The organism is Bacteroides sp. AF25-5LB (assembly GCF_003602965.1).
Classification (GTDB): domain Bacteria; phylum Bacteroidota; class Bacteroidia; order Bacteroidales; family Bacteroidaceae; genus Bacteroides; species Bacteroides uniformis.
This window is the reverse complement of the sequence record NZ_QTMC01000005.1, coordinates 57,672-173,014: the sequence shown is the minus strand read 5'-3', so window position 1 is coordinate 173,014 and position 115,343 is coordinate 57,672. Positions and strand designations below refer to the sequence as shown.

The 115,343-nt window shown below is 47.1% G+C and carries 92 protein-coding genes and 1 pseudogene (2 of these 93 cut by a window edge); 40 read left to right on the top strand and 53 right to left on the bottom strand.

Translation table 11 applies throughout. From position 1 onward, the window contains the following. From DWY57_RS07885 to tsaD, 14 genes are all read right to left on the bottom strand, one after another. On the bottom strand, positions 1-492 hold the 5' portion of the coding sequence (locus DWY57_RS07885) for a VWA domain-containing protein (RefSeq protein ID WP_119961544.1). Its footprint begins 537 nt before the window's first position; only the first 492 of its 1,029 coding nucleotides appear in the window; its start codon is at positions 490-492; its stop codon lies beyond the left edge, outside the window. A gap of 80 nt (positions 493-572) precedes the next feature. Next, entirely contained in the window at positions 573-1,556 is a 984-nt protein-coding gene (locus DWY57_RS07880) for a VWA domain-containing protein (protein ID WP_005827750.1), read from the bottom strand. Positions 1,557-1,651: 95 nt separating this feature from the next. After that, a complete protein-coding gene (locus DWY57_RS07875) occupies positions 1,652-2,731 on the bottom strand; it encodes a hypothetical protein (RefSeq protein WP_057097896.1) in 1,080 nt (359 codons plus the stop codon). A gap of 7 nt (positions 2,732-2,738) precedes the next feature. Continuing rightward, on the bottom strand, positions 2,739-3,608 hold the full coding sequence (locus DWY57_RS07870; RefSeq protein WP_005827747.1) for a DUF58 domain-containing protein: 870 nt from the start codon (positions 3,606-3,608) through the stop codon (positions 2,739-2,741). A gap of 167 nt (positions 3,609-3,775) precedes the next feature. After that, the gene (locus DWY57_RS07865) at positions 3,776-4,771 is read right to left on the bottom strand and encodes a MoxR family ATPase (RefSeq protein ID WP_057256497.1); all 996 of its coding nucleotides are present in this window, start codon (positions 4,769-4,771) and stop codon (positions 3,776-3,778) included. A gap of 194 nt (positions 4,772-4,965) precedes the next feature. Continuing rightward, positions 4,966-6,147, bottom strand: a complete 1,182-nt coding sequence (locus tag DWY57_RS07860) for an HU family DNA-binding protein (RefSeq protein WP_117600867.1) — start codon at positions 6,145-6,147, stop codon at positions 4,966-4,968. Positions 6,148-6,174: 27 nt separating this feature from the next. Next, on the bottom strand, positions 6,175-6,447 hold the full coding sequence (locus DWY57_RS07855; RefSeq protein ID WP_117600868.1) for an HU family DNA-binding protein: 273 nt from the start codon (positions 6,445-6,447) through the stop codon (positions 6,175-6,177). Between the two features lie 78 nt (positions 6,448-6,525). Then, the gene (rimO, locus tag DWY57_RS07850) at positions 6,526-7,824 is read right to left on the bottom strand and encodes a 30S ribosomal protein S12 methylthiotransferase RimO (protein ID WP_117964557.1); all 1,299 of its coding nucleotides are present in this window, start codon (positions 7,822-7,824) and stop codon (positions 6,526-6,528) included. After that, positions 7,821-8,780, bottom strand: coding sequence for a signal recognition particle-docking protein FtsY (ftsY, locus tag DWY57_RS07845; protein WP_005827738.1), 960 nt, complete (start codon positions 8,778-8,780; stop codon positions 7,821-7,823). The genes rimO and ftsY overlap by 4 nt, the downstream gene beginning before the upstream one ends. Positions 8,781-8,947: 167 nt before the next feature. Beyond that, positions 8,948-9,106 carry a DUF4295 domain-containing protein gene (locus tag DWY57_RS07840; protein ID WP_005827735.1) on the bottom strand — a complete coding sequence of 53 codons (159 nt, stop codon included), beginning with the start codon at positions 9,104-9,106 and terminating at the stop codon, positions 8,948-8,950. Positions 9,107-9,120: 14 nt separating this feature from the next. Continuing rightward, complete coding sequence (gene rpmG, locus DWY57_RS07835) at positions 9,121-9,309, bottom strand: 50S ribosomal protein L33 (protein WP_002560155.1); 189 nt, start codon at positions 9,307-9,309, stop codon at positions 9,121-9,123. 20 nt (positions 9,310-9,329) lie between these two features. Beyond that, entirely contained in the window at positions 9,330-9,590 is a 261-nt protein-coding gene (gene rpmB, locus DWY57_RS07830) for a 50S ribosomal protein L28 (RefSeq protein ID WP_004291052.1), read from the bottom strand. 121 nt (positions 9,591-9,711) lie between these two features. Next, positions 9,712-10,179, bottom strand: a complete 468-nt coding sequence (locus DWY57_RS07825; RefSeq protein WP_117600870.1) for a CinA family protein — start codon at positions 10,177-10,179, stop codon at positions 9,712-9,714. Positions 10,180-10,194: 15 nt separating this feature from the next. Continuing rightward, on the bottom strand, positions 10,195-11,217 hold the full coding sequence (gene tsaD, locus DWY57_RS07820) for a tRNA (adenosine(37)-N6)-threonylcarbamoyltransferase complex transferase subunit TsaD (RefSeq protein ID WP_119961543.1): 1,023 nt from the start codon (positions 11,215-11,217) through the stop codon (positions 10,195-10,197). A 204-nt stretch (positions 11,218-11,421) separates the two neighbouring features. On the opposite strand from tsaD, the gene DWY57_RS07815 reads away from it, so the two are divergent. Then, positions 11,422-15,894, top strand: coding sequence for a translocation/assembly module TamB domain-containing protein (locus tag DWY57_RS07815; protein ID WP_119961592.1), 4,473 nt, complete (start codon positions 11,422-11,424; stop codon positions 15,892-15,894). Between the two features lie 157 nt (positions 15,895-16,051). Here the strand turns inward: DWY57_RS07815 and dnaB are convergent, their stop codons facing one another. Further along, complete coding sequence (gene dnaB / locus DWY57_RS07810; RefSeq protein WP_008664493.1) at positions 16,052-17,623, bottom strand: replicative DNA helicase; 1,572 nt, start codon at positions 17,621-17,623, stop codon at positions 16,052-16,054. Between the two features lie 303 nt (positions 17,624-17,926). Between dnaB and ispE the strand changes: the two genes are divergently transcribed. Then, positions 17,927-18,760 (top strand): 4-(cytidine 5'-diphospho)-2-C-methyl-D-erythritol kinase, encoded by an 834-nt coding sequence (gene ispE, locus DWY57_RS07805; RefSeq protein WP_117688994.1) that lies wholly within the window; start codon positions 17,927-17,929, stop codon positions 18,758-18,760. Between the two features lie 83 nt (positions 18,761-18,843). Continuing rightward, the gene (locus tag DWY57_RS07800) at positions 18,844-19,338 is read left to right on the top strand and encodes a PepSY-like domain-containing protein (protein WP_119961542.1); all 495 of its coding nucleotides are present in this window, start codon (positions 18,844-18,846) and stop codon (positions 19,336-19,338) included. 69 nt (positions 19,339-19,407) lie between these two features. On the opposite strand, the gene purT is transcribed toward DWY57_RS07800, so the two are convergent. Both purT and DWY57_RS07790 read right to left on the bottom strand, forming a co-directional pair. After that, positions 19,408-20,574, bottom strand: coding sequence for a formate-dependent phosphoribosylglycinamide formyltransferase (gene purT, locus DWY57_RS07795; protein ID WP_057089426.1), 1,167 nt, complete (start codon positions 20,572-20,574; stop codon positions 19,408-19,410). 139 nt (positions 20,575-20,713) lie between these two features. Next, positions 20,714-22,231 carry a DUF4301 family protein gene (locus DWY57_RS07790; protein ID WP_117600875.1) on the bottom strand — a complete coding sequence of 506 codons (1,518 nt, stop codon included), beginning with the start codon at positions 22,229-22,231 and terminating at the stop codon, positions 20,714-20,716. 105 nt (positions 22,232-22,336) lie between these two features. Between DWY57_RS07790 and DWY57_RS07785 the strand changes: the two genes are divergently transcribed. Together DWY57_RS07785 and DWY57_RS07780 are read left to right on the top strand one after the other, a co-directional pair. After that, on the top strand, positions 22,337-24,556 hold the full coding sequence (locus DWY57_RS07785; RefSeq protein WP_119961541.1) for a RelA/SpoT family protein: 2,220 nt from the start codon (positions 22,337-22,339) through the stop codon (positions 24,554-24,556). A 16-nt stretch (positions 24,557-24,572) separates the two neighbouring features. After that, a complete protein-coding gene (locus DWY57_RS07780; RefSeq protein ID WP_117600877.1) occupies positions 24,573-24,944 on the top strand; it encodes a diacylglycerol kinase family protein in 372 nt (123 codons plus the stop codon). Here the strand turns inward: DWY57_RS07780 and DWY57_RS07775 are convergent. From DWY57_RS07775 to DWY57_RS07765, 3 genes are all read right to left on the bottom strand, one after another. Continuing rightward, positions 24,920-25,897 carry an MFS transporter gene (locus tag DWY57_RS07775; protein WP_117600878.1) on the bottom strand — a complete coding sequence of 326 codons (978 nt, stop codon included), beginning with the start codon at positions 25,895-25,897 and terminating at the stop codon, positions 24,920-24,922. The two genes, DWY57_RS07780 and DWY57_RS07775, sit on opposite strands and share 25 nt — an antisense overlap. Beyond that, positions 25,878-26,699 (bottom strand): 3-methyl-2-oxobutanoate hydroxymethyltransferase, encoded by an 822-nt coding sequence (gene panB / locus DWY57_RS07770; protein WP_025832138.1) that lies wholly within the window; start codon positions 26,697-26,699, stop codon positions 25,878-25,880. Before panB ends, DWY57_RS07775 begins: the two co-directional genes overlap by 20 nt. A 69-nt stretch (positions 26,700-26,768) precedes the next feature. After that, positions 26,769-27,416, bottom strand: coding sequence for an HAD family hydrolase (locus DWY57_RS07765; RefSeq protein WP_117600879.1), 648 nt, complete (start codon positions 27,414-27,416; stop codon positions 26,769-26,771). Positions 27,417-27,534: 118 nt separating this feature from the next. On the opposite strand from DWY57_RS07765, the gene DWY57_RS07760 reads away from it, so the two are divergent. Then, positions 27,535-28,890: an MATE family efflux transporter gene (locus DWY57_RS07760; RefSeq protein WP_117600880.1), complete on the top strand. Its 1,356-nt coding sequence runs from the start codon at positions 27,535-27,537 to the stop codon at positions 28,888-28,890. Positions 28,891-28,976: 86 nt separating this feature from the next. On the opposite strand, the gene DWY57_RS07755 is transcribed toward DWY57_RS07760, so the two are convergent. From DWY57_RS07755 to DWY57_RS07740, 4 genes are read right to left on the bottom strand one after another with little or no spacing between them, the layout of a single operon-like run. After that, a complete protein-coding gene (locus DWY57_RS07755; protein WP_119961591.1) occupies positions 28,977-31,280 on the bottom strand; it encodes an FtsX-like permease family protein in 2,304 nt (767 codons plus the stop codon). Between the two features lie 22 nt (positions 31,281-31,302). Next, the gene (locus DWY57_RS07750; RefSeq protein ID WP_119961540.1) at positions 31,303-33,606 is read right to left on the bottom strand and encodes an ABC transporter permease; all 2,304 of its coding nucleotides are present in this window, start codon (positions 33,604-33,606) and stop codon (positions 31,303-31,305) included. 21 nt (positions 33,607-33,627) lie between these two features. Continuing rightward, the gene (locus DWY57_RS07745; protein ID WP_057258604.1) at positions 33,628-34,311 is read right to left on the bottom strand and encodes an ABC transporter ATP-binding protein; all 684 of its coding nucleotides are present in this window, start codon (positions 34,309-34,311) and stop codon (positions 33,628-33,630) included. Between the two features lie 25 nt (positions 34,312-34,336). Next, positions 34,337-36,652 (bottom strand): FtsX-like permease family protein, encoded by a 2,316-nt coding sequence (locus DWY57_RS07740; RefSeq protein ID WP_119961539.1) that lies wholly within the window; start codon positions 36,650-36,652, stop codon positions 34,337-34,339. A 284-nt stretch (positions 36,653-36,936) separates the two neighbouring features. On the opposite strand from DWY57_RS07740, the gene DWY57_RS07735 reads away from it, so the two are divergent. From DWY57_RS07735 to DWY57_RS07695, 9 genes are all read left to right on the top strand, one after another. Further along, positions 36,937-37,743: a metallophosphoesterase gene (locus DWY57_RS07735; RefSeq protein ID WP_044468801.1), complete on the top strand. Its 807-nt coding sequence runs from the start codon at positions 36,937-36,939 to the stop codon at positions 37,741-37,743. Then, positions 37,718-38,455: a hypothetical protein gene (locus tag DWY57_RS07730; RefSeq protein ID WP_005827685.1), complete on the top strand. Its 738-nt coding sequence runs from the start codon at positions 37,718-37,720 to the stop codon at positions 38,453-38,455. Before DWY57_RS07735 ends, DWY57_RS07730 begins: the two co-directional genes overlap by 26 nt. Positions 38,456-38,698: 243 nt before the next feature. Further along, complete coding sequence (locus DWY57_RS07725; RefSeq protein WP_016273810.1) at positions 38,699-40,069, top strand: sigma-54 dependent transcriptional regulator; 1,371 nt, start codon at positions 38,699-38,701, stop codon at positions 40,067-40,069. Then, a complete protein-coding gene (locus DWY57_RS07720) occupies positions 40,059-41,366 on the top strand; it encodes an ATP-binding protein (RefSeq protein ID WP_008664461.1) in 1,308 nt (435 codons plus the stop codon). The genes DWY57_RS07725 and DWY57_RS07720 overlap by 11 nt, the downstream gene beginning before the upstream one ends. 94 nt (positions 41,367-41,460) lie before the next feature. Continuing rightward, positions 41,461-42,912: a potassium/proton antiporter gene (locus tag DWY57_RS07715; RefSeq protein ID WP_119961538.1), complete on the top strand. Its 1,452-nt coding sequence runs from the start codon at positions 41,461-41,463 to the stop codon at positions 42,910-42,912. A 115-nt stretch (positions 42,913-43,027) separates the two neighbouring features. Continuing rightward, positions 43,028-44,695, top strand: coding sequence for a long-chain fatty acid--CoA ligase (locus tag DWY57_RS07710; protein WP_119961537.1), 1,668 nt, complete (start codon positions 43,028-43,030; stop codon positions 44,693-44,695). Between the two features lie 421 nt (positions 44,696-45,116). Continuing rightward, positions 45,117-46,418, top strand: coding sequence for a GNAT family N-acetyltransferase (locus DWY57_RS07705; protein WP_119961536.1), 1,302 nt, complete (start codon positions 45,117-45,119; stop codon positions 46,416-46,418). A gap of 34 nt (positions 46,419-46,452) precedes the next feature. Next, on the top strand, positions 46,453-46,920 hold the full coding sequence (locus tag DWY57_RS07700; RefSeq protein WP_117600891.1) for a hypothetical protein: 468 nt from the start codon (positions 46,453-46,455) through the stop codon (positions 46,918-46,920). A 246-nt stretch (positions 46,921-47,166) separates the two neighbouring features. Continuing rightward, the gene (locus DWY57_RS07695) at positions 47,167-47,610 is read left to right on the top strand and encodes an Hsp20/alpha crystallin family protein (protein WP_171030452.1); all 444 of its coding nucleotides are present in this window, start codon (positions 47,167-47,169) and stop codon (positions 47,608-47,610) included. 80 nt (positions 47,611-47,690) lie between these two features. On the opposite strand, the gene DWY57_RS07690 is transcribed toward DWY57_RS07695, so the two are convergent. From DWY57_RS07690 to DWY57_RS07665, 6 genes are all read right to left on the bottom strand, one after another. Further along, positions 47,691-48,827, bottom strand: a complete 1,137-nt coding sequence (locus tag DWY57_RS07690) for an acyltransferase (protein ID WP_117600892.1) — start codon at positions 48,825-48,827, stop codon at positions 47,691-47,693. A gap of 301 nt (positions 48,828-49,128) precedes the next feature. Further along, positions 49,129-50,244, bottom strand: coding sequence for an ABC transporter permease (locus tag DWY57_RS07685; protein ID WP_119961535.1), 1,116 nt, complete (start codon positions 50,242-50,244; stop codon positions 49,129-49,131). A gap of 112 nt (positions 50,245-50,356) precedes the next feature. Then, positions 50,357-51,460, bottom strand: coding sequence for an ABC transporter permease (locus tag DWY57_RS07680; protein ID WP_119961534.1), 1,104 nt, complete (start codon positions 51,458-51,460; stop codon positions 50,357-50,359). Between the two features lie 47 nt (positions 51,461-51,507). After that, positions 51,508-52,965: an ATP-binding cassette domain-containing protein gene (locus DWY57_RS07675; RefSeq protein ID WP_119961533.1), complete on the bottom strand. Its 1,458-nt coding sequence runs from the start codon at positions 52,963-52,965 to the stop codon at positions 51,508-51,510. Next, positions 52,943-53,833, bottom strand: a complete 891-nt coding sequence (locus DWY57_RS07670) for an HlyD family efflux transporter periplasmic adaptor subunit (RefSeq protein WP_117600895.1) — start codon at positions 53,831-53,833, stop codon at positions 52,943-52,945. The genes DWY57_RS07675 and DWY57_RS07670 overlap by 23 nt, the downstream gene beginning before the upstream one ends. A 34-nt stretch (positions 53,834-53,867) precedes the next feature. Continuing rightward, positions 53,868-55,130, bottom strand: coding sequence for a TolC family protein (locus DWY57_RS07665; protein ID WP_117964531.1), 1,263 nt, complete (start codon positions 55,128-55,130; stop codon positions 53,868-53,870). Positions 55,131-55,321: 191 nt separating this feature from the next. Between DWY57_RS07665 and DWY57_RS07660 the strand changes: the two genes are divergently transcribed. Further along, entirely contained in the window at positions 55,322-56,215 is an 894-nt protein-coding gene (locus DWY57_RS07660; RefSeq protein WP_119961590.1) for a helix-turn-helix transcriptional regulator, read from the top strand. A 2-nt stretch (positions 56,216-56,217) separates the two neighbouring features. Here DWY57_RS07660 and DWY57_RS07655 read toward each other — a convergent pair whose 3' ends face one another. Beyond that, a complete protein-coding gene (locus tag DWY57_RS07655) occupies positions 56,218-56,763 on the bottom strand; it encodes a methylated-DNA--[protein]-cysteine S-methyltransferase (protein ID WP_117600898.1) in 546 nt (181 codons plus the stop codon). 167 nt (positions 56,764-56,930) lie between these two features. On the opposite strand from DWY57_RS07655, the gene DWY57_RS07650 reads away from it, so the two are divergent. After that, a complete protein-coding gene (locus DWY57_RS07650; RefSeq protein WP_117600899.1) occupies positions 56,931-58,001 on the top strand; it encodes an efflux RND transporter periplasmic adaptor subunit in 1,071 nt (356 codons plus the stop codon). 20 nt (positions 58,002-58,021) lie between these two features. After that, positions 58,022-61,150, top strand: a complete 3,129-nt coding sequence (locus DWY57_RS07645) for an efflux RND transporter permease subunit (protein WP_119961532.1) — start codon at positions 58,022-58,024, stop codon at positions 61,148-61,150. An 80-nt stretch (positions 61,151-61,230) separates the two neighbouring features. Here the strand turns inward: DWY57_RS07645 and carB are convergent, their stop codons facing one another. From carB to glmS, 4 genes are all read right to left on the bottom strand, one after another. Beyond that, positions 61,231-64,467, bottom strand: a complete 3,237-nt coding sequence (gene carB, locus DWY57_RS07640; protein ID WP_117600901.1) for a carbamoyl-phosphate synthase (glutamine-hydrolyzing) large subunit — start codon at positions 64,465-64,467, stop codon at positions 61,231-61,233. Between the two features lie 217 nt (positions 64,468-64,684). Beyond that, on the bottom strand, positions 64,685-65,761 hold the full coding sequence (gene carA / locus DWY57_RS07635) for a glutamine-hydrolyzing carbamoyl-phosphate synthase small subunit (RefSeq protein ID WP_119961531.1): 1,077 nt from the start codon (positions 65,759-65,761) through the stop codon (positions 64,685-64,687). Positions 65,762-65,769: 8 nt separating this feature from the next. Continuing rightward, the gene (locus DWY57_RS07630) at positions 65,770-67,653 is read right to left on the bottom strand and encodes an amidophosphoribosyltransferase (protein WP_119961530.1); all 1,884 of its coding nucleotides are present in this window, start codon (positions 67,651-67,653) and stop codon (positions 65,770-65,772) included. A 146-nt stretch (positions 67,654-67,799) separates the two neighbouring features. Next, positions 67,800-69,644, bottom strand: a complete 1,845-nt coding sequence (glmS, locus tag DWY57_RS07625; RefSeq protein WP_119961529.1) for a glutamine--fructose-6-phosphate transaminase (isomerizing) — start codon at positions 69,642-69,644, stop codon at positions 67,800-67,802. Between the two features lie 368 nt (positions 69,645-70,012). On the opposite strand from glmS, the gene gltB reads away from it, so the two are divergent. The 3 genes from gltB (at position 70,013) to asnB (ending at position 77,775) form a co-directional block, all read left to right on the top strand. Then, positions 70,013-74,563 (top strand): glutamate synthase large subunit, encoded by a 4,551-nt coding sequence (gltB, locus tag DWY57_RS07620; RefSeq protein WP_119961528.1) that lies wholly within the window; start codon positions 70,013-70,015, stop codon positions 74,561-74,563. An 84-nt stretch (positions 74,564-74,647) separates the two neighbouring features. Beyond that, on the top strand, positions 74,648-76,006 hold the full coding sequence (locus DWY57_RS07615) for a glutamate synthase subunit beta (RefSeq protein WP_119961589.1): 1,359 nt from the start codon (positions 74,648-74,650) through the stop codon (positions 76,004-76,006). Between the two features lie 41 nt (positions 76,007-76,047). Continuing rightward, a complete protein-coding gene (gene asnB, locus DWY57_RS07610; RefSeq protein ID WP_119961527.1) occupies positions 76,048-77,775 on the top strand; it encodes an asparagine synthase B in 1,728 nt (575 codons plus the stop codon). A 68-nt stretch (positions 77,776-77,843) separates the two neighbouring features. Here the strand turns inward: asnB and DWY57_RS20865 are convergent, their stop codons facing one another. The 17 genes from DWY57_RS20865 to DWY57_RS07530 all read right to left on the bottom strand — a co-directional run bounded on the left by DWY57_RS20865 (position 77,844) and on the right by DWY57_RS07530 (position 94,943). Beyond that, positions 77,844-77,936, bottom strand: a complete 93-nt coding sequence (locus DWY57_RS20865) for a smalltalk protein (RefSeq protein ID WP_005837261.1) — start codon at positions 77,934-77,936, stop codon at positions 77,844-77,846. A gap of 40 nt (positions 77,937-77,976) precedes the next feature. After that, positions 77,977-78,480, bottom strand: a complete 504-nt coding sequence (locus DWY57_RS07605) for an HU family DNA-binding protein (protein ID WP_005827604.1) — start codon at positions 78,478-78,480, stop codon at positions 77,977-77,979. A 164-nt stretch (positions 78,481-78,644) separates the two neighbouring features. Next, positions 78,645-79,886, bottom strand: coding sequence for an aminotransferase class I/II-fold pyridoxal phosphate-dependent enzyme (locus DWY57_RS07600; protein WP_119961526.1), 1,242 nt, complete (start codon positions 79,884-79,886; stop codon positions 78,645-78,647). 69 nt (positions 79,887-79,955) lie between these two features. Next, the gene (locus tag DWY57_RS07595; RefSeq protein ID WP_119961525.1) at positions 79,956-80,546 is read right to left on the bottom strand and encodes a sugar transferase; all 591 of its coding nucleotides are present in this window, start codon (positions 80,544-80,546) and stop codon (positions 79,956-79,958) included. Beyond that, positions 80,536-81,756 carry a Coenzyme F420 hydrogenase/dehydrogenase, beta subunit C-terminal domain gene (locus DWY57_RS07590; protein ID WP_057256478.1) on the bottom strand — a complete coding sequence of 407 codons (1,221 nt, stop codon included), beginning with the start codon at positions 81,754-81,756 and terminating at the stop codon, positions 80,536-80,538. The genes DWY57_RS07595 and DWY57_RS07590 overlap by 11 nt, the downstream gene beginning before the upstream one ends. Further along, positions 81,753-82,838 (bottom strand): polysaccharide pyruvyl transferase family protein, encoded by a 1,086-nt coding sequence (locus tag DWY57_RS07585; protein ID WP_057254132.1) that lies wholly within the window; start codon positions 82,836-82,838, stop codon positions 81,753-81,755. The genes DWY57_RS07590 and DWY57_RS07585 overlap by 4 nt, the downstream gene beginning before the upstream one ends. Positions 82,839-82,846: 8 nt before the next feature. Next, positions 82,847-83,668, bottom strand: coding sequence for a glycosyltransferase (locus DWY57_RS07580; RefSeq protein WP_119961524.1), 822 nt, complete (start codon positions 83,666-83,668; stop codon positions 82,847-82,849). Between the two features lie 11 nt (positions 83,669-83,679). Next, positions 83,680-84,639, bottom strand: a complete 960-nt coding sequence (locus DWY57_RS07575) for a glycosyltransferase family 2 protein (protein WP_057254135.1) — start codon at positions 84,637-84,639, stop codon at positions 83,680-83,682. 8 nt (positions 84,640-84,647) lie between these two features. After that, on the bottom strand, positions 84,648-85,769 hold the full coding sequence (locus DWY57_RS07570) for an EpsG family protein (protein ID WP_119961523.1): 1,122 nt from the start codon (positions 85,767-85,769) through the stop codon (positions 84,648-84,650). A 5-nt stretch (positions 85,770-85,774) separates the two neighbouring features. Beyond that, positions 85,775-86,971 (bottom strand): glycosyltransferase, encoded by a 1,197-nt coding sequence (locus DWY57_RS07565; RefSeq protein WP_120164390.1) that lies wholly within the window; start codon positions 86,969-86,971, stop codon positions 85,775-85,777. After that, the gene (gene wecB, locus DWY57_RS07560) at positions 86,968-88,119 is read right to left on the bottom strand and encodes a UDP-N-acetylglucosamine 2-epimerase (non-hydrolyzing) (RefSeq protein ID WP_119961521.1); all 1,152 of its coding nucleotides are present in this window, start codon (positions 88,117-88,119) and stop codon (positions 86,968-86,970) included. The genes DWY57_RS07565 and wecB overlap by 4 nt, the downstream gene beginning before the upstream one ends. A gap of 8 nt (positions 88,120-88,127) precedes the next feature. Then, positions 88,128-89,279, bottom strand: coding sequence for a polysaccharide pyruvyl transferase family protein (locus DWY57_RS07555; RefSeq protein WP_119961588.1), 1,152 nt, complete (start codon positions 89,277-89,279; stop codon positions 88,128-88,130). Beyond that, on the bottom strand, positions 89,276-90,508 hold the full coding sequence (locus tag DWY57_RS07550) for a Coenzyme F420 hydrogenase/dehydrogenase, beta subunit C-terminal domain (protein ID WP_119961520.1): 1,233 nt from the start codon (positions 90,506-90,508) through the stop codon (positions 89,276-89,278). Before DWY57_RS07550 ends, DWY57_RS07555 begins: the two co-directional genes overlap by 4 nt. A gap of 14 nt (positions 90,509-90,522) precedes the next feature. Further along, on the bottom strand, positions 90,523-92,064 hold the full coding sequence (locus DWY57_RS07545; protein ID WP_057254145.1) for a hypothetical protein: 1,542 nt from the start codon (positions 92,062-92,064) through the stop codon (positions 90,523-90,525). 162 nt (positions 92,065-92,226) lie between these two features. Further along, complete coding sequence (locus DWY57_RS07540) at positions 92,227-93,783, bottom strand: ATP-binding protein (protein ID WP_119961519.1); 1,557 nt, start codon at positions 93,781-93,783, stop codon at positions 92,227-92,229. A gap of 73 nt (positions 93,784-93,856) precedes the next feature. Further along, entirely contained in the window at positions 93,857-94,342 is a 486-nt protein-coding gene (locus tag DWY57_RS07535; protein WP_008664390.1) for a UpxZ family transcription anti-terminator antagonist, read from the bottom strand. Positions 94,343-94,412: 70 nt separating this feature from the next. Beyond that, positions 94,413-94,943 carry a UpxY family transcription antiterminator gene (locus DWY57_RS07530; RefSeq protein WP_119961518.1) on the bottom strand — a complete coding sequence of 177 codons (531 nt, stop codon included), beginning with the start codon at positions 94,941-94,943 and terminating at the stop codon, positions 94,413-94,415. A 621-nt stretch (positions 94,944-95,564) separates the two neighbouring features. On the opposite strand from DWY57_RS07530, the gene DWY57_RS07525 reads away from it, so the two are divergent. The 10 genes and pseudogenes from DWY57_RS07525 (at position 95,565) to DWY57_RS07480 (ending at position 105,348) form a co-directional block, all read left to right on the top strand. Then, on the top strand, positions 95,565-95,924 hold the full coding sequence (locus tag DWY57_RS07525; RefSeq protein WP_044468833.1) for a hypothetical protein: 360 nt from the start codon (positions 95,565-95,567) through the stop codon (positions 95,922-95,924). A gap of 180 nt (positions 95,925-96,104) precedes the next feature. Then, positions 96,105-96,470: an SH3 beta-barrel fold-containing protein gene (locus DWY57_RS07520; protein ID WP_044468832.1), complete on the top strand. Its 366-nt coding sequence runs from the start codon at positions 96,105-96,107 to the stop codon at positions 96,468-96,470. A 24-nt stretch (positions 96,471-96,494) separates the two neighbouring features. Beyond that, a complete protein-coding gene (locus DWY57_RS07515; protein WP_005827562.1) occupies positions 96,495-97,196 on the top strand; it encodes a Lin1244/Lin1753 domain-containing protein in 702 nt (233 codons plus the stop codon). Positions 97,197-97,255: 59 nt separating this feature from the next. Next, positions 97,256-98,020 carry a glycerophosphodiester phosphodiesterase family protein gene (locus DWY57_RS07510; protein WP_119961517.1) on the top strand — a complete coding sequence of 255 codons (765 nt, stop codon included), beginning with the start codon at positions 97,256-97,258 and terminating at the stop codon, positions 98,018-98,020. Positions 98,021-98,359: 339 nt separating this feature from the next. Beyond that, positions 98,360-99,211 (top strand): diaminopimelate epimerase, encoded by an 852-nt coding sequence (gene dapF, locus DWY57_RS07505; protein ID WP_119961516.1) that lies wholly within the window; start codon positions 98,360-98,362, stop codon positions 99,209-99,211. A 45-nt stretch (positions 99,212-99,256) separates the two neighbouring features. Then, positions 99,257-100,489 (top strand): LL-diaminopimelate aminotransferase, encoded by a 1,233-nt coding sequence (locus tag DWY57_RS07500; protein ID WP_119961515.1) that lies wholly within the window; start codon positions 99,257-99,259, stop codon positions 100,487-100,489. A gap of 85 nt (positions 100,490-100,574) precedes the next feature. Then, on the top strand, positions 100,575-101,300 hold the full coding sequence (locus tag DWY57_RS07495; protein ID WP_119961514.1) for a hypothetical protein: 726 nt from the start codon (positions 100,575-100,577) through the stop codon (positions 101,298-101,300). A gap of 66 nt (positions 101,301-101,366) precedes the next feature. Beyond that, positions 101,367-101,633: pseudogene (locus DWY57_RS07490) on the top strand (ammonium transporter); the annotation flags it as partial. A 53-nt stretch (positions 101,634-101,686) separates the two neighbouring features. Continuing rightward, entirely contained in the window at positions 101,687-103,876 is a 2,190-nt protein-coding gene (locus tag DWY57_RS07485) for a glutamine synthetase III (protein ID WP_117952000.1), read from the top strand. A gap of 173 nt (positions 103,877-104,049) precedes the next feature. Beyond that, the gene (locus tag DWY57_RS07480; protein WP_117952003.1) at positions 104,050-105,348 is read left to right on the top strand and encodes a S28 family serine protease; all 1,299 of its coding nucleotides are present in this window, start codon (positions 104,050-104,052) and stop codon (positions 105,346-105,348) included. A gap of 109 nt (positions 105,349-105,457) precedes the next feature. On the opposite strand, the gene DWY57_RS07475 is transcribed toward DWY57_RS07480, so the two are convergent. Next, a complete protein-coding gene (locus tag DWY57_RS07475; RefSeq protein ID WP_117952006.1) occupies positions 105,458-106,042 on the bottom strand; it encodes a DUF308 domain-containing protein in 585 nt (194 codons plus the stop codon). Positions 106,043-106,669: 627 nt separating this feature from the next. On the opposite strand from DWY57_RS07475, the gene trpB reads away from it, so the two are divergent. From trpB to DWY57_RS07425, 9 genes are all read left to right on the top strand, one after another. Further along, positions 106,670-107,848 carry a tryptophan synthase subunit beta gene (trpB, locus tag DWY57_RS07465; RefSeq protein ID WP_207805156.1) on the top strand — a complete coding sequence of 393 codons (1,179 nt, stop codon included), beginning with the start codon at positions 106,670-106,672 and terminating at the stop codon, positions 107,846-107,848. A gap of 59 nt (positions 107,849-107,907) precedes the next feature. Next, a complete protein-coding gene (locus DWY57_RS07460) occupies positions 107,908-109,308 on the top strand; it encodes an anthranilate synthase component I family protein (protein WP_119961512.1) in 1,401 nt (466 codons plus the stop codon). Positions 109,309-109,454: 146 nt separating this feature from the next. Next, positions 109,455-110,081: an aminodeoxychorismate/anthranilate synthase component II gene (locus DWY57_RS07455; protein WP_119961511.1), complete on the top strand. Its 627-nt coding sequence runs from the start codon at positions 109,455-109,457 to the stop codon at positions 110,079-110,081. A gap of 49 nt (positions 110,082-110,130) precedes the next feature. Further along, positions 110,131-111,126 carry an anthranilate phosphoribosyltransferase gene (trpD, locus tag DWY57_RS07450; protein WP_005837316.1) on the top strand — a complete coding sequence of 332 codons (996 nt, stop codon included), beginning with the start codon at positions 110,131-110,133 and terminating at the stop codon, positions 111,124-111,126. Between the two features lie 4 nt (positions 111,127-111,130). Further along, positions 111,131-111,958 carry an indole-3-glycerol phosphate synthase TrpC gene (gene trpC, locus DWY57_RS07445; protein WP_119961510.1) on the top strand — a complete coding sequence of 276 codons (828 nt, stop codon included), beginning with the start codon at positions 111,131-111,133 and terminating at the stop codon, positions 111,956-111,958. A gap of 96 nt (positions 111,959-112,054) precedes the next feature. Next, the gene (locus DWY57_RS07440) at positions 112,055-112,678 is read left to right on the top strand and encodes a phosphoribosylanthranilate isomerase (RefSeq protein ID WP_119961509.1); all 624 of its coding nucleotides are present in this window, start codon (positions 112,055-112,057) and stop codon (positions 112,676-112,678) included. Positions 112,679-112,834: 156 nt separating this feature from the next. Next, entirely contained in the window at positions 112,835-113,617 is a 783-nt protein-coding gene (gene trpA, locus DWY57_RS07435) for a tryptophan synthase subunit alpha (protein WP_119961508.1), read from the top strand. A 64-nt stretch (positions 113,618-113,681) separates the two neighbouring features. Further along, the gene (gene ansA, locus DWY57_RS07430) at positions 113,682-114,725 is read left to right on the top strand and encodes an asparaginase (protein ID WP_087333088.1); all 1,044 of its coding nucleotides are present in this window, start codon (positions 113,682-113,684) and stop codon (positions 114,723-114,725) included. Between the two features lie 177 nt (positions 114,726-114,902). Further along, on the top strand, positions 114,903-115,343 hold the start of the coding sequence (locus DWY57_RS07425) for an LruC domain-containing protein (RefSeq protein WP_119961507.1). Its footprint extends 1,842 nt past the window's final position; only the first 441 of its 2,283 coding nucleotides appear in the window; it begins with the start codon at positions 114,903-114,905; its stop codon lies beyond the right edge, outside the window.

The following is a 115,343-nucleotide window of genomic DNA, read 5'->3' as shown; positions in this document are numbered from 1 at the left end:
CAGCGAAGGGTCGATGGACTCCAAAAACATCTTGGCAGAAATATAATCACTCGTAATAGGTAACTGGGTAAATGCGTCACCTGCAAAAACAATCATACCGACCTTGTCATTCTGCATCTTATCTACCAACTGCGCCACCAGCCGTTTTGCCTTCTGCAAGCGGCTTGGCTGTACGTCTTGTGCCAGCATGGAATTGGATATATCCAACGCAATCATCACTTCCACTCCCTGGCGTTTTACCGTCTCCAGTTTGGAACCAAACTGCGGGCGTGCCAGCAGTACCGTGAACAACCCGATAGCCGCAAAAACCAACCAAAACTTCACATCCGGACGGTATTTGGAAACATCCGGCATTAGCTGTGCCATCAGTATAGGGTCACCAAATTTACGAATGGCTTTCCTCCTCCGATAATTGGAGTACAAGTAGAAGGCCGCCAATAAAGGCAGCAGCAGCAACAAGTACAAATATGCAGGTTCTTCAAATCGAAACATCTTTTTATTTACAATTTAGCAATTTACAATTTACAATTTGGCTACGCAATGACTGATACACTAAAAGACATTCTCCGTTTTTACGGTATCTTCTTCAATATAGAGTTGCGTAACAGTACCTCCAGTAATACGCACAAGAAAGCAGCCAACGCAAACCAGCGGTACTCTTCCTGGCGCTTGCTGTATTCTTTTACATTCAATTTTGTTTTCTCCAGCTTGTCTATCTCCTCGTACACTTCCTTCAACTTCGAGTTGCTGGTGGCACGGAAATAGTTACCTTCCGTTGTTCCGGCAATCTGTGTCAAAGTCTTTTCATCAATTTCGACGGGCATATTGACATATTGCACTGTTCCGCCTACCGGATAAGGATAAGGAGCCATACCATTGGTTCCTACCCCAATAGTATAAACGCGAATGCCAAAACTCTTGGCTATTTCAGCAGCCGTCAAAGGAGAAATATCACCTTTATTATTGACACCGTCCGTCAGCAGAATAATGACTTTCGACTTTGCCTTGCTATCCTTCAAACGGGTAACGGCATTGGCAATACCCATACCGATTGCCGTTCCGTCTTCAATCAGCCCGCACTTCATATCTTTAAGCAAGTTCAACAATACGGCATGGTCTACTGTCAACGGACATTGCGTAAAGCTTTCTCCAGCAAACAAAGTTATACCTATATTGTCATTCGGACGTCCGTTAATAAACTCTGCCGCCACATCCTTCGCCGCTTCCAACCGGTTAGGTTTCAGGTCTTCGGCCAGCATACTGGTAGAAACGTCCATAGCAAGCATGATATCAATACCCTCAATCTCACTGTTCTGCCAGCTATCGGTGGTTTGCGGACGTGCCAAAACAAGAATAATCAGTATCAAGGCAATTATCCGCAATACAAACGGTACATGCAACAAATAGTTCTTATAGCTTTTAGGGGTATGGGCATACACACGGGCATCCGAAATCTGAAGCGTAGCTTCACTATTCTTCCGCTTCATAATATACCATACTATATAAGGTATAAGCAACAGCAGCAAAAATAAATATTCAATATTGGCAAAAACCATATTTATGTACGATTTAACGATTTACAATTCAGCTTCGCTCCAAACATCCCTCACTTTTCACTCATGTATATCCGATTGAAGTCACTTTTCCTGTATTAAGCAAAATAATTATACAACTCCAATCCGATATATATCAATGAACTGACAAGGGCTACAGCCAACACTACAATACCCGTTCCCAGCAAAATCTTGGTACGCAAAGAACGTTTCTCGATAATGGTAATCTCCGTAGGCTGCGGCTTGGCATTCTCCTCTTCTTTCTCCTTGGTTTCATTAATAAAGTCAATGGCATTAATCAGGTTAGCGTCATTTTCGTTCATCAATGGATTATGCTTGGCAAATTTCACCAAATCAGCAGTCTGGAACAATTCACGCAAATCCGATATTGCTTCCTTATCTTTCATTTCCAGCAACTTATCTATGATTTCCGTAGAAGTCATTTCCAAAGCATTGAAACCAAAACGGTCTTTTATATATGTACGAAGAGTATCGGTCAATTCCGTATAATATTCCTTCGGTTCCCCTTTCTGCCATACCTTCTCATTCTTGATACGTTCTATCTCCTGCATAGCCAACTGATGGGGAGGCAGCTTAGGTTCTACCTTCACCTTACGGATAATAGGCTTATTGTCGAAGAAGCGCATTATCAGATAGACAAGTAATATCCCTATCGGGATAATCAGCGCACCACAAGCCATAAGACCATACCAGTCTTCCCAGGCAAAAGGCGCTTGCATCACTGTTTTGGGACCGAAGAACTGTTCCGGATTCTCCGGGTCTAACGGGACATTCACCGAATATACTTTCAAGGCCAACGCTTTGGAGCGATACTTCTCATTATCCACTGTCACTTCCATAGGCGGCAGATAATAAAGAGCCGAGTCGAAAGAGGTAACTGTATACTCTTGAGTTATCAATGCACGCCGGCCATCATTCAGCAGTTGCGTATCCGGCTTGGCCACATCAATAATTTCAACCCCATTCACCAGCGTATCGGTATATACCGGGAATATGGCACGCTTATCGGCATCCAGAGATACTTGAAGCTTTATCTTTGCCTGCTCTCCAATAAGAATCTGCAAAGAGTCAATCGTAGCATCTACCGTTACCGACTGGGCTACTACCCTTCCCGACCATGCTATCAATAACGCTATCAGAAATAAATATCTTTTCATTTTCCGATTAATTTCGTTTCGCAAACAAATTCATCAATGCCTTGACATAATCCTGGTCGGTACGTACCGACACATTGTCGACATTACTCTTGGTAAACGTTTCATTCAATTCCGCCTGCTTGTTCACCCACCAATCATGATGGGCACGGCGCACGGCACGCGAGGAGGTGTCAATCCACTGCTCATGTCCCGTCTCGGCATCCCTAATCTTCATCAGTCCCACGGGTGGCAATTCTTCCACACGACGGTCGTACACCTGAACGGCAACCAGGTCATGCTTACGATTGGCAATGGTCATGGCGTTCTTGAAACTTTCCTGGTCGATGAAGTCGGACAAGACAAATGCCGTGCAACGGCGTTTCATCACATTCGTCAGATATTCCAATCCCAAACGGATGTTCGTCCTCCGGCTTTCCGCATGAAAATCTATCAGTTCGCGGATGATGTAAAGTATATGCTTACGTCCCTTCTTGGGCGGAATAAACTTCTCAATCCGGTCCGAAAAGAAGATGACACCAATCTTGTCATTATTCTGAATGGCAGAGAATGCCAGTGTAGCGGCAATTTCCGTCACCATATCCTTCTTCATCTGCTTTACCGTACCGAACTCCAAACTACCGGAAACATCTACCAACAACATCACTGTCAATTCGCGCTCCTCCTCAAACACCTTGACGTAAGGCTTGTTGAAGCGGGCGGTCACATTCCAGTCAATGTCGCGTATGTCATCGCCAAACTGATACTCGCGCACCTCGGAGAATGCCATACCTCTACCCTTGAAGGCAGAGTGATACTGCCCGGCAAAGATATTGTTGGACAGTCCGCGCGTCTTTATCTCAATCTGACGGACTTTCTTCAAAAGTTCTGTTGTTTCCATTGATTTATTTTAATAATCTCATTTAAGCACACAAGCGCAATTTAGTTTATAACAGAAACTTCCCTATGAAAAGGGGTGAAGTTTTCGGTACTCAACCCTAAGGTTTACGACGCTAACCTCAGGTATTGGATTGTAAACCTCAAGTTTACGAAAACCTCTATTATGCGTTAGGGCACTTCAACCTTGTTCAGTATCTTGCTGACGATTTCATCAGATGTCATATTGCTGGCTTCCGCCTCGTAAGTCAAGCCGATACGGTGGCGAAGTACGTCGTGTGCCACAGCGCGCACATCCTCCGGAATGACATAACCGCGACGCTTGATGAACGCGTAGCTACGGGCAGCCAGGGCCAAGTTGATGGAGGCACGGGGCGAACCGCCGAAACCAATCATGTCTTTCAGCTCTTTCAAATCGTATTTTTCCGGATAACGAGTAGCAAATACAATATCGACAATATATTTTTCGATTTTCTCATCCAGATATACCTGGCGAACCACCTTGCGGGCTTCGATAATCTCGTCAGCCTTCAAGATTGGCTTCACGTTGAACTTCTCTCCATTGATATTCTGGCGAATAATCAGTTTCTCCTCTTCCTGCTTCGGATAGTCAATTACAACTTTCAGCATGAAACGGTCCACTTGCGCTTCGGGCAGCGGATAAGTACCTTCCTGCTCAATAGGATTCTGCGTGGCAAGCACCAAAAATGGTTTGGGCAACCCGAAAGTTTCATTGCCGATAGTAACTTGACGTTCCTGCATGGCTTCCAGCAAAGCACTCTGTACTTTGGCGGGAGCACGGTTGATTTCATCAGCCAAAACAAAATTTGCGAAGACCGGACCTTTTTTTACTTGGAACGTTTCATCCTTCTGGCTGTAAACCATTGTACCTATTACGTCGGCAGGCAACAAGTCTGGCGTAAACTGAATGCGGCTGTATTGCGCATCAATCAACGAAGCAAGCGTCTTGATAGCTAAAGTCTTTGCCAAACCGGGCACACCTTCCAACAACACGTGTCCATCGGACAACAAACCAATTAACAACGACTCTACCAGATGCTTTTGTCCTACAATGACCTGGTCCATACCTGTGGTAAGATTGGTAACGAAAGCACTTTGTCTTTCAATCCGCTCATTCAGTTCGCGGATGTCAATTGTTTCAGCCATAAATCATTCTATTTTTTTAATGTTTAATTTCCTCATTTATCCGGTTTTGAACCGGTAATTATTTTTTTCGCTCCCAAAAGTACGGGAATAAATTAACCATACCAACTAATTTTTATTAAAAAACTATGCGAAACCTTTAGATTAAACTACTTTCATAGAGTTTAGTATTTAACAAAAAAAGAAGCAGTAATTTTTTACTGCTTCTTGGCCAATTTTGGTATCTTGATAGTAGTACCATAAGGCACATTATCCGGATTCTTGATTACACCGGGATTATGCTTCACGATATAAGGCCAAAGAGCTTTTGTTCCATAAAAACGAAGCGCTACCCTAGTCAGCGTTTCCCCTTCCTTGATGGTATAAGTGGTTTCTGTTCCCACAATCGTATACCCCACAGAATCCGGTTCAAACGGTACAACTGTCTTTTTTTGCTCTTTTTTAGGAGTGGGAGACTGTACTTGTACATTTTCCTTTGGAGTTTTTTTAAGCGTAGGAGTTGTTGCAGCAACAGTTTCTGCCACAGTATCTATCCGAGCAGGAGCTACAACATCTTTTGAAACAATACTGTCTGTCAAGGCAATATTGTCTTGACCGGCAGGAACCTCCACCTTTTCAGTAACAGATTCCCTCACATCCGAGTCTGCAACTTCTTCTACAAGAGGCTTTGCAGTAAGTGCGTCAAGCAAGTCCGGATAATACATGAAAGCTACGGCACCACCACACAGCAACACTACAAAAACAACGATGCCTATAAAATATTTCATAGTCGAAGAATCTGCCATATCTTTTATCACTGGCTCAGACGGTTCCGGCTCAACAGCAACTATATTTTCAGGCATTGCTTCAGGTTCCGTTTTTTCCGGTTTCTCCTCTTCAACTGCCGGTTCGGGCTCAATTAACGGCTCTTCTATTACAGTTTCCACCAAAGGTTCTTCTATCGTAGCTTCTTCCACTAAGGTAACCTTCTCCTCCACCTCTTGTTCCAGAGTTTTGATTTCAGTATCTTCATCATCTTCACTGTCATTTTCCTGCAGGGTATCCTCAAGTACCGTAGCGTCATTCAAAACTACAGTTTCAAAATGCGAAAATGGTCTATTGATAATATCTTTCAAGGCCGGTTCCGGTGTAAACGACACTTTTGTATGCCCTTGTATCTCAAACCTTTCCCCCGTATTCACATTAACGCTTTCACGACTCCCGACATCTATCAGTTTGAAAGTCCCCAAACCTCGTATCTTCACATACTTATCCTTCTCCAATGACTCCTCAATCAGCTGAAAGAATTCTTTCACAAAACTATCCGCATTCTTCTTGCTCATGCCATGCCTTTCAGCCAGCGTGTCAATCAAGTCTTGTATGTTCAGTTTCTCATTCATAATACGGGAGATTTTTTTAAAAGCCGGTTACTTAAACTTATCCTTTAATAATGTACTCGGCTTATAAGTCAACACCAATTTAGGAGGTACCAGCATACGCTGCTTTGTAGTCGGATTCACAGATATACGTTCTGCCTTCTTTTTCACTTCGAATGTACCGAACCCTTGTATAGAGATAATATTCCCCTCCTCCAACTGCCGTGCCATATCCGACAGCAATGAAGCAACCAGCTCAGAAGTATCTTTCAATGTGTATCCTAACCTCCGCGATAATTCAGAAGTAAACTCTTTGTTATTCAAAATGTAAGCCTTTAAATTGAACTACGGTGCTATATTAGCAAATCTTCTTCACATAAGCAAGAAGATAAGGAAAAATCTTTAAATTATTCGCCCAAAAAGGTCGAAATCATCGGAATTTACTATCTCTACGTGGTAAAAGTTACCTATATGCAACGCTTTGTCTCCACGCTCAATCAAAACCTCCGGATCCACTTCGGGAGAATCAAATTCTGTACGTCCAATATAATATTCGCCTTCCAGCCGGTCAATGATTACTTTCATCTGCCTGCCTACTTTCTCCGCACTCAACTCCCCTGAAATGCCTTGCTGAATAGACATTAACTCATCCAGGCGGGCTTGTTTCACTTCCTGGGGAATAGAATCCTCATATTCAGCAGCGGCATACGTTCCTTCTTCTTCCGAATACGCAAAAGCCCCCATTCTATCGAAACGCACTTTACGGACAAACTCTTTCAGCTCCTCAAAATCGGCTTCAGTTTCTCCCGGATGCCCCACCATCAGTGTAGTACGGAGATGGATACCGGGAACCTCTTCACGGAATTGCTCTATCAACTTATATGTCTCACCCTTCGTCACATGACGGCGCATCTTTTGCAGCATATTATCGCTGATATGCTGCAAGGCAATATCCATATATTTGCATACATTGTCACGCTCACGCATCACACGGAATAAATCAGTCGGAAAATGTGCCGGATAAGCATAATGCAAGCGTATCCACTCCACTCCGGGAATATCCGAAATCCGCTCAACAAGCTCGGGCAACATTTGCTTCTTATATAAATCTACTCCGTAATAGGTCAACTCCTGGGCTATAACCTGGAATTCCTTTACACCCCGTGCAACCAGATACTTCACCTCGTCAAGTATCTCCTCCATCGGGCGCGACACATGCCGCCCCGTAATGATAGGGATAGCGCAATAAGAACATTTACGGTCACATCCTTCGGATATCTTCAAATAGGCATAATGCTTTGGAGTGGTCAATGTACGCTCTATGTGCAACTCGTCATGATAGGCCTTTCCCAAATCCTGCAATAACTCTCTCCAATTGAATTTACCATAGAATTTATCCACCTGGGGAATTTCAACGGCCAATTCCTTCAGATAACGTTCCGAAAGGCAGCCCATTACATAAAGCTTCTCCAAGCTTCCTTCCTCCTTGGCCTGCGCAAATTCCAGAATCATATTAATGGATTCCTCCTTGGCGTCACCAATGAAACCGCAAGTATTGATCACGGCAATCTGCCCTTTCGGCCTTTCCGCATCATGTGTCACATGGAATCCCACTTCCTCCAACTGGCGCATCAAATGTTCCGAATCCACCAGGTTTTTAGAACATCCTAAAGTAATGATATCTATAGTCTTCCGTTTCATGCATTCTCCCCGAACAGTGAATCAACAAATTCCTTTTTACGGAACACCTGCAAATCTTCCATGCCTTCACCCAATCCAATATATTTAACCGGAATTTTAAACTGGTCTGAAATGCCGATGACTACGCCACCCTTGGCTGTTCCGTCCAACTTTGTAACAGCCATTGCCGTAACCTCCGTTGCCAGAGTGAACTGCTTGGCTTGCTCGAATGCATTCTGCCCGGTTGAGCCATCCAACACAAGCAACACCTCATTCGGAGCATCAGGGACAACCTTCTTCATCACATTCTTGATTTTCGTCAGTTCATTCATCAAACCGACTTTATTATGAAGGCGTCCTGCCGTATCTATAATTACCACATCGGCATTATTAGCAGTTGCGGAACTCAGTGTGTCAAAAGCGACAGAAGCCGGGTCAGCACCCATTTTCTGCTTCACAACAGGCACACCTACCCGTTCACCCCATATCACCAACTGCTCCACAGCAGCAGCACGGAAAGTATCGGCAGCACCCAGATAAACAGACTTTCCGGCTTTCTTGAACTGATAAGCCAGTTTGCCAATCGTAGTAGTCTTCCCTACACCATTGACGCCCACTACCATAATGACGTATGGTTTCTTCGCAATCGGTGCTTCAAAGTCATCCACATCCTCCGAATTATTCTCTGTAAGCAACGCTGCGATTTCATCACGTAAAATATGATTCAACTCAGTGGCATTCATATATTTGTCGGCTGCTGCACGCTTTTCGATACGTTCAATAATTTTCAGTGTCGTTTCCACGCCCACATCCGAAGTTATCAACACCTCTTCCAGATTATCCAATACTTCATCATCAACTTTTGACTTTCCTGCCACGGCACGCGCAATCTTGCCAAATACACTTTCTTTGGTCTTAGATAATCCTTTATCTAATGTTTCCTTTTTTTCCTTGGAGAAAAAACTAAAAAATCCCATACACTAATTATTTTTATGCAACCTGTTTTCGCATTCCCTGCAAAGATATAACAAAACTGACGAATATTAAAAACTTCGTCCTCTTTTTAAAAAGAAATCCCCTTACCGGAAATACCGACAAGGGGATCTTTATAAGTCATCAGCGCTTTACAGCCACTGTATTCATCTTATTTCTTAAAGAAGTTCTGAACATCTTCATTACGGACCATCTGTTCATCAAAGATGTAAGCACCAGTCTTAGGAGACTTCACCATTTTGATAACCTTTGTATAAGAACGTCCTTCTTTGCTTCCTTCGTGCAAGGTTGCTACCGCTTTCTTTGCCATAAGTTATAGATTTATTATTTAATTTCTTTATGTACTGTCACTCTCTTCAGAATCGGGTTGTATTTCTTCAACTCCAATCTCTCTGTGGTATTCTTTCTGTTCTTCGTCGTAATATAACGAGAAGTACCCGGCATACCGCTATCCTTGTGTTCTGTGCATTCCAGAATCACCTGTACTCTGTTACCTTTTGCTTTCTTTGCCATAATCAGTATTCTCCTCTACTTTAGCCAATAACTTTAATGCTTTTCCAATCACAATAACCTTTAGCTACCGCATCTTTCAAAGCAGCGTCCAGTCCTTTCTTATTAATAATGCGCAAACCATTAGCGCAAATGCTAAGGCTGATCCAGCAATCTTGCTCTACATAGTAGAACTTCTTGTTAAACAAGTTCAAATCAAAGGTTCTCTTCGTTCTTCTCTTTGAGTGTGAAACATTGTTGCCAATCATGGCCTTCTTTCCGGTAATTTGACAAATCTTTGACATTTCTATCTTAATTTTATAGTTTTCTTTTTTGCCTATTTCAAACAGAGCGCAAAGTAAGCACTTTTATCGTTACCAAACAAGTTTTTCTTAAAATAATTCACTGTACGATAGCATTTTTTCCTCATTTCAGCTTCTCATAAAGCAACAAAAGGGCATTTTGAATTGTTTTTTCCACATTTCCCTTTCTTCCCTCGTCTCCCTCCTGCTTCATGGTAACGATTTCATTTTTATAGGCAACAGCTATCCACACCGTACCCACCGGTTTTTCCGAAGTCCCACCTCCAGGACCTGCAATACCGGAAGTAGCCACTGCACAATCTGTTTTCAGCGTTTTCATCGCACCTTTCACCATTTCTGTAACAGTTTCACGACTTACTGCTCCATATTTTTCCAATGTTTCGGCAGATACATGCAACAAAGACATCTTTATTTCATTGGAATACGCCACTATACTACCATTAAAGTATTCCGAACTGCCAGGAACGGAAGTTATCAGAGCGGCAATTCCTCCACCCGTACAACTTTCTGCGGTGGAAAGGGACAATTTCTTTGCTTTCAGCAGCTCTCCTACCTTTTCTTCCAGCTTCATACCTTATTATATATATTATCTTAAAGTTACCCGTGAATAAGCAGGTGCTTCCATCGGACAAAAATCTTTATCCATATACTTGAAATATCCGGTAATGGCAATCATGGCAGCGTTATCCGTTGTGTAGCTGAACTTCGGAATAAATATTTTCCAACCATACTTCCCGGCATGCTCACGGAAAGCATTACGCAATCCATTATTGGCAGAAACACCTCCGGCAACAGCCACTTCCTTTATTTTATATTGCTTGGCGGCTTTGCGCAACTTATCCATCAAGATATCTACGACGGTAGCTTCCAGCGATGCCGCCAAATCCGTCTTGTGATGTCCGATGAAATCAGGGTCGTCCTTCATCCAGTCGCGCAGAGAGTAAAGGAACGAGGTCTTAAGTCCGCTAAAACTATAATCCAACCCTGGAATATGCGGTTTGCTGAACGAGAAGGCTTTAGGATTACCTTGCCGAGCCAGCTTGTCAATAATTGGACCACCCGGATATCCTAATCCCATCACCTTTGAGCATTTGTCAATGGCTTCACCGGCGGCATCATCAATAGTCTGCCCCAAAATTTCCATATCGTTATAGGCTTTCACCAAGATAATCTGTGAGTTTCCACCGGAAACCAGCAAGCAGAGGAAAGGAAATCCCGGCTGCACATTATCTTCACCTTCTGCTTTAATAAAATGAGCTAACACATGACCAGTCAAATGATTAACATCAATCATTGGAATGCCTAATGAACGGGCGAACCCTTTGGCGAAAGATACCCCCACCAACAATGATCCCATCAATCCCGGTCCACGCGTAAAGGCCACAGCACTCAATTCCTCTTTGGTTACTCCGGCGCGTTTCAATGCCTCATGCACTACCGGAACTATATTTTGTTGGTGCGCGCGGGAAGCCAGTTCAGGCACTACCCCACCGTATGCTTCATGCACAGCTTGGCTGGCCACCACATTCGAAAGCAGATAACCATCTTTGATGACAGCTGCAGAAGTGTCATCACAAGAAGATTCTATTCCCAAGATTATTGTACTCATAATGTTTATTTACGTTTAAACGCTGCAAAAGTAGTGATAAAAGTACGATTCATAACGTATTATTTCATATTTTTGTTGGCTGATTATAAAAATTAACCGCCTATCAGAAAGCTAAAAAAAACAGTACGCTGGGTACTCGGTATTGTATTGGGATTGTACATTGGTACCATATTGTTGCTGAACATTCCATCTGTTCAGCGACAAATGTCTGTATTTGTTGCCAATGAACTGGCTTCCATACTGGACAGCAAGATTTCCATCGGGCGAATAAACATAGGATTGTTGAACCGCATCATCATCGACGACCTGCTCCTGGACGACCAATCCGGCAAGGAAATGCTGAAAGTGACCCGTCTTTCTGCCAAATTCGATATTCTCCCCCTATTCAGCGGCAAAATATCCATTAGTAACATACAATTGTTCGGCTTTAACATCAATCTAAGCAAGCAGACTCCCAAGGATAAACCTAATTTTCAGTTTGTACTCGACGCATTCGCATCCAAAGATACAGTTCAAAAGAAAAACAACCTGGATCTCCGTATCAATTCCTTACTGATACGCCGCGGAAAGGTTTCGTATGATGTGCTGTCCGAGAAAGAGACTCCGGGAAAATTCAATCCACAGCATCTCCGTTTACGTAACATTATTGCAAACATCTCCCTAAAAGCATTACAAAATGATTCTATCAATGCCGCCATCAAGCGTCTGAGCATCGAAGAAGAACATTCCGGATTTGAATTGAAGAAACTAAGTCTAAAGGTTATCGGCAATGACCAACGGATGAAAATCGAAAATTTCGCTATCGACCTCCCCAACACCTCTTTGGCAATGGATACTATACACATGGATTATGACAGTCTGGGGGTGTTTGACAATCTTGCCCAAGATGTCCGTTTCTCATTCCATTTGCTGCCCTCTCAAATCGCCTTGCAGGATTTATCGGCTTTTGTTCCGGCTTTTGGTTCTTTCAAGGAAAAATTGCAAGTAGAGGTACAGACGGACGGCACCATCAATCAACTGAATTGCCCGCACCTTTCCGTCTCTGTCGGAAATCATTTTTATCTGAGGGGAGACGTATCTCTACAAGACCTTTCCCATCCGGAAAATGCTTATGTATTCGGTAATTTGTCCAATTTGTACGCAGACCCGGAAGGAATTGCCTTCTTTGTCCGGAATTTCAGCAAGAACTACAATGGAGTACCTCCCGTCCTGCAACACTTAGGAACGGTTTCCTTCCGTGGAGAAGTCTCGGGCTACTTCACAGACCTCGTAACTTACGGACAAGTACGCACTGACATCGGAACCATCCAAACTGACGTAAAACTAAGTTCTAACAAAGATAAAGGTTATTTTGCCTATTCCGGTGCAGTGAAAACCAAAGAGTTTGAGCTGGGCAAGATGCTGGGCAACAAGAAACTGGGTAAAGTAACTTTCAATCTAGATGTCAACAGCAACCATTACGAAAACCAATACCCGTCCGTACTGCTGAAAGGGCTGGTTGCCTCCATTGATTACAGCGACTACAATTACGAAAATATCACCCTAGATGGAGAATACAAGCAGGGAGGCTTCACGGGAAAAGTCGCCTTGGATGACACCAATGGTTCTGTTATTTTGAACGGCACCATCAATACCGCCAGTCGGGTACCGACTTTCAACTTTCAGGCAAGCATCGACAAATTTCGTCCTCATGCCCTACATCTTACACCCAACTATGAAGATACGGAAATATCAGTCAAAGTCAAGGCAGACTTCACCGGCGGTTCCATTGACGAGATGAACGGTGAAATCAACGTTGACAGCTTACTATTCGCAGCTCCGGAAACACAATACTTCCTGGACAATCTGAAGATATCTGCCATAAGAGAAAGCGAAGGCCAGAAACGGCTGACCATCCAATCCAACTTTCTCCAAGGTAGCATAGAAGGTGACTACTCTTATCGTACCCTGCCTGCCAGTGTACTGAATATCATGCGACGTTATATCCCCGCCTTGATTCTGCCAGACAAGAAACCCATAGAGACAGAGAACAATTTCCATTTTGACATGCACATTTACAATACGGAACTGTTCTCCACCGTCTTTCAGATTCCGGTAAAAGTATATACCCATTCCACCATTAAGGGATACTTCAATGACAAGGCACAGCGGCTCCGCGTAGAAGGCTATTTTCCCCGTCTCCGTTATGGAAACAAATTCATCGAATCCGGAATGTTCCTTTGCGAGAATCCCGGTGACCAGTTCCATACACGCCTACGCTTCAGCAACCGCAAATCAAACGGCGCTGTCAATATAGCTTTAGAAGCGCAAGCCCGGAACAATAACATACAGACCACGCTGAATTGGGGTAACAGTAGCACTGTAACCTACAGCGGGAAACTCGCCGCCGTCGCCCACTTCATCCGTGAACAGAACGAAGCGAATGAAAGCAAGAGGAAACTTCCCCCCTTAAAAACCGTCATTGATGTCCAGCCCACCAACGTGATACTGAACGATACGCTGTGGGATATACATCCTTCCCAAGTAGTACTCGACTCCGGCAAAGTGTATGTCAATGATTTCTACTTCAGCCATAAAGACCGGCACTTGCGTATCAATGGTATCGTTTCACCACAACCCGAAGATACAGTACGTCTGGATTTGAAGGAAATCAACATCGGTTATGTGTTCGACATTGCAGACCTCGGAGTCAATTTCAAAGGAGAAGCTACCGGTCCGGCTTTCGCCAGCGGAGTATTGGAAAACCCCGTCATGAGCACCGACTTGTTTATCCGCAACCTCGGATTGAACGAAGGCTTGCTGGGTGATGCCAACATACACGGAGAATGGCACCACGACGTGAAGGGCATCTATCTGGATGCCCATATCCGGGAGAAAGATATTGCCAAAAGCCATGTGTATGGCTATATCTATCCTTTGAAGCCCACTAGTTCATTGGATCTCCAAATTGAAGCGGACGGTACCAACTTGAAGTTTATACATCATTATATGAGTAGCATCACGCCCGAATTCAACGGACGTGCTACCGGCCATGTACATTTCTATGGCAAATTCAAGGCTCTCACCATGGAAGGGCGTGTATTCGGCGATGCTTCTATGAAGGTAGACGTGCTCAACACCACTTTCTCCGTCAAAGACAGCATCTACATCGAGCCCGGCGGGTTGACCTTCCGCAACAACCGCATTTTCGACACGCAAGGGCATCAAGGAAGTATGAGCGGCTATCTGCACTATCAGCATTTTAAGAACCTGGAGTACCGTTTCAATTTCAATGTCAACGACATGCTGGTGATGAATACCAAAGAATCACCGGACTATCCCTTCTACGGCACCGTCTACGGTACGGGAAATGCCACTATTGCCGGTAATGCCCAAGATGGCGTTAACATTGATGTTGCAATGACTACCAATCGCAACACTACCTTTACCTATATAAAAGATAACGTATCTACAGCAGTCAGCAACCAGTTCATCAAATTTGTGGACAAGACACCACGCCGTGCCGTACAAGACTCTATCCGCCTTTCCGACTACGAAATTGCCCAAAAGGAAATCGAGGAAGAAAGAGAGAGCGACACTGATATCCGGCTGAATCTCTTGATAGACGCCACTCCCGACGCTACCATGAAGATTATCATGGACCCTATCGCTGGCGACTATATCAGTGGACGGGGAACTGGAAATATCCGTACTGAGTTCTTCAATAAAGGAGATGTAAAGATGTTTGGCAGTTACCGGATAAGCCAGGGAGTCTATAAATTCAGTCTGCAAGAGGTTATCCGAAAGGACTTTATTATCAGGGATGGAAGTTCCATTACATTCAACGGCTCGCCACTGGATGCCACTCTGGACATAAAAGCAGGTTATACGGTCAACTCAGCATCCTTAAATGACCTAATGCCCAACGAGGCAACCTCCGGCTACATCAGCCAGACAAATGTAAAAGTGAACTGTATGATGGACCTTACCGGACAATTGACCTCACCTGATGTAAAATTCGACATCGAACTGCCCAACGAACGCGATGAAGTGCAGGCCATTGTCCGTAACTATATTCCTACCGACGAGCAAATGAACATGCAGATACTCTATCTGTTGGCTATCGGCAAGTTCTATACCCCGGAAAACTTAGGAGCCACCCAGAATTCGAATATGATGTCCAGTGTTGTTTCATCCACCCTTTCCGGACAGTTGAATAACGCTTTATCGAACATTCTCGATGTCAATAACTGGAACTTCGGCACCAATTTCAGTACCGGTGAAAGAGGCTGGACAGACATGGAGTTCGAGACTATGCTTTCAGGACAATTATTGAATAACCGACTACTTATCAATGGTAATTTGGGTTATCGTGATAATCCGATGGCAAATACCAATTTTGTGGGAGACTTTGAAGCGGAATGGCTCGTCAACCGTTCCGGAGACATCCGCCTGAAAGCGTACAACGAAACGAACGACCGCTACTACACCCGGACAAATCTGACAACACAAGGTATTGGCATTATCTTCAAAAAGGATTTCAACAAATGGAGTGAGCTCCTTTTCTGGAACAGATGGAAACTCAAGCGGCTGAGAAAGGAACAAGAAATAAAGCAAGATACCCTATCCACTGATAAAATAAACACAGAACAGCAGATGCCCGAGGCACAATCAAAACGGAAAAGGGAGCAAAAGTAAGATTGACGTTCTTACTGTCCACATTGAAGGTTTTAGAATAAGCAAATAGGCCCGAATACAGCATTTTAAATGGCTACACCCTTTGTACCTAAAGGTGTAGCCATCACTCTACGATAGTATAGGCATTCAAGGCAAAGGGTGTAGCCATAAAAATACATCAGAAAGGCAATGGCCCGTCCGACCCCACACCTCCAAACGGGTTGTCCGTCTGTGGCGGAAAATCAGCAGCCGATGGAGGTGGCGGTGTTGCCGTACTTCCGATAGGCGCATTCATACGTGAACCAAATGTAGCTCCTCCACCCTCCGTCGGAGGTGGAATAACCATATCATCCTCGGGATTCTGGAAACGGGTGTACTGTCCGATAAACCTCAGACGCACATCCCCCACGGCACCGTTACGGTGCTTTGCTATGATGATTTCCGCCATACCGCGCAAGTCACTGCCATCGGCAGAAGTATAAATCTTGTAATATTCGGGACGGTGGATGAAGCAAACCATATCGGCATCCTGCTCGATGGCACCGGATTCACGAAGGTCACTCAACTGGGGACGCTTGCCTTCCTCGCCTTCACGGTTCTCCACACCACGGTTCAACTGCGACAGAGCGATGATAGGAATGTTCAGCTCCTTGGCCAAACCTTTCAATGAGCGCGAAATGGTACTAACTTCTTCCTGACGGCTACCGAAAGACATTCCGCTTGCATTCATCAGCTGAAGGTAGTCGATGATGATAATCTTTACTCCGTGCTCACGTACCAAACGCCGTGCCTTCGTACGGAGTTCGAATACCGACAAAGAAGGCGTATCGTCCACATAAAGCGGAGCATCCAGCAAGTCACGCAGTTTGTAATCCAACTGCTGCCATTCATAGTCCGCCAACTGACCACTCTTGATTTTCTCACTCGGAATCTCGCACACGTTGGATATCAAACGGTTCACCAGCTGCACGTTACTCATTTCAAGCGAGAACAGCGCTACGGGATTGCGGAAATTCACGGCAATGTTTTTCGCCATGGAAAGTACGAACGCCGTTTTACCCATGGCAGGACGGGCTGCAATAATGATGAGGTCGGACTTCTGCCATCCGGAAGTCATCTTGTCCAGCTTGGTATACCCACTTTCCAAGCCACTCAAACCATCGGTACGGGCAGCAGCTTTCTGAATCAAATCATAGGCTTCGGCAATGACAGGATTAATTTGTGTATAATCCTTCTTCATGTTCTGCTGGGAAATCTCGAACAGTTTTCCTTCGGCCTCCTGCATCAAATCGTCCACGTCCAGCGTCTCGTCGAAAGCCTTGCTCTGGATATTACTGGTAAAAGTAATCAATTCACGTGCCAAAGCTTTCTGCGCAATGATACGTGCATGATATTCGATGTGTGCAGAAGATGCCACCTTACTGCTAAGTTGGGTAATATAGAACGGGCCGCCCACTTCCTCCAATTCTCCCCGCTTTGAAAGCTGCTCCTTCACGGTGAGGATATCGACCGGCTTCTGATTCACGGCCAAATCGGTAATAGCGGAATATATCAGCTGATGTCTATGCTCATAGAATGACTCCGGACGAAGAATTTCACTTACCAGCGAATAAGCGTCCTTCTCAATCATCAAGGCTCCCAAGACTGCTTCTTCCAGCTCCGGCGCTTGCGGCTGGATACGTCCGTAGTCTGTTACGGGCTGTGGTGCCTTTCCTTTCGGAGTACGGGATGTTCTTCTTTGTTCTGCCACTTTAAGAATTAATAATTGAAAATTAAAAATTAAATGAACTTCCCTTTTAGAAAGGGGAAGCAAAGATAATGCAAACCGAATACATAACTTTCATGCTTGCATGAAAAAGTTATGTTGAGGTGCAGCCTATCTTCGCTCGTATGGCAAAGATAAGCGAATTTATTTATAAGCGGTAAATAAATCATTGCTAAGTTTTCAATCTACTATGAACAGAAATCACTAACTTTGTCTTCGGAAGCTGCACTTCATAGCTTCCCCTTTTAATTTTAAATTATTAATTATTAATTCTTAATTTTCAACGCCATGCTGACTTTTCCAAATGCCAAAATAAACCTGGGACTGAATATCACAGAGAAGCGTCCGGACGGATACCATAATCTGGAAACCATTTTCTATCCGGTTCCCATAGAAGATGCTTTGGAAATAAATATCTTGAACGAAGGAAACCGAAAGTTCCGTCTGCATCAGGCAGGTCTGGAAATTGAGGGAGAAGCAGAGAGCAACCTGGTAGTGAAAGCCTACAAGTTGCTGGACGACCAATTCAACCTTCCTCCGGTAGACATCCATCTCTTCAAGCATATTCCCTCGGGAGCCGGACTGGGTGGCGGTTCGGCCGATGCAGCCTTCATGCTGAAGCTTCTGAATAATAAGTTTGAACTCGGACTGCCGGATGACACTCTGGAAGAGTATGCCGCCAAGCTGGGTGCCGATTGTGCCTTCTTCATCAGAAACCGTCCGACTTACGCAGAAGGTATCGGAAACATATTTTCTCCCCTTCCCCTCTCACTGAAAGGATATCGGATATGGTTGGTGAAGCCGGACATTTTCGTCTCTACACGGGATGCCTTTGCAAAAATAAAACCGCATCATCCGGAAATGTCTCTGAAAGAAATTGCCCAACTTCCCGTTGAAGAATGGAACGGACGAATGGTCAATGACTTTGAAGAAAGCGTATTCCCCCAATTTCCCACTATCGGAGAAATCAAGGAAGAGATGTATCGGCAAGGAGCTGTATATGCCTCCATGAGTGGTTCGGGGTCATCTGTTTACGGATTATTCAAGGAAGATGCCGTATTGCCGGAAGTGGATTTCGGAGAAAAAGCTTTTGTATACAAAGGCCGGTTCACTGATGTTTAAAAATGCATCAACCAATATACTGATTTCCGGAAACAAAAACACAACAAGGTTGTTCTTACAGAAAACTCAAAACAACCTTGATTATGAAAAAGTTCAAATTCGGTATTCTGGCAGGACTACTTGTCTTGCTGTCAGTGTCCGCTTTTGCGGAAGGACGTCTTCCCGTAAATATACAAACAGCTTTTCAAAAGCTCTATCCTCAAGCAACGGATGTGGAATGGGAGCAAATGGCCGGTTGCTACGTGGCAGAATTTATTGCAGATAGTCAGGAAGTTGATGTCTGGTTCAATAAACAAGCGGAGTGGGTCATGACTGAAACGGATGTAGAGTCACTGGAAAAAGTGCCGACTCCCGTGGCAGAAGCATTCATGAGCAGTACAATGGCCGGCATGAAGTTAAGGGACGTAAGAATCATCACCTTTCCCAAACATCCCACAGTGATTATAATTGAGGTGGAACAATACAATTCCGATGAAGAATTCCAACTGTTCTATGCTCCGGATGGAAAACTATTACAAAGCCTCGATGTAACAGAACTTGGAGGAGAGATCTATCCCGGACTCTTTTTCAATGATTAATACTGACGATTGGTGATTTGTCGATGGTATCCATTCATCAACAAATCACCAATCATTCATCACCAATCATTAATATACCTCTACCCTATCAGCAATACGCTTCGCTTTGTCGCGCAACGTGTCAAGATCACTGTCAAGAGGTGCATAACACAGCACTACACCCATACGGCGGTTTACGCGGGTAGTAGGCTTGCCAAAAATACGCAGATAAGTATCCTCTTCTTTTGTAACCTCTTCCATGCCACGATAATTGGGACGTTCCTGACTGGCTATCGGAGAGAGGATGACAGCACTGGCTCCTATACGCTCCTGCTTGATGCCAGGGATAGGCAGACCAAGCACCGCACGACAGTGCAATTCAAACTCATTCAGATTCTGGGTTCCGGCCAGGGTTACCATACCCGTATCGTGCGGACGTGGAGAAAGTTCGGAGAAATAGACACCGTTCTCATGGCTGAGAAAGAATTCCACTCCCCACAATCCGGCACCGGTCAAGGCACGGGTCACTTTCTCTGCCATATCCTGCGCCTCCCTTAGATGGGCAGGGTCAATATGGGCAGGCTGGAAGCTTTCACGATAGTCCCCACCCTTCTGCACATGGCCGATAGGCGGGCAGAACAAGGTCGGGCCATTCTTCTGCGTTACGGTGAGCAATGTTATCTCACTGTCGAACTTGATGAATTCCTCAATGATAAGTTCTTTTATGTCTCCACGGCTACCATTACAGCCATATTCCCAAGCATGCTCCAATTCGTCGGCACTCTTTACGAGAGACTGGCCTTTGCCGGAAGAGGACATCAGCGGTTTCACCACGCATGGGAAACCTATCTTTTCAGCTGCAATTTTCAGTTCATCCAGAGATTTGGCATAAAAATATTTAGCTGTTTTCAGTCCCAACTCTTTAGCTGCAAGGTCGCGTATAGCCTTACGGTTCATAGTAAAGTTCACAGCGCGTGCACTGGGCACCACTTGAATGCCTTCTTTCTCGAAATCGTACAGACGTTCCGTACGGATAGCCTCGATTTCCGGAACAATGATATCCGGCTGGTGTTTGCGTACCACGCGTTCCAAAGCATCTCCATCAAGCATGCTGAATACTTCACATTCATCTGCCACTTGCATGGCAGGCGCTCCGGCATACGAATCGCAGGCGATAATATACTGACCTTTGCGTTGGGCGGAAATTACAAACTCCTTGCCCAGTTCACCAGAACCCAACAATAAAATCTTTTTCATCCTATCTATTTATTTACTATTTGACAATTTTCAATTTACTATTCAACACTATACAATCAGACGATTTACTATTCACCATCCGCTACCCGATTACAGCACAGCCAATAGTAAATAGTAAATCGTCTAATAGTAAATTCCTTTATTGGTGCTGTTCTCTCAACAAATCATTCACCGTCTTTACCGGATTGAATGTAGTCAGAGGCACTTCTACAAATACAGTATTCCAATCACTCATGGCGCCGTTCCACAAACCGGGAAGTTCAAGCGCCTTCAGGTCCTTGCCGTTCTTGGACTTATAGGAGATGAACCCCGTGGCTTTATCCACATACTTCACAAGATTGAACTTATGTCCTTTATAGTCACGTACAGCGCAAACCAAATCCACCGGATTGAAATGGGTACCCTTTTCAAACATTTCCTTCTTTTCCGGATCGTCCATATCAATCTGCGAACTTTCCAGAATCTGCAGAGAGATAGTGCCGTCACTGTTGTATGCCAAGAACGGACCTCCACCTGGTTCGCCTACGTTCTTCACCATACCGCAGACGCGCATCGGACGGTTCAGTTTTTCTTTCAGGTATATCACCAGTTCGGCATCTTCCAGATTCTTCGTCTCCGGGTTCTTGCAATAGAGTTGCTTCTGCAGGAATTGCAGGATTTCAAGAATTTGTTCGTGTGTATATTTCCCGCTTTCAAGCAACTGCAAATAGGCAAATACCTTCTGCTGCAAAGCTACCAGTACACCGGCAATCAGCTTTTTATATAATACGGTGTCACCCTTCAGTTTGTCGGGTACCACATTGTCGATATTCTTTATGAAGATAATATCCGCATCAAGGTCGTTCAAGTTTTCAATTAATGCACCATGACCGCCCGGACGGAACAAAAGTTTGCCATTGTCACGGAACGGTTTGTTTTCCATATCGGCAGCAATGGTATCAGTACTCGGTTTCTGTTCCGAAAAGGTGATGTTATAATCCACCCCGTACTTCTTAGCATAAGCGGCAGCCTTTTCGTCCACCAAAGCCTTGAATAAGGCACGGTGTTCGGGCGAAACCGTGAAATGTACATTCACTTTACCATTTTTATTGACAGCATACAAGGCCCCTTCTACCAAATGTTCTTCCAACGGCGTACGGCTACCGTCTTCATACTTATGGAACTTCAGCAGTCCTTTGGGCAGCGCACCATAATTCAGTCCGGCCCCTTCGAGCAAGGCTGCAACAACCGCCTTGTAGTTTCCGGCAGCAAGCAGAGCCGATATATCCTTTCCGGCAGTTCTCCGGCAAGCGATATTCAGGTCGTCATAGAAGGCAAACTTCTCTATCTTCTCAAAGAAAGTCTTTTCAAAGCCTGTCTGGGGGGCATCATAATCTGCTCCAAGAAACTCAAACAAGTTTTTGAACATACGGCTAGCAGCACCCGAAGCCGGTACAAACTTCACTACCACCTTATCGGTCTGTGTATATGCCTCCCAAGCGTCCAGGTATTTCTTCTGTTCATCCGTATCCGGAGCCAATATCCCCTTCTCTACAGAAGCAGCGGCAGACAGTTTCAAGTATGGAAAACCCTTTTCAAAACAAGCCAACTGTTCGGCTATTTGTTCTTCGGAGATGCCTTTATTTTCGAGCAACTCTTTGTCTTGCGGTGTTATCATAATATCTTGTTTTATTAATTCATGCCCAAAAATACAAAAAAAGCAGAACTGCCGTCAAGAAAATGAAGAAAAAACTTACCTTTGAAGCATAAAATACGGACGATTATGGAAACTGATGAATTTTTCACTACTAAAGAGAAAGATTTACTCTTCTCGCTCTACCGCAAACTGTTGCAACTTTCCGGAGAAACCCTCCAGAAGGGGGACTGCAAAAAGCTGAAAACACATCTTGTCAACACTATACAGAACAACCGTATCCAGCGTGATATATTCGGTTTGAATCCCGTCATCAAAGATATGCAAACGGCTGTCATCGTAGCGGAAGAAATTGGCATGAAGCGCGCCTCCATTCTGGGACTCATGCTGCACGACTCCGTGCGCTGCGGTACTTGCACCGCCCAAGAAGTAGAGCAAATTTATGGCGAGGACGTGGCAGGCATCATCCGGGGATTGATACGTGTAAACGAACTTTATTCCAAAAGCCCTACCATCGAGTCCGAGAATTTCCGCAACTTGTTGCTGACTTTCGCCGAGGACATGCGTGTCATTCTCATTATGATTGCCGACCGCGTAAACATCATGCGGCAGATAAAAGATTGCAAGAACGATGAAGCCCGCCGGCAGGTAGCCAACGAAGCGGCCTATCTCTATGCGCCCCTTGCCCATAAGCTGGGTCTGTATAAATTGAAGTCGGAACTGGAAGACCTCTCATTGAAATACACAGAAAAGGACGTTTACTACCATATCAAGGAAAAACTGAATGAGACCAAGGCATCGCGTGACAAGTACATTGCCGCCTTCATTGCACCGGTACAGAAGAAGCTCGAAGAAGCCGGACTGAAGTTCCATATCAAAGGACGCACCAAGTCCATCCACTCCATCTACCAGAAAATGAAGAAGCAGAAATGCCCCTTCGAAGGCGTGTATGACCTGTTTGCCATCCGCATCATTCTGGACTCTTGCCTGGACAAGGAGAAACTGGAATGTTGGCAGGCCTACTCCATCGTAACAGATATGTACCAGCCTAACCCGAAACGGCTACGCGACTGGCTGTCCGTACCTAAAAGCAACGGATATGAGTCACTGCACATCACCGTGATGGGTCCCGAAGGCAAATGGGTGGAAGTACAAATACGTACCGAACGCATGGATGATATTGCCGAACGAGGCCTGGCCGCCCATTGGCGATACAAAGGAGTGAAAGGTGAATCTGGTCTTGACGAATGGCTGACTTCCGTACGCGAAGCCTTAGAGAGCTCGGACAGCAACGGACTGGAAACGATGGACCAGTTCAAACTGGATTTGTACGAAGACGAGGTATTTGTATTTACCCCGAAAGGCGATTTGTTCAAACTTGCTAAAGGCTCCACTGTGCTCGATTTTGCTTTTCATATTCACAGCAAACTAGGTTGCAAATGCATCGGTGCCAAAGTGAACGGCAAAAATGTACAGTTGAAGCAAATGCTGCATAGCGGTGACCAAGTAGAGATAATGACATCGAATACGCAGACACCCAAGCAGGACTGGCTGAACATCGTAACCACCTCTAAGGCGCGTACCAAAATACGCCAGGCGTTGAAGGAAATGGCTGCACGCCAGCACGCCTTCGCCAAGGAAACCCTGGAACGCAAGTTCAAGAACCGGAAAATAGAGTATGATGAAGGAACCATGATGCGCCTCATCAAGCGCCTCGGCTTCAAGGTAGTGACAGACTTCTACCAGGCTATTGCCGATGAAGTGCTGGATGTCAACGAGATTATAGACAAATATCTTGAACAGCAAAAACGGGAAAACGACACACGTGACGATATTGTCTACCGCAGTGCTGAAGGCTATAACCTTCAACAAGGCATACCGGAAGAGATAGGTACTAAAGAAGATGTACTGGTCATTGACCAAAATCTGAAAGGATTAGATTTCAAGTTGGCACGCTGCTGCAATCCCATCTATGGAGATGATGTATTCGGCTTTGTCAGTGTAACGGGAGGTATCAAGATACACCGTTGCGATTGTCCCAATGCCAGTGATTTGCACTCACGTTTCGGCTACCGTATCGTGAAAGCACGCTGGGCCGGAAAGTCACAAGGTACACAGTACCCCATCACCCTGCGCGTAGTGGGACACGATGACATCGGCATCGTGACCAACATCACTTCCATCATTTCCAAAGAAACGGGTATTACCTTGAGAAGCATCGGTATTGACTCGCATGACGGGCTGTTTTCCGGAACGCTGACCATCATGGTAAGCGACACGGGACATTTGGAAGCACTTGTCAAAAAACTAAGGACGGTAAAGGGAGTGAAACAAGTTTCAAGGAATTAAATGACAACTATAATCCATGAAGTACGACTTTAAAAAGCAGTTGCGCAGTTTCGGATATGCCTGGAAAGGTATCCGGTGCTGCATAGGAAAAGAACAGAACCTGAGCTTCCATCTGATTGCCACGGTGGTTACGGTGATTGCCGGATTCTTATTGGAGATTACCCGGATCGATTGGATGATTGTTATTCTTTGCATCGGAGTGGTGATAGCAGCTGAACTGTTCAATAGCGCCATTGAAAAGCTGGTCGACCTGGTTTCTCCGGAACGACATCCCATTGCAGGGCAAGTAAAAGACATAGCCGCCGGAGCAGTATTGGTATGTGCTGCAACGGCGGCCATTATAGGATTGATTGTATTTATCCCTTACCTCACCCGCTTCTTCTTATAATAAGGATAGGTCAGCAGCACAAAGAAAAATACGGCAAGCATAGCAGCAACAGATGCCACATGGTATATCTGTACTCTGTCCATCAGGTGGCAAGCCACAGCCATGCCCACCAGCAGCCCTGCTTCCATAAACAAATGGCAAGTGGTGTTTGCCGTTCCACGCTGGCAGTGGTGCGACAATTTGACAAACATCTTCATGAACGGGACTGTAATGAACACCAGTACAGCCAATGCCGCCAATGACCAATAATCGCCCACAAACATCAGCGGTAGCAATGCTCCCGGTACAAAAGCAATCAGCAGCATATTGATGGCAGGTACCCATGCACGCGGCAATAAGAAACGGTCCATATTGCACAGCGACACGCCTATCGGAGCACGGAAAGCCACATATACCCTCGATGCGAAAAATATGCTGGCCAGTCCGACCGCTACGGACAGATAGGTCACCATACGGAAACCATACATCTTATACATTCCAATGCCCAACATAACACCCACCAGCATGCCCAAGCATGCAGCCCATGCATATACCATGTTTCCTGCACTGCGGCGTGTGGAAGTCGTTATGTCGATGGCCACCGTAATGCCCGCTGTGGTTGCCAGCCCGAAACATACTCCCTGCACAGCGGCAAGCAGCAGAAATTTCGTATAACCATCCACAAAGGCATATCCCAGAACAGCCGCCAGCATAATGAGTGTGGAGTAAAGGAGCACGTGCTTCCTTTTATATTCATCGACCAGATAGGCATGAAAAGGACCGACAGCAAACATGGCCACCGCAAAAACCAGAAACATGCTGCCCGCCTGTCCGACGGAAACACCCAACTGCTCTCCCATCACAAAAGGGAGCAAAGGAAAAAGCATATAGACGGATATGTACAGCAACAGATTTGCCGTACACATCCGCCAAAAATTGAGTGTCATAAGTTTGTTAGTACTGTTCTTTCTCATTCGGGAAATCTAAGTTCTTCACATCAGATACATAACGGCTGATGGCATCCGTCATCACTGTATGCAGGTCAGCATAGCGACGCAAGAAACGAGGACGGAAACCGTTATTCATACCCAGCATATCCTGAACCACCAACACCTGGCCGTCCACATCGCCACCGGCACCGATGCCGATAACGGGTATAGTCAACTCACTGGCCACTCGGGCAGCCAATGCGGCGGGAATCTTCTCCAATACCAGTCCGAAGCATCCGGCTTCTTCCAACAAATGCGCATCGCGTACCAGTTTCTCGGCTTCAGCATCATCCTTGGCACGGACAGTATATGTTCCATACTTATTGATGGATTGGGGCATCAGTCCGAGATGTCCCATGATAGGAATACCGGCGCTAAGGATACGTTTCACCGTACCGATGATTTCCTCGCCTCCCTCCAGTTTGAGGGCGTCGGCATGGCTTTCTTTCATAATACGGATAGCGGAAGCCAATCCCTCCAGTTCGTTGCCCTGATAAGAGCCGAAAGGCATGTCGACGATGACCATAGCACGCTTCACACCGCGAACCACGGATTTGCCATGATAAATCATCTGGTCGAGCGTGATGGGAAGCGTGGTGACATTGCCTGCCATTACATTGGAAGCGGAATCTCCCACCAGAATCACGTCTACACCGGCACCGTCTACAATCTGCGCCATAGTATAGTCATAAGATGTCAACATTGATATCTTTTCGCCTCTTTGCTTCATTTCAACAAGGCGATGTGTAGTCACTTTACGAGTGTCGTCTGAAATATAACCCATGATAATATTTACAATTTGGCAATTTACAATTACTCAATTTAATTTTCGGCGCAAAGGTAATCCTTTTTCTGATTACTTGTACAATTGAGTTAATTTATCGTAAGTGAATCCCTGAAAGTCATCCAATACATAATGACACAACGGAGCTATGTCTTCACGGGAATTGGTGGTTGCCAACCCTATAACGGTAGCTCCTGAAGCCATGCCGGCTTTCAGCCCGTTGAAAGAATCCTCGAATACATATGTGGTGTCGGGAGTTGTGCCGAAAACCTCCATACCCAACAGAAAACAATCCGGTGCAGGCTTGGAAGCCGTAAACATCTCGGCCGTAAGGATACGGTCGAAAAGAGTCTTTATTTCGGGATGAACCCGATAGACAGCTGCCATCTTCGCTTCGTTGGAGCTGGTCACTACGGCAGTCTTCACCCCATTCCGGTGTAGGTCGGCAATGAAGTCAAGCACTCCGGGAATAAAGTCGAATGACATTTCCTGTTCAAAGCGGTTCAGCCGTTCGGTAATTTCGGCCTGTTCCTTCACCATGCCCGGAAAAAAGGTGTCATAAATATAGACCAGCGTCTGGCCCTTCACTTTACCTTCAATATCATCCATACCCAAATACTGCTTTCCCATTTCATGCCAGAAGTGACTGTACTGTGTCTCCGTGTCTACCACCACGCCGTCGAAATCAAAAAGTACGGCGGTTGCTTTTGTTGTGTCCATAAACTTTCTTTTACCTAAATCTGTTAATACCAAAACACTATAGTGCACAAAGGTGAGAATAATCTGCGAACCAAACAAATATTTCTTATCTTTGCACTCCTTAATTGACTCATATCAAATGAACAACCCGCATATATTAGGAACCGAGCGCATTGGCAAACTGCTTGTGCAGTATTCCATTCCGGCCATTATAGGCATGACGATTACTTCGTTGTACAACATCATCGACAGCATTTTCATTGGCCATGGCGTAGGTCCCATGGGCATTGCCGGACTTGCCATCACCTTCCCTCTGATGAATCTGGTCGTAGCTTTCTGTACGATGGTATCGGCAGGCGGCTCTACCATTTCATCCATCCGGCTGGGACAGAAAGACCTGGACGGAGCTACCGAAGTCCTGGGAAACACACTGATGTTCTGCCTGGTCAATGCATTCATATTCGGCGGCATCTCATTCATATTCCTGGATGATATTCTGCGCTTCTTCGGTGCCAGCAATGATACGTTGCCATATGCCCGCGACTTCATGCAGGTGATATTACTGGGTACCCCCGTCACTTATACCATGATTGGCCTGAACAATATCATGCGTGCCACGGGATATCCCAAGAAAGCGATGCTTACGTCTATGGTAACGGTAGTCTGTAACATAATCCTCGCTCCCATTTTCATCTTCCAATTTGACTGGGGAATACGGGGAGCTGCAACGGCAACGGTCATCTCGCAGTTCATCGGCATGGTGTGGGTAGTAAGCCATTTCCTGCAAAAGACAAGTGTGGTACGTCTGCAACGGGGGTTCTGGAAGATGAAAAAACGCATCATCAGCAGTATATTATCCATCGGTATGTCACCGTTCCTAATGAATGTTACGGCATGTGTCATTGTGATTATCGTAAACAACAGCCTCCAACAGTACGGAGGCGATATGGCCATCGGGGCATATGGCATTATCAACCGGCTGCTGGTACTCTATGTAATGATTGTATTGGGGTTGACGATGGGAATGCAACCGATTGTAGGCTATAACTTCGGTGCGCAAAAACACGACCGTGTGAAGGCTACCCTGCGTCTGACCATCATTGCCGGAGTATGTATCACCAGTACAGGTTTCCTTATCTGCGAATTGTTCCCCCATGCCATATCTGCCATCTTTACCAGTGATGAAGAGTTGATAGATATTGCTTCCAGAGGCGTGCGCATTGCCGTAGCCATATTCCCGCTGGTAGGCGCACAGATTGTCATCGGCAATTTCTTCCAAAGCATCGGGAAAGCGAAAATCAGTATCTTCTTATCGCTGACACGCCAATTACTGTATCTGTTGCCGGGACTACTGATATTCCCGCATTACTTTGGGCTGGACGGCATCTGGATATGTATGCCGGTATCGGACTTCTTTGCTTTTGTAACGGCTGTTATAGCTTTATGGATATATAATACCCGATTATCTGTCAAGAGTAGATTTACGAAAGATTAACGGTGGATCCCGGAAAACACATCATCCATACACCCCAAACGCATGATGTGTTTACCTTGAGCAGGCCATCCAAGTGGGAAAATATCTTATTCACTCTTGATGCTCTTTACCGGATTTTCGTTGGCAACATGCCATGATTTCATCACTACACATCCCACGATAAATGCAAGCAACAAAAAGCCGATACTGATATATCCGACGATAGGCAGTAGTACCACATCACTAAACTGACTGATCCAGATTTGCCCTACCTCATAAGCTCCAAGTGTTCCAAGCACTACAGACGGTATGGCAATCCAAAGCACATCACGCGACAGCAATCGCAATATACCGGATGTTTCCGCTCCATTCACCTTACGAATGGCAATCTCTTTGGAACGTAAACGTATTTCATCATCCACATATCCCACCAGCCCCATTAAAATGATAAAAAGAATGGTGAAAGATGCCCATAAAGTGACATCGCGGAAGACACGTACAGATTCGGCATAATTGCCCAACATTTGCTCCATAGAACGGAACACAAGGTCATCTTGTGGATATAGACGGCTCATTTCCTCATTCAGTCGGCGCAGGTTGTCATCAAACGGTTCTTTAAGACGGGCTTCCAGACAAAATGCGGTACCTTCAAACCATTCTATCATAACGGCTTCACTGTCGTTGGTACAGCCGACAAATGCAAAACTATCCAACAAACCTACCACCGTACCATAATCATTCACCTGCTTGCCAATGGGGCTGTCCGTCCAATGCATTTTCTCACAGAACGTGCTGTTGACCAGCAGTTGGTGTTTCCCTGTGAGGTTATGTCCCTCTTTCAATTTCAAACCGATAAAAGGCAAGTAGTCACTATCGAACCACGAATTACGCGGATAGAACATCTCGTTGCCTTGAGCGTCAAGTATCGGGCGATTGGCTCCAAAGCCCGTTATAGAGCGTTCGGCCGAGGCAACCGCCTCTACATAGGGCAAGTTACGAAGTTGTGTACGTAACAGATCTGCATTCACTTTTCTCTGGAAGATAGACACTACACGTTCCGGTCGCCAACCACGGTCGCGCCCTACCATATAGCGGTATTGCAAGAACACCATCAGCATCATACCTATAATGAATGCTGCACCCATAAACTGTACGAAGAGCAATACCCGCTTCCATCCCCTGCGGCCGGAAGTGTAACGCCTGAATACTTGCGTCACGGGAATACGGGCAAAGAGCATGGCAGGTAAGCATCCTCCAAAAACAAACAAGACCGCCACTACCGCCAAAGGCGCATATAAATGCTGCCAATCGAACAATACGGCAAGAGGGACTGCCGCCAACTCCTCCATCCGCTCATGGAAGACATAAACCAATATTCCGACTACCAACAATGCCGCACTTATTACTATCGCCGTTTCCACCAGAAACATACAGAAGATACTGCCACCTGATGCACCACTACATTTATGTACGCCTATCGCTTTGGCACGTTGTGTCAACGAAGAAATGGAAATCAATACATAATTCAACGTCGTGGTGAAAAGTAACACAGTACCCAAGAAAAACATAATCCAAACCATTTTGCGGACTTGCGCTTCACCCAGATGCACACTGCGGATAGGTACAATATGGACCGACAGTTCCAGCCCGCTATCCGATGGCAAGTGCCGTGCGACAGCCGCTGATATCCGTTCGTTCAACCAATCGGCATCTTGCGGACTGCGTAACCGAACGAAACCGTCATAATTCCCACCACTCTGCCATCCCATTCCCCACTGCGTGTACTTCTCTATATTCGAGAAAGACACAACTGCTTCGGGACGCTTATACAAAGAAGTATTCAAAGGAACATCCCGAAAAATACCTTTAACAAGCAAAGTAGCTTCATGCCCCCAGAAATCGTATGACACAGTCTTACCTATGGGATTTTCATCACCAAATACCTGCCGTACTGCCGTTTCTGAAAGGAAAACTACATCTGGATTCGCTAAATCCTGCGGATTTCCTTTTACTACATCCAAACCGAGAACAGAAAAATAGAGCGTATCAGCAATCACTGTCTTCAATTCCAACGGACGGTTACCCAACTTATAATCGTCATCGAATAGTGAACAACTGACCGTAGCCCCTTGCACCTTATCTGAAAATTCTTCAGCTATAATGCCAGGAATCGGAATAATGGTGTAGAAACTCTCTCCTCCTTCCAATACACCATTCTTCATCCAACCCGTCTTCACAATATAAAGGTTATCCGGATCATGATAAAAGCTATCAAAATTCAACTCGAATGCAATCCGCGCAAATAGGAATACGGACATCAACAGTCCCAATGCTAACGATACGATTTTAATGGCATTGGTCCCCCGTCTATGCAATAAACTTTGCAATGTATAATAAATGTGACTACTCATCATAATTTCCTGAAGTTATTCTTTATTCACTCTTGATACTGTCTACCGGATTCTCATTGGCAATCCGCCATGCCTTGAATACTACACAACCGATGATGAGCAATAGTACAATGCATGCAATAAGCAAGAATCCGCAGATACCAAAATCCACTCCCTCCACAAACTGCTCTATCCAGACACCGCCTATATACCAGGCTCCCAGCCCTCCAAGAAAAACGGCCGGCAAGGATATCCAGAATATATCCTTCGAGAAAAGCCGGAGAATGGATGACGCTTCCGCACCATTCACTTTACGGATGGCAATTTCCTTGCTGCGGCGTTGTATCTCGTCATTGATGTAGCCAATCAACCCCATTAACGTAACAAAAAGGATGGTTATGGCAGCCAGTAAAGCTGCATTACGGAAATCCGTGACGGTACTGTTCTGGTCGTCAATGACCTTTTGGAACGAGGAAAATACAATGTCACGGGTGGGAAACAGCTTTTCCATGTCTTCATTCAAACGCTTGAGGTTATCGTCAAAAGGCTCTTTCAGACGTAATTGGATGTTTCCGGAAAATCGGTCAAGATAAGTTGCATACATAGGTTGCACCGCCACATAAGCGGCATTGGATGTGGCAAAGTCTTTCAGTACACCTACAATATTGCCCGCTATGCGATCGCCGTTGCGCACTTGCCTGCCTATCGGTTTATCTTCCCAATGCATCATTTTCAAAAATGTTTCATTGACCAATATCTGCCCAGGAGCATCCATATTCTTGCCTTCCGCAAATTCCAACTTCATAAACGGGGCATAGTCCTTGCCAAATTCCACCCAACGTATGCTCATCCACTGCCCGTTATCAGTCGTAACCCCTTCTCCGCTCAATCCGTCTGTAAGAAGATTACTGCTACAAGCTCCATCTTCCACATAAGGCAAAGAAAGCATCACACTACGATTGGCATCGCTTTCCGCATCCGAGTCAAAGGATACGCCCGAAGCATAAGCCACCCGGTGGTAATCGAATCCACGTTCTTTATTGGTGATGTAATGGCTCTGCATAAGCACCAGCCCCAACAAGCCGAAAATAAAGGAGGTACCGGCAAACTGCACAAACAAGAGCGGACGTTTCCAGCCTTTCTTGCCTTCGGTGTACCGGCGGAAAACCTGCGTCACCGGAATGCGGGCAAAAAGCTGCCCGGGCAACATGCCGCCTATCATAAACAAAATGACTATCACTGAAAGCGGTGCCCAAATGTTTTCCCAAGAGAAAAGACCGGCAAGACTAACGTCGAGCATGTCCTCCAACGGCTCACGGAAATTAAATAGAAGCAGCGCTACAAGCAGCAAGGAAAAAAGCATGATGACTCCGGTCTCCCATAAGAACATACCGAAAATAGTTCCCGTATTTGCCCCACTACATTTATGTACGCCTATAGCTTTGGCACGACGGTTCATGGCTGAGATGGAAATAAGCACATAATTCATCGCCACAATAAAAAGTATGGCGGTTCCCAGCGTCAACAGAATCCATACCATACGCATGGTACTGATACCAAATTCCATACGGTAGTCCTTTATCGGAACCAGACTGATAAACACATCATCGCTCTTGCGCACCTGCTCGGCAAGTTTCTCTATTCGGGTGTTCACATCGTCCAGTTGCACCCCCGGGCGCAGACGGACAAAGGACATATAGCTGTCTCCACCTCCCCATCCCCAGTATCCCCAATGATGCTTGAAGGAGGTAGCCAAAGACATCACGACACCACTTCCATAGAAACTGGAGTTTTCGGGAAAATCCTCAAAAATGCCCTTCACGGTCATTGGCATCTGTTTGTTATAGACCACCGTCTGCCCGATGGGATTCTTATCGGCAAACATGCTGCCGGCCAGCTCCCTGCTGATGAAGACCACCTCCGGATTATTCAGCTCGCGAGGGTCTCCACTGACAACATCAATGCCCATAGTGGCAAAGAAACAAGAATCGGCCGTCATGGCATTGGTCTGGAAACGGCGTTCATTGGCAAACCAAGCCGAATTGCTCCACCATTGCTGGGTGACGGTAACACTCTCCACCTCGTCAGGCAGGTTTTCGGCAATGGTACCAGCCACCGGTCCAAGAGTTATATGCGAAGGATGATACTCGTTGTTGTAATACCATACTGTTTTGACAAGACACAAACGTTCATGGTCCTTGTAGCAGGTATCATAATTGAGCTCGAATGCCTGACGGGAAAAAATGAGGATACTGACTGCCAACCCCAGTCCCAAGGAAATAATCTTGATGAGGTTGGAGCCTTTTCCTCGTATCAGTGTCTGAAGAGTGTAATATAGTTGTCTCATGGAAGTTGTTTTAAAAGTCCGTTACAAATCCTGCGCTGCCACACTTGCCACCACACTACCGTCGAAAAGATGTATCGTGCGGTGTGCAAACGAGGCGTCGTGCTGGCTGTGGGTCACCATAATAATCGTAGTACCCTCTTTATTCAGTTCTGTCAACAGATTCATCACCTCAGCTCCGTTCTTGGAGTCCAAGTTACCGGTAGGCTCATCGGCGAGTATCAGCTTGGGATTGGTTACGACCGCACGGGCTATCGCCACACGCTGCTGCTGACCGCCGGAAAGCTGTTGCGGGAAGTGCTTGGCGCGATGGCTGATGTTCATCCGCTTCAGAATATCCTCTACCATACGCTTACGTTCACCCGCCTTTACGCCAAGATACGTAAGGGGAAGTTCCACATTCTCGTAGACGTTCAGTTCGTCTATCAGGTTGAAGCTCTGGAACACGAATCCCAGCTTGCCCTTGCGCACACGGGTACGTTCCTTTTCCTTCAAGTCCGCTACTTCCTGACCGAGCAGCTTGTAACTGCCCTCCGTAGGATTGTCCAGCAGCCCGAGGATGTTCAGCAAGGTGGACTTGCCGCAACCTGACGGTCCCATAATGGCTACAAACTCCCCCTCCTTTACATCGAGGCTGACGTGATTCAATGCTACTGTCTCTACTTCCGAAGTACGGAATACTTTGCTGATGTTGTTAATTTCAATCATGATATTCTATGTATTAATATTATTATCATTCGCTCTTAATGCTGTTTACCGGGTTCTCGTTCGCTATCCGCCAGGACTTCCAAAGTACGCAGGCTACGATAATCACCAAATTGGCCATCACTACCAGTACGTATACTGCCCAACTGACGGGAATACACTCCGCGAACTGTTCCATCCACATTCCGTTGACATACCATGCCAATACCGTACCGATGACAACTGCCGGAGCTGCCACAACGAGTATATCCCTTGACAACATTTCCAAGATGCCGGATGCCTCTGCCCCGTTCACTTTACGGATGGCAATCTCCTTGCTGCGGCGGCGCACCTCATCGGTGGTATACCCAATCAGCCCCATCAGCATGATGAAGAACATGGTCACTGCCGCCATCAAAGTGGCATTGCGGAATACACGGACAGAATTATAGCTGTTCTCTATCCTTTTCTCATAACCGGTAAAGTCAATAGTCTGGTCATGGAAAGCCTCGGCTACATCGTGGTTCAGCTTCTGCAGATTTTCGGTAAAGGGTTCTTTCAAACGGACATGTACCGTTCCATAAAAATTCTTGTTTCCCCAGGCTATGAAAGGCATCTTCTCGGTTCTGAAACTCTCTATCTGGAAATCCTTCAACTGCCCTACGACCTTGAATGTATTCCCTTCGGTATATACCGTACGGCCTACGACGTCGTCTCCCCAACGCATCATCTCGGCAAAGGTCTCGTTCACCACGACTTCCTCTTTATCGCGCGCCATACGTCCCGTCTTCATAGTCATGCCCATCAAGGCAGGAAAGTCCTCGCGCATGAAATAAGAAGAGCGGCAAGAGAACAGTGCCTGCCCGCTCTCACTATGAATCATCGAACCGCTATATCCGCTAATGGGTGTGCTGTTGGCACTGGACACCGCTTCCACGTAGGGCAATCCTTTGAAGAACTGATAAGCCGCGTCACGCGTCGCTTCATTATCCCAGTAGGCATTGCCTGTGGCTATCTGCTTGGGATTATACCCCATATCCTTTTTCAGTACATACTGATATTGCGACATCACCACACACATCAATCCACTGATGAATGCCACGCCTGCAAACTGGACAAACAGCAACGGACGCTTCCAGCCCTTCTTCCCCTCGGTATAGCGGCGGAACACCTGCGATACGGGAATACGCGCAAAGAGCCGACCCGGCAACACGCCTCCCACTATAAACAGCAGAAGCACTACCGACAACGGTACCCAGATACGCTCCGGAGCCAACAAGGTGGAGAGCTTTACAACGACCGTGTCTTCCACAAAATCGCGGAAGTTGAGCATTATCAACGCCATCAGCAGCAATGCCGCCACAATGATGATACCCGTTTCCAGCAAAAACATGCTGAAAACCGTGCCACCGCTCGCACCGCTGCATTTATGTACGCCTACCGACTTGGCGCGGTAGCTCAAAGAGGAAATGGAAATCAGCACATAGTTCAACGCCGCAATGAAAAGAATGGCAAAACCAAGAATGCTCATGATGACACGCATCCGCTGCACATCATCATAATTGCGGTATGTATCACGGATGGGCTGCACAAAAGCCGTGTAACCGTACTCTTTCTTATCTTCTGCCGGGCGATATTTGTCTATCATGGCATCAATACGCGCATTGACAACAGATTTGTCGGCACCGGGACGGAAACGGATAAACTCTACCCAACTGTCTCCCCCGCTCCACGAGTAGTTATTCCAGTTGCGGCTCCACAAGGTAGGCATCGAGATAACCGCTTCCGGATTGATTGTGGCGTTCTCAGGCAAATTGGCATAGATTCCCTTCACCGTCAGGTCAAACTGATGGTCATAATTAAGCGTTTTCCCTATAGGATTCTCCTCACCGAACACTTTCCTTGCAAAGCGTTCACTCAAGAAAATAATATCCTTCTGCACCAAGTCCTTTTCGGGATTCCCGTTCAGGACGTCGATACCCATGGTACGGAAGAACAGCGAATCGGCTGCAATCTTCCTGTCATCAAGACGCACGCTTCCATTGTAAAGGGGAGCAGATACCATAGACGTGCTCAAACTTACCGCCGACTCCACCTCTTTGGGGAAGTTCTCCAAAATGGCCCCTGCCACGGGACCGCAATTCCACTCCTGAGGCTCAAACTTCTCTCCTTTCACCGAGAATATCGACCATACCTGATACAAGTTATCATAATCCTTGAAGCAAGTGTCAAAACTCTGTTCATATGCCACGCGGGAGAAAAGCAGAATACTCATCGTCAATCCCAATCCCAAAGAAATGACCTTGATGATATTCGAACCGCGTCCCCGCAGTAAAGTCTGAATTACATAATAGATTTGTTTCATTCCGTTTATCGTTTATTAGATTTATTTTCTTGCTTTTCATATTGCAGAAAGCGTGCCAAAGAATGCACAAATCTGATTATCAATGCATATTGCATTTCAGAAGAAGACAAAGGTGTCTAATTTTTAGACACTCCCGTCTAAAAATTAGACAGAGGCCGAATCTCTGTTCAGCCTCATAGAACAAAAAAAAGGGAAATTAGAAAAGAATCCATAAGAATGAAAACTTTACCTTTGCCCACAGTTTTCTAAAGATAGAGTATAAACGTAAAATGAAGCACCTGCACATGAAATTCCCCAAACTCTTATATCCTTCATTCCTATGCCTGCTTATAGCCGGCTGCGACATGATAGATTATCACCCTTACGATGTACACATCAGCGGTGAAACCGATGTCAATGCCCACAACATTGCCCAAATAGAGCAGAACTGCCAGAACAAGACAACAATCCGGTTCGTAACAATGGGTGACTCCCAGCGCTGGTACGACGAGACCGCCGATTTTGTAAGCCACCTCAACAAGCGGGACGACATAGATTTCGTCATTCATGGCGGAGACGTCAGTGACTTCGGTGTAACAGACGAGTTCCTTTGGCAACGGGACATTATGAACAAACTCAAGATACCCTATGTGGTACTTCTCGGCAATCACGACTGCCTGGGCACGGGCGAAGAGACTTATCGTGCAATATTCGGAGACCCCAATTTCTCCTTCATTGCAGGACGGGTAAAGTTTGTCTGCCTGAATACCAACGCCATCGAATTTGACTACTCCCGCCCCATTCCCGACTTCGAGTTTCTTGCCGCACAGATACGCGACCATGAAGAGGAATTCGATAAAACCGTTGTGTCCATGCATATACGCCCGTTCTGCAACGAGTTCAACAATAATGTGGCACACGTATTCCAGCGTTACATCAAGGAATTTCCCGGACTGCAGTTCTGTACATCCGCACACGAACACCATCGCTTCGAGAAAGACCTCTTTGAAGATGGGATAATGTATTACATGAGCGACTGCATGAAGAACCGCAATTACTATATATTCACCATAACCCCCGACGGATATGAACGCGAAGTGGCATATTATTAATCATCTGGCATGCGCCGTCGTCTTCTTGTCGGTATGCTCTTTTTCTGCTTTTTCACAAGAGAGAGATACCATCTTCATCATAGAACACGATACCGTATGGATGGACCTGCAACCGGATGCCGTCATTGAAAGCCAGACCAGAGAGAACCGTTATGACCGCCGCGTACACCGCTACCGCAGGCATTGGGAGGCCTTGATTCCGACGCACACCAAAATTCAGTTTGCCGGCAATATGGGGTTGCTGTCATTCGGTACCGGATGGGATTACGGCAGAAGAAACCAATGGGAAACAGACGTATTCTTCGGAGTATTGCCCAAATATGACTCCAAACGTACCAAGCTGACATTCACCGTCAAGCAGAACTACCTTCCCTGGAGCCTGCAAATAAAACAGAGCCGTTTTTCTGTAGAACCGCTGGCTTGCGGTATGTATCTGAACACGGTATTCGGCGATGAATTCTGGGTCAATGAACCGGAACGCTACCCTAAAGGATATTATGGTTTCTCCTCCAAGGTACGCATCCATGCATTCTTAGGACAGCGCATCACTTACGACATCGACCCGCAACGGCGGTTCACGGCCAAAGAAATCACTTTCTTCTATGAAATAAGTACATGTGACCTATATGTAGTCAGCGCCTTCACCAACAAGTATCTGAAACCCAAGGATTATCTGAGCTTGTCATTTGGCATCAAACTGCAACTGCTATAAATTTTTTCAGTACCGCCATGAGCTCTTACTGAAGTTGCTACAAACTAATTTCTGTTTTACTTAAATCTATTCGTCCCACAATCGTTATATTATCGTCCGACAGCTGTTGAATTATCGTCCGATAACTGTTGGACGATAATTCAACAGCTGTCGGACGATTAATTCTTAGTAAGCAAAAATATAGAATAAAGCATATAATACAGATAAATCATTAACTTTGCCTGCAGAAAACAGAAATAGTTTATGGCAAAAAAAAACGGAAACATCCTGATTGTCGATGATAACCGAGGCGTACTTACCGCCTTGCAGCTTTTGTTGAAGCCATATTTTGAAGGGATAATCACACTTCCCTCTCCCGTAACCCTGCCCAGCGTATTGCGGGAAAGGTCATGGCAAGTGGTTCTTCTTGACATGAACTTCACCTCGGGCATCAATACCGGCAACGAGGGACTATACTGGCTCCATGAAATAAAGAAGCAATGTCCCACCCTGCCCGTAGTGCTGTTCACCGCTTATGCCGACATTGACCTTGCCGTACGGGGAATCAAGGAAGGAGCCACAGACTTCGTCGTGAAACCCTGGAACAACCAGAAACTGGTGGAAACCTTGCTGAATGCCGTATCGGCTTCTGAAACAAAATCTCCGGCCAACGGCCCAAATGCCAGGCGTACGGCAGAAAGCAGCCACCCGTTTGCGGATACCCGCAACATGTATTGGGGAAACAGCCCAGCCATGCAGCAGCTCCGCCTTTTGGTGGAAAAAGTGGCCTCTACCGATGCCAATATCCTTATTACGGGCGAGAACGGTACCGGTAAAGAGATGCTGGCACGCGAAATTCACTCCCTTTCACCGCGCAACCGGCAGGAGATGGTAAGTGTGGATATGGGTGCAGTCACCGAAAGCCTTTTCGAAAGCGAACTGTTCGGCCACGTAAAAGGCTCTTTCACCGATGCCCATGCCGACCGTGCCGGCAAGTTCGAAGCAGCCAGCCGCAGCACCCTCTTTCTCGATGAAATAGGCAATCTCCCCTACCATCTGCAAGCCAAACTGCTGACCGCCATCCAACGCCGCAGCATTGTCCGTGTAGGCAGCAACACTCCCATTCCCGTAGACATACGGCTGATTTGCGCCACAAACCGCAATCTGCCCGAGATGGTGGCAAAAGGCGAATTCCGCGAGGACTTGCTGTACCGCATCAATACGATACACCTCGAGATACCCTCGTTGCGCGAGCGGCCCGAAGACATCATCCCCCTTGCAGAACTTTTCATCGCCCGCTTCTGCAAGCAATATGACAAGCCCCCCGTCAAGCTGACGGACGGCGCCTGCGAGAAGCTTACGCTCCACCCCTGGTACGGCAATATCCGCGAACTGGAACATGCCATCGAAAAAGCCATTATCATCTGTGACAACGAAACCCTTCCTGCAGAACTGTTCCAGCTGGCACGGCGAACCGGCACTCCCGAAGCAGCCGCATCCACGCTCGAAGAAATGGAAATGCAGATGATACGGAAGACGCTCGACAAATGTAGCGGAAATCTCTCTGCCGTCGCCGCACAACTGGGTATCACCCGCCAGACGTTGTACAACAAAATGAAGAAGTATGGCCTTTAATTATTCATTCCGCGTTGCCGTCAGTCTGGCAGTAGCACTCCTTGCAGGGGTGATGTGGACTGTAGACGTATTTTGGGGCGCGCTCTGTACCGCGCTGCTTCCCATAGCCTTGTACTGGCAGCAGAAGTTATACCGCCATCATGTGCGGAAGGTGCTTTTCATGCTCGACGCCATCGAAAACAACGACAATGCCATCCACTTCTCCGAAACGGAAAACACTGCCGACGCACGCCTCGTAAACCGTGCATTGAACCGGGTTGCCCATATACTTTATAATGTGAAAAGTGAAACAGCCCAGCAAGAAAAGTACTACGAACTCATTCTGGACTGCGTGAATACCGGTATCCTTGTCCTGAACGACAATGGTGCCGTATATCAAAAAAACAGTGAAGCCCTCCGTTTGCTGGGCCTCAATGTCTTTACCCACGTCAGCCAGCTGAACCGCGTGGATCCGCGTCTTTCGTCCCTTCTTGCCAATTGCCGCCCGGGAGACAAATTGCAAATGCCTTTCAACAACGAACGAGGCACTGTCAACATGTCTGTCCGCGTCAGCGACATTACAGTCCGTAAAGAGCATCTTCGCATCCTCGCCCTGAACGACATCAACAACGAGCTGGATGAAAAGGAAATAGATTCCTGGATTAGGCTTACCCGCGTACTGACGCACGAAATAATGAATGCCGTCACTCCCATAACCTCCCTAAGCGATACACTGCTGGGACTGACCGAAGCGCAAGTTTCCAAAGAAGAAATCAGAAACGGCCTGCAGACTATCAGCAGCACGGGCAAGGGCCTGCTCTCTTTTGTGGAATCATACCGGAAATTCACCCGTATTCCCACCCCCGAACCATCCTTGTTCTATGTAAAAAGTTTTATCGAGCGGATGGTCGAACTCGCCCGTCACCAGCACCCCGATGTCCGGGTCACCTTTCATACGGACATCGCGCCAAGCGACCTTATTCTATATGCCGATGAGAACCTGGTATCACAAGTAGTCATCAACTTACTGAAAAATGCCATACAAGCCATCGAATCGGATAAAAATACAGATAAAGAAGGACATATCAACATACGTGCCTACTGCAATGAAGCGGAAGCCATACTGATAGAAATTTCCAACAACGGACCTGCCATTCCCAATGACATTGCCGAACACATATTTATCCCCTTCTTTACGACCAAAGAGGGTGGAAGCGGTATTGGATTGAGTATTTCCCGGCAAATAATGAGGCTTTCCGGCGGAAATTTATCCTTATTGCCCGGTAAAGAAACCACCTTTATTTTAAAGTTCAATTGAACTATTTTAGATTTGTATTTGTTAAACACAATGCATATCTTTGTACTATTAGACATAAGAAACATCACATTTCAAACTATATAGCATAGAATTTATGATATTTACAGCAGGAAACATACTACTTATAGGTTCCATATTACTTTTCGTCAGCATCATTGTCGGCAAGACCGGCTACCGTTTCGGAGTACCTGCGTTATTGCTTTTCCTTGTCGTCGGTATGCTGTTCGGCAGTGACGGATTGGGATTGCAGTTCCACAACGCCAAGGAAGCACAGTTCATCGGCATGGTTGCACTCAGCATCATTCTGTTCTCCGGTGGCATGGACACCAAGTTTACGGAGATAAAGCCCATATTGACTCCCGGCATTGTTTTGTCAACTGCAGGAGTGCTGCTCACGGCCCTCTTTACCGGATTATTTATCTGGTGGCTGTCCGGCATGAGCTGGACCAACATCCACCTGCCGTTGATAACCTCCCTTTTGCTTGCATCCACCATGTCATCTACCGACTCAGCCTCTGTATTCGCCATTCTGCGTTCACAAAAAATGAACCTGAAGCATAATCTGCGCCCCATGCTGGAACTGGAAAGCGGTAGTAACGACCCGATGGCATATATGCTGACAATCGTGCTGATTCAATTCATCCAGTCCTCCGGAATGGGAGTTCCCCAGATATTGGGCTCTTTTGCCATACAGTTCATTGTCGGTGCCGCAACCGGTTATTTCCTCGGAAAGCTGGCCATCCTTATGCTGAACCGGCTGAATATAGACAACCAGGCACTCTATCCTATCCTGTTGCTGTCCTTTGTATTCTTCACCTTCTCCATCACCGACCTGCTGAAAGGCAACGGTTACCTGGCCGTGTATATCGCCGGAATGATGGTAGGCAATAACAAAATCATGCACCGGAAAGAGATTTATACTTTTATGGATGGACTGACCTGGCTTTTCCAAATCATCATGTTCCTCTGCCTCGGTCTGCTCGTCAACCCCCATGAGATGCTGGAAGTGGCAGTCGTGGCATTGCTCATCGGCGTCTTCATGATTGTTGTGGGACGTCCTCTCAGCGTTTTTCTCTGCCTGCTGCCTTTTGGCAAGAGAATCACCCTCAAGTCACGGCTATTCGTATCGTGGGTAGGATTACGTGGCGCAGTACCCATTATCTTTGCCACCTATCCCGTGGTGGCTAATGTGCCCGGTGCCCATGTCATCTTCAACATCGTATTTTTCATAACCATCGTCTCACTGATCATCCAGGGTACCACAGTCTCCTGGGTAGCCCGGCTGCTGGGCCTCTCCACCCCGCTGGAAAAGACCGGAAATGATTTCGGAGTTGAGCTGCCCGAAGAGATTGACTCCAACCTGCACGATATGACCATTACACAAGAAATGCTGGACCAGGCAGATACCCTGAAAGACATGAACCTGCCCAAAGGCACACTGGTGATGATTGTAAAACGTGGCGATGAGTACCTCATCCCGAACGGAACATTAAAACTGCATGTAGGCGACAAGCTGCTTCTTATTTCGGAAAATAGCAAGGAATAAGAATTACAGATAAGTTTCTATCCGTTTCAGGGCAAGAAAAAAACGGAAACTATTTGCTTTGCATCACTATAAGACCTATCTTTGCGCAGTTTTAACTAAAGTGTGCAGCAGCTGAATGGAACAAGAACAAGGGTTCATCGATTATATAGAACAAAGCATTATTAAAAACTGGGATCGCAACGCCCTGACAGACTACAAAGGAATTACACTACAATACAAAGATGTAGCACGGAAAATAGCCAAATTCCATATCGTATTGGAAAGCGCCGGCATCAGGCCCGGTGACAAGATTGCCGTTTGCGGACGTAACAGTGCACACTGGGCAGTCGCTTTTCTGGCGACGGTTACCTATGGAGCTGTCATCGTTCCCATTCTGCATGAGTTCAAAGCCGACAATATCCACAACATCGTCAACCATTCCGAAGCCAAGCTGCTGTTTGTCGGCGACCGGGCATGGGAAAACCTCAATGAAGAGGCAATGCCCCTGCTGATGGGTATCGTACTGCTGACGGACTTCACTCCGGTAGTTTGCCGCAACGAGCAGCTGATGGAGGCTTTCGAACATCGCAACGTCCTCTATGGCACACGTTTCCCCAAGAATTTCCGCCCCGAGCATATCAGTTACCGCAAGGAGGAATCCCCCGAAGAACTGGCTGTCATCAACTATACTTCGGGCACGACGGGATATTCCAAAGGGGTCATGCTTCCTTATCGCAGCCTTTGGTCCAATGTTGCATATTGCCATGAGATGCTTCCTGTACGTCCGGGCGACCATATTGTATCCATGCTGCCTCTGGGACATGTATTTGGTATGGTGTACGATTTTCTATACGGTTTTTCCGCAGGCGCCCATCTGTATTTCCTTACCCGTATGCCGTCTCCCAAGATTATTGCACAATCATTCTCCGAAATCAGGCCACGGGTCATTTCGTGTGTACCGCTTATCGTAGAAAAGATTATCAAGAAGGATATCCTGCCCCGGATAGACAATAAAATAGGCAAGCTGCTATTGCGGATGCCCATCGTCAACGACAAAATCAAGGCCGACATGCGCAAAAAGGCAATGGAAGTATTCGGCAGTAATTTCGATGAAATAATCATCGGAGGGGCACCGTTCAATGCCGAAGTGGAACGCTTCTTGAAGCAGATAGGTTTCCCCTATACCATTGCATACGGAATGACGGAATGCGGCCCCATCATTTGTTCCAGCCGCTGGGAAACATTGAAACTGGCCTCTTGTGGCAAGGCAACCAGCCGCATGGAAGTAAAGATAGGCTCTCCCGACCCTCAGAACGTGGCAGGAGAAATAATCTGTAAAGGTGCCAATCTGATGCTGGGCTATTACAAAAATGCCGAAGCGACTTCCCAAATCATCGATGTAAACGGCTGGCTGCACACCGGCGACCTTGCAACGATGGATACCGAAGGATATGTCACTGTCCGCGGACGTAGCAAGAACATGTTGCTCACAGCCAGCGGCCAGAACATCTATCCCGAAGAGATTGAAAGCAAACTGAATAACATGCCCTATGTGTCCGAATCACTGATCGTATTGCAGAACGACAAGCTCGTGGCTCTTATCTATCCGGACTTTGACGATGCATTCGCCCACGGTATGGAACAATCGGACATCGAAAAGGTTATGGAGAACAATCGGAATGAATTGAATCTGCAATTACCGGCCTACAGCCAGATTACAAAAGTCAAGATACACTTCGAGGAGTTCGAGAAAACAGCAAAGAAGAGCATTAAAAGATTTATGTATCAGGAAGCAAAAGGGTAAGGGGAATGTATCAAAACCTTCTTTAACGCTTTATTTTAGGTGCGGATAACGCAGATTTTACGGATTCAGTTTATTGAATCTGCGTTATTCCGCGTAATCCGCGCCTAATATTATAACATTATAAAAGTCTTCATGTGCTTTTGACACATTCGCATCCTTTTTGTTAACAAAAATAGAAGCAAAGGAATAAACAGCTAATAAGTGTTATAAAACATACTTTTTTAGTTGGATAATTTGCAGATTTATCAGAAGTCCGTATCTTTGCAATGTGTTTTTCATAGTATTAGATTTAAGGTTAACAAAGGTTGGAGTACAGCGGTACTCCTTTTTTTATGCCCGTACTTTCCGTCAAAAAGAATAAAATGTCACCATTTTCCATTATATTTGCAAGAAACAGAAAAACATATATCATCCGAGCATCATGGATATACACACATTTATTGTCAATTATCAGGAAGCTTTCGGCCAACATGCCGAACTCCCCATCGCCTTTTGGTATTCAGACCGAATGGAGCCATCTACAGAGAAAGTAACCGGTTGTCTCTTCAAATGCATGAAACAAGTCAGAGACGGCAAAACCGTCAGTCTCAGCAACGAAACAATCACCTGCGGAGGAGGCAAGTTCTATACCGGATTTACAGAAATGCCCGAGCGCGTCCCGGGTTTTGTCTCCTTGAAAGAGAAATACAAGAGGACTCCCGAAATGGTGGTAGATTTTGTCAATGAGCTACAGATTCCCAAAGCGGACAAAGCCTATCTGCATTTTGCCCGCATAGACAAGATACCTTCCTTTGACGAGGTGGAAGGCGTGCTGTTCCTGCCAACTCCTGACATTCTATCCGGACTGGTGACATGGACCTTCTTCGACAACAATGCATTGGATGCCGTGGCAGCCCCATTCGGCTCCGGCTGTTGCTCCGTCATTACCCAAACCATCATTGAAAACCAGAAACAAGGGAAACGCACTTTCCTGGGATTCTTCGACCCCTCCGTCCGCCCATACTTCGAAGCGGACTTATTGGGCTTCACTATCCCCATGTCCCGGTTCAAGGAGATGTATCACACCATGCGTGAAAGCTGTCTGTTCGATACACATGCCTGGGGAAAAATCAGGGAAAGGATACAGCTTTCCCAATCAAGAGACGTACATATCCTCTCCTCTCCCATTTCCTTCCCCATCCTTCCGGACATTTATCTGCAGGAAATCAGAATAGAAGATGCCGCAGCCATCTACCATGCCATCGACACACACCGGGACTACTTAAGAACATGGCTGCCATTTGTGGATAATATGCGCACAACAGCTGATGAAGAAGCTTTTTTACGTCAGGTACTATCTGCTCCTGCCGAACGAAATGAACCTATATTCGGCATTTGGAACCAACAACATGAAATCTGCGGACTGATAGGTTTCCATTTCTCCGATTTCGACAACCACCGTACAGAACTCGGCTATTGGCTACTGCCGGAATACCAGCACCGGGGCATCATTACTGAAAGTGTCCGCAAGCTGTGTCTGTGGGCCGTACAAGAAAAAGAGATAAAGCGGATACAAATTCGCTGTGCCGTGGGCAATGCAGCCAGCAACGCAGTACCGGTTCGCCTCGGTTTCATCCATGAAGGAACAGAACGTTGCGGAGAACTGCTGGCTTCTGGAGAATATACAGATATACATATATACAGCATCTTGAAAGAAGAAGTGCTGGCCAACCTCAAACAATAAAATATCAAATATATATCAACTATTGAAATTATACATGGAACAACAACCTCATCTCAATGACCACAACAAGCAGGAGTACCCTCCTATGCATACAACGGAGCACATCATCAACCAGACTATGATAAGGTTATTCGGTTGCAGCCGCTCCATATCAGCACACATAGAACGGAAGAAAAGCAAGCTGGACTACCGTCTTGCCGCCTGCCCCACGGAAGAAGAAATAGAGAAGCTGGAAGAGGCCGTAAACGAGGTAATCGCCCGACAGCTGCCCGTCACAACAGAATTCATTACGCAAGAGGAAGCGCAAGGACGTTTCGACTTGGAACGCCTGCCCGATGGTGCTTCGGAAACGGTACGTGTCGTGAAAGTAGGCGATTACGACGAATGCCTCTGCATCGGAGTACATGTGGAGAATACATCAGAAATCGGAACCTTCAAAATCATCAGTCACGATTGGGACGAAGAAGCCAAGCGTTGGAGAATGCGTTTTAAATTAGTCTGAAAATCTATCAATTTTAAATAAATAAGATAGCAAAATGGCATTAAACAAGCAAATAAGTCAGTTTTTCAATGACAAATAGTCAATAGAGTCAGCAAAGACCGGTTGGCATAAGGTTTGCAATATAGTTAGCGAACGACGGTTCAAGAAACGGACGGTGAAAAACCCAAAAGGCAGGCACCCGAAGACAAAGAACCGGAGTTCAAAACTAAATAGCATGTTTAACTTAAACAATAGGAGACTATAACTATGATGCCTGTAAGAAGAAACCAAAATTGGTTACCGAGTATTTTTAATGATTTCTTTGACAATGATTGGATGGTAAAAGCAAATGCCACCGCCCCTGCCATCAACGTATTCGAAACAGCAAAAGAGTACAAAGTTGAATTGGCTGCTCCCGGTATGACAAAAGAAGACTTCAACGTTCACATCGACGAAGAAAACAATCTGGTCATCAGCATGGAAAAGAAAACAGAAAGCAAGGAAGAGAACAGCAAGGACGAAAAGAAGGAAGGCCGCTACTTGCGTCGCGAATTCTCATACACCAAGTTCCAGCAAACCATGATTCTTCCGGACGATGTAGACAAGGAAAAGATTGGCGCCCATGTAGAAAACGGCGTGTTGAACATTACATTGCCTAAGTTTACAGAAGCAGAAAAAGAAAAGGCCAAGAAATTCATCGACGTAAAATAACGCCCGGCCATTAAAAAGAAAATCTCCCGCTGCACAAGATAATGCAACGGGAGATTTTTTATATCCATAGCTATGCGGAACTATTTCTTTTTCCCTTTCAGAAAACGATCTGTCAGCCACTTGCGCACCGGTTCGTCGTACAGTTTCAAACAAGCATAAGCAAGAACAAAAGCTCCAACGAAAGTAAGCATCATATAAGGGATGCCTTCCACCATTGTAGCGTTATTGTTGCATACCCAAGCCGTATAAGTATATACCAATGGATAATGGGTGATATAAATCGGATAGGAAATATCTCCCAGGAACTTGCATACGGCAGTAGAGCGCTTACCGGTCACCTTGCCGCCGGCTCCCATCGAAACAATGACCGGGAAGATGCAGATAATACAGAAAGCCTCGTAAAGCCCGTTCATCCAGTAGCCGTCCTCACCTCCGATACGGGGAATGGAAAGAACCACCACAATCAGCAGGCTACACCACCAGAAAGCACGCTTTTCAAGCCGTATCAGCCAGCCGAGGCGTGACAGAAGCAATCCGCCGAAAAACGGATACATCAGCCGGACCATGCCCACATACTGCTGTTCCCAGTTCAAGGCCCAACCACCCACAATATCACCAGCAGGAGCAGTCAGACAACGGTACACCGTAAAACACCCTGCCACAAATACCAGCACCGATAAGGCCACCTTATTGAACTTGCGTACAAACAACGCATACAGAATATTACCGATATATTCATAATAGAGCGACCATGCCGGACCATTCAACGGATGCATTTCCGTCCAGCCACGAATGTCGAACTTCAGCGGAAGGGGAAGCAAAGTACAGCCTAGTAACATTACCAGCAGCATGGTTCCAACAGACGTATTCTCGATAGGTGGAAAACAAGGCGACTCTTGAAAATAGAAAAAGGCAGCGCCCACAATGCTTCCCATAATCACCATAGGATGCAGGCGAATGATACGGCGTTTGAAGAAAGTGCCCACGGTCATCCGGTTCCAACGGTCATCATAAGCATAACCGATAACAAAACCGGAGAGCATGAAAAAGAAATCCACTGCCAGATAGCCATGATTGATAATTTGAGTAAGATGACTGCCGCCTGCATGTGCTTCAAAAAGATGGAAGATAATAACCATGACAGCCGCCACGCCGCGCAGTCCGTCAAGAATCTCATAATGCGGTTTCGAGGCAAGATAAGTAGTCTGTGTATTCATTTTGGTATAAGATATTTATTAATTTGCGCGCAAAGATAAGAGTTTTTTCCAATAAGGGAACTGATAAATATCATATAAACTCTATCAATTAATTAACAAGTATAACAGCTATTAGATATATATCACTACTAGCCCCCCTTTCCACACAAAAAACAGCTTTCATTATCCATAATAAAAGGGCTACACCTTTTCCTCCTCATGGTGTAGCCTTAAACACAAAAGGGTGTAGCTATCCAAGGCAAATGGTGTAGCCTTTCTTCAAGAAAAAAAGCCAAATGGGATGCTAATATAGAAAAATCAGTTAACTGCTTTTCCTATAACTTTTTACCGCCCACAGATTGAAGACCAATGCAAAGACCAACAAGGCTCCCAACTGCGGAAACAGTTCGGCAAATCCGCCGCCACGGAGATAGATGGTACGCATCACCTCCACAAAATAGCGCAGCGGATTGATGCGGGTAATCCATTGCGCCCATTCGGGCATACTGTGGATGGGAGTGAAAAGACCGCTCATCAGGATAAGGATAAGCATGAAGAACCACATGACGAACATGGCCTGCTGCAACGTTGCCGAATGATTGGATATGACCAGCCCGAACCCCGACACCACCGGCAGAAACACCAGAGCCATGCCATAGATAGTGAGGAAATGCCCCGCCGGCAGAATGCCGTAAAGCAGCCATGCCAGCACGAAACAGATGGTGAGCACCACCAGGCCTATCAGCCAGTAAGGTATCAGCTTGGCGGCAATGAAGGTGAACTTGCGGACGGGAGTGACATTTATCTGCTCGATGGTGCCCGCCTCCTTCTCGCCCACCACATTGAGGGCGGGGAGAAAACCGCAAATCATGGTCAGCAGCATCACCATAAGGGCGGGAACCATGAAAAGCTTATAGTTCAGAGTGGGATTGTAAAGGTTTTGTGTAGCGATATCCACCCGGGGAAGCAACTTCCCGGCAAGCCCTTGCGAAGACGACTCCGAACCCAGTTCACGGGTATAGTCACTGATGATGGAAGACAAGTAGGAACCTCCCAGACTGCCCTTCGTACCGTTCACGGCATTGGCCGCCACCAGCAGACGGGGCGCCTCTCCCTTCACCCAATCCTTTTCGAAATCGCGGGGAATCTCCAGCACGACATCCGCCGAACCGGCTTCAATGGCGAGCAAAGCCTCATCGTATGTATCGGAAAGCGCTGTCAGGCGGAAATAAGTGGATACGCCGATTTTATCTACCAGACGGCGGGACAAGACGCTGTGGTCATTGTCCACTATATTCAGATTGATGTTCTTTATCTCCAGATTGGCGGCCCAGGGCATCAGTATCATAATCATGCACGGAAAAATGAAAATCAGCTTGGGCAGGAAGGAGTTGCGGAACAACTGCTTGAATTCCTTTTCAATGAGAAACTTTATCATAAGACGATATTTTAAAGATTTTAGACATAAGAACAAAAGAACAGATTTCCCGTATCCTTTTGTCCTTATGTTCTTCTGCCTGAATAATTAATATAAAATTCATATCCGCTCTTTACTCAAGCCGATGCTTGAATTTCTTGAAACTCACCGTTATCAGCAATACCGCCATCGTGGCAAGTATGCCGACCTCCATCAGCACAAGCGAAACATCCACTCCCTCAATCATCAGCTTACGCACCGCCTGGATATACCAGCGTGCAGGAAGCACAGCTGAAATGGCCTGCAAGATAACGGGCATACTCTCAATGGGGAATATCATGCCCGAAAGCAACATGGTGGGCATCATCAGCATCAGTCCGGACACCAGCATAGCGGCAACCTGCGTCCGGGTGACCGTGGAAATCAGCAGCCCCAGCGCCAGGGAGACAAAGATGAATAGCAGCGACACCACCACCAGCCAGAACAAGCTGCCCGCCACGGGAACATCGAACACATAGACCGAAAGCAGAAGAATGGTGGTCAAGTTGACAAACGACAGCACAAAATAGGGCACCGCCTTTGCCAGAATGATGAAAAGCGGTTTGACGGGAGAAACCAGCAGGACCTCCATCGTCCCCGTCTCCTTCTCGCGCACAATGGAGATGGAGGTCATCATGGCGCAAATCAGCATCAGAATAAGCCCCATGACACCCGGCACGAAGTTGTAGGCACTCTTCATCTGCGGATTGTACAGCAGCTTGAGCTGGGGTACGATGGCAGCGGCATGCACTCCCGGCGGAAGCATCTCCTGCCCGGCAGAGGAAATGATGTTTGCGGCATAGCCTGCCTGCATAGTCGCCATATTGGGGTCTGTGGCGTCGGAGACAAGCTGCACGCGCGCCTCGCCGGTATAAAGCTTGTCCGAGAAACGCTCGCTGAAAACAAGCGCCATGTCAATCTCCCCTCTTCCGAAAGAAGCCTCCATATCGGCGGGAGAATACAGGCGGCAGATGACGGTGAAGTATTCGCTTGCATCCATGCGGTCGATGATACGGCGGGTAACTACGTCATTCGACGGGTCGAGCACCGCCACACGCACGTTCTTCACCTCGGTGGTGATGGCAAAACCGAAAAGGATTATCTGCACGATGGGCATGCCCAGCAGAATCAGCATCGTGCGCCGGTCGCGGAAGATATGGAAGAACTCTTTTCGGATGAAAGATATGAATTGTTTCATTGTCTATATTTATATTTAGGCTCGGATAACGCGGATTTCACGGATTCTCAGTCGGCGGTTCGCACGGCTTGGCGAGCCAGTTGTTGGAATACATCGTCCATTGTAGTGGCATTGAACTGCCGTTTCAGCTCCCCGGGAGTGTCGAGTGCACGGATGACGCCATCTACCATGATGGAGATGCGGTCGCAATACTCTGCCTCGTCCATAAAGTGGGTGGTGACAAAGACGGTGATGCCCTCGTCGGCAGCCTGGTAAATCAGTTCCCAGAACTGGCGGCGCGTGGCGGGGTCTACCCCACCCGTAGGCTCATCCAGAAAGACAATCTTGGGACGGTGGAAGATGGAGACGGAGAAGGCCAGCTTCTGCTTCCAGCCCAGTGGAAGGCTTTTCACCAGTGTGTCACGTTCCTTTTCCAACCCGAGGCGGAGGAGCAGCTCCTCCGTTTTAGGAGCAATCTCCGCTTCGGGGATGCCGTAGATACCGGCAAAGAGGCGGATATTCTCCCACACCTTGAGGTCTTCGTAAAGGGAAAATTTCTGGCTCATGTAGCCGATGTTCTTCTTCACTTCTTCGGGTTGGGAAGCCACATCGAAGCCTGCCACGCACGCCTTGCCACCGGTGGGACGACTAAGCCCCGTAAGCATGCGCATGGCGGTGGTCTTGCCTGCCCCGTTGGCTCCCAGGAAACCGAAAATCTCGCCCCGATGGACTTGGAAGGAGATGTGGTCTACGGCGGTAAAATTGCCGAAACGCTTGGTCAACCCTTCCACTTCAATCACATTGTTTTCGTGGTTTTCCACCCGTTCGTGCTGCAAGCCCGGAGGGCAGAGGATGCCCGCAAAACGTGTCAGGATGCGGTCAAGGGTATCGACGCCTTTTATCTCCCCTTCGTTGATGAAGGCGATGCGGTCGCATTGGCGCGCTTCGTCGATGATGGGGGTGGAAGCAATGATGGTGATACCCTGCTCCTTCAGCCGGCAGAGCATTCCCCAGAATTCCTTGCGGGACACGGGGTCGACGCCCGTAGTGGGTTCGTCCAGGAAGAGGACATCCGGTTTATGGATAAGAGCACAGCTAAGGGCGAGTTTCTGCTTCATGCCGCCGGACAACGCTCCGGCGCGGCGCTTGCGGAAAGGTTCTATCTGCCGGTAAATGTCGCGCACCAAATCATAATTCTCCTCGATGGCGGTGTGGAAAACGGTGGCGAAGAAATTGAGATTCTCCTCTACCGTCAAGTCCGGATAGAGGGAGAAGCGTCCGGGCATATACCCCACCCGCCTGCGGATGGCTTTGTAGTCCTTCACCACATCCAGGCCGCAGACCGAAGCCGAGCCTCCGTCGGCAAGCAGCAAGGTGGTGAGGATGCGGAAAAGCGATGTCTTGCCCGCACCGTCCGGCCCGATGATGCCGAAAAGCTCACCGGGAGCTACTGACAGAGAGACACCCCGCAGGGCTTCCACGCTGCCGTAACGTTTGGAGATATTAGTTAAAGTTACAGCCTCCATACATTCCTATTTTCAGCATCCCGTCATTCTTCACGGCAATCTTTACGGCATAGACCAGATTGGCGCGCTCGTCTTTCGTCAAGATAGTTTTTGGAGTAAATTCGGAGGTATCGGAAATCCAGGTGACAACGCCAGGATATTCTTGGCGCACATCCTTGCCATAATCCGCATAAACCTTCACTTGCTGCCCCAGCTTGATTTCGGCAAGCTGTTCGGAGGTGATGTAGGCACGGAGGTAAATCTGCTCCATATCCGCCACTTTGAAAAGAGGGGTACCGGGAGCAGCCAGCTCTCCGGCTTCGGCATATTTGGCAAGGACGGTTCCCGTCAGCGGAGAGGTGATGTGGCATTTGCGCAGCTGGTCTTCTATCTGCGCCACCTGGATGCCGACGGAGGAACTTTGCCAAGTGAGGCTGCGGTCGCTGTTGCGCAGGGTGGAGTTCTGGGCGTCGAGCTGCTTGCGGAGGACTTCGAGAAGGGACTCGGCATCATCGAGCTGCTTCTGGTTGGCGGCACCCACACGGAGCAGGTTGGACACACGATCGCGTTCGCGCCGTGCCTGCACAATCTGTTCCTGAGTGGCGGCTACTTGTTTCAGGATATCGGGCCGCTGGCCTTCCACGGACTTGACACTGGCCTCCAACTGGAGTTTCTTCAGATAGAGTTGGACGGTATCTATAATGCCTACTTCCTGCCCGTCTTTCAGTGTCGTGCCTTCCTCGATGTCGAAACTCAGCAGTCTTCCGGACGCCTCGGCAGAAACGATGACTTCGGTAGCCTCGAACGTTCCCGTCGCATCATATTTCGGAGCACCGCCGGTGCAGGCGGCAAGGAGAAATAAAAAAGGAAATAATTTCAATGATTTCATACTATTTCAAGTTATAAATTACGGATTATAGTCACTAATTGTTCAGCGTATATTTCAGCTGCCAGATGTTCATCAGCAACTGCACCTCATGCAATGCCTTAGTCTGTCGTGCCATACTTTCGTTGGTAATCTCCCGCAGCATATCGGTCACGGTCATTGTCCCGTTCTGTACCTTGGCCTCGGCTGCACGGCGGATATTCCCACGCAGACGGATAATCTCGTCATCATCCACCATCTGGCGGCGCATGGATACAATGCCCGCATCCTGCTGCGTAGCCTGCAGGCGAATGTTGAAAAGGAACACATCCCGGCCGGTCTCTATCTGTTGGCGGGTATTGTCTATCCTGCGGCGGTCGTTCTTCAACGTATACAGACTGCCGAAATTCCAGGACATGCGCACCCCCGCCATGTAATAGGCGTTGAATTCATCTTTCAGCATATTCAACCCCGGATTGCCGTATGCCCCTTGTACAAAAAGGCCGAAACGCGGCATCAACCGGGTGTTCAAGGCTGCCTCCTGCTGGCGGAGTTGCTCTCCCTGCGCATCGTACCAACGAAGTTCGGGACGGTTGTTCATCTGCCGGTCTATGTTTTCTTCGGCAGCCGGTTTCAATAAAACCGTTTCGGAAGAGAGATCCTTGCCCGTAAAGGCAGCAAGCATGCTGAGGTATGCACGACGGGTGGTCTCCAATTCCACACGGTGCTGCCTGGTGTTCAGTTGCTCTACGCTGACTGCATCCAGGTCGCTCGGGGTGGCGATGCCATTGGCTATATAGTCGGCTACCTGCTTGTGGGTTCTGCCCAAATCTTCTTGCAAGAGGCTGTTCTGTTTCAGCTGTTCGTCCAGCAGCAGGATGCCGAAAAAGAGCTGGTTCACCCGGTCAGTCAAGGCATACATGTCTACATGCTGTTTTTCCAGTTCCACTTCCGAGGCGGCACGCGTCAATCGTTTTCTGGAACGTATATCCCCACCATCCCAGAGGGTCTGCTGCACTTCGAGCATCACCTGGTACTGGTCTTTCGAAGCAGTCTTGATGTCGAGATTAGGGATTTCGACCGGTAGCCGGGTGATGTCACTCTGGTACGTGGCCTTGCCGGATAGGGAGAACTGGGGCAAGTAACCTTTTCCGGCATTAGAGAGGTCGTACTCGCGTGCCTTTTCTATCAGTCCATATTGCCTGACCAACGGATAATTGTCCTGCGCCCGGCGCTGACACTCCTCCAACGTGAGCTGGGCATGTGCCAGCATGGCGGCAAGAGAAAGGGTAAAAAAGAAAACGGTTCGTTTCATATCCATTCTGTTTCTTGTTTATTCTACATGGTTTTGTTCTATACACATGCAAAGATAAAGGCATAATCCTATACCCTTACAATCCATTTGTGCGCAAAGATGTTCTAATAGTACGACATTTCGTAGGAAAAGGCAAATAATAGGAACACTTTATTATCTTTGCGGTGGAAATATACATTATTCATAACGGGAAAGATATGGAAAAGAACAAACCGATAAGCGTCGCATTCGAGGACATCCGCAACAATCCGGATTTTATAGAACATTCTGAATACAGATTTATAAATGATGATTTGGGAATGGTTATCAGTTTCTTTGCCATGGGCTCTAGACTATTCCGTACCGGGCAACCTTACCGTGCCAAAGAAGGGAGGATTATACGTATCATGCAGGGCAGTGGCCGGATATCTATCAATCTTATCGAATACGAAGCCACAGCCCATGATATTATTATCATTCCCGACAACTCGCTGATAGAGATACTGGAAATCAGTCCCGACTATGAATTCCAAGTCCTCATGCCTACCGCCCATTTTCTGCCTGTGATACAGAATTCCATTCTTACGGAAGCTTACACACGAAACGGGATTCTCTTTTCATGCAACAACACGGAATGGACACGCATCAGCCACTTTTTCTCTTTATTATGGGACATACTTCATTGTTCGCCTTACCGCCGCGAAACCGTACAGCACTTGATTGTCTCACTTCTCTATAACCTTAAGTATATCCACGAGCACACATGCAAGTCAACTCCGGCACGTCTTTCACGCCAGGAAGAGCTATTCCGCCGCTTCATCGCTTTGGTGAACCAACACAGTAAGCACAAACGCAGCGTCAACTTCTATGCCGACAAGCTATGCCTGACACCGCACTATCTGAGTTCGGTGATACGTGAAACAAGCGGGCAAACCGTGATGCAATGGATTAATCAAGCAGTTATCCTCGAAGCCAAAGTATTGCTGAAACACAGTAATCTACTGGTGTTTCAAATATCAGACGAACTGAACTTTCCCAATCCGTCGTTCTTCTCGAAGTTCTTCAAACGCATGACGGGGATGACACCGGCAGAATACCAGAAACAAATCTGACCTTAAAACAGCTGTACTACACGAGAATTCGGCAATCCATCGCAGGAGTCTGCTTCCAATGCCAGCAGCCCTTGTTTTGCTGCCAGTCCACCGGCATAGCCTATCAGTTGACGGTTGCTGCCCACCACACGATGGCAGGGAATGAATATGGAGAGGGCATTCGCCCCATTGGCAGCCGCTACAGCCCGTACGGCCTTCGGGTTGCCCAACTTTCGGGACAGCTCGCCGTAGGACACCGTTTTCCCGTAAGGAATATTCAGCAACTCCTGCCATACCGTTTTCTGGAAATCCGTCCCTGCCAACAGTAACGGCATGTCGAACGCCGTCCGCTTACGGGCAAAATATTCATCCAACTGAATGATTGCCGTTGAAATAACTTCCGAAGTGCCCTCCTCATAAACGGCATGCAGCGTATTCCGCATCCGCCTGCCGATTTTCTCCTTGCGCTTTTCGCTTACCCAGTCGCACAGACAAAGTTTGTCTCCTAAAGAGCCGAGCATCAACTCGCCATAAGGAGACCGATAATGCTGAATCCGAATTGTTTCCATAAACTTGCTTTTTTGTATATTTGCACTTCCGATGCTTCCGACAAAAATAGATATTTATATCCGGATGTACAAGATAGAACATATTATAATACATTCCGACCTTTTCCATTTGACAGTATCGGGGTATATTTGTAAATATATAAAAACATATGATTAAATAATATACAATGAAACAGTTCTATTGGCTTATAGTAGGCATTTCCCTACTCTCACTGGCTTCCTGCAAGGGAAAGGTCAAGATGGCAAGAGACTGCCAGACAGTGAAAATAGATACAGTTATTTCAGCAGACGAACAGACCTATCTGCAATATCCAGGCAAAGTGAAAGCAGCACAGGATATCAGCCTTGCTTTCAGAGTCAGCGGAACCATCCAGAAAATATATGTGGAGAACGGTGCACGCGTAAGTCAGGGACAACTGCTCGCCGAACTCGACCCGACAGACTATCAGGTGCAGTTGGATGCCACAGAAGCCGAATATAAACAGATAAAGGCGGATGCCAAACGGGTGATGTCACTTTACAAAGACTCCGTCACTACTTCCAGCGCCAACGACAAGGCGGTATATGGATTAAAGCAGATTGCAGCCAAATACCGGCACCACAAGGACCAGCTCAACTACACCAAGCTCTACGCCCCCTTCAACGGCTTTGTACAGAAACGTCTTTTTGAGGCGCACGAAACGATAGGCGCCGGTATGCCTGTTCTCTCCATAATCAGCAGCAGTATGCCCGAAGTGGAAATCAATCTTCCGGCAGCGGAATATATCCGGCGCGGACAGTTCCACAGCTATTACTGTTCATTCGATGTCTATCCAGGCAAGACCTACCGGCTGAAACTGATAAGCATCACTCCCAAAGCCAATGCCAACCAGCTCTATACCGTACGCCTGCAACTGCTTGCCGACAAGCAGCAGCCCGTACCCTCTCCGGGCATGAATACGATGGTTACCATCCAGTACGACGAAGAGAATTCATGCCAACTGTCCGTTCCGAGCGGCGCCGTACTGCAAATAGACGGAAAAGCGCAGGTATTTGTCTACAACCCGTCCGACAACCGGATTACCGCCCGCGAAGTGACCCTCCTTCGCCTGACAAGCAACGGTCGCAGCCTCATCAGCTCCAACCATCTGAAACCGGGCGAACTGGTCGTGTCTTCCGGAGTCCACCACATCAAAGACGGAGAAACCGTAAAACCGCTCGCCGGAACCAGCGGAACAAATATTGGAGGACTATTGTAACCACTAATCCCTAAAAAACTATGGATATAAGTAAATGGGCATTTCAGAACCGTAATCTGATATACTTCCTAGTAGCTGTCCTGCTGCTGGGAGGAGCTTATTCCAGCTATGAGATGAGCAAACTGGAAGATCCGGAAATAAAGGTGAAACTCGCCATGGTAGTGACACCCTATCCGGGAGCCTCGGCTCATCAAGTGGAACTGGAAGTGACGGATGTACTGGAAAAGAGCATCCGCAGCATGGGCCACATAGACAATGTGGAAAGCTACTCCTACAACGACCTTTCACTGATACAGATAGAGTTGACAACAACCACCCGAGACGATGAGGTGGAACAATGCTGGGACATGCTACGCCGCAAAGTGAACGATGCCCGTGCCTCACTGCCCGACGGGGCCGGTACACCTATCGTCAAAGATGATTTCGGGAATGTATATGGTATGTTCTACGCACTGACCGGTGACGGCTTGTCCGACCGGCAATTGTCCGACTATGCGGAACTCGTGAAGCGGGAAATCAGCGACATGGAAGGAATTGACCGGGTGGAACTCTACGGAAAACGCTCCGAGTGCATCAACATCTCCTTGCTGCAAGACCGCATGGCAAATTTGGGTGTGAAACCAGCTGAGGTGCTTGCCACCCTGAACGGGCAGAACAAGACCACTTACAGCGGCTATTACGACAATGGTGACCACCGCATCCGTGTAACTGTAAGCGACAAATTCAAGACTGTGGAGGACATCGGCAACATGCTTATACAAGGACATGACGACGACCAGCTCCGCATGCGCGACATCGCACAGATAGAAAAAGGATACGAAGAGCCTACCCGCAACGAAATGTTCTTCGACAGCGAACGGGCACAAGGTATCCTGATTGCCGCCTCCAGCGGAACAGACATTGTGAAAGTAGGCGCTGAAGTAGAAAAGAGGTTAGCACAGCTCAAAGAAACCCGTCTGCCTGCAGGCGTAGACTGCCATAAGGTTTTCTACCAGCCGGAACGCGTCGGCGCTTCATTGGGGACATTCATCATCAACCTGATAGAGTCTGTCATCATCGTAGTGCTCATTCTGATGGTGGCTATGGGATTCAAAAGTGGGGTCATTATCGGAATCAGTCTGGTGGTCACCGTCTTCGGTTCATTTATGTTTCTATATACGGCAGGCGGAACAATGCAGCGTGTATCACTGGCCGCATTTGTCCTCGCAATGGGTATGTTGGTAGACAATGCCATCGTCATCATTGACGGCATACTGGTAGACCTGAAAGCCGGAAAAAAACGGATGGAAGCCATGACAGCCATAGGGAGACAGACAGCCATGCCGCTGCTGGGAGCTACGCTGATAGCCATCATAGCTTTTCTGCCCATCTTCATGTCGCCCGACACGGCAGGGGTCTACACACGTGACCTTTTCATCGTCCTGGCAGTGTCTTTGCTGTTAAGCTGGGTACTGGCGTTGGTTCATGTACCACTGATGGCCAATCGGTATCTGCATCCTGCCGTCGAAACCAACGCCACAGGAGCGAGAGAATACAAAGGACGCACTTATGCTGTCTTGCGCGCCGCCCTGCGGATGGGACTGGCACACCGCTGGAGCTTTGTGTTGACAATGCTCGTCCTGCTCGGACTGTCTGCCTTCGGCTACCAGTACATGCGCCAGGGATTCTTCCCCGACATGGTTTACGACCAACTATATATGGAATATAAACTGCCCGAAGGCAATAACTCCACACAAGTGGTTCAAGACCTCCGGGAGATAGAAACATACCTGAAAACACGCAAGGAAGTGACGCACGTCACCACTTCCATAGGCGGTACACCGGGACGCTACAATCTGGTAAGGAGCATCGCCAACCCGTCTTTGGCATACGGCGAACTGATTATAGATTTCACTTCTCCCGAAGAGCTGGTAGACAACATGGACGAGATACAAAGTTACCTGACGCATCATTATCCCAATGCCTACGTCAAGATGAAGCGCTACAACCTGATGTTCAAAAAATATCCTATCGAAGTCCAGTTCATGGGACCGGACCCTGCCGTACTGCACCGGTTGGCAGACAGCGCCCGCAGTATCATGGAAAACACACCGGAGATATGCCTCATCACCACCGATTGGGAACCGCAGGTTCCGGTACTCTCCATCGAGTACGACCAAGCCGCCGCCCGTACTTTGGGGTTGAGCCGCAATGACGTAAGCTTGTCACTGCTCTCGGCCAATGGAGGTATCCCCATCGGATTCTTCTACGAAGGCATCCATCGGGACAATATCTACCTGAAATGCCTGGACGAGGAAGGACAACCGATAGAGGACCTCTCCAATACGCAAGTGTTCTCCTCGCTGCCATCGCTGAACGGACTGCTGAACGAAGAAACAATGGTAAAGCTGAAAGCCGGTACCCTCTCCAAAGAAGAGCTGGTGGAAAGTCTGATGGGCAGCACTCCACTGAAACAAATCAGCAAAAGTATCGACATACGCTGGGAAGACCCGGTAGTGCCGCGCTACAACGGACAACGGAGCCAACGCGTGCAATGCTCTCCCACACCGGGTATAGAGACGGAAAAGGCAAGGCAGGCCATCGCACGGCAGATTGAAAGGATAGAGCTTCCCGAGGGATACACACTGCAGTGGCAGGGTGAGAAAAGCGCCAGTGACCAGTCCATGAAGTATCTGTTCAAGAACTTCCCACTGGCCATCATCCTGATGATTGCCATTCTGATCATGCTGTTCAAGGATTACCGTAAACCGCTTATCATCTTCTGCTGCATTCCGATGGTTGTGGTAGGCGTGGCAGCAGTGATGCTGCTTACGGGAAAGACATTCAATTTCGTGGCAATCGTAGGGACACTGGGATTGATAGGGATGCTCATCAAGAACGGCATCGTACTGATGGATGAAATAACCTTGCAGATTAATCAGGGAGTGGAACCGATGAAAGCCTTGATAGACAGTTCACAGAGTCGTTTGCGCCCGGTATCTATGGCGGCGCTGACTACAATTCTGGGCATGATACCGTTACTGCCCGATGCCATGTTCGGCTCGCTGGCAGCTTCCATTATGGGCGGGCTGACATTCGGCACACTGATAACGTTGCTGTTCATACCGGTACTGTATGCGTTGTTTTTCCATATTAATACACAAGACTGACAAGGAGACAAGGGAAAAAAAGACGGCACATTTTTTCTTCTCTCCCTTGTCCTTCTGTTTTTCTGTCCGAAAAATATTTATCATTTATATTCCGCCCACGACTTGATGGTCAAATCATCCGGCGTCATCGTGCAGAATGCATTGATGAACGCACTTGCCAGACGGGCATTCGTTATCAAAGGAATATTGAGGTCGATGGCGGCACGGCGTATCTTGTAGCCGTTATCCAACTCGCCTGCGGTGAGGTTCTTCGGAATATTGACCACCATGTCTATCTCCTTGCGGTGCAGCATGTCAAGTGCCTGCGGCTGGCGTTCGGGTTCGCTGGGCCAGTAGACGCGCGTATTCTCCACACCGTTCTCCGTAAGGAAGTTGCTGGAACCACCCGTGGCAAATATCTTATACCCCTTCTTCTGAAGCATACGCGCGGCAGAAAGCATGTCCACTTTCTGCTTCGGAGTACCGGTAGAAAGCAGGATGTTCTTCTCCGGAATGCGGTAGCCCACGGAGAGCATCGCCTTGAGAATGGCGCAGGAAGTATCGCTGCCGATGCAACCCACCTCGCCCGTGCTTGCCATATCCACACCCAGTACCGGGTCGGCCTTCTGCAGACGGTTGAAGGAGAACTGGCTCGCCTTGATGCCTACATAATCCAAATCGAACAGATTCTTGTCCGGCTTCTGTACCGGAATGCCGAGCATCACCTTCGTGGCAAGTTCAATAAGGTTTATCTTCAGCACCTTGCTGACAAACGGAAACGAACGGCTGGCGCGGAGGTTGCACTCAATCACCTTGATGTCGTTCTCGCGTGCCAGATACTGGATATTGAACGGACCGGAGATGTTCAGCTCACGGGCAATCTCGCGGCTGATGCGCTTGATGCGGCGCACCGTCTCCACATACAACTTTTGTGGCGGGAACTGGATAGTGGCGTCACCGGAATGCACTCCGGCAAACTCGATATGCTCACTGATGGCGTACGCGATAATCTCTCCATCTTGCGCCACAGCATCCATCTCCACCTCCTTGGCATGCTCAATGAACTGGCTCACCACTACGGGATGTTTCTTGCTGACATTCGCCGCCAGCTTCAGGAAGCGTTCCAGCTCCTCCCGGTTGGAACAGACGTTCATCGCAGCGCCGGACAATACGTAGGAAGGACGGACCAATACCGGGAAGCCCACCTTATCCACAAAGGCGTTGATGTCCTCCAGGGAGGTCAGCGCCCGCCATTCGGGTTGGTCTACACCAATGCGGTCGAGCATGGCGGAGAACTTGTCACGGTCTTCGGCATTGTCGATGCTCCTGGCGCTTGTGCCGAGAATAGGTACCTTCTGCGCATCGAGGCGCAGGGCAAGGTTATTCGGTATCTGACCACCGGTAGAGACAATCACCCCGTGGGGATTCTCCAGTTCGAGAATATCCATCACACGCTCGAAGGTGAGCTCGTCGAAGTAAAGACGGTCGCACATGTCATAGTCCGTAGACACGGTTTCGGGGTTGTAGTTTATCATGACACTGCGGTAGCCTTCCTGACGGATGGTGTTCAGGGCCTGCACGCCGCACCAGTCGAACTCTACGGAAGAACCGATGCGGTAGGCGCCGGAGCCCAATACGACAATGGACTTGCGGTCGCCGAGGTAACGGACATCATTTGCCGTGCCGCTATACGTCAGGTAGAGATAGTTGGTCTGTGCGGGATATTCGGCGGCAAGGGTATCTATCTGCTTCACTACGGGCAGAATGCCTGCACTCTTGCGGAAATTGCGGACGGCAAGGATGGCTTCTTCGCCGTCCATTGCTTGTTCCAAGCCGAGGGCACGGGCTATCTGAAAATCAGAGAAGCCTTGTACTTTAGCTTTACGCAATAAGTCCACGGGAATCATTGGCAACTCTCCATCAGCCATAAAAGAGTGCAGTTCCCTGCTGGTATCCATGATGTTCATCAGCTTCTCCAGGAACCAACGGTCTATCTTGGTCAATGCGTGCACCTGATCCACCGTATACCCGGCACGGAAGGCTTTGGAGATGACAAAGATACGTTTGTCGGTAGGTTCGCGCAGAGCCTTGTCCAAATCGGCAATCACCAGTTCCTTGTTCTCCACAAAGCCGTGCATGCCCTGGCCTATCATGCGAAGCCCCTTCTGGATGGCTTCTTCGAAAGTACGGCCGATAGCCATCACCTCTCCTACCGACTTCATGCTCGAACCCAGCTCTTTGTCCACTCCATGGAACTTGCCCAAATCCCAACGCGGTATCTTGCAGACCACATAGTCCAGGGCGGGTTCGAAGAAAGCGCTTGTGGTCTTCGTTACAGAGTTGTTCAAGTCGAACAAGCCATAGCCCAAGCCGAGTTTTGCCGCTACAAAGGCAAGCGGATAACCCGTTGCTTTAGAGGCCAATGCAGACGAACGGCTCAAGCGTGCATTCACCTCGATTACCCGGTAGTCCTCGCTCATCGGGTCATAGGCATACTGCACGTTACACTCTCCCACAATACCGATGTGACGGATAATGCGGATAGCGAGTTCACGCAATTTATGATAGTCCGTATTGCTCAACGTCTGTGACGGGGCAATAACGATGGACTCGCCCGTATGGATGCCCAGGGGGTCGAAGTTCTCCATGTTACAGACCGTGATGCAGTTGTCGAAGCGGTCGCGCACCACCTCGTATTCCACTTCCTTCCATCCCTTCAGCGATTTTTCCACCAACACCTGCGGGGAGAAGGAGAAGGCTTTCTCTACCAGCACATTCAGCTCTTCTTCATTGTCGCAGAAGCCCGAACCCAGTCCGCCAAGCGCGTATGCGGCACGGACAATGACCGGATATCCCAGTTCCCGGGCTGCGCGACGGGCATCTGCCGCATTCTCCACAGCTTCGCTCTTGATGGTCTTTACATCAATCTCATTCAGTTTCTGCACAAAGATTTCACGGTCCTCCGTGTCAATGATAGCCTGTACGGGAGTGCCGAGAACCGTCACGCCGTACTTCTCGAAAATCTTGTCCTTGTAGAGGGAAACACCGCAGTTCAGTGCCGTCTGTCCGCCAAAAGCAAGCATGATTCCGTCTGGGCGCTCCTTCTCTATCACCTTCTCCACGAAGTAAGGAGTGACGGGCAGGAAGTAAATCTGGTCGGCAACGCCCTCCGAGGTCTGTACCGTGGCAATGTTCGGATTGATGAGAACCGTGTAGATACCTTCCTCCTTCAATGCCTTGAGCGCCTGCGAACCGGAGTAGTCAAACTCTCCTGCCTCACCGATTTTCAGTGCACCGGAGCCAAGCAGCAGGACTTTCTTTATATTGTTTTCTTTCATTTGCATATCTGTTTATTAAAAATGTAATAGTAGTAATAAAACCTTATCTTTCTCTTACCTTACACAATCAGTCACTAATTGAATGACATTCAGTATAGGACTGAAAGGTATTCACTCTGGGACTGAATGACATTCAGTATGGGACTCATTACACCGTCTTTTACATACTGATTATCAATAGATTACGAACATAACCATTCTTGATAAAATTCTCTTACTAAAGCAACTTCACAAAGTCATCAAAAAGAAACTCCGTATCCGTCGGCCCGCTGGCAGCTTCGGGATGAAACTGTGCAGAGAACCAGGGATTGCATTTGTGGCGGATTCCTTCATTAGAACCATCGTTCATATTGATGAAAAGCGGTTCCCAGTCTTCTGTCAGCGTGTTGTTGTCTACAGCATACCCATGATTCTGTGAGGTGATGAAGCAACGTTCCGTACCCACCATGCGCACCGGTTGGTTATGGCTGCGGTGGCCGTATTTCAATTTGTATATCTTGGCGCCCCCAGCTTTGGAAAGCAACTGGTTTCCCATACATATGCCGAAGATGGGCAGTTTCTCGTTCTGCATTGCCTTGCGGATATGCTGCACGGCAGCATCGCAGGTATCAGGGTCACCGGGACCGTTGGAGATGAACAACCCGTCGAACTCCATTCCAGTATAATCATAGTCCCAAGGAACGCGAATCACTTCCACGTCACGTTTCAGCAGGCAGCGGATGATGTTATGCTTGACGCCGCAATCCACAAGAAGCACTTTCTTCTTACCAGTTCCTTCGTTGTAACGGATAACCTCCTTGCAGCTGACTTTATCCACATAATTCACATCGGCATAAGAAGCCTCAGGCATTTCATCCGATTCATCATCAAAGGCGATACGTCCCATCATCACCCCATGCTCGCGAAGCACCTTTGTCAGTTCGCGGGTATCGATGCCCGTGATGCCCAGAATCTGTTCGCGTTTCAGCCAGTCGCCAAGGCTTTCTATGGCATTCCAATGGCTATAATTTTCACTATAATCGCTTACAATAATGGCTTCGGCATGGATATGCTCGCTCTCCATAAAAGTGGCAAGCCCATTCGGTTCGAGAGTAAAAGGCGGCACACCGTAATTGCCCACCAACGGATAGGTGAGCGTCATCAGCTGTCCGGCATACGAAGGGTCGGTCAAGCTTTCGGGATAACCCGTCATGGCTGTATTGAAGACCACCTCTCCCGCTACCGGTTTTTCAAAGCCGAACGACTTGCCGTGGAAGCGGCTCCCGTCGTCGAGGATTAGAGTTACATTTCTCATTGATTCAATTAAAATTGATAAACTTGTTCTATATAATCAATAAATGCCTTATTCAGCAGCTTCACACCGCCCGGCGTAGGATAATCGCCGCTGAAGTACCAGTCACCCGGATGCTTGGGGCAGGCCTCATGCAGCCCCTCGAGAGGCTGGTAGACGATCTGCACTTTGGCTTTCGTTCCTTTCGGAGTGAGAAGCTCCACCATCTTGGCAGAGATTTCCTCGTCAGTGAAAGGAGCATAAATCTCCTTCACGTAATTCACCATCTGTTCTTTGGGCAGGCCTACCTGCTCCTTGGACTTGCGGTAGGCGGCGGCAATTACATCGCGCATCTCACGCTCCTTCAGCAGTTCCACAGCAGCTTTGAAGGCGATGAATTCACTCATCTTAGCCATATCGATGCCATAGTAGTCGGGATAGCGCACCTGCGGTGAAGAGCTTACAATGACTATCTTCTTCGGCCCCAGACGGTCAAGGATACCAATGATGCTCTGCTTCAGGGTGGTTCCGCGCACTATCGAGTCGTCGATGATGACCAGATTATCCACTCCCGGAACAAGGCTTCCGTAAGTGATGTCGTACACATGGGCGGCAAGGTCGTTCCGGCTGTTTCCTTCGGCAATGAAGGTACGCAGCTTGATGTCCTTGATTGCCACTTTCTCGCTCCGTATGCGCCGCGACAAGATATGCTCCAGCTCGTCGTGGCTGGGACTATGCCCCAAGGCGGCAATCTGCTGCACCTTCTCCTCGTTGAGGTAGTCGTCCAGTCCCTGCAACATGCCGTAGAAGGCGACTTCCGCCGTATTGGGTATGAAGGAGAAGACAGTATGGTCCACATCGTTGTCAATGGCTTTCAATATGTTGGGTACAAGTTTCTCACCCAATAGTTTACGTTCCCGGTAAATGTCCACATCACTGCCCCGGCTGAAGTAGATGCGCTCGAAGGAACAAGGCTTCACCTCGCGCGGCTTATTGATTTGCACGGTGCGCACCTTGCCGGCCTTGTTGATAAACATGGCTTGTCCGGGTTGCAGCTCCCTGATGGAGCCGGCAGGGACATTAAGGGCTGTCTGTATCACGGGACGTTCACTGGCAAGCACCGCTATTTCGTCGTCTTGATACCAGAAGGCTGTACGGATGCCCCACGGGTCGCGTACGGCAAAAGTCTCTCCGCTTCCGGTAAGTCCGCACATCACGTATCCCCCGTCCCACTCCTTACTCGAAGTGCGTAGCACGTTGGCAAGGTCGATGTGGTCTTCTATATAATGGGTGATGTCCATACCTGCCAGCCCTTCCGCTTCGGCAAGGTTGAAGAGGCGCTCCACTTCGCGATCAAGGCGGTGTCCCAACTGCTCCAGCATGATGTAGGTATCGGCATATTTGCGCGGATGCTGACCGATGGCGGTAATGCGTGCAAAGATTTCATCCACATTCGTCATGTTGAAGTTGCCGCAAAGGGCAAGGTTCTTGGCACGCCAGTTGTTTCTCCGGAGGAACGGGTGCACGTACGAGATGCCGGACTTTCCGGTAGTGGAGTAACGCAGGTGTCCCATATAGACCTCCCCTGCAAAGGGCAGCACACGCTTGGCATATTCCGCATCGTGCAGCTGTTCCTTGGCCAAGTCCTTGAAGTTGCCCTGCACCGTACCGAAAATTTCGGTAATGGCGCCCGAACCGAGCGCACGTTCACGGAACATATATTCCTCACCGGGATTGGCTTCCAGTTTCACGCAGGCCAGTCCGGCACCTTCCTGCCCACGGTTGTGTTGTTTCTCCATCAGGAGATAGAGCTTGTTGAGTCCGTACATCCATGTTCCGTACTTCTCTTCATAGTACTCCAAAGGTTTCAGCAGGCGTATCATGGCGACGCCGCATTCATGCTTCAGTTGTTCCATCTATTTATTTACTATTTACCATTTACAATGTACAATTTTAAGTGTGCAATTTTCTTTTCCTTATTATAGCATACAATTACCATTTACATTTACCCCTCCCAAGCGCAGCCCCATTGTACATTGTAAATGGTAAATTGTACATGTCCTCATTCTACAGTCACCGACTTAGCAAGGTTCCTCGGCTGGTCCACATCCATTCCCTTGCACACGGCAATGTGATAGGCAAGCAGTTGCAAAGGTACCGTAGTTATTAACGGATCAAGGCACTCCATTGTTTCGGGAAGCTCGATACAAGTGTCGGCTATTTTACTGATGACCGTATCTCCCTTTGTCACAATGGCGATAACCCTGCCTTTACGCGCCTTTATTTCCTGGATATTGCTCAGCACCTTTTCATAAAGCCCATTCCGGGTGGCAATGACCACTACCGGCATTTCGGCATCCACCAGAGCAATGGGGCCGTGCTTCATTTCGGCGGCAGGATAGCCTTCGGCATGGATATACGAAATCTCCTTCAACTTCAAGGCGCCTTCCAAGGCTACGGGATAACTGTATCCGCGTCCCAGATAGATAAAGTTGTGTGCATAGGTGAATATCTTGGAAAGTTCCGCTATGCGGTCGTTCAATTTCAAGACCTCTTCCATCTTGTCGGGAATATGCCCCAGCTCCTTGACAATTGCCAGGTATTGCCCTTCGTCCATCGTCTTTTTCTCTTTGGCAAGTGTCAGGGCCAGCATGGTAAGCACCGTTACCTGCCCCGTGAAGGCTTTGGTGGATGCCACCCCTATTTCCGGTCCCACGTGGATATAGGAACCCGTGTGCGTGGCACGGGGAATGCTGGAACCGACGGCATTGCAGATGCCGTATATAAATGCCCCACAGCTTTTGGCAAGCTCCACGGCGGCCAGCGTATCGGCCGTTTCTCCGCTTTGCGAGATGGCAATCACCACATCGTTGCTGTCAATCACCGGGTCGCGGTAACGGAACTCACTGGCATACTCCACCTCTACCGGAATACGGCAGAAGCTTTCAATCAAATGCTTGCCGATGAGGGCGGCATGCCATGACGTACCGCATGCCACGATGACGAAGCGTTTGGCCGCCAGCAGACGTTTCTTATAATCAATCACTGCAGAAAGAACCACGTTCGTACCCTCCACATTGATACGCCCGCGCATGCAGTCGTGAATGCAGCCGGGCTGTTCGAAGATTTCCTTCAGCATGAAGTGCGGATAGCCTCCCTTCTCCAGCTGGCCGAGATTGAGCGCTACCGTCTTTACCTCGTGCGGGCATTCCACATTCTTCAGGTTAACAACCTTCAACTTCTCTCCCCGGCAGATGAGGGCAATCTCTTCGTCTTCCAGATACACCACCTTATCTGTGTATTCCACAATCGGCGTGGCATCCGAAGCCAGGAAAAACTCTCCTTCACCGATGCCCACCACCAGCGGACTGCTCTTGCGTGCAGCGATTATCCCATCCGGATTGTCCTTGTCGAGCACCGCAATGGCATACGCCCCAATCACTTCCTGCAAGGCAAGTTGCACCGCCGTCAGTAAGTCAATATGGTTTGTCACCTGAATGTATTCAATGAGCTGTACAAGCACCTCGGTATCAGTGCTGCTTTTAAATACATAACCTTTGGCTTGAAGTTTTTCTTTAAGGACGGCGTAGTTTTCAATAATGCCGTTATGGATGAGGGCGAGGCGTTCGGAAGAGGAATAATGGGGATGGGCATTGACGGAACAAGGTTCTCCATGAGTGGCCCAACGTGTATGTGCAATACCAATGTTACCGGAAATATCTTTTTGAGCAACGAAAGTTTCAAGTTCCGAAACCTTACCTTTCGCTTTGTACACGTTCAACTGTCGGTTATCACTGATTAATGCTACCCCTGCACTATCATATCCACGGTACTCCAACCGCTTCAGACCCTTGATAAGAATGGGGTAGGCTTTCCTTTGACCTATATAGCCTACTATTCCACACATAATGTATCAGTATTTGATTTTGCGCTGCAAATATACATATTCTTAAGAACATAAAGTTAATCTTTCCAGTATTTATTTATCAAAAGAATAGAAAAAAGTTGTTTTTATATCAAAAAGTTAAAGAAAGTATTATTTTGAAAGCAAAAGGCTTAATTTACAAATCCAAATCAAACCGTCTGATTTTGATTTAGGATTAAAAGAAAACAGAGGGTGTTTTCTATCAATTCATAACTTCATCTTCTATCGCAGGAATTTTGCAAGAAAGAAGGCAGGAATACATATTAACATTTTGTAATTAATACCATATATTTGCCAAACATTTTGAAACCATAAACAATATTATACAGCAATAAAGAAAGTTTATAATCATGAAACAAGAACTTTTTAACAACAAAACAAAAGTAGAGGATTACCAGCGACAGCCCAAACAGTTGGGCTTGTATGAGGCATCCCACGAGCACGATGCCTGCGGAGTAGGCATGCTGGTCAATATCCAGGGAGGAAAATCACATGAACTGGTAGAATCGGCATTGAAGGTACTGGAAAACATGCGCCACCGTGGAGCGGAAGGGGCGGACAACAAAACCGGAGACGGCGCCGGCATCATGCTGCAGATACCGCACGAATTCATTCTGTTGCAAGGCATCCCCGTTCCCGAGAAGGGGAAATACGGTACCGGCCTGCTTTTCCTTCCCAAAGACGGAAAAGACCAGGCTGCCATCTTGAGCGTCATTATCGAAGAGATTGAAAAGGATGGATTGACCCTGATGCATTTGCGCAATGTGCCCACTTGCCCCGAAATATTGGGAGAAGCGGCTCTTGCCAACGAACCGGACATCAAGCAAATCTTCATCACCGGATTTACGGAAAGCGAAACCGCTGACCGCCGACTCTATATAATAAGGAAAAGGATAGAGAACAGAATACGCAAGTCGGACATCCCCACCCGCGAGGATTTCTACATCGTCTCGCTCTCTACGAAGAATATCGTCTACAAAGGCATGCTCTCTTCCTTACAGTTACGCAACTACTTCCCCGACCTCACCAACAGCTACTTCACCAGCGGACTGGCATTGGTGCACTCCCGTTTCAGCACCAACACTTTCCCCACCTGGGGACTGGCACAGCCCTTCCGCCTGCTGGCACACAACGGCGAAATCAATACCATCCGTGGCAACCGCGGCTGGATGGAAGCCCGTGAGAGCGTACTCTCCTCTCCCGCCCTGGGAGACATCCGGGAGATACGCCCCATCGTGCAACCGGGCATGAGCGACAGTGCCTCACTGGACAATGTGCTCGAGTTTCTCCTCATGTCAGGCCTGAGCCTGCCGCACGCCATGGCCATGCTCGTGCCGGAATCTTTCAACGAAAAGAATCCCATCAGCGAAGATTTGAAAGCTTTCTATGAATACCACTCCATCCTAATGGAGCCGTGGGACGGACCGGCGGCACTGCTTTTCAGCGACGGGCGCTATGCAGGCGGCATGCTCGACAGAAACGGACTGCGCCCTGCACGCTACCTGATTACGCAGGGCGGCATGATGGTAGTGGCCAGCGAAGTCGGCGTGATGGATTTCGAGCCGGGAGACATCAAGGAAAAAGGACGCCTGCAACCGGGCAAGATACTGCTTATAGACACCGAGAAAGGCGAAATATATTATGACGGCGAACTGAAGAAACAACTTGCCGAAGCCAAACCATACCGCACTTGGCTGGCCGGCAACCGCATCGAGCTGGACGAACTGAAAAGCGGCCGCAAAGTCTCCCATAGCGTGGAGAACTACGACAGCATGCTGCGCATCTTCGGCTACTCCAAAGAAGACATGGAACGGCTGATTGTCCCGATGTGTACCACCGGTGCCGAACCCATCAACTCCATGGGCAATGACACCCCGCTGGCAGTACTCTCGGACAAGCCGCAACTACTGTACAACTATTTCCGCCAGCAGTTTGCCCAAGTCACCAACCCTCCTATCGACCCGATACGCGAAGAACTGGTAATGTCGCTGACCGAGTACATCGGAGCCGTAGGCATGAACATACTGACACCCAGCGAAAACCATTGCAAGATGGTGAGGTTGAACCATCCCATCCTGAATAACGCCCAGCTGGATATTCTCTGCAACATCCGGTACAAAGGCTTCAAGACCGTGAAACTGCCCCTGCTCTTCGAAGTGGCAAAAGGGTGCCAGGGATTGCAGGAAGCATTGGCAACCCTCTGCAAGCAGGCAGAAGAATCCGTCAACGAAGGGGTGAACTACATTGTGCTTTCCGACCGCGACGTAGACGCCGACCATGCCGCCATTCCGTCACTGCTTGCCGTGTCGGCGGTACACCACCATCTTATCTCCGTGGGCAAACGGGTGCAGACGGCACTGATTGTAGAAAGCGGCGAAATCCGCGAAGTGATGCACGCCGCACTGCTGCTGGGCTTCGGAGCCAGCGCACTGAATCCGTATATGGCTTTTGCCGTCATCGACAAACTGGTGAACGAAAAGGAAATACAGCTTGACTACGCCACTGCCGAAAAAAAATATATCAAGTCCGTCTGCAAAGGCTTGTTCAAGATTATGAGCAAGATGGGCATCAGCACCATCCGTTCTTACCGGGGCGCGAAGATTTTCGAGGCCGTAGGACTGAGCGAGGAGTTGAGCAATGCCTACTTCGGCGGCCTGAGTTCACGCATCGGAGGCATACGCCTGGATGAAGTGGCACGTGACGCCATCGCCTTCCATAAGGAAGGGATGGAGATTATTAAAAAGAAGGGGGAAGCGGAGCTATTGCCGAACCGTGGACTGTATGCCTTCCGCAAGGATGGTGAGAAGCACGCCTGGAACCCGGAAACCATCAGCACACTGCAACTTGCCACACGCCTGGGAAGTTATAAGAAATTCAAGGAGTTCACTGCCATGGTAGACAGTAAGGAAGCTCCCATCTTCCTGCGCGATTTCCTCGACTTCCGCCGCGCTCCTATCAGCATAGACCGGGTGGAACCGGTAGAAAGCATCGTACAGCGCTTTGTCACCGGCGCCATGTCCTACGGTTCCATCAGCCGCGAGGCCCACGAAGCCATGGCTATTGCCATGAACAAGCTGCATGGCCGGAGCAATACGGGCGAAGGAGGCGAAGACCGGGCACGCTTCATGCCGCGCGAAGACGGCACCAGTCTGCGCAGCGCCATCAAGCAGGTGGCCTCAGGACGTTTCGGTGTCACCGCAGAATATCTGGTGAATGCGGACGAAATACAGATAAAGATTGCCCAAGGCGCCAAGCCAGGCGAAGGTGGGCAGCTGCCGGGCTTCAAAGTAGATGAAGTGATTGCCAAGACACGCCACTCCATTCCGGGCATCTCTCTGATTTCCCCCCCGCCCCACCACGACATTTACTCCATCGAAGACCTGGCACAGCTCATCTTCGACCTGAAGAACGTGAACCCACGGGCAAAAATCAGCGTGAAGCTGGTGGCAGAAAGCGGTGTGGGCACCATTGCCGCCGGTGTGGCAAAGGCAAAGGCCGATTTGATAGTCATCTCGGGTGCAGAAGGCGGTACGGGAGCTTCTCCTGCATCATCCATCCGCTATGCAGGTATCTCGCCCGAACTCGGTTTGAGCGAAACGCAGCAGACACTGGTGCTGAACAGCCTGCGCGGGCAAGTGATGTTGCAAGTGGACGGACAACTCAAAACAGGCCGCGACATCATACTGATGGCAATGCTCGGAGCCGAGGAATTCGGTTTCGCCACCAGCGCCCTGATTGTACTGGGTTGCGTAATGATGCGCAAATGCCACCAGAACACCTGCCCCGTAGGGGTGGCGACACAGAACAAAGAACTGCGCAAGCGCTTCCGCGGACGCAGCGAGTATCTGGTGAACTTCTTCACGTTCCTGGCGCAGGAAGTACGCGAATACCTGGCGGAAATCGGTGTGGAACGCCTGGACGACATCATTGGACGCACAGACCTTATCGTCCGCAAGCCGGATGATGGAATCAGGAAACATCAGTTGATAAGCTTTGACAAACTACTGGCACGCGTGGATAATGAAGCCGCTATCCGCCACGTCACCGACCAGCAGCACGGCATCGACCATGTGAAAGATGTGGAGATACTGCATGCCGCCGCCCAAGCCGTAGAGAGCCGAAAGGAAGTCTCGCTGGAATACACCATCGCCAATACCGACCGTGCCTGCGGCGCCATGCTCTCCGGTGTCATTGCCGCAAAGTACGGAGAAAAAGGGCTGCCCGAACATACGCTGAACGTGAAGTTCAAAGGCTCTGCCGGACAGAGCTTCGGGGCATTCCTTGTCCCGGGTGTCAACTTCAAGCTTGAGGGTGAAGCCAACGATTATCTGGGCAAAGGTCTGAGTGGCGGACGCATCGCCGTCCTGCCCCCGGTACGGAGCAACTTCGAGGCAGAGAAGAACACGATTGCAGGCAACACCCTGCTTTATGGCGCCACAAGCGGCGAGGTTTACATCAACGGCCGTGCAGGTGAGCGCTTTGCCGTCCGCAACTCCGGTGCCACAGCCGTAGTGGAGGGTGTAGGCGACCACTGCTGCGAGTATATGACCGGCGGGCGCGTGGTAGTACTCGGACAGACGGGACGCAACTTTGCCGCAGGCATGTCCGGCGGTGTGGCCTACGTATGGAACCGGGACGGCAACTTCGACTATTTCTGCAATATGGAAATGGTAGAACTGAGCCTCATCGAAGAGGCCTCCTACCGCAAGGAACTGCACGAGCTCATCCGCCAGCACTACCTGTACACCGGTTCCAAACTGGCACGCACCATGCTCGATGACTGGCCACGCTATGCCGACCAGTTCATCCAGGTAGTCCCTATCGAATACAAAAAAGTGCTGCAAGAGGAGCAGATGCAGAAATTGCAACAGAAGATTGCAGAAATGCAACGCGATTATTGAATCGCGAATTAATAATGAAAGAATGAAAGACTGAGGAAATTCCCCTTTCATTCTTTAATTCTTTAACTTTTTAATTTGTTCATCATGGGAGATCCAAAAGCATTCCTCAATATCCCCCGCCAAGAGGCGGGTTACCGTCCGATACACGAACGTATCACAGACTTCAGCCAAGTGGAACAGACACTGAACAGCCACGACCGCAAGCTCCAGGCCTCGCGCTGTATGGACTGCGGCGTACCCTTCTGCCACTGGGCATGTCCGCTGGGCAATAAAGACCCGGAATTCCAAGACGCGCTCTACCGGGGCAAATGGCGCGAAGCCTATCAAATACTGAACAGTACGAATGATTTTCCGGAATTTACGGGACGCATCTGCCCTGCACTTTGCGAGAAGTCGTGCGTACTGAAACTCTCGTGCAACGAACCGGTCACTATCCGCGAGAACGAAGCCGCCATTGCCGAAGCTGCCTTTCGCGAGGGTTACATCACACCGTGCAAGCCCGAACGTAACGGAAAGAAGGTAGCCGTCATCGGCGCCGGCCCTGCCGGATTGAGTGTCGCCGTACAGCTGAACGCCAAAGGTTACGAAGTTACCCTATTCGACAGCAAACCGATGCCGGGAGGACTGCTGCGCTATGGCATCCCCAACTTCAAACTGGACAAAGCCGTCATCGACCGCCGCATGAAAATCCTCGAGGCCGAAGGAATCTTGTTCGAGATGGGAGTCCATGTCGATGTGCAGAAACTGCCCGCCGGATTCGATGCTTACGCCATTTGTACCGGTACGCCCACCGCCCGCGACCTCTCCATTCCGGGCCGGGAGCTGAAAGGCATCTACTTTGCCCTCGACATGCTGGCACAGCAGAACCATATTCTGGATGGAGACACCTTCCCGAAAGACCAACTCGTCAACGCCCGCGGCAAACGGGTACTCGTCATCGGCGGTGGCGATACCGGGTCCGACTGTATAGGCACCAGCATCCGCCAGGGAGCCGTCAGCGTAACCCAGATTGAAATTATGCCCCAACCGCCCATAGGACACAACCCGGATACTCCCTGGCCGCAATGGCCCGTCGTACTGAAAACCACCAGCAGCCACGAAGAAGGCTGTACCCGTCAATGGTCCCTCGCCTCTACCCGGTTCATCGGGAAGAATGGCAAGGTATGCGGTGTGGAAGTGGAAGAAGTGGAGTGGCTTCCGACAACAGACGGTGGCCGTCCCACCATGAAACCTACGGGCAAGAAAGAGGTCATCGAAGCCGATATGGTGCTTCTTGCCATGGGTTTCCTCAAGCCCGAGCAACCGAAGTTTGCAGAGAACGTATTCGTGGCAGGCGATGCCGCCCACGGCGCCAGCCTCGTGGTACGTGCCTTGGCCGACGGACGACGAGTGGCAACAGAGATAGACCGTTACCTCGAACCTCTAAAAGAAAACAAGAAATGATTTTCCTTTCTTTAATTTTTAACCTTTAATTTTTAATTCTCATGTGTGGAATAGCAGGAATCTTCAACATACAGTCTCAAACTCCTAAGTTGAGAAACAAAGCGCTACGGATGGCGCAGAAAATCCGTCATCGCGGACCGGACTGGAGTGGTATCTACGTAGGCGGCTCCGCCATCCTCGCCCACGAACGCCTCTCCATTGTCGACCCGGAATCCGGTGGACAACCCTTATATTCACCCGACCGCAAACAGGTGCTTGCCGTCAATGGCGAGATTTACAACCATCGCGACATCCGTGCCCGCTATGCCGGAAAATACGCCTTCCAGACCGGTTCCGACTGCGAAGTCATCCTTGCCCTTTACAAAGACAAAGGCGTCCGCTTCCTTGAAGAGCTGAACGGCATCTTCGCCTTCGCCCTCTATGATGAAGAAACGGACGATTACCTCATCGCCCGCGACCCCATCGGCGTAATCCCCCTTTATATAGGACGCGACAAGGATGGACACATCTACTTCGGCAGTGAGCTGAAAGCCCTTGAGGGTTTCTGCGACGAGTACGAGCCTTTCCTTCCCGGCCACTACTACCGTGGGCGCGAGGGCAAGATGCACCGCTGGTACACCCGCGACTGGATGGACTATGCCGCTGTGAAGGACAACTACACTCCTGCCGCCGAACGCAATGCCGCGCCGGCTTCGATAGGCCGGACAGCCTACAGCACACAAGTCACTGCCGTGCACGATGCCCTCGAAGCCGCCGTACAGCGCCAGTTGATGTCCGACGTCCCCTACGGTGTCCTGCTCAGTGGCGGACTCGATTCTTCCGTCATCTCTGCCATCGCCAAGAAATATGCCGCCAAACGCATCGAGACAGACAACAAGGCAGATGCCTGGTGGCCGCAGCTCCATTCCTTCGCCGTCGGCTTGAAGGGTGCTCCCGACTTGATTAAAGCCCGCGAAGTGGCCCGTCATATCGGTACCGTGCATCACGAGATAAACTATACCATTCAGGAAGGCCTCGATGCTGTCCGCGACGTCATCTATTTCATTGAGACTTACGACATAACCACTGTCCGCGCCTCCACCCCCATGTATCTGCTGGCGCGTGTCATCAAAAGCATGGGCATCAAGATGGTACTCAGCGGCGAAGGTGCAGACGAGGTGTTCGGCGGTTACCTTTACTTCCACAAGGCGCCCACACCGCAAGCCTTTCACGAAGAAACCGTGCGCAAGCTCTCCAAACTGCATCTATACGACTGCCTCCGTGCCAACAAAAGCCTTGCAGCCTGGGGAGTGGAAGGACGTGTCCCCTTCCTCGACAAAGAATTCCTGGATGTTGCCATGCGCATCAATCCAGCAGTCAAGATGTGCCCCGGCAAGGAGATAGAAAAGAAAGTAACCCGCGAAGCCTTTGCCGACATGCTCCCTCAGAGCGTTGCCTGGCGGCAGAAAGAACAGTTCTCCGACGGTGTGGGCTACAGTTGGATTGATACGCTGAAAGCCGTCACTGCCGCTGCCGTCAGCGACGAACAGATGGCACATGCCGCCGAACGCTTCCCAGTACATACCCCGCAAAACAAGGAAGAATATTACTATCGCACCATCTTCGAAGAGCATTTCCCCAGTGAAAGCGCAGCCCGGAGTGTTCCCAGCGTACCCAGTGTGGCATGCTCCACCGCCGAAGCGCTGGCATGGGACGCCTCTTTCCAAGGAAAGAACGACCCCAGCGGACGAGCAGTAGCGGGGGTACACGAAGAAGCATACAAGGATTAAAAAAAGAGCTGCCGACAGATTTCCTGCCAGCAGCTCTTCTCATTTTTTATTTATCAAATCCTATCGGACTAAAACATCATTGTCTGTCCGCCAATCACACCTGCCACAGCACTCGCTACGGCAATAATAAGTTTCAAAATCACATTCCACGTTTTCTTCATAAAGATTATCCATTATCTGATTAATAATTCATAGCTACCGTTATCCCAGTGGATTCTCACCTTGGTCTCCATCCGAATCCGAGCCTCCTCCTTCCGAACCGGAGCCGCCATCTGTAGAAGTCTTCCCCTTAAGATAATCATCCAAACTCACCAAATCCAGCCTTTCTCCAGCGCGGGTAGCAGCCTTCGATATCTTCAGTTCCCTATTCGCCTGAAAACAGATACGGACGCTCTCCACACTCTTGGCTGTCACGTCATCAGCCTTTTCCTCACCTTTCGATTTGGCTGCCAGTATAAAGACACCCAGCCCGGCTATATTAACCGTCTTTCCTTCCAGCAACTGCTCTTTCAGCTTTTCCACAAAGTTCTGCATCGTACTCTTGATGTCACCGATAGACAGAGAAGAGCGGTCCTGCATCTTCTGTGCAATAAACGCCAAATCCACGCTTTGCCCCAATGTCACCAACTGCGGATAATACTTCTTGGGAGAGTTTTCAACCCTGGGGTCCGACGGTCTCTCCACCGTCCTGAAAATTACACTCATACTTTTTTTCTTTAGAGATTTAAATTCGTTTTCCTATTCACACGTTTCGTTGATCAACGATGCAAAGGTGAGGATTAAAAACTATGTAGCCAAAGAAAAAAGGTGCTTGGGAGTAGTTTTTCTGAGAAAAGTGATAAAGTGTTATAAATCAACAAAGAGCATCTCTACAATATACACTTCTTCATTTCATCTACTATGTATCTCACATCCTCATCCGTCACATAAGGACCACTCGGCAAACAAAGACCACGTTTGAACAAGCCCTCACTGACACCATTCACATAGGCAGGATTAGCCGTATAAACCGGCTGGAGATGCATGGGCTTCCATAAGGGACGGCTCTCGATACCGGCTTTATCCAAGCAAACACGCATGGCCTCTACATTACGGTTAGGCTCACAAGAAGTATGGGCACTAACTGACTCATGAGTAACACCCGCGGCACCACCAACGGCACCTTTCACTGTCTCACGGTAGACATCCTCCTCACCTCTTACATGCAGATTCCCGTCAAGCAGTACCGTGTTCAGCCAATAATTGCTGTCATAACGTCCGGAAGGATTCTCATGAAGCGTGATTCCCTCCACATCGGCCAACAACTTACGATACAGACCGCACAGATGCTTATGGTGTGCTATATGCTCATCCACCACCGTCATCTGACCGCGGCCGATTCCCGCACAAATGTTACTCATCCTATAATTATAGCCTATACGCTCATGCTGGTAGTAGGGATAGGACTCACGGGCCTGGGTAGCATAGAACATTATCTCACGTTTGGACTCTTCATCAGGGCAAATCAAAGCACCGCCACCGCTGGTGGTTATCATCTTGTTGCCATTGAAAGAAAGCACACCATATTTGCCAAAAGTTCCGAGGACTTGCCCGTCAAACTTGCTTCCAAAACCTTCGGCGGCATCCTCTATGACCGGAATATCATATTTATCTGCCACCGACATGATTTGGTCTATCTTATAGGGCATCCCATACAAAGCCACCGGAACAATCGCTTTGGGCTTTCGGCCGGTCTTGTCGATACGCTCCCTGATAGCCTGCTCCAGAAGAACCGGGTCCATATTCCATGTATCAGCCTCAGAATCCACGAATACCGGAGTGGCACCGAGGTAGGCCACCGGATGGGAAGAGGCACAAAAAGTGAAGCTCTGTACTATCACTTCATCACCCTGACTAACTCCGCAAGCAAGCAGGGCCAGATGTACAGCCGCAGTGCCCGCACTCAAAGCCACCACCTTTTTATTCTGCCCTACGAAGCGTTCCAAATCCTGCTCAAAGGCATTCACATTCGGACCGAGCGGAACCACCCAGTTCGTATCGAAGGCTTCTTGTATGAAGCCCATCTCCTTGCCGCTCATGTGGGCGAGGCAAAGATATATTCTTTTATCCATAAATATATGTGATTATTCTAATGATTCGATTTCCTCACATAATGAGGAATAAAAAGAAAAGAAAGGATTTTATAAATCCTTTCCAAGTACTGTATAGATAATGATTTTAATGTCATACCAGAAAGACCAATTATCCAAATATTCAATGTTTATCCGTACTTTATCCGGGAACAAGACCTCATCATTATACTTCTGAGGATCGTCCTGTTCCGCCAACAGTTCTTCTTCATTTCGGTATTTTAAACTGGCAGGCCCCGTAATGCCCGGCTTCAATAGAAGCATCCTCCTATCCTCTCCTTCCAGTTTATCAGCATACCCCGGCACATCCGGGCGAGGACCTACAAAGCTCATATCTCCTATCAGCACATTCCAAAGTTCCGGTAATTCGTCCAGCTTATACTTGCGCAACTTTGCTCCCAGCGGTGTAATGCGGCTCTCTCCCTTCACGGAGATAGAACTGGCCGAATGGCCTACCGTCATGGAACGGAATTTATACATCGTAAACAACTTCCCGTGCTGCCCCACCCTCCGTTGCTTGAAAATAACAGGACCGCCCGGCATTTTCAGACGAATCAAAATACCTACTATTATTAAAACAGGAGACAAGAAGATTAGCCCGAAGAGCGCCGCTCCACGGTCAAAAAAAGATTTAAAAAACATGGATTTGATGATACATTTTCTTTACCCGGTTTATAAACCTTGGCGAGAATAAGAATATAATTTTTTTTATATATCTTTTTATGAATTGAGAGAATGATTGATGGGCAAAATAATAATCCTGAATTTCCTTCAAAGATTTATCGGGTAACATCGCAAATAAATGATTTCTAATTTTTTTATCAATTTGATAGTCTACATTCCAAGATTGATATGGCAAGAAATCAGTCCAATCATGTTCTTTCACAGTAGTTTCTTTCCGAATAAAATCAAAGGCTTGCTTTCCTCTTTCTGTTACCAGAGTTACTCCTGACACGCCTTTAATATCTGTATCATAACATTTTCCCCAGAAATCACCTAAACGAATATCTGTATATTCAAGAGTACTCCTCAAAGCACAGTCGTGACAAGCTTCGTTCAACATCAGATTTGAAAAGAAAAGTTGATAAAATTCATCCTTCTTCCTATCGCTTATAAATACTTGCAAATCATCTACTATCACTTCTACTACAAAATTTCCCCAACCTTTAATTTTGCTTCTAAAATTCACATGATCAAATCTGGGCTTTTTTATTAGTTTTTTTATTTCCTGCACATATTTATGCCAAATTTTCAAAGAAGGGCATCCATGGCAATAAATATCAACAAGCAAAAAATCGTTTCGTCTATTAATTCTTTTCAAGAATTTATCAACAGCATAAATTTGACAAGGTGTACCAAACAATACAGTTTTTTCCCTTTTTTCTTCTTTATCTAACATTCTTTTAAATGTAGGATAAGTCATTGATTGAATATACTTAGATCCCTTAAAATATTCAATATCCTTTTCATCAGCAGCACATACATGCTTGGCACTATCATCTAATGTGTCATAAACAACACCTATACATTTATATCCTTGTCTATAAAGAGCTTTTGCAAGCAGGTATGCTATACCACCAGAAGTAGTAGTATTCAGTGTTGCATTGTCTCTTGCTTGGCAAGCTAACATTAGGATTTCTTTATGTTCTGCTATATTATATGGCTTGACATCGTCATATTTATAACAAACCTTAGTACAAAGTGAACAATCTACACATTTATCCACATCTAATACCGGACGGTAGAACCCCTGCTCATTCAGAACCATTACAATCGCATTTGCTGGACATACAGCAGCACATCCCCCACAGCTGGTGCATGGATGTAATATATCTTTCGATACTATATTCATTTAGATAAGCAATTAGTCAAATATGCCATAGAACTTTCACGCTTTTTTAATAAATGCGCATTCACTTTTTCCCAATCTATTTCTTCTGAAAACAATTCATTTAATCCCCTATCCTCAGAAATAATTCTTTTTGAAAGTGTATATTCTTCCAAAAGATATCCCAATTTATTACTATTATTACGTAATATTACAGCCAATTCTGCATTGACAAGAATAGACATGACACTTCCATGAAAAGTATCCGTAACCACACATTGAGCATCTCTAAAATACGAAAGTAATGTAACAGGGTCCACATTAATATTTTTATCACACCAATCATGATAAAAACCTGGAGAAACTATCTGTAATCCACGCGCTTTAGCATATTTCTTTATAGCCTGTACCTCTTGTATATTATTCATATTATTATCATAGGCATATACAAGTAAATAGGGTTTCTGAACTACTTTGGGTAATGTCTGCAATTCATCTTTATACCCATAAAGCAAAACCGGATCGCAAACAATTTCAACATCCTGTCCTATCAATTTTTCAATAATATCATGAGAATTCCTGTCACGAACAGACAAAGCAGTCAAATTCTCCAATCCACCCCGTACAAAACTTTCACAACGTTTAGCCTGAATATCTGTAATAGTAGTAGGACCAAAGCATCCGGCATAAGCAAAAACATTATCAGACGGCAAAGCATACCCCCAAAATACCGGAGTGGGACCTGTATGAAGAGCAAAAATCTCATCACTCCCAATAATCACCGCTTTCATAGATTTATATTGAGTATAATACTCTCCAACAATCCCTTCTTGAATTTTGAATTTATCTAAAATACGTTTCTTTTGTACATTATACCATGTCCTTCCTAATCCTTTTTGAGCCAAATAAGTACAATAATAAGGAATAGAACGCAATGAGATATTGTATTTATCTTTCAGTTCAATACCTAGAAAATCATAGTTCTTTTCAAACCTTAAAGCAGTTGCTTCATACCCCATTTTTTTCAACACCTTACATAATGCATTCAATTGCAATAAAGCCCCATGATTATGAACATCATAGTGAGTTATTATACCTATATCCATAATTATTTCTATTTCCTAAGCAAATTTTGAAATATCCAAGCTCGCAGACAGTTAGTCATCATAACTTCCACCACGAACCTCCCTGTAACATTATATAAAAAAATGAATAATCCTATAATATGTTGCTGCCACATGTATTTTTGAAGAAAATATTCACTCTTAAAGTATTTCCATCCACCACGTCGTGCATACATATCCTTACCTACACGTACATTAACTAATACATCCTCCAAGTTTCTAAACTTACATCCATGTTGCATCATCCTCAACCACAAGTAATAATCTTCATTAAAATGCCAATCCTGATAATTACCAGCTCTCAGTACATCCGTTTTTTTGAACATTACTGTCATGTGATTGAACCCACAACGAAATTTCATGAATTTCTTTATTTCCTTATCTGTAGAAGGACAAATCCTACTTGCTACTATGTTATCAGGTGTATCTATAAATTCTGTAATACTGCCACCAACAATAGACAGTTCCTTATCTTCCTCGAAACATCGGAGCTGCTTTTCAAACCTATCGGGCAAAGCTATATCATCGCTATCCATACGAGCTATTAAGTCGTATTTAGCATATTCTACCGCGATACGCAAGGCATTTCCCAAACCATTATTTTTCGGCAACCTTATGATATGTACCGATTCATCTTGTTCAAAGCCGTCAATGATTTCAGATAATTCCCGGCCAATTGGTCCATCAATCACAATTACCATCTCAGACGGTGAACAAGTCTGTCCTATCGTCACACTATCAATGGCTTGACGTACATATTCAAAGTTGTCATTCTTATAAACCGAAAGACAGACGGAAAATGGTGTGTTCACAAATCTTTAAATTAAAAATTTTTTAAGAGAAAATACATCAGTTTAGGAGAGATGGAATTAAAAAAGCGCATAGTCTGCACAAGCATTGCATACCTACCCCAATAAACACGTGGATTATATTTAAATATTTTCCAATTTGCTACCAGTTTGTTCCACAATTCTATATCCTTACATTTCAAATGCAAATAGTATCGCATATTAAGCAGAATACACATCTGAACATGCACTAAAGCCAGATTTTGACATGCGCCATTAATTCCCAACAATGTATAAATTCTTTTCCATGCGTAGATAGAAGTTAGCTTCTGCTGCGTAAATATCGGTTTATTCATTGCCGACTCTTTTCTCCATTTATAGCGAAATAAAATTCGGGGAATACAATCTATCCTTTGGGCATAGTACAGACATTTTACTACAAACTCCCTATCTTCACTATAATAAGTTTGTTCATCAAAATGTAATACGTATTTTTTTATTAAAGAACGTGCTATAATACAAGATGATAAATGTACATATATAGTGCCCTTCAGATAATCGTGAAGATAATCTTTAGAATGATTATTCAAGTGATACCGCACTTTATTTTCACTCTTTTCCTGTAACGACCCAATTACAATGACATCCTGTCCATTTACAATATTTCCAATCTCTTCGATGAAAGTTGGACAAATATAATCATCGCCATCTAAAAAGAATACATAAGGGGCTGTCGCTACTTCTAATCCTGCATTACGTGCAGACGAAACGCCACCATTTGATTTATCAAATAATCTAATAATCGGATATTTATCCTTTAACGATTTAAGTACACTCGCTGTGTTATCAGTAGAGCCATCGTTTACCAATATGAGTTCAAATCGGCTGTCGGTCTGATTTATTACCGACATAATAGTACTTTCTACACAATCTGCTACATTATAGCAGGGGATGATAATCGAAACCAAGGAACTATTTGTCGCAAATATTGACATAAAATTATTTATAAATAAATATTGGGCCTATAATTATAACTATCCCTTTCACGATAAGAAGGCATTTTTTCATTGAATAAATACATGAAATAATTAGTATAAGGGATATACACTTTATTTGAATTAATAATACTAAAGGTAGAGTAGGATATTAGTAGAAAAATAGCAAATTTATACATTACACGCATTTGAGTTTTCAACACAGGTAAGAACATAAACACTGCAATCGAAAAATGCAATGCAAAAAAGAAACCATATCTAAACAATATACCAAAACTCAAAGCCACTCTAAAAATAAACAGATAAAGAATGGCCCCATTAAACAATATAACCCCATATGGTCGTTTTTCAATATATTCCCTATATCTTATTAGGAAACAGAATATGATAATAAAAAAGATAAGACGGAAAGATAATGTTGTACCTGTACCTGCCTCATTCTCCATAAGAAAGTAAAAGTGAAGTTTTTGTTCGAAAATACCCAGTTTTAACAAAAAATCTATAAATAGCGACGCATCAAAAACAAATAAAACATTTACACAAATATAAGCAAATACGATATTTTTTGTAGATATTTTATGAGACATGCCATAAAAAACAAGTAAAATTACAGACGAATAATGAAATGAAGTAGCCAATAGAACTAATCCACAGTATGATAAAAATCTCCGTTTAAATATTAATGGAAATGCATATAAATAAATGGTATTAGCGATAAAATTTCTCATCGGATTATCTATAAATAGATATAATCCAAATACAAATAGAAAAAAAGATAAAGCTAACGGAAAATATTCTTTTGTGTATTTATATATATACCTTACATTTATTATATATAGAATAAACTTAGTGATTATAAAAAACGGCCAAAACGATAATCCAATAGATTTAGCCAATAACATATAAAAATAATAACCAGGTTCTAAATAACGTGAAGGATTAAATAATGCGTTCCATGTAGCATCTTCATAACAAATTTCATAATTTCTCCAATCTGAACCTGTCATATAACCAGAGCAAAAGAATATGCCGAGAATTAATACAATAAATAGTTCGGCAGTAGTTTTCTGTGCCTTCGGAATATAATGTGTTAACAGCGATAATATTAGAAGAAAGAAATATATAAACATTATTCTTATAATATTTTTCTATATTGCTGCAAAACATTTTTGGATAAGTATTCATCACATAAAAACAACTTTTTTAAATTATTTTCAAGAAAATCTTTATAAACTTCTTCTAAAGTAGTTTCTATGTCAGCCTGATTTTCCACATCTGAAAAATAAGAGATCTTTTCATCTAAATATAAATCATGCAATTCTCCTTGAGAAGGACTAATAGACCATATATTGAGTCCACATTGCATATAGTCACCAACCTTTGTCGGCAAGAAAATTCCTTCTTCACATGCAGCTTCCAATACAACAGCGACATCATACTGTTTCACCATTTTAAGACTATCATTATAGGGCATTGCAGGATATTCTGAGACTATATCTTTCAACCGTAACTCATTCACCAAATCAGAAACACTCCTATTTATTCCCAAGAAATCAATTTTCACTTTCGCATTGGGATATTTATGAAAGAAAGAAGCTACAGCGCATAAAAAAGTTTTTGGATCTCGTGGATAAGACAAATTACCAGAATGAATTATTCTCAATGTATCTAAATTAAAGGGATGAATTGGAACAACTTCTGCAATATGAGGAATAACTATAGTTGCCTCCTTTTTTAACCCTACTAAATATTTCATCATATAATCCCTTAGACGCGACGAAGGGAAAATATGAACATCTGCATATCTGACCATAGATGGAATTAACATTTTTGAAAGTATGGGCATAGGTGCATTTACTCCTTTCCCATAAGGCCATGGATATTTTTGCTCAGGATAAGGATCATTCCAAGTTGGTATCCATCTCAATCCTCTATACTTTTTTAAGTAAATACCCACCAATTCACTTGGAAGACTCTTTGTTAGCACACATTCATAAATATTATCATCCAACAAAGCCAATGCTTTTCTTAGAGCTAAATATGCCCAGTGAGCACCTCTATACGTTATCCCAAATTTCATGTAGGCACAAATGTGTTGCCATATTGTCGCTAATGTTATTTTTGTTTCAGATGGGATATAATGTATCTTACACAGATTTTCATCTATTGATATATAATCCACAGGATATACTTTATTTTTATGGATTCTTGAAATTAAATCTACCTTATATCCTGCTTCGCATAGAACCTTTATCAACTTGTAGTTCACTATACCCTCAGCAACTGTAGGGGGTATAGATGCAGGTGCAATCATCAATATACGTTTATTCATTGCAACACATTTACAATTCTACCACACGCCATTCCATCTCCGTATGGATTCACGGCTTTACTCATTTTCTCATAATGCGCCTGGTCATCAAGCAGGGCAGATACTTCACTCATAATTCTATCATAGTCAGTACCAACGAGTTTTACCGTACCGGCTTCCAAGGCCTCAGGGCGTTCTGTGGTGTCGCGCATTACGAGCACAGGTTTGCCAAGTCCTGGAGCTTCTTCCTGGATACCACCACTGTCTGTCAGCACAATAGTAGATTTTTCCATCAGATAAACGAAGCTCAGGTATTCTAACGGTTCGATGAAGAACATGTTGCCAAGGTGGGACAGATTTTTGCCAAACACCTCATGGATGGGTTTCCGCACATTGGGATTTAGGTGCATCGGATAAACGAAATCCACTTCGGGATATTTCTCCGTCAGAGCCTTGATAGCCTTGCACATGGATATGAAGCCATCGCCAAAGTTCTCACGGCGATGGCCGGTAATCAGTACCAGCTTCCTTCCGTTTTCCAATCGAGCTACATCATAACCGGCTGTTTTCAGCACAGCATCCAGTTCGGCATCCAGTTCCTTGTCCTGCTTTATTTTCTCCACCACCATGTACAGTGCATCTATCACGGTATTTCCGGTCACTGTAATAGAAGCGTCATCAATACCTTCCACCAGCAGATTTTGCTTGCTCAAAGCCGTAGGTGCAAAATGATAAGTGGCAATACGCCCTGTTATCTGACGATTCATTTCCTCTGGCCAAGGACTATAAATATTGTGCGTGCGCAAACCGGCTTCCACATGTCCGACGGATATCTGCTGATAGAAAGCAGCCAATGCCGCAGCAGTGGAAGTCGTGGTATCACCGTGCACCAAGACAACATCGGGCTTCACTTCTTTCAGCACATTACGCATACCCAGCAATACGCGAGAGGTCACGTCGTACAAATCCTGTCCCTGCCTCATGATATTCAAATCATAATCCGGACGGATGTCAAATATTTGTAGCACCTGGTCCAGCATTTCACGGTGCTGACCGGTAACACATACTATCGTTTGGAAAGATTCCGGATGTTTCTGGAATTCTTTCACCAAAGGAGCCATCTTTATGGCCTCAGGGCGAGTGCCGAAGACAAGCATTATCTTTTTCATAATTCTATTTATATTTTCTGTAGTAATAAATCAAAACGGAATTTCTGTATTTCATCCAATCGAGACCGGTAATTCCAACATTTGACAATATCTGCAACATTATGATAATTTTCAAAATCAGTTAGCGAGATTACCGTTTTATTTGTTCCATATACATATTCGGCCATGCCTTTAGCCTTTTCGCTATATGAAAGCAACAATACAGGTACATGCATGGTAATAGCATTAACAGCACAATGCATTCGGGCAGCTATTACAAAATCACATCGTGTTAAGTTATTTTTCAATCCTATAAACCCCGGGTCTGTATCAATAATATCCACATCATATCCTTTATTTGTCACTATGTCAGCTATTTCTCTTAAATATAACAAGTCATTATCATTAGGATTTGCAGCTAACACATGAGGCAGGAAAATGAATTTGCAGTCCAATTCTTTTGCCAATCCACAAATGGTTTCTGCTTGCTTGCCTATAGCGGTATCAATATTCTTATAATGATATAAAGCAGACAACGGACTAAGATTTATTCCGATGGTCAGTTTATCATTTGATTTCTTTTCTATGCGAGGAGACTCTACAAAAAAAGCGGGATCAGGCGCCAGCATTACATTGTTATCTATACCTAAAGATCTTAAATAATTCACTGTCACGGATTCTCGAGCAACAATTAAGTCTATCTTCTTTAAATGTTCTTTATAAAAAGCTAAAGCACTTGGGTTATTCTCAAACTTACCAACGGAAGCACCCCATAACACATATTTTAGTCCTTTGGATTGACATTGTTCAAGAAAGTTGGGAAGAGTGCTATTATATGCGCCTGTAGAAGAAAGGGTATAGATATCTCCACCTATTGAAAATACCGTATCAAAATTCGCTAACCAATCAGTAGTATCATAAGCTATTTTATAAGAAATATTTACATGAGAAAGCAATTTCCGCAGAACATTACGCCAGCTCCATCGTCCTATTCGCTTACGTTTTACAATACGTATATCACAATCAGCCAATCTGCGCACATCATCCTCATAATTATAAGAAGCGTAGCTAATATGCACATTCGGATTGATGGTTTTCAATATATTTACCGTTCCTCGTACAATTGCCTCGCATCCGTAATTGTAGACACCGCCTATCCCTATCAATAATACATTCTTCATATCTTCCCAATACATTTTTTTATAAAATTCTTCATTCCTATTCTATCAAGCATTCTTGATATGATTGCCCGCATACTCTTATCCGGATATGTAGCATATTTAAGAATATATTTACAAGCCTTATCCTCTTGAATAGCATTAAAGAAAGCCTGCCGATGTAAAGGAATTGAATCCGACTCGAAACAGCTATGATTATATTGCCGAACAAAATCCAAATCAACAGGTAAACATTCCAAGGAAGATGAAAGATTTTTAAACTTATCAGACTTTACAATACATAAACTTATGCCTTTATCATCATCAAAATCCGGATAAACATGGTGTATCCCCCAACAGTCCGCCAAAGTAATATCACTACCACTACGAAGTTCTCTATAAGCACAAAAATGGCAGGATGGACGAAAAAACAGGTTACTCATAAAACCACGCATAAAAATATTCTTATCTATAGGTTCAGAGAGCAAAACTGAATTTTTCTCTCCACTCCCAAGGGTAGTGGAGAGGGTGAGAGCAAAACTGAATTTTTTCCATCCTAAACACTTATCTCTGAACAAAATACCCTCAACGAGGGCATTTTTACCAGAGATAGGGTGAGGCGAAACTGTATTTTTTTCGCACTGACGTGCGACCGTTTCCTTCAAATACATTCGCCAAACTTTTGGACTGGGAACGCCATGACAAATGAAATCAACCGTTGTCAAATTCTCATAATCTTTTCTTAAGAAACGCTTTAAACCTGCTATCTGACAAGGGGTACCAGAAAAAAGGACTAAACGTCCACCTCTTAAAAAACTTTCAACTTGTTTGTATGATTGACCTATGCTACTCTGAACATACTTCGATCCACGAAAGGCGGACAGTCCTTCTAACGTTTCAGAATAATCATGAACAACATCCCATTTTTCGTCAAAACGCGCACCAAAAACGACTCCACCGGCATTTATTGTTTGCTCTGCTAACAATGTAAACACACCACCTGAAGAACTATGTTTCCTTATATGCTCATCCTTAGATTTTGCTGCATAAATATAATGTGGAAGATGGGGGCTACTAGGAGAAAGTATTGGACAGACCTTCTCGCATAGCCCACAATCTATGCAAGACTCTTTATCCACTGCAGGATAAAGAAAACCCTCTTCATCTTCCTGCATGGAAATACATTGTTTGGGACAACGTTGTACACAAGCAGCACAACCGCAACAGTCTGATTTTTTTTCCAATTTAATCATAGCAAAACTGTTAATTATTCCCTTCTAAAAGAACGAATGCGTTCGGCTATTTTCCCACGGACAAATATCCTTTCATTCTCTTCAAGCCCTACTGTATAGACAGCTATACACACAGAACCCATACAAGACAATCCTAAAATAACTACATGAACTATCGAAGTGGGGGGAAACAATAGCCGAAGTATAACTGGTATAGGGATTCCCAAGAGTAGCACCAACAACACACTTCTCCCTACTTGGCAAACAAACCTGTTGATATTTAATTGAATAAGAGAGCGTATGATATAGAGACGCGTAATAAAGGACAATATGATTACTAATAAGTTGACAATAAAAACCGAAGGTGCATCAGCCCCCATCTTTAAGACTACATAAGCAATTGGAGTAACAAGCATAATGACACCTCCCACCACAGTCTGATACCGACGTACATTACCCGTAGCTGCTGCAGCCACCATCAAAGGATTGGCTATACTATCAATCGTAACCGCCATCAAGGAGAGTTGAAGAAATGTTGCCGAAAAATCGGGAACTTCCGTAAGCCAAACTTCCAGAATTTCTTGGGTCATCAAATAGATTGGTAACGAAAGCAGGAAAAGCAGAAAAAATGAAAAACGGGCACTCCTTAATACCAGATTGTGCATAGCCTGCAAATCGCCTGTTGCATAGTTCTTGGTAATCTGCGGATTCAGTGCCATTTGGAAATTGCTGGAAAAGTAGGATACAGCCCCTTGCACCTGCACTGCAACACCACGAGCCGCATTTACTGCAGGACCAAAAAACATGTTGAGCAGAATATTCACCCCTTGTGTGGATAAAATTCCCGCACAATTGCCCATAAGGTTCCATCCTGCAAAGCCCAACATTTCTGTAAATAACGGCTTGCTCCATATCTTTTTCAGTTCCACTTCCTCAAAATGGCGTACACAATAACGCATATAAACAGACTGCATCAGCAACTGCACAGCAAAAAGCAACGCTGCATAGAAAATCAGCTTGTCAACCGGAACAATCATCAACAAATACACAATACCCAATTTTGAAATTACTTCGAATATGGATATATATGCGAAAACCGACATTCGTTCATGGGCAATTATTGAAGCATTAAAGGGAACATTTATTATGGAAGCCATCATGGTCAGCACCGAACATTGGTAAACCCAAAAAGCAGCGTACTGTCTATCTCCGGCAATAATCATCTTGCTTTGTAAAAACCACAGACCTACAGTTTCAGCCAATAGGAGAATGAGCAACGCTATAATCAAATGTATTTGGAGAGAGGTATTGAACACCTTTAGTTGCTCTCCCAATTCTCCCTTTCCTAATGCAAATGTAATGTAACGCGAAGTTGAGGCCGACATTGCACCATTAAGGAAACCAAACATCACCACTACTCCACCCACCACATTGTAGATTCCATAATCTTCAATTCCCAATGTAGCCAGCACCACACGTGATGTATACAGGCTGACCAGCATAACAAATATCATGCGTATATAGAGCATTAGAGTATTCTTTGCAATACGCTTGTTATCCGTCTGTTTATTATCCATAAGTAGTAAGTGTCCAAAAAAGACGTACCTCCTATGGAAAACCGCCCAAAGGCAGCTTTCCTATAAAGAATATCAAAAAAGGGCTTGAGTTTTAAGTATTATTAGTTTGGATTCCTATTGTTCATAGGAAAAGAAGTTTGCCAAGGCATGAGTGCTAAAGAGTTATTCCACAATATACCTCTCCACATTCCGTGTCTCCTTGCTGAAGTTCACCCCCACTTTCACCAGCCGCCTGTCATCCAGCACATAAGGAATCAGATAACCTCTCTCATCAATTTGCTTCAAGGCATCTTCGGCACTGCCGTTCAGCTTGAACTCAAAGACGTAAACGGCATCTTTTGTCTGCACCACGGCATCGGCACGACCACGCGCACTGCGCACTTCCGCCTGTACGAATTGACCCAGCAAAGTGAAGACGACATAAAAGATGGCCTGATAGTGGCGTTCGGTATTGTTGCTCAGTTCGTAGGGAATGCCTGCAAAGAATACTTTCAAGCGTTCCATGAATGCATCCACATCACCGGAACGGAGTTCACGCATAAACTTGGCTATGTGGAAACCGGTTTCATCATCAGTCACTCCTGTATAATAAGGAACCAAGAAATTCAAGAAACCATAGCGTACCTCATCATTGGGAAAACCCAAAGTGTACAATAAAACATCCCTATCGTAGTCTTTGATGGTCAGATAACCACTTTGATAAATCATGGGAAGCGGATTCTTTACTTCCGCACGATACTCAAAAAAGGCAGAAGCCGTCACTTCAACTCCCTCAATCAGAAGGCGCAAATCATAATCACTCTCTTTCAATAAATTTACCAAATAGGTAGGAGTACCGGTCTGAAACCAGAAATTATCCAAAATCTTCGACTTGCATGCATTCAACACACTGAAAGGATTAAAAACCCCTTCACAATGAGGGTAAAAATGATAACCGTCATACAGCTTCGTCATCCGCTCCAAAGTTGTATCGAAGTCCATCCCATTGGAAACACCCAAACGTTCTATCTCCAGAGTAAACGTTGTGAGCAGTTCTTCCTTAGTAATACCACATAAAGAAGAATAGTCGGGCCATGTACTGATGTCCTGCAACTGATTTAAATCACTGAACACGCTAATCTGCGCAAACTTCGTCACACCCGTCAAAAAAACAAAGCGGAGATAACGGTCAGCACTTTTCAGTACCCCATAAAAGGCTTTCAATATCCGACAATATTCTTCCGTTAGCTTTTCATCCGAAAGAGCTTGAAGCAAAGGCTTATCATATTCATCAATCAACACTACCACTTGCTTACCCGTCTGGGCATACGCCTGCTCTATCACATAGGCAAAGCGCTCTTCGGGACTACGCTCCTGCTTTTCCGCACCATATTTCAATTCCCACTTTTCCAGATATTGATTAAGCATGGCTACCAAATCTCCGGCTGTTTCATATTTACGGGCATTCAAGTCCAGATGCAATACAGGATATTCCTCCCACCGGGTTTCCAGTTTTTCGATGGCAAGTCCGTGAAACAAATCTTTACGTCCTTGAAAGTAAGCTTCGAAGGTAGATATAAGCAAACTCTTACCGAAACGGCGAGGACGGCTCAAAAAATAGGGAGTGGAATTGGATGCTATCTTATAGACCATTGCTGTTTTGTCTACATAAAGATAATTTTCTTCACGCAGCTTTTCAAAAGTCTGTATACCAATCGGCAGTTTACGCATCTGTTCCATCTCATTTCTCTTTTTTAGAAGCTATATGCAAATATACGTTTTTTCTTCAAAGAGAAATTCTATTTATACATTTTTATTCCATTTCCTCCCATGGATAAGGATTATCCACCACATTCTGAAACTCATCAACTGCTTCCTGCTGCTCGGCAGTCAGTGATGCAACACTCCAGGAAGCAATGATAGAACGGCCCTCGTCAGCCAAAGGCTCATCGAAAACCTCTCCATAACAAGCCGTAAGCAAACGGAGTTTCAACAAAGAGGAAGGAAGGGTATCAAGGGTATCCCAGCAACGCCTCAATACCTCCTGCACATGCTGCTGTTTTTCACCATGGTCAATGAACGAGGCACTATACCCCTTCAAGAGCGCAAGACATACATTTGCCTGCTCCTCCACCGTGGTGCCCCAGGTGCCGGAATTATACAAAGTTGTGGTCAAGCGATAGACTTCGCTGTTACGACGAGACAAGTCATCGCTATAGATAGGACTGCCGTCCATACCCAAATACATCAGATCGTGCGCGGCACGCTGAAGGAGGAGTGCTTCTTCTAAAAGAGACATGCTATTTTGATTTATGATTTCAGAGTTATGATTTATCTATCACCAATGACTAATCATTGATTATCGACGATTATTTGATTACTTCGATGAGGTCTGGATGGATGGTCGCAATGGCAACAGCAATGATACCTTGTATAGCAATCACTACACGACGATCACGGGCACCTTTTACCTTTAGAAAAACACCTTCTTGACCCTCGAAGTCGCCACCGGTGATACGAACTTTCGTACCTTTGGAGAGATTCAGTTCTTCGGGTTGGAAATAGAGAAGATGGTCATTGTAGGTACCGGCGACGGCTATGAAACGCTGCATATCATGGTCGGGAATGATTATTTTCTGACCGCTACGGGTATCAGTAATATATTGCAAATAAGTAATTTGAGACTTAAATCGCTGCACTTCGGAAGGACGTGCGTGGACAAAAACCAGATTACGGATGACGGGAACCAAAGCACGGACTTTCCTGCCCCTACAGATACTTATCTTATATTGCATAGGAATGAAACAGCCAAGATTTGCCTTTTCGAGAAGATGCATAACTTCAAGCTCCCTGCGGTATGTGGCACGCATGGCAAACCAAACTTCGGTCTCTTTATCCATTTATATTCTTGCTGATTTTACTTAGAAAAAGGTATTCCTTGGGGGCTTTGAACTACCATTACAGAACTGTAGTTCAATCACTTGCGAGCATTTTATGGGAAGTTTGACAAGCACTATGCTCTTCTTGTCAACAAATTCTCTGCGGTTGTTCATTACCTTTTGGTAAGAGACTATAAACGAACGCATTAGAAACAAAAAAGCGTTTTTTAATCGTACGTTTAAAAAACAGCTATTTCGAACTTATACAAGACATACTCAAAGAGCTAAAAATAAGAAGATTTTAACTGATTACATATATTGTATATACTACTGAAATTCAATGCAATATACTTATCATTATTTATTATTAGGAACATTTTTCTATCAAACATTTTGCCATTACAAAAAACGTCTCTATCTTTGCGTTCATTAAACGTACGTTTTTTAAACAGCATATCATCTTATATATCAACCATTTACAACTCACCCTTCACATTTCCCTCCAAAATTCCCTTATTTCTCCCACACTTTTTATACTTTCACATTTTTTAACCAGAGTAAAAAACAGTTAAACGAACGAAGAATTACACAAATGAAAGAACTCAAAAAAAGAAGCATCTCAACAGTAACGAGCAGAGAAGCATGTCGTATCAATCTGATACACAGAAGCTAAGAACAACGAAAGTAAAGGAACACAGCTCCATAGTGGACGAAAAGCTATTGGCAGAACGGGTTTACTACGGAGACCAGACCCATGTTTATGTAGGTTACTTAAGAGCCTTTAAATCAGGCTATTTTGAAGGAACAAATATCAAGAAAATTACAGATATAGCCAAACTATTCGTTGCTTCCGAAAACTTCACAAAGAGAACCAGAGGAGAGCAAAAGCCTTTGACTTACAGTACGATAATTACCGAATTGGAGAAGGTATGGGCCATCATAAAACGGGAAGATACCACACTGATTGACCCATACGGATATGATGTAAGGATAAATCACTGATAGTTCAGTACCTGGAAAGGCAGTAATTTTGCCCCCGTCAGCAACCGGACAGAAGGGCTACACCTTTCTCGTCGGATGGTGTAGCCTCAACAAGGCAAGGGCGTAGCCATCCGTACTGAAAGGAGTAGCCCTTTTTCATTGCTGATTATCATACATTTAATAACCCTAAAAACATAAAAAATGGGAAAAGAGAAAACTGAATTTGAGGAGCAATTTGTATCCAAAACAGAAAAAACAAAAAAACTATGGGAAAAACGGATTACGGAAAACACGACATTGAGCATGGAGTCTGTACAATGGATGGCACAGCGCATAAATTCCCTACTGGAATACATGCAATACGGATATGCATTGATAGCCTACCGAAAGCAGGACGGTAGCTTCTACATGGGAAAAGGAACCCTTGTTTCCTACGAAAACGACTTCAAAAAGAAACATGACGTGACAAGCATTAAAGCTCACGTAGCCTATTGGGACGCGGAACAACAAGGCTGGCGGACTTTTCTGATTGAGAATTTTATGGAGTGGAGACCGATAGTAAACTAATAAAAAACACCAATATCAAAAGCTATGGAGGCTTATTTACTACATGATGCCAATGCCGGCAGCAACTTAAAATTAATGATCATGATACAAGAAGAAGGTATGAAAGGATATGGTATTTACTGGACAGTGCTCGAATTCCTCAGATTGCAGAACGAATATAAAGCCAGCCTGAAAGTGATTCCCATACTGGCACAAAAAGCAAGGGTTACAACCGCCACACTGAAGCGAATCATCTACGACTATGCGCTGTTCGAGGTGAACGAGACAAGCTTCTCATCCCCCGGACTAAGCCGCCGCATGGAGCCATGGGACGCCCAACAAGAAGCTAAAAAAGAGGCCGGACGTCGCGGTGGACTGGTTAACCAGCAGAGAATCAGGGATGCCAAGACAAGCAGCGCTTTAGCAAATAAACTAAATAAAGAGAATAAAGAAAACCCCTCTCTATCTCCCCAAGGGGAGACGGGAAGAAGGAAGGAGGAGATTCTTCTGACTCCACCGGAGTACACGCTCAACAGACAGACGCATAATTACCAAGGCCTGATGGAAGAGCTGGCAAGGCAGAAAGTAACCGACATACACGATCTGAATGCCATCCTGAGACTGACGGATTTTGGAAAACTGGGAGGGAAAATCTGGAAAATCCTATACGAGTTGAACAGCTCACCCCAACTGAAAGCCCGCATCGTGATGCCCGGAAAGTACATACTGAAATTACTCAGAGGTTAGATTTAATAAAAGAAATATAATACTTATCTTTGTGTCCATAACAAAACACCCTAATCATTATGAATCTGAAAAAACTATTTTTTGCTTCCGCCCTGCTCTTTGCTGCATGCGGCACTATCCAGGCCCAGGAAGTCATTGCCCACCGTGGTTTCTGGACTACGGACGGCTCGGCCCAGAACTCCCTTGCCGCACTTGTAAAGGCTGATTCTATCCACTGCTACGGCTCCGAGTTCGACGTTTGGCTCACCACAGACAATCAGCTGGTTGTCAATCATGACGCCACCTTTAAAGGCGTAACTATGCAAGATGCCACAGCCAAGGTATGCACCGCCGTACAACTGGACAACGGCGAACAACTCCCTACCCTGCAACAGTATCTGGACAAGGCCAAAAGCCTGAAAACCCGCCTTATCCTCGAACTGAAAGCCCACAAGACTCCCGAACAGGAAACACGAGCCGTAGAGGGTATCGTAAAAATGATAAAGAACAAAGGACTGGAGGACCGTACGGAATATATTACCTTCTCCAAACATGCCACCAAGGAATTTATCCGTCTGGCACCCAAAGGTACGCCCGTTTACTATCTGGAGGGTGACCTTACCCCCAAGGAGCTGAAAGCATGGGGTTGTGCCGGTCCCGACTATCACTTCAGTGTCTTCCAAAAACATCCTGAATGGATAAAGGAATGCCACGACCTCGGCATGAAAGTAAACGCCTGGACCGTAAACGAAGCCAAAGACATGGAATGGCTTATCAGCCAAGGAGTAGATTTCATCACAACCAATGAACCGGTAGTGCTGGAAGAAATTTTAAAGAAAAAATAGCCGTTCCTTATACATTTAGAAACAAAAACCAAACAAACCGCTTCATTATGTCCACAATGGAGCGGTTTATTATTTTCAAAAAGATAGCAATTAGTCCTATAAAAAATCTTTTTTCTTATTTTGAATCAAACTAAACTTTCACATGGATTACAATTTATATAAAAACAAAGCCATATGCTTTTAAATTGAAAGCATGACAGTAGATATTCTCATTGAATGAAAGTTTCGCTAAAAATAATAGAAAATAGATATGCTTTACAGTTAATCACAAAACAAAACGTCGTATATTTGCATTAAAATAAAACAAAAGGATATATCAACAAATCAATAAAGGACAAAATGACAAGAGCTATAAAATTCACCAAGATGCACGGTGCCGGAAACGACTACATTTATGTAGATACAACCCAATATCCTATCAGCCATCCGGAAGAGCTTGCGAGGGCATGGAGTGCACCGCATACGGGAATTGGAAGTGACGGTCTGGTACTTATAGGTTCTTCGAACAAGGCCGATTTCAGCATGCGGATATTCAATGCAGACGGCTCGGAGGCCCGGATGTGCGGCAATGCAAGCCGCTGCATCGGAAAATATCTTTTTGACTACGGACTGACCTCCAAAACAGAAATCGCACTCGATACACTGTCAGGTATAAGGATGCTAAACCTGCACTTGGCAGACGGAAAGGTCAACTCTGTAACCGTAGACATGGGCATACCTGCCGACGAACCGGCAGACTACGACGGCAAAGGAGCCAAACCGATGAAAGAACAGCCCATCGAAGTGGACGGAGAACGATATGTAGGGACCACCGTATCCATGGGAAACCCGCATCTGGTAATCTTTGTCAATGATATTGAAGCCATCGACCTTACAGTCATCGGTCCCAAACTGGAGAATCACCCTCTCTTCCCCGAACGCATCAATGTAGAATTTGCCCAGATATTGGGAGAAGGAAAAATAAGGATGCGTGTCTGGGAACGAGGCTCGGGCATCACCCAAGCCTGCGGAACCGGAGCTTGTGCCACCGCCGTGGCAGCCTTCCTCACCGGACACGCAGGGAGAGATTCTACCGTCATCATGGACGGAGGCTCACTCAACATCCGATGGGACATCGCCACCAGACATGTCCTGATGACGGGGGAAGCCACCAAAGTATTCGACGGAGAAATTGAATTAATTGAGAATTGATAATGGAAAATGAAGAATTATCCACTATCCATTAAAAATAAGAGTATGGCATTAGTTAACGAACATTTTTTAAAGCTACCGGGTAGTTATCTGTTTTCAGACATAGCCAAGAAGGTAAATACTTTCAGGATAACACATCCCAAGCAAGAGGTCATCCGTCTGGGTATCGGAGACGTTACCCGGCCACTGCCACCAGTCTGCATCGAAGCGATGCACAAGGCAGTGGAGGAGATGGCTGACGCACGGACATTCCGTGGATATGGTCCCGAGCAGGGATACGACTTCCTGATAGAAGCCATCCTCAAGCACGATTACCTTCCGCGAGGCATCCACTTCGGTCCTACGGAAATCTTCGTGAACGACGGAGCAAAGAGCGACACGGGAAACATCGGCGACATTCTCCGCCACGACAACAGCGTGGGAGTGACCGACCCTATTTATCCGGTCTATATAGACAGCAACGTGATGTGCGGACGTGCCGGAGTACTGGAGGAAAACTGCCAGTGGAGCAACGTCACCTACATGCCTTGTACCGCCGAGAACGACTTCATCCCGGAGATTCCGGACAAGCGCATCGACATCGTCTACCTCTGCTACCCCAACAACCCCACGGGCACCACCCTGACCAAGCCCGAGCTGAAGAAATGGGTGGACTATGCGCTCGCCAACGACACGCTGATTCTGTTCGATGCCGCCTACGAAGCCTTCATCCGCGAAGACGACGTGCCCCACTCCATCTATGAGATAAAGGGAGCGAAGAAATGCGCCATCGAGTTCCGCAGCTTCTCGAAGACTGCCGGATTCACGGGAGTACGCTGTGGCTACACCGTTGTGCCGAAAGAACTCACTGCCGCCACGCTGGAAGGCGAACGCATCCCACTGAACAAGCTCTGGAACCGCCGCCAATCTACCAAGTTCAACGGTACCAGCTACATCACCCAGCGGGCGGCGGAAGCCATCTACACACCGGAGGGACAGCGGCAGATAAAGGAAACGATAGATTATTATATGGACAATGCCCGGACCATGAAGCAGGGCCTTGAAACGGCCGGGCTGAAAGTCTACGGTGGTGTGAACGCTCCTTACATCTGGCTGAAAACACCCGACGGAACAAGCTCCTGGCGGTTCTTCGAACAAATGCTGTACGAAGCCAATGTAGTGGGCACACCGGGTGTAGGTTTCGGCCCCAGCGGTGAAGGATATATCCGGCTGACGGCCTTCGGCAAACATGAAGATTGCGTGGAAGCCATGAAGCGCATCCGGAAGTGGCTGAAATAAAAAAACAATTGAATTAGCGAGGTACTTGTTATAATCGAGTCGGACTGATCATCCGGAATTTTTCTAAACTTAAAGGTAAAAAGGTATGAAAACAAGAAGTGTAAAATGGGTAATAATGGCAATGGCGCTATTATCAATGGCAATGCCTTTCACGGCAAAGGCTCAGGATAAAGTGGAAGCGTCGGTAGGCGTCGACCTCGTAAGCGGTTACGTGTGGCGTGGCCAGGATTTGGGAGGGGTAAGCCTCCAGCCGAGCGCATCCATCGCCTACAAAGGTTTCTCTCTGGGAGCTTGGGGCTCCGTAGGCATCGAGAGTTCGGACACGAAAGAGTTCGAACTCATACTGGGATATTCAACCGGAGGTTTCAGCGTATCAGTGACGGACTACTGGTACAATGTGACCGGAGATGGGGTGACAGCCAAATACTTCCAGTACGGCGCACACAATGCTGCCAACTCACATCTGTTCGAAGCGCAAATCGGCTATGATTTCGGCCCCGTAGCCGTAAACTGGTACACCAACTTTGCAGGCGACGACGGTGTTGACAAAGACGGTGACCGTGCTTATTCATCCTACATCTCCGTAGCAGCTCCCTTCACACTGGGCGGACTGGACTGGACGGCCGAGATAGGCGCTACCCCTTGGGCCACGGACTTCTATGGAGCCAACGGATTTGCCGTATGCGACGTCAGCCTGGGAGTATCAAAAGACATCAAAATCACCGATTCCTTCTCCCTCCCGTTGTTTGCCAAAGCAACCTGGAATCCAAGGTCTGAAGGTGCATACTTTGTAGTCGGACTAAGCTTCTAAAAGCAAAGAACTATGATTTACACACGCCGAAAGGCAAATAGTAAATACAGTCTCTACAGACTGCGTATGGCCCTTGCCATATCGCTGGTATTCTTCATGCAGCCGGGCTTTGCACTGGTCGAAGCCGGTTTTGCAAGAGTAAAAAATACGGCCAATATCCAGATGAAGAACTTCGTTGACTTCATGTTTGGCTGTCTGCTCCACTGGTTCATCAGTTTCGGACTGATGTTCGGTGCAGGCGGATTCATAGGAATGCCCCATTTCTTCGACCTCTCGTTCTACGACGGAGGCGGGCTTCCCACGGAAGGTTTCCTGGTATTCCAGACTGTATTCTACGCTAATGATTTTATGTTTTATTAAACCAACAATTACAACTCTAAGGTATTATGTCAAAATTGAGATTCAGAGTAGTAGAAACGGCGTTTAAGAAGAAACCCGTTGCAGTGGCAGTTCCGGCGGAACGTCCGTCAGAGTATTTTGCCAAGTATGTATTCAACAAGGAGAAGATGTTCCGCTATCTGCCGAGCAAGGTGTATGCCAAACTGACGGATGTGATTGACAACGGAGCTCCGCTGGACCGCAGCATAGCCGACGAAGTTGCCGCAGGTATGAAGAAATGGGCGGTTGAAATGGGGGCGACCCACTATACGCACTGGTTTCATCCGCTGACCGAAGGTACTGCCGAAAAGCACGATGCTTTTGTGGAACACGACGGCAAAGGCGGCGTGATGGAGGAATTCACCGGCAAACTGCTCGTGCAGCAGGAACCGGACGCTTCCAGTTTCCCGAACGGCGGTATCCGCAATACGTTCGAGGCACGTGGCTACTCGGCATGGGACCCCTCCTCCCCGGCATTCATCGTAGACGACACGCTCTGCATCCCGACTATTTTCATCGCCTATACCGGTGAGTCTCTGGACTACAAGGCACCGTTGCTGAAAGCCCTGCGTGCCGTAGACAAGGCTGCCGTCGACGTATGCCACTATTTCAATCCGGAAGTAAAGAAAGTGGTTGCCTATCTGGGCTGGGAGCAGGAATATTTTCTGGTTGACGAAGGGTTGTACGCCGCACGCCCCGACCTGCTGATGACCGGACGCACGCTGATGGGCCATGACAGCGCCAAGAACCAGCAGTTGGAAGACCACTACTTCGGGGCTATTCCCAGCCGTGTGGCCGCTTTCATGAAGGAGCTGGAAATCGAAGCGCTGAAACTCGGCATCCCTGTCAAGACCCGTCACAACGAAGTGGCTCCCAACCAGTTCGAGCTGGCTCCCGTCTTCGAGGAATGCAACCTGGCGGTAGACCACAACATGCTCATCATGGCCTTGATGCGTAAAGTGGCACGTAACCACGGTTTCCGCGTACTGCTGCACGAAAAGCCCTTCAAGGGTGTCAACGGTAGCGGCAAGCATAATAACTGGTCGCTGGGTACGGATACCGGTATCCTGCTCCACGCACCCGGCAAACTGCCCGAAGAGAACCTGCGTTTCATCACCTTCGTAGTGAATACGCTGATGGCCGTATACCGTCACAACGGATTGCTGAAAGCCTCCATCTCCAGTGCGACGAACGCCCACCGGCTGGGTGCCAACGAAGCGCCTCCGGCCATCATCTCTTCCTTCCTGGGCAAGCAGTTGAGCCAGGTGCTGGAACACATCGAAGAGAGCACTAAGGACGACCTCGTCAGCCTCAGCGGCAAGCAAGGCATGAAGCTGGACATCCCGCAGATTCCGGAACTGATGATAGACAATACCGACCGTAACCGCACCAGCCCGTTCGCCTTCACCGGCAACCGCTTCGAGTTCCGCGCCGTGGGTTCCGAGGCCAACTGCGCCAGTGCCATGATTGCGCTGAACTCCGCCCTTGCCGAGCAGTTGACGGAATTCAAGAAAGATGTGGACGAACTGATTGAAAAGGGCGAGCCGAAAATCTCCGCCATCCTCGAAGTTATCCGCAAGTACATCAAGATTTGCAAACCCATCCACTTCGATGGAAACGGTTACAGTGACGAATGGAAAGCTGAAGCTGCCCGTCGTGGTCTGGATTGCGAGACAAGTGTCCCCGTCATCTTCGACAACTACCTGAAACCGGAGAGCATCCGGATGTTCGAGTCCATCGGCGTCATGACGAAGAAGGAACTGGAAGCCCGCAACGAGGTGAAATGGGAAATGTACACCAAGAAAATACAGATTGAAGCCCGTGTGCTCGGAGATTTGGCCATGAACCACATTATTCCCGTAGCTACACAGTATCAGTCGGATTTGATTGACAATGTCTACAAGATGAAAGACCTGTTCCCCGCAGAGAAGGCTGCAAAACTGTCTGCCAAGAATCTGGAACTCATCGAAGAGATTGCCGACCGTACCGCCTTCATCAAGGAGCATGTGGATGCCATGATCGAGGCGCGCAAAGTGGCCAACAAAATTGAGAGTGAACGTGAAAAAGCCATCGCCTACCACGACAACATCGTACCGATGATGGAGGAAATCCGTTACCACATCGACAAGCTGGAACTCATCGTCGACAATCAGATGTGGACGTTGCCCAAATATCGCGAGTTACTGTTTATAAGATGAAAAATGAAGGATGAATCCTTAATCCCTATCTCATTCTTTTGTTGGTTGTTTTAAGTTTGCAGGGGGGAGAGGTGCCGCGAGGCAGTTCTCTCTCTTTTTTCGTCCATGCCAACAGTTGGCGGTAAGCCGGAAATAACCTATCTTTGCCCGTCAGATAAAACAATCCTGTCATCATGAAGAATTTACGTAATTGCTATGCAGCGTTCCTACTGTTTGCCTTGCTGTTCGTTTCGGCTGCTGCCCCGGCACAAACCGATCTGCAGCAAAAACTGGGTCGGATTTCCACCATTACGGAAACCCGTCCGTTGGAGTCTACCCGGTTCTCCGAGAAGTATGTAACCTATTTCACCCAGCCGTTGGACCACCGTCATCCCGAAAAGGGCAGTTTCCACCAACGTGTAATTGTCTCCCACGTCGGCTTCGACCGTCCCACAGTGATTGTAACCGAAGGCTATGGAGCCGCCTATGCCCTCAACCCCAAGTATCGCGAGGAACTTTCCGAGCTGCTCGATGCCAACATGATTTTTGTGGAATACCGTTATTTCCTGGAATCCACCCCTGAGCCTAAAGACTGGCAATACCTCACCGCCGAGAATTCTGCCGACGACCTCCACGCCGTCCGCAACGCCTTTAAAAGCATCTATCCCGGCAAATGGATTGCGACCGGCATCAGCAAGGGCGGACAGACTACCCTGCTCTACCGCACGTTCTATCCGGACGACGTGGATATTTCCGTGCCTTATGTAGCTCCGCTCTGCTACGGGGCAGAAGACGGACGCCACGAGCCTTTCCTCAGGAAAGTGTCTACTCCGGAAGACCGCAAACGGATTGAGGACTTCCAGTTGGAAGTGTTGAAACGGAAAGCCGCACTGCTCCCCCGCTTTGAGAAATATTGCGATGAAAAAGGACTCAAGTTCCGTGCACCCGTTGAAGAGATATACGACTATTGTGTGCTGGAGTATTCTTTTGCCCTTTGGCAGTGGGGAACTCCCGTCAGCAGCATCCCTGCCACCACGGCCTCGGACGATGAGATATTTGCCCATCTGCTCGACATCAGTAATCCCGACTACTTCATTGCCGACAGTCCCACAGCCTCGTTCTTCGTACAGGCCGCCCGCGAACTGGGCTATTATGGCTACGATACGAAGCCTTTCAAGAAGTATCTTTCCATCCAATCGAGTAAGGATTACCTGCATCGCCTGATGCTTCCCGAAGAGCTGAAAGACATGCCCTTCGACAAGACCCTAAGCAAGAAAATCACGAAGTTCCTGAAAGAGAATGACCCGAAGATGATATTCATCTACGGACAGAACGACCCGTGGACAGCTGCCGGAGTGACCTGGCTGAAAGGAAAGAAAAACATCCATGTATTCGTAGAGCCCGGAGGAAGCCATCGGGCACGCATCGGTACACTGCCCGACGTTCAAAAGCAAGAAGCCATTTCACTGATAAACAAGTGGCTGCAAGAATAAAAAGACAGATGGTCCGCTTGATTGAAACAGACCATCTATTCAATGCCAACAGACCATGCGTTCAGGGTAAACAGACCATCTGTTTACAACCAACGCATGGTCCGTTTTTTTATTCTACGATTTCAGCATCTTCAATGTTATTGATTTCTCTTGAAGAGGAGTCCTTTGTACCCGATGCTTTGGGACGGCGACGCGTAAACTTGAACCAGTTCAGCAGTTCCGAAGCCGCATAGACCAGACTGCTGATGCCGATAATAATAAATGCCGTGGAGCGTACTCCCGTAGGATTGAACAGCGCAACCAAGCCGGCAAGCAGAATCAATACCGGAACCACATAAAAACCTCCCGGTACCGGCATCCAGCGACGGGCAGCGGAAAGCGAAGCAATCTGTTGCACTCCTCCCATCACCAAGATAAATCCCAATACAAATGTCAGCAAATCGGCAAAGAAACCGGGCATAATAATCAGCCACAAGCCAAACAGCAGGCTGCCTACTCCCTCGATAGGGAAGCGGCGGCGCATCTCCGTGCTCTGTGCAAAGTAGCCTATGATGCTGATGAGCGAAGGCACCAGGAAAATGACACCTATCGTAATCACAAAGTAATCACCGGCTTGGTCGGGAAACATCACCAGCACCAAACCGATAACCAGTGCACATATAGCACGCAAAAATGAATAACTTAATCCTTTCATGAGTCTATGTTTTTTTGCGAAGATACATCTTTATCCGAATAACTCCACACGAAAATCCCGAAAAATCAGTTTACATTCAGCCAGGCATTCATATCTTCGGCCACAAAGAGCCAGTATAATAACAACAGTACAGCAATAACCACGCCTATGGCAACTAAATGTTTTCTATTCATAGTTTGTTCCTTTCTTTTTTTGAATGAATATTCGTTTTTACTACACTTATAAGAACAATATTTCAAGAAAAATGTTCTTATCCAGAAAAAAAGTCATATTTATTTTGGCAGTTAAAACAAAGTGCTTATATTTGTCGCGAAAACGAAGACAGGCTGCACCTCAGCATAAAAAATGAACAAGTTCATTTTATTATACATTCGGTTTGCACTGTCTTTGCCCCCGATAAAACAAAAAAGTCAATGAAAACAATGTTAGTAAATACATATTGGTGGTGGCACCCGTTACAACTCCGACAGTCGTAAGGGAGCAGCGCTCGTATGTATATATGTAATATATAGTAAAAAACAAAAAGAGCCCTGTCGCACCAAGCGACGGGGCTTTTTTCGTTTAAGCAATAATGCGTTTTGATTTCTGAAATAGTAAATAGTAAATCGTCAAATAGTAAATAACATGATGAATTTCTTAGTTGACAAAGAAGGTTATTACGGAGAGTTCGGCGGGGCATACGTTCCCGAAATCCTCCACAAATGTGTAGAAGAGTTGCAGAACACCTACCTCAAGGTGCTGCAAAGTGAGGACTTCAAGCGTGAATACGACCAGTTGCTGCGCGACTACGTGGGACGCCCTTCCCCACTCTACTTGGCACACCGCTTGTCCGAGAAGTACGGTTGCCGGATTTACCTCAAGCGTGAAGACCTGAACCATACCGGTGCCCACAAAATCAACAACAGCATCGGGCAGGTATTGCTGGCACGCCGCATGGGCAAGCGCCGCATCATCGCCGAAACCGGAGCCGGACAGCACGGTGTGGCCACAGCCACCGTCTGCGCCTTGATGAACATGGAATGCATCGTCTACATGGGTAAGACCGACGTAGAGCGCCAGCGCGTCAATGTGGAGAAGATGAAGATGCTCGGCGCCACCGTCGTTCCCGTCACCAGTGGTAATATGACGTTGAAGGACGCCACCAACGAAGCCATCCGCGACTGGTGCTGCCATCTCTCAGACACCTACTACGTGATAGGTTCCACCGTCGGCCCGCATCCGTACCCCGACATGGTGGCACGCCTGCAGTCCGTCATCAGCGAAGAAATCAGGAAACAACTTCTTGAGCATGAAGGACGTAGCTGCCCCGATTACCTCATCGCCTGCGTAGGTGGAGGAAGCAATGCAGCCGGCACCATCTATCACTACGTCAACGACCCGCACGTGCAAATCGTCCTCGCCGAAGCCGGAGGAAAAGGCATTGAAACGGGAATGACAGCCGCCACCATCGCCCTCGGCAAGATGGGCATCATCCACGGCTCGCGCACCTACGTCATCCAGAACGAGGACGGACAGATAGAAGAGCCCTATTCCATCTCTGCCGGACTGGACTATCCGGGCATCGGCCCCATGCACGCCAACCTTGCCAAGCAGAAGCGTGCCATCGTCCTCGCCGTCAACGACGACGAAGCCATCCGCGCCGCCTACGAACTGACCCGGCTCGAAGGCATCATCCCCGCATTGGAAAGTGCCCACGCACTGGGTGCGCTGGAGAAGATGAGGTTCAAGCCGACGGACGTGGTGGTGCTGACGGTGTCGGGACGGGGGGATAAGGATATAGAGACGTATTTGAGTGATGAGTTATAAGTGATAAGTGATGAGCTATTTGAAAATACGAGATACAATGAAATAAAATACAAGATACAATGAAACAATATGATTATAAAACAGTCAGCCGCACCATGCTCGGTGACTTGCATACGCCGGTGAGCACGTATCTGAAGGTGCGCGACATCTTTCCGCAGAGCGCACTTATGGAGAGTTCCGACTATCACGGCAGTGAGAACAACCGCTCGTTCATCGCTCTGTGTCCGCTGGCAAGTGTCAGCATAGACCACGGCACGGCTATCTTCCGCCTGCCGGACGACAGCCGCGAAGAGCATCCCATAACCGATGCATACCGGGTAGAGAATGCCTTGAACGATTTCCTTGCCCACTTCCGCGTGGAGGGCGAATACAGCAATTACTGCGGACTCTACGGATACACCTCCTTCAATGCGGTCCGCTACTTCGAGAATATCCCTGTGAAGGACAGCCGCGAAGCTACCAACGATGCGCCGGACATGCTGTACATATTATATAAGTACCTCATCGTCTTCAACGACTTCAAGAATGAGATGCTGCTCCTCGAGATGCTGGCGCCCGGCGAGACCAGCGAACTGGACCAGGTGCAGAAGGCCATCCATAACCGCAACTACACCGCCTACGATTTCCGCGCCATCGGCCCCACCACCTCTCCGCTTACGGACGAGGAGCACAAGGCGAATATCCGCCGGGGCATCGCCCACTGTCTGCGCGGCGACGTTTTCCAGATAGTCCTCTCCCGCCGGTTCGAGCAGCGTTTCACGGGCGATGACTTCAAGCTCTACCGTGCCCTGCGCAGCATCAACCCTTCTCCCTATCTGTTCTATTTCGACTTCGGGGGCTTCCGCATTTTCGGCTCGTCTCCCGAAACCCATTGCCGCATCGAAGGCCGCCATGCCTATATCGACCCCATTGCCGGAACCACGAAGCGCACCGGCGATGCAGAGCAGGACGCCCTCAATGCCCGGTACCTGCACGACGACCCCAAAGAGAACGCCGAACACGTGATGCTGGTGGACCTTGCCCGCAACGACCTCTCCCGCAACTGCCACGATGTAAAGGTGGACTTCTATAAGGAGATGCAGTATTACAGCCATGTTATCCACCTCGTCAGCCGTGTCAGCGGAACGCTCCGCGAAGAGGCCGACCCCGTCAAGGCCTTCATCGACACCTTCCCTGCCGGTACCCTGAGCGGCGCCCCGAAAGTACGCGCCATGCAGCTCATCAGCCAGCTGGAACCGCACAACCGTGGAGCCTACGGAGGCTGCATCGGTTTCATCGGACTGAACGGCTCGCTGAACCAGGCGATTACGATTCGTACTTTTGTCAGCCGCAATGGTGTCCTCTGGTTCCAGGCAGGCGGCGGCATCGTAGCCAAGAGCAACGACGAGTACGAACTGCAAGAGGTGAACAACAAGCTCGGCGCACTGAAAAAGGCGATTGAGATGGCGGAAAAAATGTGAGTTCATGTACGATTTGACGATTTACGATGTACGATTTGCCATGCGGCGTACATTGCGCAGCCAAATCGTACATCGTAAATAAAGTAACTTCAATCGTACATCGTAAATCGTCAAATAGTAAATAAAATAGATTGTAAATACAAAAGATGAAAACAGTTATCATAGACAATTACGACTCCTTCACCTACAACCTTGCCCATCTGGTGAAAGAGCTTGGCGCAGAAGTGGATGTGCTGCGCAACGATAAATTCCGGCTCGAAGAATTGGAGCCATACGATAAAATCATCCTCTCACCCGGCCCCGGTGTCCCCGAGGAAGCCGGACTGTTGCTGGATGTCATCCGCACCTATGCCGGACGGAAACCCATACTCGGTGTCTGTCTGGGCGAACAAGCCATCGGACAAGCGTTCGGTGGAAAGCTGGTCAATCTGGAAGAGGTGTTCCATGGGGTACAGACGGAGATAAGGAGGAAGGAGGAAAGACTAGGGACAAGGGATGAAGGATTAGGGGGAAAGGATTATAAAGGTATTTCTCTCGAAGAAGACTATATCTTCTGCGGTTTACCCAATAGGATTCCCGTCGGACGATACCACTCCTGGGTAGTGGATACGAAGGAGTTTCCCGACGAACTTGCCATTACCGCCATCAGCCCCGAAGGACAAATCATGGCGCTGAAACATCGGGAGTATGACATACACGGCATCCAGTTCCATCCTGAATCGGTACTGACACCCGACGGAAAAACAATCGTAAAAAACTGGCTTTTCAAATGAGGCACTTCAGAAAAAGAGTAAATTCAATCGTCAAATCGTAAATAAATAGATGAAAGCAATACTCACCCGTCTCTTCAATCACGAAGAGCTCACGTCGGAGGAGACCAAACAAATCCTCCTCAACATCACCAAGGAAATGTATCCTGAGGCGCAGATAGCAGCCTTGCTCACTGCCTTCCAGATGCGGAGCATCACTGTGGACGAGCTTATCGGTTTCCGCGAAGCACTGATGGAGACACGCCTTCCCATCGACTTCGCCCCCTATCGCCCCATCGACATTGTAGGTACGGGCGGCGACGGAAAGAACACCTTCAACATCTCCACCTGCGCTTGCTTCGTGGTGGCGGGAGCCGGCTACAAGGTTGCCAAGCACGGCAACTACGGAGCCACTTCCGTGAGCGGAGCCAGCAATGTCATCGAGCAGCACGGCGTACGCTTCACCAACAACCCCGACACGCTGAAACGCAGCATGGAGGAGTGCAACATCGCCTACCTTCATGCCCAACTTTTCAACCCGGCGATGAAGTTTGTCGGTCCCGTACGCAAGACGCTGGGAGTACGCACCTTGTTCAATCTGCTCGGCCCACTGGTGAATCCATGCTGCCCGGCATACCAGCTGCTCGGTGTGGCAGACCTCTCGCAGATGCGCCTATACACCAACGTATTCTATAAGCTCGGCATTGACTTTGCCGTAGTCAACAGCCTCGACAGCTACGACGAAATCTCCCTGACGGACGAGTTCAAGGTGATGACCCGCAACTACGAGCGCATCTACCGTCCGCAGGCCCTCGGCTTCAAAGATGCCCGTCCCGAAGAACTCTTCGGTGGCGCATGCAAGGAAGATGCCGCCCGCATCTTCGACAATATCCTTACGGGGCATGCCACACCTGCACAAACGCAATGCGTCATTGTCAACGCCGCCTTTGCCATCCAGGTGATGGAGCCGCAGAAAGAGATTGAAGAGTGCATCGCCATCGCACGCGAATCACTGGATAGCGGACGGGCGCTGGCTACACTGAAAAAATTTATCGAGATTAATAAATGAAGCAATGAAAGATATACTGTCCGAAATCATCGCCCATAAGCAAACAGAGATTGAACTGCAGAAGCAAACCGTCTCTCCGAAGCAGTTGCAGGAGCAAGCCGAAGTCATCATCCGGGAGAATGCGGTCCACCGCCGCAGCATGAAGCAGGCCCTTGCCGCTTCTTCTACAGGAATCATCTCCGAGTTCAAACGCTGTTCACCCTCCAAAGGCTGGATAAACGAGGCTGCCCAAGCAGAGGAAATACCCGCCTCCTACGAAGCCGCCGGCGCCGCCGCCCTCTCCATCCTGACGGATGAGAAGTTCTTCGGCGGTACGCTGCGCGACATCCGCACGGTCCGTCCGCTCGTCCGCATCCCCATTCTGCGCAAGGACTTCATCATCGACGAGTACCAGCTTCTGCAAGCCTGCATCGTAGGTGCCGACGCCGTACTGCTCATTGCCGCCTGCCTCAGTCCGGAGCAGTGCAGCACCCTCACCGCCCAAGCCCACGAACTCGGGCTGGAGGTATTGCTCGAAATCCACAGCCCTTCGGAACTCTCCTATATAAATAAGGAGGTCGACATGGTGGGTGTCAACAACCGCAACCTCGGCTCTTTCGTCACCGATGTGGAAAACTCCTTCCGGATAGCCCGGCAACTGCGCGAAGCCACCCACGGACCGGCATCCCCGCTCCTTGTCTCCGAAAGCGGCATCTCCGACCCCGAAACCATCTGCCGCCTGCGTGCCGCCGGCTTCCGCGGTTTCCTCATCGGCGAAACCTTCATGAAAACAGCCAACCCGGGCGAAACCCTGAAAAAGTTCATCCAAGACAGTCTCTTAATTAATAATTGAAAGTTGAAAGTTGATAATTGTAAATACAAAAGTCTCTCATACAGCGTTACATCGCGCAGCCAAATAGTAAATAGTAAATAGTAAATAGTAAATAAAATGTCTCCTCTCATCAAAGTATGCGGAATGACCGAAGCAGAAAACATCCGCAATGTAGAACTGCAAGGTGTAGATATGATTGGTTTTATCTTCTACCCCAAATCTCCCCGTTGTCTGTGCCAGATGCCCGGGTATCTGCCAGCCTGCGCCAAGCGCGTCGGCGTCTTTGTCAACGAAAGTAAGGAAAACATCCTGATGTATACCGACCGTTTCGGCCTTGACTACATCCAGCTGCATGGCAATGAAGCTCCCGAGTACTGCCGTTCCCTGCACAATGCAGGCCTGCACCTCATCAAGGCTTTCTCTATCTTGCTGCCCAAGGACCTGCTTGCCGTATCTGCCTACAATGGTCTGTGCGACTACTACCTCTTCGACACCAAGACCCCGCAGTACGGCGGTTCCGGCAACCAGTTCGACTGGAACCTCCTGCACCGCTACAACGGTCCCACCCCGTTCCTGCTTAGCGGTGGCATCAACCCCTACAGCGTAAAAGCCCTCCGGGAGTTCCGCCATCCCTATTTCGCAGGTATCGACATCAACAGCCGTTTCGAGACGACACCGGGAATAAAGGATGTGGAACGCATCGCAAACTTCCTGAAAGAACTCAATGGATTTACTATTTGACGATTTACTATTTACCATGTACAATGTACAATTTGCCATGCGGCGTACATTGCGCAGCCAAATAGTAAATAGTAAATTGTAAAATTGTAAATCGTAACATGCAGCATATATTGCGCAGCCAAATAGTAAATAGTAAATTGTAAAATTGTAAATAGTATGTTGAACCGCATTAACCAACTTTTCCAGGACAGCCCCAAGAATCTGCTGTCCATTTACTTTTGTGCAGGCTGTCCCAACCTCGACGGTACTGCCGACGTTATCCGTGCCCTCGAAAGAAACGGAGTCAGCATGATTGAAATCGGAATTCCGTTCAGTGACCCCATGGCCGACGGCATTGTCATCCAGAATGCCGCCACCCGCGCCCTGCACAACGGCATGTCCCTCCGCCTGCTTTTCGAACAATTGCACGACATCCGTCGCGATGTCCGCATCCCGCTTGTCTTTATGGGGTACCTCAATCCCATCATGCAGTTCGGCTTCGAAGCCTTCTGCCAGAAGTGCGTGGAATGCGGCATCGACGGCGTCATTATTCCCGACCTCCCCTTCCGCGATTACGAAGAGAGTTACAAAGCCATCGCTTTGAAGTATGATATCCGTGTCATCATGCTCATTACCCCCGAAACCAGCGAAGCCCGCGTCCGCGAAATAGACGCCCACACCGACGGATTCATCTATCTGGTGTCCAGTGCCGCCACCACCGGTGCCCAAAAAGACTTCGACACCCGGAAGCAAGCCTACTTCAAGAAGATAGAGGATATGAACCTGCGCAATCCACGCATGGTAGGCTTCGGCATCAGCAACAAGCAGACATTCGATGCCGCCTGCGCCCACTCATCCGGTGCCATCATCGGCAGCCGCTTCGTCACGTTGCTCAACGAGAAGGAAGGAGATGCGGAAAAAGCTATCAGGCAGTTGAAAGAAGAGGTAAGAAAGTTATGAGTGATATCACTCATAACTTTTTTCGCTATCTTTGTACCCCAAAAAGAACCCAAATACGAAATTTATGAAAGTCGATTGCCCTTCCGTACTATTGATTTACACTGGTGGAACTATCGGAATGATAGAAAATCCCGAGACCGGTGCGCTTGAGAACTTCAACTTCGACCAACTGCTGCAACATGTTCCCGAACTGAAGCGCTTCAACTACCGCATCTCTTCCTATCAGTTCGACCCGCCTATCGACTCTTCCGATATGGAACCTTCCCTCTGGGCAAAGATTGTAAAAATCATCAACTACAACTACGACAATTTCGACGGCTTCGTCATCCTGCACGGTACCGATACGATGGCCTATACAGCCTCCGCACTCAGCTTCATGCTCGAGAACCTTTCCAAGCCGGTCATCCTCACCGGTTCCCAGCTTCCCATCGGCACCCTGCGCACCGACGGGAAAGAGAACCTCATCACCGCCATTGAAATAGCCGCCGCCAAGCATCCGGACGGTACTCCTATCGTCCCCGAAGTGTGCATCTTCTTCGAGAACGAGCTGATGCGGGGCAACCGTACCACCAAAATCAATGCCGAGAATTTCAATGCTTTCCGCTCCTTCAACTATCCCGCACTGGCAAAGGCAGGCATCCATATCCGTTATAACGAGCACCTCATCCACCGTCCCGACCCGTCACGCCCCATGAAGCCGCACTACCTTTTCGACACCAATGTCGTAGTGCTCACCCTCTTTCCCGGCATCCAGGAAAGCATCATCAACTCCGTGCTTCATGTTCCCGGCCTGAAAGCTGTTGTCCTCAAGACCTTCGGTTCCGGCAATGCCCCCCAGAAAGAATGGTTCATCCGCCAGCTGAAAGAAGCCAGCGAACGTGGCATTGTCATCGTCAACATCACCCAATGCCAAAGTGGCGCCGTCGAGATGGGACGTTACGAAACCGGTCTGCAACTTCTCCAGGCAGGTGTCATCAGCGGCTATGACAGTACCCCCGAATGTGCCGTCACCAAACTCATGTTCCTCCTGGGACACGGACTGGACCAAGCCGAAATCCGCCACCGCATGAATTCCGACCTGGCAGGAGAAATCACCAAGATTCAGTAAAGCAGCAACACAGAGGGTATATAGTTATATTGACAATTTTCAAAATAAACTTGTTTTATCTATTCGCACAAAAGCGTTAAAAAGGGTTAATCACCATGCTTTTATCCCCCATTAATAAAGCTTATTAGTTTAAATAAACGTACTTTTGCTTACAATCAAGCAAAACAAATGTAAAATATGGGAGAAAATACCCTATACAAACGCTTTCTGCCACTTGTTATTCTTACAGTAGGCATACTGCTGCAGGGTTGTAAAGACGATGTTTTTAACCCCGAAAAAGTGAAAGCAGCCTATCAAGACAGGTTTCCGGTCAAGAACATAGACCCGGCTATGGATTGGAAAATGACTCAGCAGGTCCGGGTCAATGTTTCTGTATCCGAAGATACCGGCATCGACTATACCATACGTATTTACGACAAGAACCCCTTAATCAGCCGGTCATCTGCCAAACTGCTGGCAGAAGGCACCGCCAATAATACAACAGTATTTACTACCGTCATGGACTGCCCTTCTGTACTGACGAGCGCTTTTGTGTGCCGCACCGATACACACAGCCGCAACATAGTAAAATATGTATCCATCCAAAACGGTCAGCTCCATGCCGCTTTCGGCAATTCC

Bases quoted from the DNA above. Each gene is read 5' to 3' on its own strand.
- DWY57_RS07880 (WP_005827750.1), bottom strand. From the start codon at position 1,556: ATGGTTTTTGCCAATATTGAATATTTATTTTTGCTGCTGTTGCTTATA.
- DWY57_RS07875 (WP_057097896.1), bottom strand. From the start codon at position 2,731: ATGAAAAGATATTTATTTCTGATAGCGTTATTGATAGCATGGTCGGGA.
- DWY57_RS07870 (WP_005827747.1), bottom strand. From the start codon at position 3,608: ATGGAAACAACAGAACTTTTGAAGAAAGTCCGTCAGATTGAGATAAAG.
- DWY57_RS07865 (WP_057256497.1), bottom strand. From the start codon at position 4,771: ATGGCTGAAACAATTGACATCCGCGAACTGAATGAGCGGATTGAAAGA.
- DWY57_RS07860 (WP_117600867.1), bottom strand. From the start codon at position 6,147: ATGAATGAGAAACTGAACATACAAGACTTGATTGACACGCTGGCTGAA.
- rimO (WP_117964557.1), bottom strand. From the start codon at position 7,824: ATGAAACGGAAGACTATAGATATCATTACTTTAGGATGTTCTAAAAAC.
- ftsY (WP_005827738.1), bottom strand. From the start codon at position 8,780: ATGGGATTTTTTAGTTTTTTCTCCAAGGAAAAAAAGGAAACATTAGAT.
- DWY57_RS07840 (WP_005827735.1), bottom strand. From the start codon at position 9,106: ATGGCAAAGAAAGCGGTAGCAACCTTGCACGAAGGAAGCAAAGAAGGA.
- rpmG (WP_002560155.1), bottom strand. From the start codon at position 9,309: ATGGCAAAGAAAGCAAAAGGTAACAGAGTACAGGTGATTCTGGAATGC.
- rpmB (WP_004291052.1), bottom strand. From the start codon at position 9,590: ATGTCAAAGATTTGTCAAATTACCGGAAAGAAGGCCATGATTGGCAAC.
- DWY57_RS07825 (WP_117600870.1), bottom strand. From the start codon at position 10,179: ATGAAGCTGGAAGAAAAGGTAGGAGAGCTGCTGAAAGCAAAGAAATTG.
- tsaD (WP_119961543.1), bottom strand. From the start codon at position 11,217: ATGAGTACAATAATCTTGGGAATAGAATCTTCTTGTGATGACACTTCT.
- DWY57_RS07815 (WP_119961592.1), top strand. From the start codon at position 11,422: ATGTCTGTATTTGTTGCCAATGAACTGGCTTCCATACTGGACAGCAAG.
- ispE (WP_117688994.1), top strand. From the start codon at position 17,927: ATGCTGACTTTTCCAAATGCCAAAATAAACCTGGGACTGAATATCACA.
- DWY57_RS07800 (WP_119961542.1), top strand. From the start codon at position 18,844: ATGAAAAAGTTCAAATTCGGTATTCTGGCAGGACTACTTGTCTTGCTG.
- purT (WP_057089426.1), bottom strand. From the start codon at position 20,574: ATGAAAAAGATTTTATTGTTGGGTTCTGGTGAACTGGGCAAGGAGTTT.
- DWY57_RS07790 (WP_117600875.1), bottom strand. From the start codon at position 22,231: ATGATAACACCGCAAGACAAAGAGTTGCTCGAAAATAAAGGCATCTCC.
- DWY57_RS07785 (WP_119961541.1), top strand. From the start codon at position 22,337: ATGGAAACTGATGAATTTTTCACTACTAAAGAGAAAGATTTACTCTTC.
- DWY57_RS07780 (WP_117600877.1), top strand. From the start codon at position 24,573: ATGAAGTACGACTTTAAAAAGCAGTTGCGCAGTTTCGGATATGCCTGG.
- DWY57_RS07775 (WP_117600878.1), bottom strand. From the start codon at position 25,897: ATGAGAAAGAACAGTACTAACAAACTTATGACACTCAATTTTTGGCGG.
- DWY57_RS07765 (WP_117600879.1), bottom strand. From the start codon at position 27,416: ATGGACACAACAAAAGCAACCGCCGTACTTTTTGATTTCGACGGCGTG.
- DWY57_RS07760 (WP_117600880.1), top strand. From the start codon at position 27,535: ATGAACAACCCGCATATATTAGGAACCGAGCGCATTGGCAAACTGCTT.
- DWY57_RS07755 (WP_119961591.1), bottom strand. From the start codon at position 31,280: ATGAGTAGTCACATTTATTATACATTGCAAAGTTTATTGCATAGACGG.
- DWY57_RS07750 (WP_119961540.1), bottom strand. From the start codon at position 33,606: ATGAGACAACTATATTACACTCTTCAGACACTGATACGAGGAAAAGGC.
- DWY57_RS07745 (WP_057258604.1), bottom strand. From the start codon at position 34,311: ATGATTGAAATTAACAACATCAGCAAAGTATTCCGTACTTCGGAAGTA.
- DWY57_RS07740 (WP_119961539.1), bottom strand. From the start codon at position 36,652: ATGAAACAAATCTATTATGTAATTCAGACTTTACTGCGGGGACGCGGT.
- DWY57_RS07735 (WP_044468801.1), top strand. From the start codon at position 36,937: ATGAAATTCCCCAAACTCTTATATCCTTCATTCCTATGCCTGCTTATA.
- DWY57_RS07730 (WP_005827685.1), top strand. From the start codon at position 37,718: ATGAACGCGAAGTGGCATATTATTAATCATCTGGCATGCGCCGTCGTC.
- DWY57_RS07725 (WP_016273810.1), top strand. From the start codon at position 38,699: ATGGCAAAAAAAAACGGAAACATCCTGATTGTCGATGATAACCGAGGC.
- DWY57_RS07720 (WP_008664461.1), top strand. From the start codon at position 40,059: ATGGCCTTTAATTATTCATTCCGCGTTGCCGTCAGTCTGGCAGTAGCA.
- DWY57_RS07715 (WP_119961538.1), top strand. From the start codon at position 41,461: ATGATATTTACAGCAGGAAACATACTACTTATAGGTTCCATATTACTT.
- DWY57_RS07710 (WP_119961537.1), top strand. From the start codon at position 43,028: ATGGAACAAGAACAAGGGTTCATCGATTATATAGAACAAAGCATTATT.
- DWY57_RS07705 (WP_119961536.1), top strand. From the start codon at position 45,117: ATGGATATACACACATTTATTGTCAATTATCAGGAAGCTTTCGGCCAA.
- DWY57_RS07700 (WP_117600891.1), top strand. From the start codon at position 46,453: ATGGAACAACAACCTCATCTCAATGACCACAACAAGCAGGAGTACCCT.
- DWY57_RS07695 (WP_171030452.1), top strand. From the start codon at position 47,167: ATGATGCCTGTAAGAAGAAACCAAAATTGGTTACCGAGTATTTTTAAT.
- DWY57_RS07690 (WP_117600892.1), bottom strand. From the start codon at position 48,827: ATGAATACACAGACTACTTATCTTGCCTCGAAACCGCATTATGAGATT.
- DWY57_RS07685 (WP_119961535.1), bottom strand. From the start codon at position 50,244: ATGATAAAGTTTCTCATTGAAAAGGAATTCAAGCAGTTGTTCCGCAAC.
- DWY57_RS07680 (WP_119961534.1), bottom strand. From the start codon at position 51,460: ATGAAACAATTCATATCTTTCATCCGAAAAGAGTTCTTCCATATCTTC.
- DWY57_RS07675 (WP_119961533.1), bottom strand. From the start codon at position 52,965: ATGGAGGCTGTAACTTTAACTAATATCTCCAAACGTTACGGCAGCGTG.
- DWY57_RS07670 (WP_117600895.1), bottom strand. From the start codon at position 53,833: ATGAAATCATTGAAATTATTTCCTTTTTTATTTCTCCTTGCCGCCTGC.
- DWY57_RS07665 (WP_117964531.1), bottom strand. From the start codon at position 55,130: ATGGATATGAAACGAACCGTTTTCTTTTTTACCCTTTCTCTTGCCGCC.
- DWY57_RS07660 (WP_119961590.1), top strand. From the start codon at position 55,322: ATGGAAAAGAACAAACCGATAAGCGTCGCATTCGAGGACATCCGCAAC.
- DWY57_RS07655 (WP_117600898.1), bottom strand. From the start codon at position 56,763: ATGGAAACAATTCGGATTCAGCATTATCGGTCTCCTTATGGCGAGTTG.
- DWY57_RS07650 (WP_117600899.1), top strand. From the start codon at position 56,931: ATGAAACAGTTCTATTGGCTTATAGTAGGCATTTCCCTACTCTCACTG.
- DWY57_RS07645 (WP_119961532.1), top strand. From the start codon at position 58,022: ATGGATATAAGTAAATGGGCATTTCAGAACCGTAATCTGATATACTTC.
- carB (WP_117600901.1), bottom strand. From the start codon at position 64,467: ATGAAAGAAAACAATATAAAGAAAGTCCTGCTGCTTGGCTCCGGTGCA.
- carA (WP_119961531.1), bottom strand. From the start codon at position 65,761: ATGAGAAATGTAACTCTAATCCTCGACGACGGGAGCCGCTTCCACGGC.
- DWY57_RS07630 (WP_119961530.1), bottom strand. From the start codon at position 67,653: ATGGAACAACTGAAGCATGAATGCGGCGTCGCCATGATACGCCTGCTG.
- glmS (WP_119961529.1), bottom strand. From the start codon at position 69,644: ATGTGTGGAATAGTAGGCTATATAGGTCAAAGGAAAGCCTACCCCATT.
- gltB (WP_119961528.1), top strand. From the start codon at position 70,013: ATGAAACAAGAACTTTTTAACAACAAAACAAAAGTAGAGGATTACCAG.
- DWY57_RS07615 (WP_119961589.1), top strand. From the start codon at position 74,648: ATGGGAGATCCAAAAGCATTCCTCAATATCCCCCGCCAAGAGGCGGGT.
- asnB (WP_119961527.1), top strand. From the start codon at position 76,048: ATGTGTGGAATAGCAGGAATCTTCAACATACAGTCTCAAACTCCTAAG.
- DWY57_RS20865 (WP_005837261.1), bottom strand. From the start codon at position 77,936: ATGAAGAAAACGTGGAATGTGATTTTGAAACTTATTATTGCCGTAGCG.
- DWY57_RS07605 (WP_005827604.1), bottom strand. From the start codon at position 78,480: ATGAGTGTAATTTTCAGGACGGTGGAGAGACCGTCGGACCCCAGGGTT.
- DWY57_RS07600 (WP_119961526.1), bottom strand. From the start codon at position 79,886: ATGGATAAAAGAATATATCTTTGCCTCGCCCACATGAGCGGCAAGGAG.
- DWY57_RS07595 (WP_119961525.1), bottom strand. From the start codon at position 80,546: ATGTTTTTTAAATCTTTTTTTGACCGTGGAGCGGCGCTCTTCGGGCTA.
- DWY57_RS07590 (WP_057256478.1), bottom strand. From the start codon at position 81,756: ATGAATATAGTATCGAAAGATATATTACATCCATGCACCAGCTGTGGG.
- DWY57_RS07585 (WP_057254132.1), bottom strand. From the start codon at position 82,838: ATGGATATAGGTATAATAACTCACTATGATGTTCATAATCATGGGGCT.
- DWY57_RS07575 (WP_057254135.1), bottom strand. From the start codon at position 84,639: ATGTCAATATTTGCGACAAATAGTTCCTTGGTTTCGATTATCATCCCC.
- DWY57_RS07570 (WP_119961523.1), bottom strand. From the start codon at position 85,769: ATGTTTATATATTTCTTTCTTCTAATATTATCGCTGTTAACACATTAT.
- DWY57_RS07565 (WP_120164390.1), bottom strand. From the start codon at position 86,971: ATGAATAAACGTATATTGATGATTGCACCTGCATCTATACCCCCTACA.
- wecB (WP_119961521.1), bottom strand. From the start codon at position 88,119: ATGAAAAAGATAATGCTTGTCTTCGGCACTCGCCCTGAGGCCATAAAG.
- DWY57_RS07555 (WP_119961588.1), bottom strand. From the start codon at position 89,279: ATGAAGAATGTATTATTGATAGGGATAGGCGGTGTCTACAATTACGGA.
- DWY57_RS07550 (WP_119961520.1), bottom strand. From the start codon at position 90,508: ATGATTAAATTGGAAAAAAAATCAGACTGTTGCGGTTGTGCTGCTTGT.
- DWY57_RS07545 (WP_057254145.1), bottom strand. From the start codon at position 92,064: ATGGATAATAAACAGACGGATAACAAGCGTATTGCAAAGAATACTCTA.
- DWY57_RS07540 (WP_119961519.1), bottom strand. From the start codon at position 93,783: ATGGAACAGATGCGTAAACTGCCGATTGGTATACAGACTTTTGAAAAG.
- DWY57_RS07535 (WP_008664390.1), bottom strand. From the start codon at position 94,342: ATGTCTCTTTTAGAAGAAGCACTCCTCCTTCAGCGTGCCGCGCACGAT.
- DWY57_RS07530 (WP_119961518.1), bottom strand. From the start codon at position 94,943: ATGGATAAAGAGACCGAAGTTTGGTTTGCCATGCGTGCCACATACCGC.
- DWY57_RS07525 (WP_044468833.1), top strand. From the start codon at position 95,565: ATGTCGTATCAATCTGATACACAGAAGCTAAGAACAACGAAAGTAAAG.
- DWY57_RS07520 (WP_044468832.1), top strand. From the start codon at position 96,105: ATGGGAAAAGAGAAAACTGAATTTGAGGAGCAATTTGTATCCAAAACA.
- DWY57_RS07515 (WP_005827562.1), top strand. From the start codon at position 96,495: ATGGAGGCTTATTTACTACATGATGCCAATGCCGGCAGCAACTTAAAA.
- DWY57_RS07510 (WP_119961517.1), top strand. From the start codon at position 97,256: ATGAATCTGAAAAAACTATTTTTTGCTTCCGCCCTGCTCTTTGCTGCA.
- dapF (WP_119961516.1), top strand. From the start codon at position 98,360: ATGACAAGAGCTATAAAATTCACCAAGATGCACGGTGCCGGAAACGAC.
- DWY57_RS07500 (WP_119961515.1), top strand. From the start codon at position 99,257: ATGGCATTAGTTAACGAACATTTTTTAAAGCTACCGGGTAGTTATCTG.
- DWY57_RS07495 (WP_119961514.1), top strand. From the start codon at position 100,575: ATGAAAACAAGAAGTGTAAAATGGGTAATAATGGCAATGGCGCTATTA.
- DWY57_RS07485 (WP_117952000.1), top strand. From the start codon at position 101,687: ATGTCAAAATTGAGATTCAGAGTAGTAGAAACGGCGTTTAAGAAGAAA.
- DWY57_RS07480 (WP_117952003.1), top strand. From the start codon at position 104,050: ATGAAGAATTTACGTAATTGCTATGCAGCGTTCCTACTGTTTGCCTTG.
- DWY57_RS07475 (WP_117952006.1), bottom strand. From the start codon at position 106,042: ATGAAAGGATTAAGTTATTCATTTTTGCGTGCTATATGTGCACTGGTT.
- trpB (WP_207805156.1), top strand. From the start codon at position 106,670: ATGAATTTCTTAGTTGACAAAGAAGGTTATTACGGAGAGTTCGGCGGG.
- DWY57_RS07460 (WP_119961512.1), top strand. From the start codon at position 107,908: ATGAAACAATATGATTATAAAACAGTCAGCCGCACCATGCTCGGTGAC.
- DWY57_RS07455 (WP_119961511.1), top strand. From the start codon at position 109,455: ATGAAAACAGTTATCATAGACAATTACGACTCCTTCACCTACAACCTT.
- trpD (WP_005837316.1), top strand. From the start codon at position 110,131: ATGAAAGCAATACTCACCCGTCTCTTCAATCACGAAGAGCTCACGTCG.
- trpC (WP_119961510.1), top strand. From the start codon at position 111,131: ATGAAAGATATACTGTCCGAAATCATCGCCCATAAGCAAACAGAGATT.
- DWY57_RS07440 (WP_119961509.1), top strand. From the start codon at position 112,055: ATGTCTCCTCTCATCAAAGTATGCGGAATGACCGAAGCAGAAAACATC.
- trpA (WP_119961508.1), top strand. From the start codon at position 112,835: ATGTTGAACCGCATTAACCAACTTTTCCAGGACAGCCCCAAGAATCTG.
- ansA (WP_087333088.1), top strand. From the start codon at position 113,682: ATGAAAGTCGATTGCCCTTCCGTACTATTGATTTACACTGGTGGAACT.